Source organism: Inquilinus sp. 2KB_23 (assembly GCF_052115705.1).
Classification (GTDB): Bacteria; Pseudomonadota; Alphaproteobacteria; order DSM-16000; family Inquilinaceae; genus Inquilinus; species Inquilinus ginsengisoli_A.
Genome location: NZ_JBFRHF010000033.1, coordinates 1 through 110,408 on the forward strand (window position 1 = coordinate 1; position 110,408 = coordinate 110,408).

Here is a 110,408-nt window from a genome sequence, read left to right on the forward strand (position 1 = left end):
GGGGCGAGCGCTTCGGCATGACCCATTTCGTGAACCCGAGCGAGGTCGAGGGCGACCTGGTGCCGTATCTGGTGAACCTGACCAAGCGTGGGGCGGACCAGATCGGCGGCGCGGACTACACCTTCGACTGCACCGGCAACACCAAGGTGATGCGGGCGGCACTGGAAGCGTCCCACCGCGGCTGGGGCCAGAGCATCGTGATCGGCGTGGCCGGGGCGGGGCAGGAGATTTCGACGCGGCCGTTCCAGCTGGTGACCGGACGGGTGTGGAAGGGCTCGGCCTTCGGCGGCGCCCGGGGCCGGACCGATGTGCCGAAGATCGTCGACTGGTACATGTCGGGCAAGATCGAGATCGACGCGATGATCACCCACAAGCTGCCGCTGGAGCGGATCAACGAAGGCTTCGACCTGATGCATGAGGGCAAGTCGATCCGTACCGTGGTCGAATTCTGATGACCGCGCCCGTCCTTCGCAGCAAGCACCGCGCCTTCGAGGGTGAGGTCGGCTTCTACAGCCACGCCTCGTCCGAGATCGGCGGCGAGATGCGGTTCTCGGTGTTCGTGCCGCCGCAGGCGGCCGAACGCCCGGTGCCGGTGCTGGTCTACCTCGCGGGGCTGACCTGCACCGAAGAAACCTTCATGACCAAGGCCGGCGCCCTGGGCCATGCCGCCGAATTCGGGCTGATGCTGGTGGCGCCGGACACCAGCCCGCGCGACCGGAGGTATCCCGGCGACGACGCGTCCTGGGATTTCGGGCTGGGCGCCGGCTTCTACCTCGACGCGACGGCGGCGCCGTGGCGGGACGGCTACCGGATGCACGCCTATGTGACGCGCGAGCTGCCGGAGCTGATCGGCCGGCACTTCCCGGCGCGGCGTTCGGCGATGGGCATCTTCGGCCATTCCATGGGCGGGCACGGGGCGCTTGTGGCGGCGCTGCGCAACCCCGGCCTGTACCGGTCGGTGTCGGCCTTCGCGCCGATCGCGGCGCCGTCGCAATGTCCCTGGGGGCAGAAGGCGTTCGGCAACTATCTCGGCCCCGACCAGGCCGCCTGGGCGGAATGGGACGCGACCGCGCTGGTGGAGCAGGGGGCCCGCTGCCCGGAGCTGCTGATCGACCAGGGCGAGGCCGACCAGTTCCTGGCGCGCGAGCTGCACCCGCATCTGCTGGAGGCGGCCTGCAAGGCCGGGGGCCAGCCCCTGACCCTGCGCCGCCATGCCGGCTACGACCACGGCTACTACTTCATCTCCAGCTTCATCGCCGACCACATCCGCCACCACGCCGGCACGCTGAATCGCGGCTGAGGCGGCCCTACAGTGGGAACCGCACCGGCTGGCCCCGTTCCAGGGCGGTCAGCCGGGACGCCACGCCGAGCGTGGCGAAGGACGCGGCAAGGTCTGCTGCGCTTTCCTTGAAATGGAACCAGCCTTCGTTGTGGATGGCGACGATGGCCGCCTGCGGGAAGGCGGCCGCCGCCTCCAGGGCGTCATTGCTGCCCATGGTCATGCGGAACCGGCCCCGCGGTTCCGCGGCACCGGTGAACAGCATCACCACCTTGGGCGCGAAGCGGCGCGCCACCTCGGCCATCCCCTCGTACCAGACGGTGTCGCCGGTGATGTAGATCGCATCGCCGGGCTCCTGGACGCCCAGCAGGAAGCCGACGACGTCGCCGGAGATCGGCTCGATGCCAACCGGGCCGTGGCGCGCCGGGGCGGCGGTGACGAACAGCCGCTCCGCATCCTTGCCCTCCAACACCTGGGTTTCGAACGGGGCGAGGCCCAGCGCATTGCCCCCCAGTCGTTCCGCCCCGGCGCGGGTGGTGTAGGTCGTGCCGACGCTCGGCAGCATGGCGCGCCCGCTGCTGTCGAGATTGTCCAGATGGTGGTCGTGGCTCAGCAGCACCGCGTCCAGCGCTCCGATCTCCTGGACCGACAGGGCGGGGCCGGAGGTCTTCTCGAACCGGACCGGTGTCTCCCGGTACAGGCCCGGCGGGTCGAAGGTCGGGTCGGTCAGCAGGCGCAGGCCGCCGATCTCGACAAGGGCGGTCGGGCCGCCGATCAGGGTGATCGTCAGGGTCGATGGGGGCATGGCGCGGGATCCTTTGCGAAGTCCGACCCGTTGCAGATGGGCGGTCCTGCCCCGCGATGGAATACCCATAATGTCAGACCTAATGGGCGCCAATCCTCTTGCCATCGGCGGGGCGGCTGACCGACATTCGGATCGCGCCGGCCGCCCCTTCCGCGCGGCCCGGCCCCTCGGCCCACGACCAGGAGTTTCCCCATGACCGATCCGGTGCGCGTCCTCGTCGTCGGGGTCGGCCATATGGGCTTGTCCCATGCCCTGGCCTATCACCGGCTGGACGGGTTCGAGATCGTCGGCCTGGTCGCCCGCTCGATCGCCAAGGCCGACCTGCCGGCAGAGCTGGTGGACTATCCGCGCTTCGCCGACTACGCCGCGGCCCTGGCCGAGACCCGGCCGGACGCGGTGTCGATCAACACCTATTCCGACACCCATGCGGAGTTCGCGCTGAAGGCGCTGGACGCCGGCGCCCATGTCTTCATGGAAAAGCCGATCGCGACCACGGTCGAGGATGCCGAGCGCATCGTCGCCCGGGCGAAGGAAACCAACCGCAAGCTGGTGATCGGCTACATCCTGCGGGTCCACCCGTCCTGGGTGAAGTTCATCGAGGTGGCGAAGACCCTGGGCAAGCCGCTGGTGATGCGGATGAATTTGAACCAGCAGAGCTCCGGCCCATCCTGGACCTGGCACCAGAACCTGCTGCAGTCGCTGTCGCCGATCGTCGATTGCGGCGTCCACTATGTCGACGTGATGTGCCAGATGACCGGGGCCCGGCCGGTGCGGGTGCACGGCATCGGCGCCCGCCTGTCCGACGCCGTCGAGATCCACAATTACGGCCATCTCCATGTCGTCTTCGACGACGGCTCGGTCGGCTGGTACGAGGCCGGCTGGGGCCCGATGATGAGCGAGGTGGCCTATTTCGTGAAGGACGTGGTCGGGCCGAAGGGCAGCGTCTCGATCGTGGTGCCGCAGGACGGGCAGGGCGAGGCCAAGACCGACGCGATCTCCGATTCCGCCGACATCGACCGCCACACCAAGACCAACGCGCTGAAGGTCCATTCCGCCGCGATCGACGGGAACAACCATTTCGTCGAGAAGGACCGCTGGATCACCATGGCGGACGAACCCGGCCACCAGGAGCTGTGCGACCGCGAGCAGGAGCTGTTCCTGCGCGCGATCCGCGAGGATCTCGACCTGACCGATTCGATGCAGGCGGCGATCGACAGCCTGCGCATCGTGCTGGCGGCGGATGAGAGCTTCCGCACCGGCGAGGTCGTCAAGCTCGCCTGACCGGACCGCAGCACCCGGACCGAAACGAGAGGAGACGCGGCATGGCCGCCGACAGGCCCGATCCCGAATCGCGGGGCTCCGGCCACGCCATCCCGCCCGGCGTGGCCATCGTCATGGGCGTCTCGGGCTCGGGCAAGACCACGATCGGCAAGCAGCTGGCGCGCCGCATGGGCGGCATCTTCGCCGATGCCGACAGCTTCCACCCGCCGGCCAACATCGAGAAGATGAAGGCCGGCCACCCGCTGACCGACGCGGATCGCTGGCCCTGGCTCGACGCCATGGCGGAACAGATCACGCGCTGGCTGGCCGAAGGGCAGCCGGCGGTGCTGGCCTGCTCCGCGCTCAAGCGGGTCTATCGCGACCGGCTGGTCGCCGGCCGGCCGCAGGTCGCCTTCCTCTACCTCTCGGGGTCCGAGGCGGTGATCGCCACACGCCTCGCCAACCGCCGGGGCCATTTCATGCCGCCGGCACTGCTGCGCAGCCAGTTCGAGACGCTGGAGCCGCCGGGGCCGGACGAGCGGGTGGTGACGGTCGACATCCGCCACCCGCCGCGCCGGATCATCGACATTGCGACCCGCCGTTTCGGCCTGCCGCCGCAGCAGCCCAAGCCGCCGGCCGGGTGACCTAGCCCGCCTGGGTCAGGGGCACCACCGCCGGCGCCAGCCTCTGCCGCAGCGTCTCCTCGAGATGGTCGACCGCGCGGTCCAGCCGGCCGAGATGCGGCGCCCGCACTACGCTGACGGTAAAGTCGGAGCGGAAGCCCGGCACGTCGATGCGGCGCAGCTCGTCGCGCGCGGTGTAGCGGCGCGACGGCAGCACGCCCAGGCCGAAGCCGCTGCGGATCAGCGCCTGCTGCATCGCCACGTCATGGACCTCGGCCGAGATCCGCAGCGTCAGCCCTTCGCGGGCGAAGATCGCTTCCAGCAGGGTGCGGACGTCGCAGGAATCGCCGGGGCTGACCACCCAGTCGCAGGCGGCGAGGTCGGCCAGCGACGGCCGGCGCGGCAGGGTCAGGCTGCGGGCGCCGACCACCACCAGCTGCTCCTGCCCCACCACGCGGCCGGGATAGGGGGCCGCGTGCTTCTGCATCATCACCACCGCCGCGTCCAGCCGGCCGCGGTCCAAATCGGCCAGCAGCGTCGCCGCCTGGCCGCCGATCAGCCGCAGCGACAGCCGGGGATAGCGCTGGCGCAGCTCGCGCATCAGCGCCGCGAAATCGGCTTCGGCGAAGGCGTGCAGCACGCCGACGCCCAGGCGCAGGGCCCCTTCCGGTTCGGCGCCGTTGCCGGCGCTGGTCTTCAGCTCCTCCATCGCCGCCAGGATGGCGCGGCAGCGGTCAAGCGCGGCGAGTCCCGCCGGGGTCAGCCGCGGCGGCTTCACCCGCCGGTCCAGCAGGGTGACGCCGAGATGCTGCTCCAGCCGCTGGATCTGCCGGGTGACGGCCGGCTGGGTCAGCGGCAGCCGCTCCGCCACCCGCTGGATCGACCCGGTCTCGGCCAGCAGCACGAAGGCGCGCATCTCGTCCAACATCATGCCGATCCGTCATGAAGTTTCTGAAAACAATGAATTTGAAGACTAGCCGATGGCGGGCGATCTCTCCAGCGGGATCACTTCCGGGAGAGATGAGATGAAGGCGTTCGTGATCGAAGAGGGTTCGGGCCTCGACCGGCTGGCGCTGGTGGAGCGGCCGGTGCCGGAGCCGCGGCGCGGCGAGGTGGTGCTGCGGATGCGCGCCGCGTCCCTGAACTACCGCGACCTGGAGATCGTGCGCGGCACCTACCACGCCGGATTTGCGCTGCCGATGGTGCCGCTGTCCGACGGCGTCGGCGAGGTCGTGGCGGTCGGCGAGGGCGTCACCCGCGTCGCGGTCGGCGACCGGGTGGCCTCGACCTTCTGGCAGGGCTGGATCGCCGGCGATTTCGAGGGCATCGAACGGGCGGTGCCGCTGGGCGGGCCGGGCCCCGGCGTACTGGCGGAATATGTCCGGCTCGACGCCGAGGGCGTGACCCGGGTTCCGGACCACCTGACCGACGCCGAGGCGGCGACGCTGCCCTGCGCCGCCCTGACCGCCTGGACCTCGCTGGTCGCGGAGGGCGGGCTGAAGCCCGGCGACACGGTGCTGGTACAGGGCACCGGCGGGGTCGCGATCTTCGCCCTGCAATTCGCGGTCGCGGCCGGCGCCTGCGCCATCGTCACCTCGTCCAGCGACGCGAAGCTGGAGCAGGCAAGGGCGCTCGGCGCCACCGGCACGGTGAACTACCGCACCACGCCGGACTGGCACCTCGCGGTGCGCGAGCTGACCGGCGGCCGCGGTGTCGACCATGTCATCGAGGTCGGCGGCCCCGGCACCTTCGCGCGCTCGCTGGCGGCGATCCGCACCGGCGGCCAGATCAACGTCATCGGCTATCTCGGCGGCAAGTCAACCGAGATCAATCCGATGGAGATCCTGTTCCGCCGGGCCCGGATCCGCGGCATCCCGGTCGGGTCGCGCGACAGCTTCGAGGCGATGAACCGGGCGGTCGCGGCGACCGGGTTGCGGCCGGTGATCGACCGCGGCTTCGCCTGGACCGAGGCGCCGACGGCGCTGCGGCACCTCGAATCGGCGCAGCACTTTGGCAAGGTGGTGCTGACATTCTAGCAGGCCCAGCGCAGCCAAGCGAAAATTGTCACAATTCAAGGGGTTGGCAGGCGCGGCTGAATGACTACTCTCAAGGGGCACCAGCCATTCCCCGGAGAGAGTGAGCCCGCCGATGCCGCGGTCCCGCCGCCCCTTTCTGCTGCCTCTTGCCGTCCTCGCCGCCCTGGCGGCGACACCGGGCGCCCACGCCTGGTCCGACCGCGACTTCGGCGTGGTCACCGGCCAGCGCGACATCCGCGGCGCCGGCTCGGTCGGGGCGGCGCTGCAGTCGCAGGTTCCGGGCTTCATCGCCCGGACCGGCGTCACCTTCGACATCCCGGCCGATCCCAATCCCGGATTCGCATCGCATTGGGACCGGCTGGAGACGTCCCGGCGCACCGCCGCCGGCAAGGCGGAGGCGAGCGTCACCCTGTCGCGGCTGCCCTGGTTCGTGCCGTTCTGGCAGTCGGCCAGGGTCGAGGCCAGCTTCGACCCGCAGGCCGCGGAGGGCGCCGGGCAGGTGGCGGCAGTGCTGTCCCGCGCCTGGTCGCTGGTCGGCCTCTCCGGCTCGGTGGAAGACCGCTATGCCGTGATGCAGGACGGGCTGCTCGGGCCGCAGGCGCCGGTGACGCACTGGGAGATCGGTCGCAGCACCCGGCTGCAACTGCCCTGGGGGTCCACCGCGCTGCTGTTCGGCAGCCAGTTCTCCAGCACCGACCGGCTGCTGACCGGCAGCGTCGGCGTGGAGCAGACCCTGTTCGGGCCGCTGCAGCTCAACGCCTCGTTCATCGACCTCGGCACCGCGCAGCCCGGCGCCCGGATCTCGGCAGGCTTCAAGCTCAGCTGGTAGGCCCGCGCAGCCCCGTTCTGGCGTCGGCATGACGACCGGTCTTGCGCCCGGCAGGCAAAGCTGGAAGACTGTGGTCTAGACCACTCACGTCCAACCGCTCAGCCACCGAACGGACCGCATGGGAACCGAAACCGCGTCACGCCGCTACAGGGGCATCGACACCTGGGAGGATGCGGAGATCCTCGACGCGCTGCTCGAATCCCAGCTCGCCGCGGTGGCGGCGGTGCGGCCGGCCCTGCCGGCCCTGGCGGCGGCGGCGGCCGATGCGGCGCCCCGGCTGGGGCGCGGCGGCCGGCTGGTCTATGCCGGCGCCGGCGCTTCCGGCCGAATCGCGGCGCAGGACGGGTCCGAACTGTTCCCGACCTTCGGCCACCCGCATGACCGCCTGGAATACCTCATCGCCGGCGGCACCGGGGCGCTGACCCGGTCGGTCGAGAACGCCGAGGACGACGCCGATGCCGGCCGGGCCGAGGCCGAGGCGCTGCGCCTGGGCGCCGATGACGTCGTGGTCGGCGTCGCCGCCAGCGGCGGCACCCCCTACACCCGCGCCGTGCTGCAGGCCGCGTCTCGCGCCGGCGCCCTGACCATCGCCGTCGCCTCCAATCCCGGCGCGCCGATCTTCGGCGACGCCGCCCATGTGATCCTGGCCGCGACGGGGGAGGAGCCGATCGCCGGTTCCACCCGGCTGAAGGCCGGCACCGCCCAGAAGGTGGTGCTGAACCTGTTCTCGACGCTGGTGATGACCCGGCTGGGCCATGTCTATGACGGGCTGATGGTCGACATGCAGCCGACCAACGCCAAGCTGAACGACCGGTCGGTGCGCATGCTGCGCGCCATCGTGCCGGTCGACGAGACGGCGGCCCGGGCGGCGCTGGCGGCGGCGGGGAACAACGTCAAGCTGGCGGCGCTGGTGGCGTCGGGCGACAGCGCCGAGGACGGGCGCCGGCGCCTGGCCGGGGCCGGCGGCGATCTGCGCCGCGCCCTGGCGGCGATCCAACGACAATAGGGATACCGGGCGCCGCGGGGCCGTCCCGCCGCCCGTGTGCACGGCGAAACGCCGAACAGAGGAGGCAGGTTCATATGTCTTATTCATTTATCCGCGGCGCGTTCCTGGCCGGGGCGGCGCTCGTCGCCCTCGCGGGCCAGGCGGTGGCCGCCGACGTCACGCTGACGATCGAAAGCTGGCGCAACGACGACCTGAAGATCTGGCAGGACACCATCATCCCGGCCTTCGAGAAGACCCATCCCGGGATCAAGGTGGTGTTCGCGCCCTCGACGCCGACCGAATACAACGCCGCGCTCAACGCCAAGCTCGACGGCGGCACCGCCGGCGACCTGATCACCTGCCGGCCGTTCGACGCCTCGCTGGCGCTGTTCCAGAAGGGCTACCTGGCCCCGGTCACCGACCTGAAGGGCATGGACACCTTCTCCGACGTGGCCAAGAGCGCCTGGATCACCGATGACGCCAAGACGCTGTTCTGCGTGCCGATGGCCTCGGTCATCCACGGCTACCTCTACAACAAGGACATCTTCGCGGCCGAAGGCCTGACCGTTCCGAAGACCGAGGCCGAGTTCTTCGCCCTGCTCGACAAGATCAAGGCCAAGGGCGAGGTCGCGCCGCTCGACATCGGCACCAAGGACCAGTGGGAGGCCGCGACCATGGGCTTCCAGAACATCGGTCCGAACCTGTGGAAGGGCGAGGAAGGCCGCAAGGCGCTGATCGCCGGCACCCAGAAGTTCACCGACAAGCCCTATGTCGAGGCGTTCGAGGAACTGGCGAAGTGGCGTCCGTACCTGCCGGACGGCTACCAGGCCCAGGCCTATCCGGACAGCCAGAACCTGTTCACCCTCGGCCGCGCCGCGATCTACCCGGCCGGGTCCTGGGACATCGCCGCCTTCAACGCCCAGGCCGACTTCAAGATGGGCGCGTTCCCGCCGCCGGTCGAGAAGGCCGGCGACAAGTGCTACATCAGCGATCACACCGACATCGCGCTCGGCATGAACGCCAAGACCAAGAATCCGGAAGCGACCAAGGCGTTCCTGGAATGGGTGGCGACGGCCGAATTCGCCGACATCTACTCCAACGCCCTGCCGGGCTTCTTCTCGCTGTCGAACCACCCGGTCACCATCAAGGACCCGGTGGCGGCGGAGTTCGTCAGCTGGCGCAAGCTGTGCGAGCCGTCGATCCGCAACTCGTACCAGATCCTGTCGCGCGGCACGCCGAACCTGGAGAACGAGCTGTGGAACGTCTCCGCCCAGGTGCTGAACGGCACGCTGACGCCGCAGCAGGCGGCCGAGCAGGTCCAGAAGGGCCTCGACTCCTGGTACAAGCCGGCCAAGTAGGCTGACCACCGGCGCAGGGCGCGGTCCGGGTTTTCCGGGCTGCGCCCTGGCGCTTATCCGGGCCGCCGATCATGCTGTCGGATCGCCCGCTTTCCCATAGACTGTTCCCATGGCCAGCACCCAGACCGTCGTCATTCCCCGCGCCCAGATCGCGGGCCGCCGGGGCCGCTTCCCCTGGCACATCGTCGTCTTCCTGGCGCCCGCGTCGCTGATCTACACTATATTCATGGTGTACCCGCTGCTCGACAGCATCCGGCTCAGCCTGTTCGTGCAAGATGAGAGCGGGGTGCGGCACTACGCCGGGCTGGCCAACTACGCGGCGCTGTTCTTCGACCCGCAATGGGCCGACCGGTTCTGGAACGCGCTGCTCAACAATTTCCTGTTCTTCGCCGTGCACATGCTGGTGCAGAACCCGATCGCGATCGGGCTGGCGGCCCTGCTGTCGCTGCCGCGGCTGCGCTTCACCAACACGTACCGGACGCTGATGTTCACCCCGACGCTGCTGTCGGTGGTGATCATCGGCTTCATCTGGAAGCTGATCCTGTCGCCGACCTGGGGCGTCGCCAAGTCGATGCTCGGCACGGTGGGCCTGGGCTCGCTCTTCGCCCCCTGGCTGGGGCAGGAGCAGAGCGCGCTGCTCACCCTGGCGCTGGTGTCGGTGTGGCAATGGGTCGGCATGCCGCTGCTGCTGACCTACGCCGCGCTGCTGAACATCCCGGAGAGCCTGACCGAAGCGGCGCGGGTCGACGGCGCCAGCCAGATGACGATCTTCTGGCGCATCAAGCTGCCGCTGATCTGGCCGACCATCGGCATGGTCTCGATCCTGACCTTTGTCGGCAACTTCAACGCCTTCGACCTGATCTACGTCGCCCAGGGCGCGCTGGCCGGGCCGAACTTCGCGACCGACATCCTCGGCACCTTCTTCTACCGCACCTTCTTCGGCTTCCAGCTGCAGCTGGGCGACCCGACCATGGGCGCCGCGGTGGCGACGGTGATGTTCGGGATCATCCTGGCCGGCGTGATGACCTACTTCTACATCGTGCAGCGCCGGCTGCAGCGCTACGAGCTCTGACCCATGGCCAACCGCACTTCCCCCGTCTCGGCCGCCGCGATCCATGCGGTGCTGCTCGGCTACACCATCATCGCGCTGTTCCCGATCGTGCTGGTGCTGTTCAACGCCTTCAAGTCGCGCAAGGCGATCTTCAGCCAGCCGCTGATGCCGCCGACCGCGGACAGCTTCAGCCTGATCGGCTTCGACACGGTGCTGACCCGGTCGAATTTCGGGCTCTATTTCGGCAACAGCCTGACCGTGACGCTGGTGACGCTGTTCCTGGTGGTGTTCCTCGGCGCCATGGCCGCCTGGGCGCTGTCGGAATACAGCTTCCGCGGCAGCGCCACGCTGGCGGTCTACCTCGCCATCGGCATCATGATCCCGATCCGGCTGGGTACCGTCTCGATCCTGCAGCTGGTGGTGTGGCTCGGCCTCAACGACACGGTGTGGTCGCTGATCCTGGTCTACACCGCCATGGGCCTGCCGCTGTCGATCTTCATCCTGTCGGAGTTCATGCGCCAGATCCCGTCCGAGCTGAAGGATTCGGCGCGCTGCGACGGGGTTGGCGAATACCGCATCTTCTTCCGGATCATCCTGCCGCTGGTGCGGCCGGCGCTGGCGACCGTCGCCGTCTTCACCATGGTGCCGATCTGGAACGATTTGTGGTTCCCGCTGATCCTGGCGCCGAGCGAAGGCGCCCGGACCATCACCCTCGGGGTGCAGCAATTCGTCGGCCAGTACGTCACCGACTGGAACGCGGTGCTGGCCTCGCTGACCCTGGCGATCATCCCGGTGCTGGTGCTCTACGCCTTCTTCTCGCGCCAGCTGATCTCCGGCCTGACCTCGGGCGCGGTGAAGGGGTAGGGCGGAGCCCCTCCGCGCCCGGCGCGGGCGCGGTGACGAATTTTCGCAGGGCTGGCGGCTTGTCGGCGGGGGCAGGGCGGGGCTACCGTCGCCGGCTTTCCTCATTTCCCGGGATCCGGAACCATGGCCTTCCTCGCCGCCTCGCTCGCCCGCGTCAAGCCGTCGCCGACCATCGCCGTCACCACCAAGGCGGCCGAGCTGAAGGCGGCCGGCCGCGACGTCATCGGCCTCGGCGCCGGTGAGCCGGATTTCGACACGCCCGACAACATCAAGCAGGCCGCGATCGCCGCGATCCAGTCCGGCAAGACCAAATACACCGCGGTCGACGGTACGCCGGAGCTGAAGAAGGCGATCGCCGCCAAGTTCCTGCGCGAGAACGGCCTGACATACGAGACCAGTCAGATCACCGTCGGCACCGGCGGCAAGCAGGTGCTGTACAACGCGCTGCTGGCGACGCTGAACCCGGGCGACGAGGTGGTGATCCCGGCGCCCTACTGGGTCAGCTATCCCGACATGGTGCTGCTGTGCGGCGGCACCCCGGTGCCGGTGACCTGCCCGCCGGAGAAGAGCTTCAAGCTGCAGCCGGCCGACCTCGAGGCCGCGATCACGCCGAAGACCAAGTGGCTGATCCTGAACTCGCCGTCGAACCCGACCGGCTCGGCCTACAGCTTCGCCGAGATGAAGGCGCTGACCGACGTGCTGCTGCGCCACCCGCATGTGCATGTGCTGACCGACGACATGTACGAGCACCTGGTCTATGACGGCTTCACCTTCGTCACCCCGGCCCAGGTCGAGCCCAAGCTGTACGACCGCACCCTGACCCTGAACGGCGTGTCCAAGGCCTATTGCATGACCGGCTGGCGCATCGGCTACGCCGCCGGCCGGCCGGACCTGATCAAGGCCATCGCCAAGGTGCAGAGCCAGTCGACCTCGAACCCGTCCTCGATCAGCCAGGCGGCGGCGGTCGAGGCGCTGAACGGCCCGCAGGATTTCATCCCGCGCCACAACGAGGTGTTCAAGCAGCGCCGCGACCTGGTGGTGTCGATGCTGAACCAGGCCTCCGGCATCACCTGCCACCGGCCGGAGGGCGCGTTCTACGTCTTCCCGTCCTGCGCCGGCACCATCGGCAAGCAGACCCCGGACGGCAAGGTGATCGAGACCGACGAAGATTTCGTCACATACCTCCTGGAATCCGAGGGCGTGGCGGTGGTGCAGGGCTCGGCCTTCGGGCTGGCGCCGTTCTTCCGCATCTCCTACGCCACCGCCACCGAGTCGCTGCACGAGGCCTGCATCCGCATCCAACGCGCCAGCGCCGCGCTGCGGTAGCATCAAGTCCTGTCGGTCGGGTGCGCCGAGGCGAACCCGGCCGACGGCAGGAGAGATCGACCATGCGCATCGCGATCATCGGGGCCGGGGGCGTCGGGGCCGTGTTCGGTGCGGCGCTGCAGCAGGCGGGGGCGGAGGTCGCCTTCGTCGCCCGCGGGGCGCATCTCCAGGCGCTGCAGACCCGGGGCCTGACCATCCGCGACCAGGCCGGCGCGACCCTGTCGACGGGCGCGGTGACCGCGGTCGACGACCCAGCCGCGATCGGCCCGGTCGATCTCGTCATCCTCACCGTCAAGCTGTGGGACCTCGCCGCGGCGGCCGCCGCGATCCGGCCGCTGATCGGGCCGGCCACGCTGGTGCTGCCGCTGCAGAACGGGGTCGAGGCCGCCGACATCATCGCCGCCGCCCTGCCGGGGCCGGAGGTGCTGGGCGGCGTCGCCTATGTCTCCGCGCGGATCGAGGCGCCCGGCGTGATCCGCCAGACCGGGACGATGCGCAGCCTGGCCTTCGGCCATCGCAATGGCAGCGCCGGCGAGACGGTCCGGGCGCTCGACGCGTTGTGCCGTGCCGCCGGCATCAAGGGCGGCGCCAGCGACCGGATCGAGGCGGTGCTGTGGGAGAAGCTGACCTTCCTGGCGTCGGTGGCCGGCGTCGGGTCGGCGACACGCCAGCCGATCGGGGTGATGCGGGCGGTGCCCGAGACCCGGGCGCTGCTGGCCGCCGCCTTCGCCGAGATCGTGGCCGTCGGCCGGGCGCGCGGCGTGGCGCTGGCCGCGGACCTCGCCGAGCGCACCATGGCGACCGTCGACGGGCTGCCGGAGGTGACGCGGAGTTCGATGCAGCAGGATCTCGAGGCCGGCGGGCGGCTGGAACTGCCCTGGCTGTCCGGCGCGGTGGTGCGGCTGGGCGCCGCGGCCGGCGTCCCGACCCCGGCGCATGCGGCTTTGCTGGGCGTCCTGGCGCCCTATGTCGAGGGGCGGCGGTAACAACGGCCCCTCCTGCTGCGAACTAGATGGTGAGACCATGCGGTCTCGTCGCTCAGGACCGGTGGAAGGAAGCATGCCGATGTTGATCAAGCGCAATCCAGGCTGGCGGTTGCCGGAGAGCCAGACGACGCCGGAAGCGGTCTATCTCGACCGGCGGCGCCTGCTGCAGGCGATGGGCTTCGGCGCCGGGCTGCTGGCCACCACCGGGCTGGCAACGACCGCGGTAATGAGGCCGCATCCGGCCCTTGCCGCCGACGCGCCGGACCCGACCGCGGACCTCTATCCGGCCAAGCAGAACCCGCGCTACACGCTCGACCGCGCGCTGACGCCGGAGAAGGACGTCACCACCTACAACAACTTCTACGAGTTCGGCTCGGACAAGGACATCTGGGAGGCGGCGCAGGCGCTGCAGATCCGGCCCTGGACGGTGAAGTTCGAGGGCATGGTCGAGCAGGAGCGGGAGGTCGACATCGACACCTTGATCCGCGCCATGCCGCTGGAGGAGCGGCTGTACCGCCACCGCTGCGTCGAGGCCTGGTCGATGGCGGTGCCGTGGACCGGTTTCCCGCTGAAGGCGCTGATCGACTACGCCAAGCCGACCGGCTCGGCAAAGTATGTGCGCATGGAAACCTTCCAGAACGACACGGCGCCCGGTTTCGCCCAGACGTTCTACCCCTGGCCCTATGTCGAGGGCCTGACCATGGCCGAGGCCACCAACGAGCTGGCCTTCATGGTCACCGGCCTCTACGGCAAGCCGGTGGCGAAGCAGGACGGCGCGCCGCTGCGGCTGGTGACTCCCTGGAAATACGGCTTCAAATCGATCAAGAGCATCATCCGCATCAGCTTCACCGACGAGCGGCCGGTGAGCTTCTGGGAGCAGCTGCAGAGCAGCGAGTACGGCTTCTGGGCGAATGTGAACCCCCAGGTGCCACACCCGCGCTGGAGCCAGGCGATGGAGCGGGTGCTGGGCACCGGCGACCGGGTGCCGACCCTGCTCTACAACGGCTACGGCGAATATGTCGCCGACCTCTACAAGGGGCTGGAAAGCGAGCGCCTGTACACCTGAGGTCCAGCCCCCGCGGCCGGGGCGGTTTCGGCGGGCGGCATGCGGCACCGGCATGCCGTCTGCAGGTGTTTCCGGATTCTGCACAAAAAAAGGGCCGGAAACATGTTCCGGCCCGAGTCAAACAGGGAGGCTTCACGTCTGGGAGACGCAAGGAGCCGGCAGAGCCGGACCCTTGTTCTTGCTGCGCTGCAGCACGAACGCTCCTAAGATAGGCATTCTGTGAGCGATTGGTAACCAGTTTCTACCAATGCTTTTATGCGCGCTTTGCATAGCTCGTTCTGGGCGGCGCAGACCCCAGCAAATCCGCCATTTATCCGTGGGGTTTTGCACAGATTTCAGGCGTTTGCCGTCTTTTTCTCATCCCAAGGGCCTAGGAAAACGCGCGCGGCTGCCTATGCGCGGCTTGCAGGCCTCGCGACGCAGCCGGGCGGCAGGGGTCAGAACTTGCTTTCGGCGACCTTGCGGACGAGGAAGTCGCGGAACACCGAGATGCGCTTGGAGTGACGCAGCTCCTCGGCATAGACGAAATAGGCCTCGGTGGTCGGCCCGGTAACCTCCGGCAGCACCCGCACCACGTTCAGGGTCGGGTCGACCATGAAGTCGGGCAGGGCGGCAAGGCCCAGGCCGCTGCGCACGGCGCGGTAGATCGCGTACTGGTTGTTCACCCTGAGCGCGATCCGGCGGCCGCCCTGCGGCGGGCTGCCGACATGGGCCAGCCAGTTGATGTCGGCGATCGGGCCGCGCGCATCCTCGCCATAGATGATGATCGAGTGCTTGTTCAGGTCATCCAGCGTCTGCGGGATGCCGTTGCGCTTGAGATAGTCGACCGACCCGAAGATGTGGATCTTCACGGTCATCAGGTGGCGTTGGATCAGGTCCGGCTGGCGCGGCGGGGTCATGCGGATGGCCACGTCGGCCTCGCGCATGCCCAAATCCAGCTCCTCGTCGTCGATCAGCACCGACAGGTCGATGTCCGGGAAGGCGGTCAGGAACTCGCGCACCCGCGGCGTCAGCCAGGTCGAGCCGAAGGCGACGGTGGTGGTGATCTTCAGCGGCCCGCGCGCATGGTCCTTGCTCTCGCTCAGCTGCGCTTCGGTCATCGACAGCTTGGCGAAGACCTCCCGCGCGGTGCGGAACAGCAGTTCCCCCTGCTCGGTCAGGATCAGGCCGCGCGCATGCCGGTGGAACAGCGGAACCTTGAGGCTCTCCTCGAGGGCGCTGATCTGGCGGCTGACCGCCGATTGGCTGAGGTTCAGCTTCTCGCCGGCATGGGTGAAGCTGCCCGCGTCAGCGACGGCGTGGAAAACGCGCAGCTTGTCCCAGTCCATGCTTAGACACCCGTTCGTTTCTTGCGCGGGCGACAAGGGCGGGATGGTCGATATACCAGCGCTCGGCGTCGCGCCTGCGAATCACACTATATGCACTATGAGGGCCACCCCCGACCCAACGCAAGCGAAGCTTGGTCGCGGCGGGAACAATTGTTTCGCCAACGCCCGGGGGGACGCCACCCCCTTCGCCGTCGCGCCTATGAAAAAGGGGCGGTGAAAATCGGGACCGTCGAAGGGGGCGGGGCCGCAAGAACGCCTTCGACCAATCTCCCGTCATCCCCGCGCAAGCGGGGATCTCATGACGACTTGAGCGGACGTCATTCCCGCTGTCCCATGCCGGCGGCGGTCACCGCCTGGCGGTAGACCCGGTCCTTGACGTCGCCGGCGGCGAACACGCCCGGGATGTCGGTCGCGGTCGAATCCGGTGCGGTCCGGATGTAGCCGTCGGCATCCATCGCGACATGGCCCCTGAACACCGCGGTCGCCGGGTCATGGCCGATGGCGACGAACACGCCGTCGGCCGGCAGCAGGGTCTCGGCCCCGTCGCGGCTGTCGCGCAGGCGCAGGCCGGTCACCGTCTCCGGCGTGCCGGCGCCGACGATCTCCTCGACCACATGGTTCCACACCACCTCGACCTTGGGGTGGGCGAACAGCCGGTCCTGCAGGATGCGCTCGGCGCGCAGCTGGTCACGACGGTGCACCAGCGTCACCTTGGTGGCGTGGTTGGTCAGGTACAGCGCCTCCTCGACCGCGGAGTTGCCGCCGCCGATCACCGCGACCTCCTTGCCGCGGAAGAAGAAGCCGTCGCAGGTGGCGCAGGCCGAGACGCCGCGGCCCTGGAAGTGCTGCTCGCTCGGCAGGCCCATCCAGCGCGCCTGGGCGCCGGTGGCGATGATCACGGAATCGGCCTCATAGACCGCGCCGGAATCGGCGGTGCAGACGAAGGGCCGGCGCGAGAAGTCGACCTGGGTGATCAGGTCGAACTCCAGCCGCGTGCCGCAATGCTTGGCCTGGGCCTCCATCTGCTCCATCAGCCAGGGGCCTTGGACGACGTCGGCGAAGCCCGGGTAGTTCTCGACATCGGTGGTGATCGTCAACTGCCCGCCGGGCTGCAGCCCCTGCACCAGGATCGGCTCCAGATTGGCGCGGGCGGCGTAGATCGCGGCGGTGTAGCCGGCCGGGCCGGAACCGATGATCAGGACCTTGGTGCGATGGGTGGCCGGCATGGCAGATCATCCGCTGCGGAAAGGGGTCACCGATAGATAAACACCGGGGGAAGCCACGGCAAGGCGGCGCTGGCCAGGGGTGCGCCCTGGGCACGGGGGACGGCGTGGTCAGGCCGGTCCGAACAGCGCCCGCACCCGGGCCGCCGCCTGCGCGGTGTCGTTCAGCGGCGGATAGGTCCACTGCTCCAGCCGGCCGGCGAAGGGGCGGGTAACGCCCTCGGCCGCCAGCGCGTCCTGGAAACGGCGGTGCTTGGGTGCCAGCTCGGCCCAGGGCACGACCAGGACGGGCTTGCCGGTGGTCGCCGCCTCCGAGGTCATGTTGACGCTGTCGATGGTGACGATCACGGCATCGGCCAGGGCCAGGAAGCCGAAATAGGGGTTGGGGCCTTCGCCGTCCCAGATCCAGGCGGGCAACCCGTCCAGCGCCGCCCGCAGCGCCGCGACCTCGCCCGGCGGGGTGCGGCGGCTGGTGGTGACCATCAGCCCGGTGCCGGCCCGCGCCAGCTCGGCCAGCTGTCCGGCGAGTCGGGCCAGGGCGCCGGCCGGCACCGCCACCGACTTGCTGCTGCCGCCGATCAGCACCGCGGCGCGCGGTCGCGGCAGATGGTCCAGGCGCGGACCCCATTCCGCCGCCGCCGCCGCGAGACGGGCCGGGGTGACCAGGTTCAGCGCGCCATGGGTGGCGAAGACGTTGGGACCGGTCAGGCCGTCATGGCGCGGCGTCACGATCAGATCGAATCGCCGCGGGTTGACGCCGGGACGAAATATTTGCACAAGGCGCGTCCGATGACCGCTGGCGCGCTTCACCGCGAGGGCCGGGAACACGCTCTGCCGGCCGGCTGCGATCAGCAGGTCGGGCCAGGGCGGGCCTTTCAGTCCGAAGCCGGCGACGGATCGAACGGGATCGAGGAACCGATGCCAGCCATGGCGCGCGTCGAGTCGGAAGACCTCCGGGACGGCGCCGACCGCTTCGGCCAGTCCGAGGCACTGGTTCTCGTTCGCCGGACGGCCGTCGGACACCACCCAGACCCCCAGGGACTCGATGTCGCCTTCCCCTTTGCGGGGCGTCGCGCTCATCGTGCCGCAGCCCCGCCGGAACGCAGGAATGCACTTGCGCCAAGCGAAAGTCCGGCAATATCCTTGCGCGTAATCACGGAAGACCTTTCATGAGAGAACCTATGCGCCGTGTGAAGCTCGACCGCATCGACCGACGTATCCTTCGCGACCTCCAGGACGACGGCCGGATGACCAACGTCGAGCTGGCGCGTCGTGCCGGCATCTCCGCCCCGCCCTGCCTGCGCCGGGTCCGGGCGCTGGAGGAGGCGCACTACATCCGCGGTTACCATGCCGACATCAACCCGGAGGCGCTGGGATTCGGGGTCACGGTGTTCGCCCAGGTCGGGCTGACCAGCCAGGCCGAGGCCGATCTGCGCAAGTTCGAGGAGCTGGTGGGCAGCTGGCCGCTGGTGCGCGAATGCCACATGCTGGCGGGCGAGACCGACTTCCTGCTGAAGATCGTGGCCGAGGATTGGGACAGCTACCAGCGCTTCCTCACCACCCAGCTGACCTCGGCGCCGAACGTCAACCACGTCAAATCGGCGCTGGCGATCCGCACCGGCAAGCTGCTGCCGGGCGTGCCGATCGAGGTCGAGGTCAAGGACCATCATCGCGAGGACTGAGCCCCGAGGCTTCGGGAGCTGAGTATCGGAACGGGGGCCGGCGTCATGCCGCGCCCCCGTTTTTCATGGGCGTTTCGCGCGCCATCGCCGTGGTCCCGGGCGGCGGGTGGCCCAGCAGGCACTGGCGCAGCGACTCGAACTGCTCGGCCCGCGGGTCGCTCTGTCGCCAGGCCAGCCCGACGGCGCGGCCGGGCGGCGGCCCGTCGAAGCCGGCATAGGAGACCAGGCCGCCGACGCTGGCCTCGCCCAGCGTGGCCAGGCGCGGGAACAGGCTGTAGCCGGCGCCGGCCGCGATCATCTGGCGCAGCGTCTCCAGGCTGGTGCTGTGCCGCCGCCCGCCGCCGGCGCCCAGCGTGCCGCACATCTCCAGCGCCTGGTCGCGCAGGCAGTGCCCGTCCTCCAGCAGCAGCAGGCCGTCGCGCGGCAGGTCGCCGATGCGGGCGGCGCCGTCGGCCGCGATCGGCCGCTCCGCCGGCTGGGCCAGGACGAAGGGCTCGAAGAACAGCGGCGCGGTGGCGATCTGCGGGTCGGCCACCGGCAACGAGAGGAACACCAGATCCAGCGCGCCATGCCGCAGCGCCTCGACCAGCTGGTAGGTGCGGCCCTCATTCAGGATCAGCTCCAGCCGCGGGAAGGCCTCGCGCAGCGGCCGCAGCATGTGCGGGAACAGGTAGGGGCCCAGCGTCTCGATCGCCCCGACCGACAGCGGGCCGGACAGCGGGGCGTCCAGCTCCTGCGCCAGCGCCATCAGCCGTCGCGCCTCCAGCAGCACGCGCCGGGCCTGGGCCAGGATGGCGTCGCCCTTGGCGGTGACCAGCACGGTCTTGCCGCGCTCGAACACGGCCAGGCCCAGCGTCTCCTCCAGCTTGCGGATCTGCATGCTCAGCGCCGGCTGGCTGACGCCGCAGCGCTCCGCCGCCTGGCCGAAATGGCGGAGGTCGGCGACGGCGACGAGGTATTCGAGATCGCGGAGGGACAGGCCGGAGAGGGTCATGACTCCAATGTAGGATAAGCAACGCCTATCTTCTACATAGAGTCGATCGATTGGATCTTATCGGCTTGGTCGGCGAGGCTGGGGTCAACGCCAGGAGCCAGCCATGCCCTCCATCGCCAGACCCGCCCTCGTCGCCCGCCGTCGCCGCATCGCCCTGGTGCTGCTGCAGATCGGCGGGCCGGACCGGCTCGACGCCGTCGGCCCGTTCCTGCGCAACTTCTTCTCCGACCCCGAGATCATCCGCCTGCCGGGCCTGCTGCGGGCGGCCGTGGCGCGCTGGATCGCCCATCGCCGCACCCCGGTGGCGCGCGAGATCTACCGCCAGCTCGGGGGCGCCTCGCCGATCCTGCTGCAGACCCGGGCTCAGGGCCGGGCGGTGGCGGCGCAGCTGCGCGACCTCGGCGAGGTCCGGCCCTTCGTGGCGATGCGCTACTGGCACCCCTTCGCGGCGGAGACGGCCGAGTCGATCCGCGCCTGGCAGCCGGACGAGATCGTGCTGCTGCCGCTGTATCCGCAGTATTCGACCACCACCACCCGCTCGGCGCTGGCCGACTGGGACGCGGCGGCGCGACGTGCGGGGCTGGTGGCGCCGACCCGCCGCATCGGCGCCGCGCCGGCCGATTCCGGCTTCATCGCCGCCCAGGCCGAGCTGATCCGCCGCGCCTGGCCTGGGGATGGCGGCCGGCACCGGCTGCTGTTCACCGCCCACGGCCTGCCGCTGTCGATCGTCCAGGCCGGGGATCCCTATCCCGATCATGTCCGGGTCTCGGCCGAGGCGGTGGTCGCGGCGCTCGGCATCCCCGACCTCGACTGGCGCATCGCCTTCCAGAGCCGGGTGACGCCGCAGGCATGGCTGACCCCGGACACCGAGCACGAGGTGAAGCAGGCCGGGCAGGATCGCATCGGCCTGGTGCTGGTGCCGATCGCCTTCGTCTCCGAACATTCCGAGACGCTGGTCGAACTCGACCGCGAGTACCGGGCGGTGGCCGACGCCGCCGGGGTGCCCTCCTTCATCCGCGTGCCCACCGTCGGTATCCATCCGGCCTATGTCGCCGGGCTGGCGGCCCAGGTGCGGCGCGCGCTCGCCACCGACCTGCTGCAGGAGGCCGCGTAATGCGCCCGACCTTGAACGCGCTGATGGCCGATCTCGCCCGCCACGATGCCCGCCTGACCCTCGAGGACGGCCGGGTCGGGGTTCAGGGCGACCTGCCGGCCGATCTGCTGCTGCGGCTTCACCGCCATCGCCGCCAGCTGCTGACGCTGGTGGAGCGGGGCAATCACTTATCGCACCGATAAGAACGATCGAATTCCTTTATCAGCCGATCCCCTCGACTATCCCTTCATGGCGGACATGCCGCCCGAACAGGAGCTCTTGATGACGACCCTCACCACCGCCTTCGGCGCCCCGGTCTCCGACAACCAGAATTCGCTGACGGCGGGGCCGCGCGGCCCGGTGCTGATCCAGGACTTCCACCTGATCGAGAAGCTCGCCCATTTCAACCGCGAGCGGATTCCGGAGCGGGTGGTGCATGCGAAGGGCGCCGGCGCCTACGGCACCTTCCGGGTCACTGCCGACGTCTCGCGCTGGACGTCGGCGAAGTTCCTGGCGCAAATCGGCAAGGAGACCGAGGTCTTCCTGCGCTTCTCGACCGTCGGCGGCGAGAAGGGGTCGGCCGACGCCGAGCGCGACCCGCGCGGCTTCGCGCTCAAACTCTACACCGAGGACGGCAACTACGACATCGTCGGCAACAACACTCCGATCTTCTTCATCCGCGACCCGCTGAAGTTCCCGGACTTCATCCACACCCAGAAGCGCAACCCCGCGACCAACCTCAAGGACGCGACGATGGTGTGGGACTTCGCCTCGCTGTCGCCGGAGGTGCTGCACCAGTTCACCATCCTGTTCAGCGACCGCGGCACGCCGCGCAGCTATCGCCACATGGACGGCTTCTCCAGCCACACCTTCAGCTGGATCAATGCGGGCGGTGAGCGAGTGTGGGTCAAGTACCACTTCAAGACCCGCCAGGGGATCGAGAACTTCACCGCCGACCAGGCGGCGAAGATGACCGGTATCGACCCCGACCACGCCACCCGCGACCTGTTCGCCTCGATCGAGGATGGCGATTTCCCGGCCTGGACGGTCTCGGTCCAGATCATGACCGAGGCGGAGGCCGAAGCCTTCCCGATCGATCCGTTCGACCTGACCAAGGTGTGGCCGCATGCCGGCCACCCGCTGATCGAGATCGGCGAGCTGGTGCTGAACCGCAACCCGCAGAATTACTTCGCCGAGGTCGAGCAGTCGGCCTTCAGCCCGGCCAATGTGGTGCCCGGCATCTCCTTCAGCCCGGACAAGATGCTGCAGGGGCGGCTGTTCGCCTATGGCGACGCGCATCGCTACCGCCTGGGCGGCAACCACGCCCTGCTGCCGGTGAACCGGCCGCACGCCACCACCGCCCAGAACTACCAGCGTGACGGCCAGATGCGGACCGACGACAACGGCAAGGGCGCGGTGCATTACGAGCCGAACAGCTTCGGCGGGCCGAAGCAGGACCCGGCGGCGGCCGAGCCGGCGCTGCCGCTGCGCGGCGCCGCCGACCGCTACGACCACCGCGTCGGCAATGACGATTACAGCCAGGCCGGGGACCTGTTCCGGCTGATGGATGACGGCGCCCGCACCCGGCTACTCGACAACATCGCCGGGTCGATGCGGACAGTGCCCGAGGCGATCCAGCGCCGCCAGATCGCGCATTTCGCCAAGGCCGATCCGGCCTATGGCGCTGGCGTGGCCGAGCGGCTGGGCCTGACGGTCGCGGCCGCGGCCTGATCCGACAGGACGGCGGCCGTTGCTCTGTGGGGCCGCCTGGACTGGCCCGTCATCCCGGGGAGTGGCAGCGATGCCGGCCCCGGGGTGACGGGTTTTTTCTTTGGGGGAATCAGGCGGGCGGCAGCAGCGTCTTCTCCATGAACACGCTGAGCGGGTCGGGGCCGTAGGCGCCGAACGGGCCGGTCTCGCGATAGCCGAAGCGGCGATACAGGCCGATCGCCTCGACCGACCGGATCCCGGTCTCCAGCCGCATCAGGCGGATGCCGTGGCCGATCGCATCCGCCTCGATCGCCTGCAGCAGCGCCCGTCCCAGGCCGGTGCCGCGCGCGCCGGCGATGACGAAGATCCGCTTCAGCTCGGCCGTGCCGTCACCGCCCGGCGCGTAGCCGCCGCAGCCCACCGCGCGGCCGGCGTCGCGGGCGACAAGGAAGCGGACCTCCAGCGCCAGCAGGGCGGCGATGCCGGGCCCCGGGCGGCTGTCTTCCGGGTAGCGGCCGGCCGAGCGTAGGTCGGCCTGCGCCAGCAGGTCCCGGATCTCGGCCTGGTCCGGGCTCTCCCGGCCGATGGTCGGTGTCATTCCTGATCTCCTTGGTTGGTTCGTCCGTGTGGCAAGCCGTCGCGGCGGCCCGGTCAACGCAGTCATGCAGGCCCAGGCGATCCGAGGCCGGCGCTGCCGTGGTATGTCCGACGAAATTCAAAGTCCCGTAGCCGAAGGTGGCAGATGCCCTTCGACGCTTCCCCGAAGCCCGTCGCGCCGGTCCGGCGCGGCGCCCTTCTCACTGCGCTCAGCCTGGGCCTGGTGGTGGTGCTGCTCGACGTCAGCATCGTCAATGTCGCGCTCGACCAGATCCGCGGCCTGATGGACGACGGCGTCGCCGGGCTGCAATGGGTGGTCAACGGCTACACCCTGGCCTTTGCCGGGCTGCTGCTGACCGGCGGCGCGCTGGGCGACCGCTTCGGCGCCCGGCGGCTCTATCTCGTCGGATTCGCCCTGTTCACTTTGGCGTCGCTGGGCTGCGGCCTGGCCCCGTCCGGCCCGGTGCTGATCGCGGCGCGGGTGGCGCAGGGGCTGGGGGCGGCGCTGCTGGTGCCCTGTTCGCTGACCCTGCTGACCCATGCCTATCACGATCCGCATGAGCGCGCGCGGGCGATCGGCATCTGGGGCGCGGTCGGCAGCATGGCGATGGTGGCCGGGCCGGTGGTCGGCGGGCTGCTGATCGCGCTGTTCGGCTGGCGCAGCATCTTCCTGGTCAACCTGCCGATCGGCCTGGTCGGGCTGTGGCTGACGCAGCGCTTCACCGTCGAGACCGAAGGCCGGCACAGCCGCGCCCTCGATCTTCCGGGCCAGATCCTGGCCATCGTCGGGCTGGTGGCGCTGACCGGCGCGATCATCGAAGGCGAACCGATGGGCTGGGCCAGCCCGGTCGTGCTGGGCGGGTTCGCCCTGTTCCTCACGGCCGGCGCCGCCTTCCTGTGGGTCGAGGCGCGCAGCCCGGCGCCGATGCTGCCGCTCGGCCTGTTCCGCCAGTCGACCTTCTCGGCCGCGTCCTTCATCGGCTTCCAGGTCAACATCGCCTTCTACGGCTCGCTGTTCCTGCTCAGCCTGTATTTCCAGGGGCCGCTCGGGATGTCGCCCCTGGTCACCGGCCTCGCCTTCGTGCCGATGACCGGGCTGACCGGGCTGATCAACATCGTCGCCGGGCGGATCGCGGCGCGCTGGGGCTCCCGGCTGCCGATCGTGACCGGCCTGGGCATCGGCACGGCCGGCTTCGCCGCCCTGGCGGTCGTGCTGACGCCGGCCTCGACCTATGGCGGCATCTGGTGGCCGCTGCTGGTCATCGGCTTCGGCATGGCGCTGGTGATACCGCCCCTGATCGCGGCAATGCTGGCGACGGTCGAACGCACCCGCGCCGGCGTCGCCTCCGGCGTGCTCAACGCGGTGCGCCAGACCGGCGGCGCGGTCGGCGTCGCCATGCTCGGGGCGATCAGCGGCGGCGGCGATTCCACCGCCGGCATGCGCGCGGCCATGCTGCTTTGCGCCGGCCTGCTGGCCCTTGCCATGATCGTCGGGCTGCTCGGCATCCGGCCGCCGCCCGGACCGCTGGCCGGGGGAGGACCGGAAGCCCTCCACTGACTGGTGCGGGCGGCGTCAGCCCTCGTCGCTCCACCATCGCTGGACCTGGCCGGCGGGGTCGATCCGGTACACATCCGGGTTGGTCAGCCCGGCCCAGGTGTCGAAGCCGCTGCGGCCGTCGAAGCTGTGCAGGATCAGCGCCAGCAGATTGCCATGGGTGACGACCGCCACCGGCCCGCCGGCATCGGCGGCCGCGGCATCGACGGCGGCGCGCCCTCGCGCCATCGCCTCGGCGCCGGATTCGCCGCCGGGCCAGCGCAGGCCGGGATCGGCGAAGGACTGGCGCAGGCGATCCCGCCAGTCCTCGGCGGGGTCGGCGGCCAGCACCCGCTCCGCCAATCGCTCGTCGATCCCGAGCGGCAGCCCGAGCCGCGCCGCCAGAGGAGCGGCGCTGTCGCGTGCACGGAGGAAGGGGCTGGAGACCACTCGTGCGATCGGCGTTGCGGCCAGACGGTCGCGCAGCCGCAGGGCCTGGGCGTGCCCTTCCTCGGTCAGCGGCGCCGCCGGCTCCTGCCCGGCCGCCCGGCAATGCCGGATCAGATAGATCCCGGATGTCATGGTCGCCGCTCCTCCCGCCTCCCATCCAGTGTAGCCCGCACCGCGCCCGCCACGGCGCCGCCATCTCTTCGCCGCAGGGCCGTGTTTCTCTCCATCCCTGCGCCCGGGCCGGGATCGTAATGGCCGCCGGATCGTTTCCGTCAGGGGCCGCTTCGGAGAGCCCTATGGTCAAGAGCAAGCCGCCGCTTCTCCGCGTGATCCAGGGCGGCCGGCAGGACGGTGACGCGGCGGCGGTCGACGCGCTGCTCGAGGCGCGGATCGAGACCCTGAAGCGGCGCCGGCCCGACCTGGCGGAGATCGACCTGACCAATGCCGACACGCTGGCCCCCGACGCCGTCCGCATGCTGTTCGCTCAGGTCCCCGGGGTGCCGGAGGCGGTGCAATGGCCGGTGGCGCTGGTCGAGGGAGAACGCAGCGCCGCCCTTGCCCTGCTGCGGGAGCGGATCGCGCGGCTGCAGCGGCAGCAGCCGGAGCAGGAGATCGACCCGGCCCGGCTCGACATCCTGCCGCGGGAGTTGCGCGACACCCTGCTGGCGCCACCGCTGGTGCAGACCGAGGATGGCTCGTTCCTGCTGTGGGATGACCCGTCTGCGTGACAGCGATGCGCCGATGGCCGGTCCCTGGCCGTCGTGACTCGTGCTAGGAACAAAGACCGAACGAATTCGAACGAGTCAACCGCATGCCCTTCGATGCATGTCCGGACCCTGGCACGCCGGCCCGGCGCGCCGCCCGGCTGACGGCCCTCAGCCTCGGCATCGTGGTGGTCCAGCTCGACGTCACCATCGTCAATGTCGCGCTCGACCAGATCCACGCGCTGATGCCGGGCGGCGTGGCCGGGCTGCAATGGGTGGTGAACGGTTACACCCTGGCCTTCGCCAGCCTGCTGCTGACCGGCGGCGCGCTGGGCGATCGCTTCGGCGCTCGGCGGCTGTACCTCGCCGGCTTCGCCCTGTTCACCCTGGCCTCCGCCGCCTGCGGCCTGGCGCCGTCCGGCACGGTGCTGATCGCGGCCCGGGTGGGGCAGGGGCTGGGCGCGGCGCTGCTGATGCCCTGTTCGTTGGCACTGCTGGCCCATGCCTATCACGACGCCGGCGAACGGATGCGGGCGATCGGCATCTGGGCCGGCGCCGGCGGCATGGCGATGGTGGCCGGGCCGGTTGTCGGCGGCGCCCTGGTGGCGCTGTTCGGCTGGCGCAGCATCTTCCTGGTCAACCTGCCGATCGGCGCGATCGGGATCTGGCTGACCCTGCGCTTCACCGTCGAGACCGAGGGCCGGCACAGCCGCGCCCTCGACATCCCCGGCCAGGTCCTGGCGGTGGTCGCGCTGGTGGCGCTGACCGGGTCGATCATCGAGGGCGCGCCGCTGGGCTGGACCCATCCGGCGGTGCTGGGCGGCCTGGCCCTGTTCCTGGTGGCCGGCGCCGGCTTCCTGGCGGTCGAGGCCCGAAGCCGGGTGCCGATGATGCCGCTCGGCCTTTTCCGCCACCCGGTGTTCTCGACCGTGTCGCTGATCGGCTTCCTGATGAATGCCGGCTTCTACGGCTCGACCTTCTTGCTCAGCCTCTACTTCCAGGGGCCGCTCGGCCTGTCGCCCTTCGTCACCGGCCTGGCCTTCGTGCCGATGACCGGGCTGATTGCGCTGATCAACGTCGTGGCCGGGCGGATCGCGGCGCAACGGGGCGCGCGGCTGCCGATGGTGTCGGGGCTGTGCCTGACCGTGGCCGGCTTCGGCGCGCTGGCCCTGGTGATGGGCCCGGCGACGGATTACGGCGCGATCTGGTGGACGCTGCTGATGATCGGCTGCGGCACGGCGCTGACGGTGCCGCCGATGACCGCGGCGCTGCTGGCCACGGTCGACCGCGCCCGCGCCGGCATCGCGTCGGGCGTGCTCAACGCGGTGCGCCAGACCGGTGGGGCCATCGGCGTCGCCGTGCTGGGCGCCATCGGCGGCGGCGGCGCCTCGATCGAAGGCATGCGGCTGGCGATGCTGCTCAGCGGCGGCGCGCTGCTGCTGGGCCTGGTCGCCGCGATCGTCTGGATCAGGCAGCCCGGCCAGTGATCGGCCGCGCCGGAGACCGCCGTCTCGGGCACCGGGTGCGACGCATCGCATCGGAACGATCGCCGGGGCCACCCGTTGGCCCCCCATGTCTCAGGAATCCAAGCCCGGCTCGGGCCACGCGCCGTTCGGCGCCTTCGCTCCGTCCCTTCCCCTTCGCCTGGTCGGTGCGGCCACGCGCGCTCTGCCGGAAAGCGAGTTCTGCCGCCGGGTCGCGGTGACGCTCCGGCCGCTCGGCATGATGGGCGGCGGCGCCATCGTCGACACCGAGATCCTCGGGTCCCGCATGCGGATCGACCTGTCGGACAATGTCTGCGAGAAGCGCGCGCTGTTCACGCCGCAATTCTTCGACACGGCCGAATTGCGGGCGCTGGCGGATGCCGCGACCGAGGATTTCGCCTTCGTCGACCTCGGGGCGAATGTCGGCCTCTACTCGCTGGCCGTCGCCAGGGCCGTGGGGCCGTCGGCCCGCATCCTGGCGGTCGAGCCGCAGCCCGACATCTTTCGCAGATTGTCGTTCAATCTCCACGTCAACGGCCTGACCGAAGTCCAGGCGGTGCGATGCGCGGTGTCCGACCACGGCGAGGAGACCGTGATGTTCGTGGATCGGGACAACAAGGGCGCCAGCAGCATCGTCGACTCCGGCGTCGATCGTCGCCCCAGGGTGGTCGTGCCCTGCAGGACGTTGGACACGCTGCTGGACGACGCCGGGATCCACCGGCCGGACGCCATCAAACTCGACATCGAAGGCGCCGAAGGCCGCGTTCTGACCCAGTTCTTCGGCGCCGCGGACGAGGACAGGTGGCCGCGGATGCTGATCGTCGAGACGCACCGCAACAAGACCTGCATCAAGCTGTGCCTGGCGCATGGCTATCGCCTGGCGCAGAAGACGCGGAGGAACGTGATTCTCCGGCGGCCGCGATAGCCGACCTCGGTCCGGCTAGGCCACGGCGCGGCGGCGGGCCGGGGATTTCTGCAGCCGGCGCAGCCCCGCCAGCAGGGTGACGGCCAGGCCCGCGCCCAGCACGATCCAGGCCGGGCGCGGGCCGAAGCCGAACATCAGGTTGGCGCGCAGCACCCGCATCGGGTCGATGCCGGTGAACAGCCCATACATCGCCGCCTCGCCGCCGGCCACCACCAGGGCGGCGACCACCGACAGCAGCACCAGCGACCACAGCGGCAGCGAGTCGCCGCGGCCGAAGCGGCGGTCCAGCACCCGCCATGCCAGTAGCCAGATGGTGAAGCCGGCCAGCATGGTCGGGATGGCGACATCGATCTTGGACTGCATCACCCCGTGGACCAGCCCCAGCACCACGATCGGGTAGATCAGCCGGTGCAGCCGCTGCCAGTTGCGGCCGCCCAGGCGCTTGATCATGGCGTCGGTCGAGGTGGCCAGCAGCGGCATCAGGCACAACAGCGCCACGAAGCCGATGGTGAGGTAGAGGCGCTTGACGATTTCCGACGCCACGAAACCCAGGTCGAAATGCTGGGTGACGATGTAGCCGGTGAGGTGGATCAGCACATAGGTGGCGGCGGCGACGCCGATCATGCGCCGCACCTGGATCAGCTGCGGCCAGCGCAGCACCCGCTTCAGCGGCGTCACCGCCAGGCCGATGACCAGCAGGTACAGCGTCCACAGCCCGATATTGCGCAGGAAGGTCTGCACCGGATCGGCGCCCAGGTCCCCGGCCAGCAGCCGCCCGCCATACCACAGGCCAGGCAGGAACAGCAGGGCGAAGACCACGGTCTTCAGCCAGGAAAAGCGGCCGCCGCGATCATGGAAAGGCCAACGCATCGGGTCCTCGGTGGGCTCGGTCGGGTCACGGCCACGCGGACAGAGATGCGCGGTCACTCCCTTATTCGCAAGCGCTGGCCGGGATGTTTCATGACATCGGGGTCATGTGAGCAGGGCTTCCCCCTTTCTGTCATTGCCGGGCTTGACCCGGCAATCCAGGGGCCACCAAGAGCCGCTCTGGCCGCCCCTGGATCCTCGGGTCAAGCCCGAGGATGACAGTTTGAAGGCGAGGATGCGGAACGGGATCAGGCGTCGGTGCTCGCTGCCTGCAGCCGTCCGATCACCGTTCCACCCACCGCCACCGTCGCCGCCACCACCTCGTGGTCGGAGATGGCTTGCCCCTCCGCGTCCACCGCCGCGATGGTCTCCGGCGCCTCGGCCTCGGCATTCCGGGTGAACAGCCAGTCCAGCTTGGCGAAGGGCGGCACGGGGGTGCCGTCCGGGCGGGTGCGCTGGGTCGGGCCGGGCGCGTTGCAGCGGCGCCAGTCGAAGCCGGCGTCGCGCAGCACCGCGAACAGCGGTTCGGCCCCAGTGGCGTCGAGCGGGCCCGGCGCTTCCGTCGTGTTGAAGTCACCGCCCAGCACCACCCCGGCGCCGGCCGGGACCAGCCGGTCGATCGCCGCCACCAGCCGCTCGGCCTGGCGGCCGCGGTCGACGGCGTCGCTGTGGCTTTCGAGATGGGCGGCCACCAGCCACAGCGGCCGCGGCGCATCCAGCCGGGCGGCCACCGCCATGCGCCCGCCCAGCCGGCGCTGGCTGCCGGTGCGGCCGGCGAACCAGGTGCCGCCGGCGTCCAGCGGGATGATCACCGGGTCGACCAGCCGGTGGCGGCTGAGGATGGCGTTGCCGTGCAGCCCGATGCGGTTGTCCTCGTCGGCATGCCATTCGCATTCGCGGGAATCGCCGAGGCCGAGCTCGACGAACTCCACGCCATAGGCCCAGCCCATGCCCAGCGCCTCGGCCAGGTCGCGCACCGTGTGCCGGTTGCCCGACCGGGCCATGCCGATGTCGGCCTCGGTCAGCAGCACCACATCGGCGCCGCGCAGCAGGGCGGCGGAGGGGGCGGCGTATTTCAGCCGCTCGGCGTTCCAGGCCGCCACGCGCAGCCGGCCGGGCAGGGGGGCGCTCTCATCCGGTCCCGGGCGGTGCTCCACGGCCGTCAGCGCCGGCACCTGGGCGGCGAAACGGTCATGCCAATCGTCCGGCGCCAGGGCGGCGTCGGCCAGCAGGATCGGGTCCGGGGCCGGCAGCACGCCGGCCCGCCTGGTGATGAGGTCCCGCATGATCCGGATCAGGCCGCCAGCGCCCGCTGGTTGCACAGCGCGGCGAGGCGCCGGGCGCGGGCCAGGCTCTCGGCCAGCTCGCCCTCGTAGCGGTCGGCGTTGAGCTCCAGGATCATGGTGGTGCCGGGCTGGAAGCGCAGCTCGGCGAAGATCTCCTCCCAGGGGATGTCGCCCCAGCCCAGCGGCAGGTGCAGGTCGCCGATGCCCAGCGCCACTGCCTCGGACGGCTCGTAGAACTTCGTCATGCTGTACGGCCGGCCGAAGCTGTCATGGACATGCAGGTGGCCGGTGGCCGAAGCCATGCTGCGGATCTGGCCGCGCCAGTCCAGGCCGCGGCGGGTGCATTCGATATAGGCGTGGCTGAAGTCGATCAGGGTGCACAAATTGGGGTGGTCGACGGCGCGTACCGTCTCCGCCACCTCGGCCGGGGTCTGGCGGTATTCGTGGTCGCCCATGGCGAAGATGTTCTCGAAGGCCAGGCGCACCCCGTAGCCGCGGGCGGTGTCGGCCAGCTCGGCCAGGGCCTGGCGCTCCAAATCGTCCAGCCGATCACGGCCGGCCTGGTCGGCCATCGGCGCCTGGCCGGCATGGTGCACCAGCACGGTGGCGCCGACCTGGTCGCACAGCTCCAGCATCGACCGCACCACCGCCTTCTGCAGGTCGAGATGCCGCTCGTCCATGAAGTTGGAGACGATCTGGCCATGCACGGTGTAGCGCAGGTCGTGGCGGCGGCAGATCTGCTCCAGCCGGTGCACCCGGTCGGGCAGCAGCCGGCCGCCGGCGATCAGGTCCTCGCCGTAGAGCGACAGCTCGGCCGCGTCGGCGCCGATCTCGTTCAGCTTGCCCAGGGCGGCGTCCAGCCGCGACAGGTCGCCCTTGCCGCTGACGCCGGTGGAGAAGCCGATGGCGGTGATGATGTCGGTCATGGTGGTCTCTCGCTCGGACGTTCTGGCGGTTCAGGCGGCGGTGGCGATGGCGGCGCGGCGGTCGGCCGACGGCTCGGCGTCGAGGCGCAGGCCGCTGGTCAGGTCGAAGAAGTGCAGCTGCGATGCCGGCAGGCGCAGGCCCACCGGCTGGCCCGGCGTATACTCCGCCTCGGCCCCGGTGGCGACGGCGAAGGACAGTCCGTCGATATCGGTGTGGACGACGCGGCCGGCCCCCAGCTCCTCGATGAAATCGACGGTGGCGACCAGCGCCTCGGGCACGTCGACCGGCACCAGCTCCACCGCCTCGGGCCGGATGCCCAGCGCGGCCGAGCGCTCAACGAAATCGCGGCCGGCAGCCGGGTCGATCGCGATATCCTTGTTGCTGTCGAAGCGGAACAGGCCGGGTTCGACGATGCGGCCCTCGATGAAGTTCATCGCCGGCGATCCGATGAAGCTGCCGACGAAGCGGGTGCGCGGGCGGTTGTAGATCTCGGCCGGGCGGCCGATCTGCTCGACCACGCCCTTGTTCATCACGATCAGCATGTCGGCCAGCGTCATCGCCTCGACCTGGTCGTGGGTGACGAACACCGAGGTGGCGCCCAGGCGGCGGTGCAGGCGGCGGATCTCGACCCGCATCTGTACCCGCAGCTTGGCATCCAGGTTGGACAGCGGCTCGTCGAACAGGAACACCTCCGGCTCGCGCACGATGGCGCGGCCCATGGCGACGCGTTGGCGCTGGCCGCCGGACAGGTGGGCCGGCTTGCGGTCGAGGAAGTCCTCCAGCCCCACCAGCTTCGCCACCTCGCGCACCTTGGCCAGGCGTTCGGCCTTCGGCACCCCGGCCACCTTCAGCGCATAGCCCATGTTCTGGGCCACGGTCATGTGCGGGTACAGGGCGTAGTTCTGGAACACCATGGCGCAGCCGCGCTCGCGCGGCTCCAGCTGGTTCACCACCCGGCCGCCGATGGCGATCTCGCCGGACGAGATCTCCTCCAGCCCGGCGATCATGCGCAAGAGGGTGGACTTGCCGCAGCCGGAGGGCCCGAGGATCACGGCGAAGGTGCCGGAGGGCAGGTCGAGGTCGACGCCATGCACCACCGGGGTCTTGCCGTAGCTCTTGCGGACGTCGCGGATGGCGATGTGGGCCATGGCAGGTCTCCTCACTTCTCGGTGGCGATCAGGCCGCGCACGAACCAGCGCTGCATCAGCGCGACCACCAGCAGCGGCGGCGCCATGACGATCAGGGTGCCGGCCATCACCACATGCCATTCCGGCAGCCCGCCGGTGACCGGGGGGATCAGGCGCTTCAGCTCGACCGCCGCGGTGCCGAAGGCCGGGTCGGTGGTGACCAGCAGCGGCCACAGGTACTGGTTCCAGCTGTAGACGAACAGGATCGCGGCCAGCGCCAGCATGTTGGTGCGCGACAGCGGCATCAGGATCTCGGCGAAGAACCGCATCGCCCCGGCGCCGTCCATCTTCGAGGCTTCCAGCAGCTCGTCCGGCACGGTCAGGAAGAACTGGCGGTACAGGAAGGTGCCGGTGGCCGTCGCCACCAGCGGCAGGATCAGGCCGGGGTAGGAGTTCAGCAGGTTCCACTCCAGGCTGACCTGGATGCCGGTGACCCAGGCGATCAGGGTCGACAGGCCGGTGGCGTCGAGGATGCTCTGGAACGGCGCCAGCACGTTGGCGGCCACCGCATAGGTCGGCACGATGCGGACCTCCAGCGGCAGCATCAGGGTGGTGAAGATCAGCCAGAAGGCCAGCATCCGGGCGCGGTAGCGGAAGAACACGATGGAGAAGGCGGTCAGCGCCGCCAGGGCGATCTTGCCGGCGGTGACGCCGACCGAGACGATCAGGCTGTTGATCAACGACCGGCCGAAATCGCCGCGGCCCCAGGCCTCGGCCAGGTTGTCGAGCAGATGGGTGCCGGGGATCAGGCTCATCGGCACCTGATTCACGTCCCGCAAATCCTTGGTCGCGGCCACCACCACGATGACGAAGGGCAGCAGCACCAGCAGCAGGCCGGCGATCAGGATCAGGTGGGTGACCGCGTTCAGGATGGGGGTGCGTTCGATCATCGCCGCCTCCGTCAGCCGTAATGCACGCGCCGTTCGACCCAGCGGAACTGGACGAAGGTCAGGCCCATGACCAACAGCATCAGCACGATGCTCTGGGCGGCGGCGCCGGAGTAGTCGAGGCCTTTGAAGCCGTCGAAATAGATCTTGTAGACCATGACCTCGGTGCCCTTGGCCGGGCCGCCCTGGGTCATGATGTCGACGATGCCGAAGCTGTCGGTGAAGCTGCCGGTGAGGTTGATCACCATCAGGAAGAACAGGGTCGGGGCGATCAGCGGCAGCTGGATGTCGACCATGCGGCGCAGGGCGCCCGACCCGTCCATGGCGCTGGCCTCGATCAGGCTCTTTGGGATCGACTGCAGGCCGGCCAGGAAGAAGATGAAGTTGTAGCCGATCCAGATCCAGGCATGGCACAGCACCACCATGATCAACGCCTGGGGACCGTTCAGCAGCGGGTCCCACAGCCCGGGCCACAGCGCGTTCAGCGCGCCGATCATCCCGCTGTCGGGCGAGAAGATGAAGCGGAAGGCGACGGCGGCGGCCGGGGCCGCGATGGCATAGGGCCACACGAAGATCGAGCGGTAGGCGCGGAAGCCGCGCAGCTGGCGGTCGACGAACAGCGCCAGCAGCAGGGCGCCGCCCATGGCGATGCCGGTGGCCAGCACGGCGTAGGCGAAGCTGACGCCGATCGAGTTCCAATAGGCGCCGTCGCTGAAGATGGCCTCGAAATTCCCCAGCCCGACCCACTGGTTGCCGCCGCCCCAGGGCTGCTCCAGCGTGAAGGCCCAGTACAGCGCCTGGGCGGTGGGCCAGTAGAAGAACAGGAACACCAGCAGCAGCTGCGGCGCGATCAGCAGCCAGGCCAGGCCCCGATTCCTGAAGAAGGCACGTTTTTCCATCGGATCCGATCTGGAGGCTTGGCAGCGGGGCATTCGCCCTGGCTGTCATCCCCGCGGAAGCGGGGATCTCTTCGGCGACTATCGGGAAGAGAACCCGGGTCTGCGGTGCAGCACTGCCGTGCCGCACGGCGCCCGGGATGACGACCCGGAGAATGGGCCTTAGAGCAGCTGCTTGCCGTTGTAGGTCTTCTCGAAGCGGCGCAGCACCGCGTTGCCGCGCTCCACCGCCTGGTCGAGGCCTTCCTGGACCGAGACCTTGCCGGCGATGATCGCCTGCAGCGCGTCCTGCACCTCCTTGCGGACCTGCACGTAGCCGCCGAGGCGGATGCCACGCGAGACCGGGGTGGTCGGGGTGAAGGTCAAGCTTTCGATCGCCACTTCGCGGCCCTTGTAGGGCGCCTTGTCGTAGAAGCCGGCCGCCTTCATCGCCTGGAAGCCGGAATTGGTCACCGGGATGTAGCCGGTGACGGTCGACCACCACTCCACCGAGGAGGGCTGGGCGAGGAAGTTCAGGAACGCCGCGGCGCCCTTGTATTCACCCTCGGACTTGCCGGCGAGGACCCACAGCGAGGCGCCGCCGACCAGGGAGTTCTTGCGCTCGGTGCCGGCCCAGACCGGCAGCTTGGCCACGTCCCAATGCATGTCGGGCTTGGCCAGCTTGCCGATGGTGCCGTGGTCGCCGACCGAGGTCTGGATCATCTGGCAGGCGCCCGAGGAGAAGCTGTCGACGACGTCCTGGGTGTCCTGCACGCCGCCCTTGGCCTTCAGGACGAAGATGCCTTCGTCGTACATCTTCTTGATAAAGGTGACCTGGTCGACGAACTTGGTCTTGTTGAACACCAGCTCGGCGTCCAGCCCGTCATAGCCGTTGTTCTTGCTGGCGATCGGCTGGTTGTGGATGGCCGAGAACTGCTCGAGGTTGGTCCAGGGGTCGAAGTTGAAGGCGAAGGGGCAGTCGTAGCCGGCGGCCTTCAGCTGGCGCGACGCCTGCTCGACGTCCTCCCAGGTCTCCGGCGCCTTGTCGCGGCCGATCTTGGCGAAGGCGTCCTTGTTCCAGTAGAACAGCGCCGTCGAGGAGTTGAAGGGGAACGACATCAGCTCGCCCTTCGACGTCGCATAATAGTTCGCGATGCCGCCGAAATAGTCGTCCCACTTGATGGCGTAGCCGTTGTCGGCCATCAGCTTGCGGGCCGGGACGAAGGCGCCCGACAGCATCAGGTCCAGCGTGCCGGCGTCGAACACCTGCACCACGGTCGGCTGCTTCTGGGCGCGGTAGGCGGCGATGGCGTTCTGCACCGTGTTCGGGTAGCCGCCCTGGCCGACGCAGACCGCCTGGTAGTCGGGCTGGCTGTCGTTGAAGCGCTTGCAGGTCTCCTGCACCCGCTGCTCCAGGTCGCCGGTCAGCCCGTACCAGAATTCGAATTTGGTGCGCTCGGCCTGGGCCGGCTGCGCAAACACCGCGGCGGCAGCCAGCGCGAACGCGGCCGCCGACAGCTTGGTCACGACGGTCATCCTGATCTCCCCTGTGGTCGCCGTGCATGTCCGCGACGATGGCGACGGGGGCGATCCCTACGCGGGGATGATGACGGTTCGATTTAACATCGGTATCGCCTGGATGACATCTGGCAGCCGGGTGGGCGCAGACAAATTCTGCTGTCCGAGCAAGGGATTAGACAATGGGCCGATAGGTCGGTGCCGGTCGTGGTCCTAGCGTTGCGCCGGGCGGCCGCGGCCGATCAGGATGTTTCCCACCAGCGACAGCACGGCGCCCATCACCAGGAAGACGCCGAAGATGACGGCGAACAGGCCGGGCAGGAACCAGCGGCCGGCGAAGCCGTCGACCGCCGCGTCGCTCGGGTCGGCAGGGTCGTAGGCCACCGCCAGATGGTCGCCGCGGGCGAAGCTGGTGCTCCTCACCGGGCTGCGGAACTGCATCGTGGTGCCCTGGCTGGTGGTGAATTCCACCTCCGGCCCGTTGTCGAAGCCGATGATGACGCCGTCGGCCTGCGCCTGCCGGTTGCTGCGCAGTTCCAGCAGGCCCAGCACGCCGGCCCCGATCAGCCCGAGCAGCCCCAGCCCCAGGAACACCAGGCCGACGATCGGCAAAGCCCGCACCCCGGTCACCCGCGCCATGGCCATGGCCCTCCCCCCGACCGGGCCAGCGGCTGCCAGCAACGCCGAGGCCCCACCTGCCAGGATCGGGATCGCGGGGCCGGATGACAATCCCCTAAGATCCGGGAGGTCGGCAGGCGTCCGGAACGCAAACGGCCCTGCCAGGGACAGGGCCGTTTGTGGCGTCCGGTCGGACCGATGTGGTCAGACGAACTGGACGGTGACGATCTCGTAGCTCTTGGAGCCGCCGGGCGTGGTCACCTCGACCTGGTCACCCTCGGACTTGCCGATCAGCGACCGCGCCAGGGGCGCCGTGATCGAAAGCCGGCCTTCCTTGATGTCGGACTCGTCCTGTCCGACGATCTGGTAGGTGATCTCTTCCTCGGTGTCCTCGTCGGCCAGGGTCACGGTGGCGCCGAACTTGACGGTGTCGCCGGACAGCTTGGACGTGTCGATGATCTCGGCCCGGCTGATCCGGTCCTCGAGTTCCATCACCCGGCCTTCGATGAAGCTCTGGCGCTCCCGCGCCGCGTGGTATTCCGCGTTCTCGGACAGGTCACCATGCTCGCGCGCCTCGGCGATCGCCTTGATCACCTCGGGTCGTGCCACGCTCTTCAGATGCTTCAATTCTTCCTGCAGGCGGTTGAACCCCCCCGCGGTCATCGGCACCTTTTCCATCGTGCTCCAGTCCCAAAAAGCCAATAAACATTACAGCCGGCGTCACGGACGCCGGTCCATCAGACCTGCTCGTATCCCTGCCCCCGGTGCTACCGCGCCGAACCTAGGTAGGATTGCAGCGGGGCGACTTCAAGCGCCCCGGCCTTCAGCGCGGCGATCGCCTCCACAGTCGCGCGCGCCCCGGCCACGGTCGTCGAGTAGGGAATGTTATTGACCAGCGCGGCGCGGCGCAAGCCGAAGCTGTCCCGCACGGTCTGGGCGCCGTCGGTGGTGTTGAACACCAGCTGCACCTCGCCGTTCAGGATGGCGTCGACGATGTGCGGCTGGCCCTCCATCACCTTGTTGATGCGCCGGACCTTGAGGCCGCCCTGCTCCAGCGCCGTGGCGGTGCCGCTCGACGCCAGGATCTCGAAGCCCAGCTCGGCGATGCGCCGGGCGATGGCGACGATCGCCGCCTTGTCGCGGTCTTTGACCGAGATGAAGACGGTGCCGGCCAGCGGCACCTTCTGGTTGGCGCCCAGCTGGCTCTTGGCGAAGGCGCGGCCGAAGTCGCGGTCCAGGCCCATGACCTCACCGGTCGACTTCATCTCCGGCCCCAGGATCACGTCGACGCCGGGGAAGCGGTTGAACGGGAACACCGCTTCCTTCACCGCGGTGTAGGGCGGGTTCGGGCCGCGCAGGGTGAAGTCGGCCAGCTTCTCGCCGGCCATCACCCGGGCCGCGATCTTGGCGATCGGCGTGCCGGTCGCCTTGGCCACGAAGGGCACGGTGCGGCTGGCGCGCGGGTTGACCTCGATGACGTAGACCTCGTTGTCCTTGACCGCGAACTGGGTGTTCATCAGGCCGATGACGCCGAGCGCGTCGGCCAGCACCTTGGTCTGGCGCTCGATCTCGCGCACCACGAAGGCGGGCAGGGAATAGGGCGGCAGGGCGCAGGCGCTGTCGCCGGAATGGATCCCGGCCTCCTCGATATGCTCCATGATGCCGGCGACATAGACCTCGGTGCCGTCGCGCACCGCGTCGACATCGACCTCGATCGCGTCCTGCAGGTAGCGGTCGACCAGCACCGGGTTGCGGCCGGAGACCTTGACCGCGGTGGTGATGTAGCGGCGGAAGCCCTGCAGGTCGTGGACGATCTCCATGCCCCGGCCGCCCAGCACGTAGGACGGGCGCATCAGGCAGGGGAAGCCGATCTCCTGGGCGATCGCCTCGGCCTCCTCGACCGACCGGGCGATGCCGCTCTGCGGCTGGCGCAGGCCCAGCTGGTCCAGCAGGTCGCGGAAGCGCTCGCGGTCTTCGGCCAGGTCGATCGCATCCTTCGGCGTGCCCAGGATCGGGATGCCGGCGGCGGTCAGGTCATGCGCCAGCTTCAGCGGCGTCTGGCCGCCGAACTGGACGATCACGCCCTTGACCGTGCCGCGGCGCTGCTCGACCCGGATCAGCTCGATCACGTCCTCGGCGGTCAGCGGCTCGAAATACAGCCGGTCCGAGGTGTCGTAGTCGGTCGACACCGTCTCCGGGTTGCAGTTGACCATGATGGTCTCGTAGCCGGCCTCCTTCAGCGCATAGGCGGCGTGGACGCAGCAATAGTCGAACTCGATGCCCTGGCCGATCCGGTTCGGACCGCCGCCGAGGATGACGATCTTCTCGCGGCCGGTCGGGTCGGATTCGCACTCGCCGGCGTCGAAGCCGGCCTCATGCGTCGAATACATGTAGGGGGTGGCCGAGGCGAACTCGCCGGCGCAGGTGTCGATCCGCTTGTAGACCGGCACCACGCCCAGGCCGCGGCGGGCGGCGCTGGCCTCGGCCTCGCTGACATCCGCCAGCTTGGCCAGCCGGGCGTCGGAGAAGCCCTGCCGCTTCAACCGGGCGAAGCCCTGGGCGTCCTCGGGCAGGCCATAGCGCCGGACCTCCTCTTCCGCCGCGACGATCTTCTCGATCTCGCGCAGGAACCAGGGGTCGAACTTGCAGGCGGCGCGGATCTCCTCGACTCCGAGGCCGAGGCGCATGGCCTGGGCGATCACCAGCAGCCGGTCATGGGTCGGGCGCGACAGGGCGGCGCGCACCACCTGCAGGTCCGGCGCGTCCATGGTGACGCCGGGGATCTCGATCTCGTCCAGCCCGGTCAGCCCGGTCTCCATCGACCGCAGCGCCTTCTGCAGCGCCTCGGCGAAGTTGCGGCCGATCGACATCGCCTCGCCCACCGACTTCATGCTGGTGGTCAGGGTCGGCTCGGCGCCCGGGAACTTCTCGAAGGTGAAGCGCGGCATCTTGACGACGACATAGTCGATCGTCGGTTCGAAGCTGGCCGGCGTCACCTGGGTGATGTCGTTGACCAGCTCGTCCAGGGTGTAGCCGACCGCCAGCTTGGCCGCGACCTTGGCGATCGGGAAGCCGGTCGCCTTCGACGCCAGGGCCGAGGACCGGCTGACCCGCGGGTTCATCTCGATCACGACCATGCGGCCGGTCTCGGGGTCGACCGCGAACTGCACGTTCGACCCGCCGGTGTCGACGCCGATCGCGCGCAGCACCGCGATCGAGGCGTCGCGCATCAGCTGGTATTCCTTGTCCGACAGGGTCAGCGCCGGCGCGACGGTGACGCTGTCGCCGGTGTGGATGCCCATCGGATCGATGTTCTCGATCGAGCAGATGATGATGCAGTTGTCCGCGCGGTCGCGGACCACCTCCATCTCATACTCCTTCCAACCCAGGACCGATTCCTCGATCAGCACCTCGCGGGTCGGGCTGGCGGCGAGGCCGGAGCGCACGATCTCCTCGAACTCGACCCGGTTGTAGGCGATGCCGCCGCCGGTGCCGCCCAGGGTGAAGGACGGGCGGATGATCGCCGGCAGCCCGACCTCGGGCAGCGCGTCGATCGCCTCGGACAGCGAATGGACCACCACGCTCTTCGGCGATTCCAGGCCGATCGCCTCCATGGTCTCGCGGAACTTGGCGCGGTCCTCGGCCTTCTCGATGCTGTCGCGCTTGGCTCCGATCAGCTCGATCCCCAGCCGCTCCAGCGTGCCGTCATCGGCCAGCGCCATGGCGGTGTTCAGCGCGGTCTGCCCGCCCATGGTCGGCAGCAGCGCGTCCGGCCGCTCGGCCTCGAGGATGCGGGTGACGAATTCCGGGGTGATCGGCTCGATATAGGTCGCGTCCGCCAGCTCCGGATCGGTCATGATCGTCGCCGGGTTGGAATTGACCAGGATGACGCGGTAGCCTTCCTGCTTCAGCGCCTTGCAGGCCTGGGCCCCGGAATAGTCGAATTCGCAGGCCTGGCCGATGACGATCGGTCCGGCGCCGATGATGCAGATCGAGCGGATGTCGGTGCGCTTGGGCATGGGGGCGGCCTGCAAGGTACGGAGGGGCACGCTCCAGAAGGAGCGCGCTCTTATAAGGAAGGATCGCGCCCGGGGAAAGCCCTGGGGGTGGTGGGGTGGCGCAGGGCAGGGGCGACCGCACGTCATCTACCACGATCCGCCCCCCTGGCGAAGCCGGGTCGCCGGGACCATTTCCACCGGGACTCAGTGGGAGGGCAGGCATGGCAGTACCGGCGCAGGCGGCGCTCGGCGGCATCAAGGGGGCCATCGAGCGGGAAGAGCGGGCAGGCCTGTCCTACGTCTTCTACGGCCGCGTGCTGGTCCTGGCGCTGCTGGCGATCTACACCGTGCTGTCGGTGCCCGCCACCCGGTCCGTGGTCTATCTCGGGGTCATGGCCGTCTTCCTGGTGCTGGGCCTGATCCCCTATCTGCTGCAGCGCCGCCGCCGCATCGGCGTGATGGGCGTCGGCGCCTTCCTGGTGGCCGACGCGCTGCTGCTGACCGTGCTGATGGTGGCGCCGAACCCGCTGTTCGGTGCCGACCTGCCGGTGCAGTTCACCCAGCGGCTGCCCAATTTCCTGTTCCTGCTGCTGTTCCTGTGCGGCGTGGCGCTGAGCTATTCGCCGAAGCTGGTGCTGCTGGTGGGCGCCGGGCTGGCGGGGGCCTGGTCGCTCGGCTTCCTGTGGCTGGCGACGCGGTCCGACACCATCCTGTTTCGCGCCTCCGACGTGGTCGACATGAGCGTGCGAACCGATGTGGAGCGCGCCACCCGGTCGCTCGACCCGCATGCGGTCAATGTGACGCTGTGGATGATCCAGACCGTCATCCTGGTGCTGGTCACGCTGGTGCTGGCGCTGTCGGTGTGGCGGTCGCGGCGGCTGGTCGGGCGGGTGGCGCGGACCGAGGCGGCGAAGATGGCGCTGTCGCGCTACTTCTCGCCCAATCTGGTCAGCCGGCTCGCCAGCTCCGCCACCCCGATCGGCGAGATCCAGCGCCAGCCGGCGGTGATCCTGTTCGTCGACATCGTCGGCTTCTCCGGCCAGGCCGAGGGCCTGGCGCCGGAGCGGGTGGTGGCGCTGCTGCGCAGCTTCCACCGCCGCATGGCCGAGCAGGTCTTCGCCCATGACGGCACCATCGACAAATATATCGGCGACTGCGTCATGGCGACCTTCGGCACGCCGCAATCGGGGCCGCGCGACGCCTCCAACGCGCTGCGCTGCGCCCGGGCGATGTGCGCCGACCTGGTGCGGTGGAACGCCAAGCGGGCCGCGCGGGGCGCCCAGCCGATGGCGGTCGGCATCGGCCTGCATTACGGCCCGGTGGTGATGGGCAATATCGGCGACGAGCGCCGGCTGGAATTCGGCGTGGTCGGCGACACCGTCAACGTCGCCAGCCGGCTGGAGCGGCTGAGCCGCCGCCTCGAGACCCAGGTCGTGGCCAGCGACGCCGCCGTGATCCAGGCCGGCCGCGAGGGCTGCCCGCGCGAGGTGCTGGGGGCTTTCGATCCCGCCGGGCGGACCGAGATCCGCGGCCGGCAGGAATCGCTGGCGATCTGGACCCTGGCGCCGGCCGGCGCGGCGCGCCAGGATCAGGTCGCGGTGGCGGAGTGAGGCGGCCGGCGGGGGAGCAGCAGAGATGAGCAGCATCGACGGGTCCGGCCTGCGCCGCCGGCCGGCGGGAGAGACCACCGTGGCCCTGCCGTCGGGCGCCGCCATGCCGATCCTGGGGCAGGGCAGCTGGGGCATGGGCGAGGACCGGCGCGAGGCCGACGAGGAGGCGGCGGCGCTGGCTGCCGGACTCGATCTCGGCCTCAGCCTGATCGACACCGCCGAGATGTATGGCGAGGGCGGCGCCGAGCAGGTGGTGGGCGCGGCGATCCGCGGCCGGCGCGACGGGGTGTTCCTGGTCAGCAAGGTCTATCCCCACAATGCCGGCCGTGCCGCCGCGGTCGCCGCCTGCGAGCGCAGTCTGCGCCGGCTCGGCACCGACCGGATCGACCTCTACCTCCTCCACTGGCAGGGTTCGGCGCCCTATGCCGAGACCATCGAGGCGTTCGAGCAGCTGCGGGCCGCCGGCAAGGTGGTGGATTGGGGCGTCAGCAATTTCGACCTCGACGACCTCGAGGATTGGGGCCGCGAGGATGAGGGCCGCACCGCGACCGACCAGGTCTGCTACAGCCTGGGCGCGCGCGGCATCGAATGGGATCTCCTGCCCTGGTGCCAGGACCGCGGCCTGCCGGTGATGGCCTATTCGCCACTCGGCCAGGGCCGGCTGCTCGACGACCCCGGTCTCGGTGGCGTCGCCCGAAGGCACGGGGTGGCGCCGGCGACGGTGGCGCTGGCCTGGCTGCTGACCCGGCAGGGCGTGGTGGCGATCCCGAAATCGAGCCGGATCGACCGGCTGCGCGAGCATCGCCAGGCGCTCGACCTCGTGCTCGACGAGGCCGACCTCGCGGCCCTCGACCGCGCCTTCCCGCCGCCGCGGCGCAAGCTCCCCCTCGCCATTCTCTGAAGCCTGGGCCGACCGATCCTCGCGCCGACCGGCCTCGCAACGGCTGACGGCCGGCTGCATGGGTTTGTGTCGGATGTCATGGCAGCGGTCGTGAATCGACGGATTTTGCGGCTGTGCTGAAGGGATTTTTCCAGGAAAATGGGCTCTGGGCCAATGAGTTCCGGCGTTATACCTAGCTTTTGTAGTGAATATAGATTTTGTCAGCTTTGTGGTAATTTCAAGTCAAGAACCGGATCGAACGAAGGTTCCCTTGAATACTGACTGAACTCTTGGATGATTTTTCAGATTCTCTTTGTCCTCGCGACGGAATGGCGTCGGTGCTTCGTGTGGGTTGCAGGTCCGCATGACACCAACAGGTCTGGCCGGACGCTTATGAAAGAGGATCGATCGCCATGTTGTCCCGTATGAAGCGCGTTCTTGTCGCCGCTTCGGCGGCTTTGCTTCTCGCCGGTGCTTCCGGCGCTGCTTTCGCCCAGGATCGGGCGCCCGCGCCGGTGACGCCGCTGGTCTGGCACGGCCAGGGCACCACGACTCTCGATACCAAGGTGGATTGGCGCCGGGATCGCGATCGCCGCGACTGGGGTCACGACCGCCGGGGCTGGCGCGGCGACCACCACGACAATTGGCGGCGCAACCAGTGGCGCGATCATCGCGACTGGCGCCGCGACCGCCATGACTGGCGCCGTGACCGCTACTGGCGCAACCACCATCGCGGATGGGGCTGGTACTGACCGTCTGATGCCAGTCTGACCTGAAGGGGCCGGCGCATGGCGCCGGCCCTCCTCTCCCGGTTCACATCCGCATCGGCTCCGGCAGGGGCGGCGGTTCGGCCGGGCCGCTCGGCGGCACTTCCGGTGGCGGTTGCCCCGGACCGTCGGGCGGGGTGTCCGGCCTCGGGTTTGGCATCGGCGGCTTGGTCGGATCATCCGGCGGTGGCTTGGGGACACTCATCACCGCGTCGTCCTCGGGCATGATGTTCATGTCGCGTGATGCTCCTGACGCTTGCGGGTCGCTGCGGCCTTCTTGGCCGAGGCGCTGCGTGCCGCCGCCGGGCGCGCGGCAGCCGCCTTGCCGCCGGCCTTGCCACCTTTCTTCGCCGCGGCGTTGGTGTCGGGCTTGCCGCGGCCGGAGCCGCTCTTGTTGCCGCCACCGCTGTCCTTGTTGACCGTCGCCCAGGCCCGGCGCTCGGCCTCCGTCTCGGAAACGCCGCGGGCCTCGTAGCCCTCCTCGATGTGTTCGGCCTTGCGCTTCTGCTTGTCGGTGTAGGCCGATTTGTCACCCTTCGGCATGGCTTGCCTCCTGTGCGGGGTTGCCGTCCGTCCGGCGGATCCGGAATGGCGGCCTCATCCCATCAATCGGACCGGCCTCGGGCTGGTTCCGGGAACGGGGCGGCGAAGCAGGCCGTTTCCCATGCAGCGCCTCCGACCCCGGGGTGCGCTTGCCCGACCGGTCACCTCGCCCCTCTGTGATCGGATCGGTGTCCAGAGGGCGCCTCACGCGACCTCGAAAGGAATGAATCTTGAACAGCCTTCTGAAAGCGGCGCGCATCGCCGCCACCCTCTCCGCCGTCCTGATGTCATCCGGCATCGCCGCGCTGGCGGCAGCACCGGCACAGGCCGCCCCGTCGGCACCCCAGATCGACCGTCCCGCCTCCATCCTGCTGGTCGACAGCAGGGATCACAGGCGTCCGTTCGTGGCTGGCCGCTACAACAACCATCGCCAGGACCAGCATCGTTGGCGGAACCACGACAACCACAACCGCAACTGGGGGCGCCACGACCGGCACCACAACAACACCAACAATTGGCGCCGCACCCAGCATTGGCATTGAGGTCGCGGCCTGACTCGCCTCCCGATCCTATCTCTGTTGCGACCGGTTCCGCGGAACCGGTCGCCGGGCGGGGCCGTTGCTTTCATGAGACCCCACCATCATGGAGAGCAACCATGCAGACCCAGACGGCGCGTGATCTCAGCAGCCGCGAAACCGAACGGCTGATCGCCAGCGACAAGGTCGAAAGCACCCCGGTGCGGCGACCGAACGGCGACAAGATCGGCACCATCCAGCGGGTGATGATCGACAAGCGGACCGGCCGGGTCGGCTATGCCGTGATGACCTTCGGCGGCTTCCTCGGCATCGGCAGCGACCACTACGCGTTGCCCTGGTCGATGCTGACCTACAATGAAGGCCTCGACGCCTACGAGCTCGACATCAGCGAGGACCAGTTGCGCGGCGCCCCGGCCCATGCCGCCCGCGACCGCTTCGACTGGGACGACCGGCAATGGGCGCAGCAGGTGCACGACTACTACCGCGTGCCGCCTTACTGGATGTGAGTGCGCTGCAGGTCAGAGAATCGGGGCGGCCTTCGGGCCGCCCTTTTTCGTGGCCGGGATCGGGATGGCCGATCAGACCACCCACCAGATCAGGACGATGGCGAACACGACGGCGGCGGCCGTCAGCGACAGGCCGAGCACGCGGCGCATATGGCCGCTGGTCTCGCCCTGGCGGGCCTCGGTGGTGTTGATCGTCGGCGGGTGGTCGTCCGGCACTGTCGCCTCCTCGCTGCGATGGTCGATCGGCGTATTGCGATCGGCTCTCGTGAAGGCAACGGCAGGCGGAAGCGCACGGTTCCGCGACGGGCGCTATCCGGCGGGCGGCGGGTCGACCGGATGTGGCGTGGTCAGGGCGGTCAGCACATGGTCGCGCCAGGCGCCGCCGATGAACAGGTAGTCCTTGGCGTAGCCCTCGCGGACGAAGCCCAGCCGCGCCAGCAGGGCGGCGCTGCGGGTGTTCTCCGGCAGGTGGTTGGCCATCAGCCGGTGCAGGCCCAGGGGCCCGAAGGCATAGGGGATTGCCAGGCCCAGCGCCTCGCGCATCAGCCCCTGGCCCTGCTGCGCGGCGGCGAGGTGATAGCCCAGCGTCGCCGCCTGGAACGGGCCGCGCATCAGCATGTTCAGGTTCAGCTGCCCGACGACCCCGGCCTGGGGCTGGCCGGGCAGGCGCAGTACCATACGCACCGCCCGGTCGTCCAGGAACAGGTCCGCCGTCTCCTCGCCCCAGCGGCGCCAATGGGCCTCGCTGCGCCAGGCGGCGCTGCGCGGCGGCATCCAGGGGCCGAGATGGTCCCACTCCCGGTCGTGGAAGGCGGCCAGCGCCGCGGCCTCGCCCGGCCCCGACAGGGTCAGCGTGACCCGGGGGCCGGTCAGGCGCGGCGGCTCCCGGTGTCGCTGCACGGGTTCAGCGCTTCTGCGCGTCGATCAGGTCGACGAAGCGCTGGAACAGGTAGTGGCTGTCCTGCGGCCCGGGGCTGGCTTCGGGGTGGTACTGCACCGAGAACACCGGCCGGTCCTTCAGCCGCAGCCCTTCGTTCGAGCCGTCGAATAGGCTGACATGGGTGACCTCGACCGTGTCCGGCAGGCTTTCCGGCACCACCTGGAAGCCGTGGTTCTGGCTGGTGATCTCGACCTTGCCGGTGGTCAGGTCCTTGACCGGGTGGTTGGCGCCGCGATGGCCGCGCGCCATCTTCTCGGTGCGCCCGCCCAGCGCCAGGGCCAGCATCTGGTGGCCGAGGCAGATGCCGAAGATCGGCAGCCCGTTGTCCAGCAGCGCCTTGATCGTCGGCACGGCGTAGGTGCCGGTCGCCGCCGGGTCGCCGGGGCCGTTGGCCAGGAACACGCCGTCCGGCGCGTGGCCCAGCACGTCCTCGGCGGTCGCCGTCGCCGGCAGCACCGTGACCTCGCAGCCGGCCGAAGCCAGGCAGCGCAGGATGTTGCGCTTGGCGCCGAAATCGATCGCCACCACCTTGCGCTTCGGGTTCTCCAGCTTGCCGTAGCCGGTGGCCAGCGCCCAGCGCGTCTCGTCCCAGCGATAGGTCTGGGTGCAGGACACGTCCTTGGCCAGGTCCATACCCTCCAGCCCGGGCCACGCCTTGGCCTCGGCCAGCGCCGCCGGGATGTCGAACTTGCCGTCGGGGGCGTGGATCACCACGCCGGTCGGGGCGCCGGCGTCGCGGATCCGCCGGGTCAGCGCCCGGGTGTCGACCCCAGCGATGCCGATCAGGCCGAAGGATTGCAGCCAGTCGTCGAAGTCGCGGGTGGCGCGCCAGTTCGACGGCTCGGTGATGTCGTCGCGCAGCACCAGGCCGCGCGCCGCCGAGGTCCCGGTCTCGATGTCCTCGGGATTGGCGCCGACATTGCCGATGTGCGGGAAGGTGAAGGTGACGATCTGCCCGGCATAGGACGGATCGGTCATGATCTCCTGGTAACCGGTCATCGAGGTGTTGAAGCAGACCTCGCCGATGGCGCGGCCGGTCGCCCCGATGCCTCGGCCCCAAAGCACCGTGCCATCGGCGAGCACGAGCGCCGCAGTGGCGCCGGGAGGCGGAGCGGTGTGGGTCATGGCAACCTCGGGGGCATGAATTTCCAGGCATAAAGCACGGACGTTGACAAGATTCCAGCCCCTCTTGCCCGCGCTGGAGGAATGGCGGCCCCCTCCTCTTGCCTATCTCGGCGGGATGGCCGACATTCGCGCCGCTTCTGCCAGGAGGATCCGATCATGCTGCGCACCCAGTTCACCGACACGCTCAAGACGGCGATGAAGGCCCGGGACGAGCGCACGCTCTCGACCGTGCGGATGATCATCGCCGCCTTGAAGACCAAGGACATCGACGCCCGCGGCAAGGGCAACATGGACGGCATCCCGGACGAGGAGATCCTGTCGCTGCTGCAGACCATGGTGAAGCAGCGGCGCGAGAGCATCGCCCTCTACCAGCAGGGCAACCGCCAGGACTTGGTCGACAAGGAGCAGGCCGAGATCACCATGATCGAGCAGTTCCTGCCGCAGGCGATGGGCGAGGCGGAGACGGCGGCGGCGATCGGCGCCGTGATCACCGAGCTCGGCGCCGCCGGCATGAAGGACATGGGCCGGGTGATGGCCGAGCTGAAGACGCGCTATGCCGGCCAGATGGATTTTTCCAAGGTGTCGGCGGCGGTGAAGGCGCAATTGTCTTAACGGGCGGGCGACCTGCCTCATCCCATCCCCTGTCATGCCCGGGCTTGACCCGGCATCCAGAAAATGCCGACAGCCCCTGGATTGCCGGGTCAAGCCCGGGCATGACAATCGGGAGGCGCGGACTTTGAGAAGAGCGGACCTGCGCGTCGGGAATCGCGTTAGGCTGTAGCGTCCTCGGACATTAGAACCACCGCATGGCCCTCTCCCCCGGATTCCTCGACGAACTGCGCTCCCGCCTCCAGGTCTCGGATGTGGTCGGCAAGCGCGTGCCGCTGCAGCGCGGTACCAAGGGCGAGTTCAAGGCCTGCTGCCCGTTCCACAAGGAGAAGTCGCCCAGCTTCACGGTCAACGACCAGAAGGGCTTCTTCCACTGCTTCGGCTGCGGCGCGCATGGCGACGTCATCGGCTTCGTCATGCAGCACGACCGCCTGTCCTTCATGGAGGCGATCGAATCGCTCTCGGCCCAGGCCGGGCTGGAGGTACCGAAGGCCGAGCCGGAAGACCGCGCCCGGTTCGAGCGGCAGAAGTCGCTGTACGATGTGGTCGAGGCCGCCTGCGCCTTCTTCGAATCCGAACTGCACGGCCCGGCCGGCCGGGCGACGCGCGACTATCTGAAGGGCCGCGGCCTGGATGGTGAGACGGTGTCGCGCTTCCGCCTCGGCTTCGCCCCACCCGACGCCGGCAAGCTGCTCCGCCACCTGCGCGGCCAGGGCTACCAGGATGCGATGATGGAGGAGGTCGGGCTAGTGCGCCGGCCCGAGGATGGCCGCGACCTCTACTCCTTCTTCCGCAACCGGGTGATCTTCCCGGTCGCGGACCGGCGCGGCCGCACCGTCGCCTTCGGCGGCCGGATCATGGAGGGCGACGGCCCGAAATATGTGAACAGCCCGGACAATCCGCTGTTCCACAAGGGTCAGCTGCTCTACGGCATGTCGCGCGCCCGGCAGGCGGCGGCCCAGGGCCAGACGGTGATCGTCGCCGAAGGCTACATGGATGTGATCGCCCTGGTGAAGGCGGGCTTCGAGGCGGCGGTGGCGCCGCTCGGCACCGCCATGACCGAGGAGCAGATCGTCGAGCTGTGGAAGATGACGCCGGTGCCGGTGCTGTGCTTCGACGGCGACGAGGCCGGGCGGCGCGCCGCCTGGCGGGCGATGGACCGGATCCTGCCGCAGCTGAAGCCGGACCATTCGGCGCGGATCGCCTTCCTGCCGCAGGGCGAGGACCCGGACAGCCTGATCCGCGGCTCCGGCGGCGGCGCGGCGATGGCGGCGGTGCTGGACAGCGCCCTGCCGCTGGTCCGCGTGCTGTTCGATCGCCAGACCACGATGCATCGGCTGGAGACTCCGGAAGGCCGGGCCGGGCTGCGCGCCGGGATCGAGGCCCAGGCCCGGCGGATCGCCGATCCGTCGGTGCAAGGCCAGTACCTGGCCGATCTGCGGGCCCGATTCGAGGAAACTTATCCGTTCCGCCCCCGCCGGAAGGAGGGGGACTGGCGGCCGGGCAAGCCGCCGGCGCCGATCGGCCCCAAGCCGCAATCGATCCAGGACGAACAGGACGACCGGGTGGCGATTTGCGTCCTGCTGCAAGTGCTCGCCATGCATCCGGCCCTGGGCGAGGAGGTCGGCGAAAGCTTCGCCATGGTCGAGATCTCCGATCCCGGACTCGATTCGCTGCGCCAGACTCTGCTGGCGCGAATCGGTGATTCGCACGGTCGCGACTCGGATGGGCTTGATTCGAACGTGACTCGGCCCTACCTCACTGTTCCCGAAGCCGGTGGATTGCCGCCGGCCCTGGTCGACCGCATTCGCAGGAAGTGGCCCTTCACCCGGCCGGAGACGTCGCTGGACGAAGCGCGTGCCGGCTGGGCCATGATCATGGGGCATATCGAGCTGCGCGCGCTGAAGCGCGAATTGGCGGATGCGGCCCGGGCGCTGGGGCGGCAGGGCACGGAGGCGGCGCTGGAACGCTGGCGTGGCCTGCAGCAGGAGATCGAACGTCGGCAGACGGTGCCGGGTGGGTTCTAAGCCCCCGGGCAGGGTAGGAAAATAGGCGCCGCGGCGCGATGGGGCATGGCCGATCCGAGTCGTGGCCCTTCCTTGCGCGCGGAAGCTCGGTTATGAGAGCCAGCTTGGGTCCCCTTGGCAACAGGGCCCCGACGGTGGCGGCGAAGGGCACGGGGTGCATATGGCGACCAAGACAGCGACGGCGGCAGATTCGGCCGAGACGCGCGAGGAGAGCGCGGACGGCGCGATGATGGACGTGACGGTCCAGGCGGTGAAGAAGCTGATCGCCAAGGGCAAGGAGCGCGGCTACGTCACCATCGACGAGCTGAACGCCGCCCTGCCCCCGGACCTGACCTCGTCCGAGCAGATCGAGGACGTGACGGCCAATCTCTCCGAGATGGGCATCAACGTCGTCGAGAACGAGGAGTCCGAGGACGCGGCCGCGACCACCAGCGAGGCCGATGGCGAAGGCCGCGCCGCGGGCAATCTCGACGATGACGATGTCGGCCGCACCGACGACCCGGTGCGCATGTATCTGCGCGAGATGGGGTCGGTCGAACTGCTGTCGCGCGAAGGCGAGATCGCGATCGCCAAGCGCATCGAGGCCGGCCGCGAGATGATGATCGGCGGCATCTGCGAGAGCCCGCTGACCATTCGCGCGGTGATCGAATGGCACTCTTCCCTCAAGGACGGGAAGATGCTGCTGCGCGACATCATCGATCTCGACGCCACCTACGGGGCCAGCCCCGAGGGCGAGGCCCTGGCGATGAGCGCGGCGGCTGCGGCGGCGGCGGAACTGGCCGAGCCGGAAGCCGAGGGCGAAGGCGAAGCGGCGGGTGGATCCGCCGATGACGATGATGGCGGCATCTCGCTCTCCGCCATGGAAGAGCAGCTGAAGCCGCAGGTGCTCGAGACCTTCGAGTCGATCGAGCAGACCTACCAGAAGATGCACAAGCTGCAGGAGCAGCGCCTGAGCCAGATCCAGAAGGGCGAGGCGCTGTCGAAGCAGTCGGATTCGAAATACGACAAGCTGAAGGAGGACATGGTTCGGTTGATGGACGGTGTCCATCTGAACAACGTCCGGATCGAACAGCTGGTCGAGCAGCTTTACGGCCAGAACCGCAAGCTGATGGGCCTCGAAGGCCAGCTGATGCGGCTGGTGGTCGAGGGCGGGGTCAGCCGCGAATCCTTCCTGCAGCATTATTTCGGGCACGAGCTCGACCCCAACTGGCTCGAGCGGGTGCGCGGCCTCGACAAGAAGTGGGCCAAGTTCGCCGAGAAGAACGGCACCGCGTCGCAGCGTGTCCGCGGCCAGATCAGCCAGATCTCGGCCGAGGTCGGGCTGCCGATCTCGGAGTACCGCCGCATCGTCTCGACCGTGCAGAAGGGCGAGAAGGAGGCCGGGCGCGCCAAGAAGGAGATGGTCGAGGCCAATCTCCGTCTCGTGATCTCGATCGCCAAGAAATACACCAACCGCGGACTGCAGTTCCTGGACCTGATCCAGGAGGGCAACATCGGGCTGATGAAGGCGGTCGACAAGTTCGAGTACCGCCGCGGCTACAAGTTCTCGACCTACGCCACCTGGTGGATCCGGCAGGCCATCACCCGCTCGATCGCCGACCAGGCGCGGACCATCCGCATCCCGGTCCACATGATCGAGACCATCAACAAGCTGGTCCGCACCAGCCGCCAGATGCTGCACGAGATCGGCCGCGAGCCGACCCCGGAAGAGCTGGCCGAGCGGCTGCTGATGCCGCTGGAGAAGGTGCGCAAGGTCCTCAAGATCGCCAAGGAGCCGATCAGCCTCGAGACGCCGATCGGCGACGAGGAGGACAGCCATCTCGGCGACTTCATCGAGGACAAGAACGCGGTCCAGCCGCTCGACGCCGCGATCCAGGCCAATCTGCGCGAGACCACCACGCGCGTCCTGGCCTCGCTGACGCCGCGTGAGGAGCGGGTGCTGCGCATGCGCTTCGGCATCGGCATGAACACCGACCACACGCTGGAAGAGGTCGGGCAGCAGTTCTCGGTGACGCGCGAGCGTATCCGCCAGATCGAGGCGAAGGCGCTGCGCAAGCTCAAGCATCCGAGCCGCAGCCGCAAGCTGCGCAGCTTCCTCGACACCTGATCGGATCGCGGGTTTCGGTCACGCACGGGCGGCCTTCGGGCCGCCCGTTTCGTTTGGGCCTATGCCTCTGACGGCGGCAGCGGGTCGAACAGGTCGGGGTGTAGCGCGCACCACCTCGCGGACGATGGAGCATTCCACCGCCGCGCGGACGAAATGGGCGTCCTCGACCGCGGCGGGCGAGATCTTCACGATCAAGGTCTCGCGCTGCGGCAGGATCCGCACCAGCCCGGCCGGATGTTGCCGAGGTTGGGCCACCATACTAGTATCGTAGAGAAACCGCAGGCGTCGATCGGCGCTGCCGCAGGACCGATAGGGGAAGCGCCGTCGATGCCGTTCCAGGATCATGCCGGGCCGCGGAAGGCCTGCCGCTCGTGACCATTGTCCATCCGGCGTCCGCGCGGCGCCTCGGGGCGGCGGCGCTGGCCAGCCTGCCCGCCTCGGTGGCGCGGCCGAATTACGACCGCGCCGCGGTCGCCACCGGCATCGTCCATCTCGGCATCGGCGCCTTCCACCGCGCCCACCAGGCGGTCTACACCGACGACGTGCTGGCGGCGGGCGACCTGCGCTGGGGCATCCTGGGCGCCAGCCTGCGCAGCCCTGACACCCGCGACGCGCTGGTGCCGCAGGACGGGCTGTACAGCCTGGCGGTCCGCGACAGCGACGGCGAGCGGCTGCGCGTGGTCGGCGCCATCCGCGACGTGCTGGTGGCGCCGCAGGCCCCGGCCGCCCTGATCGAGGCGCTGTGCCGGCCCTCGGTCGCCATTGTCAGCCTGACCGTGACCGAGAAGGGCTATTGCCACGACCCGGCCACGGGGCGGCTGGACGAGGCCCATCCCGACGTCGTCCACGACCTCGCCCACCCCGAGGCGCCGCGATCGGCCATCGGCATCCTGGCCCAGGCCATCGCCCGCCGCCGGGCCGCCGGCCTGAAGCCGTTCACGCCGCTGTGCTGCGACAACCTGCCGGCCAACGGGCGCACCCTGCACCGCATCCTGTCGCGCTACGCCGCGCTGGTGTCGCCCGACCTCGGCACCTATGTCGAGGGCGAGATCGCCTGCCCCGACACCATGGTCGACCGCATCGTGCCCGCCACCACCGACGAGGACCGGGCGCGGATCGCCGCGGCGCTCGGCGTCGAAGACGCCTGGCCGGTGGTCACCGAAGCCTTCACGCAATGGGTGATCGAAGACCGCTTCCTGTCCGGCCGGCCGGGCTGGGAGGCGGCGGGCGCCACGCTGGTGGCCGATGTCGCACCCTATGAGACGATGAAGCTGCGCCTGCTCAACGGCAGCCATTCGGCGCTGGCCTATCTCGGCTACCTCTCCGGCTGCGAGACGGTGGCCACGGCGATGGCGGAGCCGGGCATCGCCGCCTTCGTCGCGGCGCTGATGGCGGACAGCACCCCGACGCTGGTGCTGCCGCCCGGCGCCGATGTCGCCGGCTACAAGCGCTCCCTGGTCGACCGCTTCCGCAACACGGCGCTGAAGCACCGCACCTGGCAGATCGCCATGGACGGGTCGCAGAAGCTGCCGCAGCGGCTGCTCGGCACCATCCGCGACCGGCTGGCCCAGGGCCTGCCGATCGAGCGCCACGCCCTGGGGGTCGCCGCCTGGATGCGCTATGTCGCCGGGACGGACGAGGCCGGACGGCCGATCGATGTCCGCGACCCGCTGGCCGCCGATTTCGCCGCCATCGCACGTGACGCCGGGCCGGTGGCCGACCGGCTCGCGCCGGCCTTGATGGGGCTGCAGGCGGTGTTCGGCGACGACCTGCCGTCGGATCCGCGCTTCCGCACCGCCGTGACCCGCGCGCTCGACGCCTTGTTCCGCGACGGCGCGAAGGCGACCGCGGCCGCCTATGCCCGGTTGCCGTCCCCGGATTGACGCCGCAAAGCGCCCGATGGCCCGAGACTGGAGCCCGCGATGAGGACCGACGCCACCGCATCCCGCTGAGCCGCAGCAGCCCATCCGGTTGTTGCGGCGGTCCAGTCACGGTCCCGGTCTTTCCCTGCCGACGCTGATGCAGATCGCCGCCGAATTTCTTTCTGCGGAGGTCTTCCCATGCCTGCACCCAGGCCGTGGCCCCAATCCCTGACGGCAGCCCTGCTGCTGATGTCCCCCTTCGACCTGCTCGCCTCGCTCGGCATGGATGTCTACCTGCCGGTGGTGCCGCGCATGCCGGCCGCGCTGGCCGCCACGCCGGCGCAGGTCCAGCTCACCCTCAGCCTCTACCTGCTGCTGCTCGGCTGCGGCCAGCTGCTGTTCGGCCCGCTGTCCGACCGCATCGGCCGACGGCCGGTGCTGCTGGGCGGCGCCCTGGCCTTCACCCTGGCCTCGGCCGGGCTGGCGCTGACCGACTCGGCTGCCTTGTTCCTGGCGCTGCGCCTGGTGCAGGCGGCGGGCGGGGCGGCGGCGCTGGTCGCCACCTTCGCCACCGTGCGCGACGTCTACGCCACCCGGCGCGAGGGCGCGGTGATCTACAGCCTGCTGGGGTCGATGCTGGCCTTCGTGCCGGCCTTCGGCCCGCTGCTGGGCGCCGTGGTCGACTACGCCGCCGGCTGGCGCGCCATCTTCTGGCTGCTCACCCTGCTCGGCACCCTTGCCGGGCTGCAGGCGGTGCGGTGCTGGCCGGAGACGCGGCCGGCGGGCGGCGACCGGGTGCGGCTGGTGCATCTCCGCGCCATCCTCGGCAGCGGGCCGTTCTGGATCCACACGCTGGGCTTCAGCGCGGCGCTGGGCGCGTTCTTCGTCTATTTCTCGACCGCGCCCGCGGTGCTGATCGGCCGGCTCGGCCTCAACCCGGTCGGGTTCAGCCTGGCCTTCGGCACCGCGGCCCTGGCGATGATCGCGACCAGCCGCTTCGCCGGCCGCTTCGTGGCCCGCTGGGGCCGGCGCGGCTGCCTGGTGCGCGGCATGGCGCTGCTGCTGGCCGGGGCGGCGCTGCTGGCGCTGGGGCAGCTGGCCGCCGGGCCCTCGCTGTGGGCGTTCATGGCCCCGGTCTGGGTGATCTCGGCCGGCATCTCGGTCACCTCAGCCGTCACCGCCAACGGCGCGCTGGAGGGCTTCGGCCATGTCGCCGGCACCGCCACCGCGCTCTATTCCTGCCTGGAAGGGCTGATCGTCGGGGCCGCCGGCACCCTGGCGGTGCTGGCGCTGCCGGCGGGCACGGCCTGGCCGCTGGCCGGCTTCTGCGCGGCGGCGGCGACGGTGGTGATCGTCCTCGCGCGGCGTCTGCCGGCCGATTGAACGGAGAGGGGCGGACCATTGCAGTCCGCCCCTTCCTCCTCAAGCCGCCAAAGCCGGCGCTTGATCGATGAAGCCGGTGATGCCGGACAGCAGGCCGCCGGCGATCTCGCCGAAATCGGTGCCGGCGACCAGGACCGGCCCGCCCTCCGGCCCCAGCTCCCAGCGGAAGCGCACCCGGCCATTGTGGGCGTCGATGTCGCTGGTGCGGCGGAAGCGATGGCCGGGGAAGCGCTCCTGCACCGCTGCGATCATGGCGTCGATGGCGGCGCGGCCGTCGCCCCGCATCATCGGGTCGACATAGGTGGCGGCCTCGGTCCAGGTCCGGTCGATCAGCGCCCGCCGCCGCCCGGCATCGGTCTCGTTCCAGATCGCGATGTAGCGGTCGACCAGATCGGTGGTGCCAATCATCTCGGGGTTCATGTCGGATCTCCTCGGTGGGCGCGGCGCCGGGGGCTCCGGCGATCCGCGATGCACCGATCCTGTCCTGGCGCGGGTGTCGAAAGCGATTACCTCGCAGGTCATGGATGCGCCGCCGGCCGGGGGCTATCGTCAGCCCATGAAAAGCACCGCCCGCCCGATCGGCGACCATCTGCGCGAATGGCGCCAGCGCCGCCGCCTCAGCCAGCTCGACCTCGCCTGCGAGGCCGACATCTCCACCCGCCACCTGTCCTTCCTCGAGACCGGGCGGTCGCGGCCCAGCCGGGACATGGTGCTGCACCTGGCCGAACGGCTGGACGTGCCGCTGCGCGAACGCAACACCCTGCTGGTCGCCGCCGGCTTCGCCCCGGCCTATCCCTTGCGCGGGCTGGACGACCCGGCACTGGCCCTGGCGCGGCGGGCGGTGGAGCGGGTGATCGAGGCGCAGGCGCCGAACCCGGCTTTGGCCTTCGACCGGCACTGGTACCTGGTGGCCGCCAACGCCGCGGTGGCGCCGTTGATGGTGGGGGCGGCGGCGGCGCTGCTGCAGCCGCCGGTCAATGTGATGCGGCTGGCCCTGCATCCCGAGGGCCTGGCGCCGCGCATCGCCAACCTGCCGGAGTGGCGTGCGCACCTGTTGGAACGGCTGCGGCGGCAGATCGAGTTCACCGCCGACGCCGTGCTGGTCGACCTGATGGCCGAGCTGCAGGCCTATCCGGCGCCGGCGGGCGGGGTGACGGCGCTGGCCCCGCCGGAGGAGGCGCATCTCGACATCGTCGTGCCGTTCCGGCTGGCGACGGAGTCGGGGATCCTGTCCTTCCTGTCGACCACCACCGTGTTCGGCACGCCGGTGGACGTCACCCTGTCCGAGCTGGCGGTCGAATCTTTTTTCCCGGCCGACGCCTTCACCGCGGAAGCCTTGCGTCGCCTCGCCGAAGCGCACGATAGCAAAACTTCGTAACAAAATTGTCTTCCGGTTGTATTTGACATAATTCCCCGTCCGTCGTCACATCAGTCCGTGACTTCCCTCAAGGGAGCCGGCCGATGCGGATGGTGCTGAACTGGGTGCGGCTGCTGGCAGCCGCCATGGGCGACGACGAAGGGCATGAGCGCGAGCTGCGCGATGCGCTGAGACGGGCCGTGCGCACCGGCCGGTCGACCCATCGGTCCCGGCACGGCCGGACCGACCCGGAGGTCTGATCACTCTGCCTTTGTGAGTTTTGCCGCGACTGTCGCGCGTCGCCGCTTGCGGGCGAGGATCTGGTCCAGCGTGGCCGGCCTGAGCTCCTGAACATCCACCCCGACATCGTATTGCCGCGTCGCCGGCGTCAGCTTGCCGTGCGAATGGCCGTGCAGGTCCAGCGACCCGCGGCCGATCTGGTTCCAGGTGCGGAACGGGTAGTGGCACAGGATCAGGTGCCGTCCGTCCAATCTCAGTTCGGCATAGGCCTGCACCGAGGCCCAGCCCGGCGCTGCCAGGGTGCCCGGCCCGTCATTGTTGCCGCTGATCAGGTGCTTGCGGCCGTGCAGCCGCTCCAGCAGCGCCGCCACCGCCTCGGCCGACGGCCCCAGCGCGAAATCGCCGAGATGCCAGACCTCGTCCTCCGGCCCCACCGTCTCGTTCCACAGCGCCACCAGGGCGTCATCATGCGCGGCGACGCTGGGGAAGGGGCGGCGGTCGATCCGCAGCACGCGCGAGTCGCCGAAATGCGTGTCGCTGGTGAAGAACACGGTCACGGACGTCCTCGCCCTCCACTGCGAAAACCCGAGTATAGGAGGGCTAAACCCAAAGGATAGCCCGATCCTATGCTCGTATGATTGCCCGGCGTGGGCCTGGGGCACACATCTGGAACGCTGAAGTTCGATGTGGATCGGTGAGTGTCGCGGAGCGGTCGGAGGCGTTGACTTGCCGGACCGGCCACGCGCCGCCCCATCCCCGCCAGGAGCGGCAAAATGTTCAGAGCGACTGATTTTCGCGTCCAGACGATCAGGTTCGGGGTATTCGATCATCTGGACGATTCAGGGCGCAGTCTCGGCGAGCAATACAACAATCGCCTCGAAATCGCGGAGGCCAGCGATCGATCCGGCTTCCGGGCCTACCATGTCGCCGAGCACCACGGCACGCCGCATGGCCTTGCCTCTTCGCCCAACCTGTTCCTGTCCGCGGTCGCCCAGCGCACGAGCAGGTTGCGGCTGGGGCCGATGGTCATGCTTCTCAATCTCTACCATCCACTGCGGGCGTTCGAGGAAATCTGCATGCTCGACCAGTTGAGCGGCGGGCGGGTCGATCTCGGCATCGGGCGGGGTGCGTCACCGATCGAGCTCGAGTTCTTCGGCATCGACCCGACGCAGACCCAGGAGCGGTACCGCGAGGCTGCCGAGATCGTCCTCAAGGCCATGCAGACCGACAAGCTGGACTATCACGGCTCATATTTCGATCTGAGCGACGTGCCGATCACCTTAGTCCCCTCTGCAACGGCCGCATCCGCCGCTCTGGTACGGCACCGGGAAGCCCGAGACAGCCCCCTGGGCCGCCGAACAGAACATCAATATGGCCTGCATCGGGGCGGCGGGGGCGGTCCGGCGGATCACCGATGCCTATCGGTCGCGTTGGGCGGAGATATCAGCTCCCGGGGCCGTCATGCCCCTGCTCGGGATGGTGAGGCATGTCGTGATCGCCGACAGCGACCGCGATGCGTACGAGATGGCGGCCCCGGCCTATGCGCGGTGGTCCGACGCCCTGACCTACCTGTATCGGGCGCGGGGCATTCCCGTCCCGCCAGGATTGTCGGTCCCGTTTTCCGAGGCTGTGGAGAGCGGGCGGTGCGTCGTCGGCACCACCTCGAGCGTGCGCGATGCGTTGCTGAAGCAGGCGCTCGAGGCGGGAGTGACCTACCTGATGTGCCTCCTGGCGTTCGGCGACCTCCCGCTCGAGGCGTCGCTCCGGACGATCGCTTCGATCGGTTCGGAGATCATGCCCGCCTTCGGCTCTGCGGACATCGATCTATCATCGCAGGTCTGATGGCCGTCGCCGCTAAGAGCCCTCAGCGCAGGCCGGACAGCAGGGCGCCGATCCGGTTGCCGGCCGCCGCCAGCTGGTCCCGGCTCACGGCCTGGACCTGTTCGATGTACCCGTCCGGCAGGACCGCGGCGGTCGCTTGCGAGGCTCCCGCGTCCAGCCCCCAGCGCCGGTAGACGACCTCATAGGCCAGCACCCGGCTATGCGTCACCCACCGGGTGAACGCCGTGTCCGGGTCCGGCGACAGCGGCTCCACATCCGGCCCGTATTCCCGCTCCAGCTCGGCCGCGAACGCATCGGGGCTGCTCCGGTTGAGTCCGTCCGGCCGGCCGGCGGAATCCCAGATCCGATGCAGCCGTTCGGGCGCCGCATCCGGGGTCCTGCGGACCCAGGCCCAGTTGCCGCCGGCGTCGGTGAGCGGGAATCGTCCCGACATCCACAGGGCCGCATGCAGGGGCTGGTGCATGTCGCCGACGATGTGGATCATCCAGCACAGCGCCATCGCCCGATCCGACGCGGCGGCCTGCGGGTCGCGCGCGATCACCAAATTGTGGTGGAAGGCGGACTGGGCGTTCCCGAAGGAAAACGGCAGCAGGACCTGCACGATCGACACGATCTTCTGGCTGTAGTGCCAGTTGTCGCGGTCATACGGGCCGCCCCGCGCGGCGTCGGCCCAGACCGCCATCAGCTCGAACAGCCGGCGGTCGCGGGCGCGGCCGGTCAGGGCGCCGAGCTGGCTGTCGAAGACGGCCCATTCCGGATGGGCCTGCATCAGCCGCGTGATGGTGGCGATCGCCTGCGGGTCCTGGCGCTCCAGCAGGTCATAGGCGAGGTCGCCGGTGACCATGTGCCCTTCCGGAAACCAGGCCGCGGCGCGCTGCTGGGCGAACAGCCCCAGCAGCAGCATGGCGCCCAATGCGGCGGCTCGGCAGGCGTGTGTCAGATGGATCGCACGGTCTCGCATCCGGGGCCTCTCCCTGTGTCCCCCGATGACGTTGTGCCGGCCGGGCCCTGTGTCGAGTCTCCTGCGGGAAATCGCCTGGGGTCGCAGAGGTTGGGCTGGCGGCGTCGGCCCGCTTTGGCGCAGTCTCTTGCCAACCGGGAACGGCCCGCCAGGTCGTTCCCCAGCATCAATCTGTGCGCATCAAGGGCGATGACCAGCATGACCCATGATCTCCAGTTCTACATCGACGGCGCCTGGACGGATCCGGTCGTGCCGGCCAGGATCGACGTGATCAATCCTGCGACGGAGGAGGCGTTCACCGCGATTTCGGCCGGGTCGGCGGCGGATGTCGACAAGGCCGTCGCTGCGGCCCGGGCGGCCTTCCCGGCCTTCTCCCAGACCAGCAAGGCCGATCGGCTGGCGCTGCTGCGCCGGATTCTGGACGCCTACAACGCGCGCGGCGAGGACATCGCCCAGGCGGTGTCGCAGGAGATGGGGGCGCCGCTGAGCTTCGCCCGGGCGGCCCAGGTCTGGGCGGGGCGGGTGCATCTGGAAGCGACCATCAAGGCGCTCGAGGAGTACGAGTTCGAGGAGCAGCGCGGTTCCACCCGGGTGGTGAAGGAGGCGATCGGCGTAGTTGGCCTGATCACGCCGTGGAACTGGCCGCTGAACCAGATCGTCTGCAAGGTGGCGCCGGCGCTGGCCGCGGGCTGCACCATGGTGCTGAAGCCCAGCGAGATCGCCCCGGTCAGCGGCATCATCTTCGCCGAGATCATGGTGGCGGCCGGGGTGCCGAAGGGCGTGTTCAACCTGGTCAACGGCAACGGGCCGGATGTCGGCCAGGTGATCGCCTCGCACCCCGAGGTCGACATGGTGTCGTTCACCGGCTCGACCCGGGCCGGCATCATCGTCGCCAAGGCCGCGGCCGACACAGTCAAGCGCGTCGCCCAGGAGCTCGGCGGCAAATCCCCCAACATCATCCTGGGCGATGCCGATTTCGAAAGCGCGGTGACCCAGGGTGTCGGCGCCTGCTTCGCCAACAGCGGCCAGTCCTGCGACGCGCCGACCCGGATGTTCGTCCCGGCCGCGCGGCATGACGAGGCGCTGGCCATCGCCAAGGCGGCGGCGGAGACGCACAAGGTCGGCGACCCCCGGTCCGACGACACCGTGCTGGGCCCGGTGGTCAGCCAGGTGCAGTACGACAAGATCCAGCGCCTGATCGAGGCCGGCATCAGCGAGGGCGCCACCCTGGTCACCGGCGGCCCCGGCCGGCCCGAGGGGCTGAACCGCGGCTACTATGTCCGGCCGACCGTGTTCGGCCATGTCCGGCACGGCATGGCGATCTCGACCGAGGAGATCTTCGGGCCGGTGCTGTCGATCCTGCCCTATGAGGACGAGGACGAGGCCATCCGCAACGCCAACGACACGGTCTACGGCCTGGCCGCCTACATCCAGTCGCAGGACATCGCCCATGCCCGGCGGGTCGCGGCGCGGCTGCGGGCCGGCACGGTCAACCTGAACTATCCGGACTGGGACACCCACGCCCCGTTCGGCGGCTACAAGCAGTCGGGCAACGGCCGGGAATATGCCGACTGGGGCATCCACGACTTCCTGGAGATCAAGGGCATCGTCGGCTACGGCGCGGCGGGCTGACCGGGGCGGCGGCGGTCAGGCCGGCACCCTCCGGTCGGGCAGCTCGCCGACCTCGCGCACCAGGTCGATGAAGGCGCGCAGGCCGGCGGGCACATGCCGCCGGCCGGGGTAATACAGGGCCAGGCCGGCAAAGCTGGGGGTCCAGTCCTCCAGCACCCGCACCAGGCGCCCGGCGGCGATGTCGGCCAGCACCGACCATTCCGAGAGGTAGGCGACGCCCAGCCCGGCCAGCGCCGCCTCGATCATCAGCGTCGGTTCGTCGAGGATGATCGGCCCGGGCACGTCGAGGGCCAGCGCCTCACCCCGGCGCTCGAACTCCCAGCGATAGATCACGCCGCTCGGCATCCGGGCGCGGATGCAGCGATGCGCCATCAGGTCGCCCGGGGTCTGCGGCCGCGGCCGGTCGGCGAAATAGGCCGGGGCGGCGACCACGGCGAAGCGCAGCGCCCCGCCCACCGGCACCGCGATCATGTCGCCCGGCACGGTCTCGGCCATGCGGATGCCGGCGTCGAAGCCGTCGACGACGATGTCGATCAGCCGGCCCTCGGTGACCAGGTCGACCTTCATCTCGGGATAGCGCCTCAGGTATTCCAGGATGATCGGCGTCAGGATCCGGCGCGCGGCGCCGGCCGAGGTGTTGAGGCGCAAGGTGCCGGCCGGCGTGTCGCGGTGGCGGTTCACCGCCTCCATCGCGCCGCGGATGTCGGACAGCGCCGGGGCGACGCCGGCGACGAACTGCTCCCCGGCGGCGGAGAGCGAGACGCTGCGCGTGGTGCGGTTGAACAGGCGGACGCCCAGCCGCGCCTCCAGCCCACGCACGGCATGGCTCAGCGCCGAGGACGACATGCCGAGATCCGCCGCTGCCGCCCGGAAGTTGCCGCGTCGGGCGACGGCGACCACCGCCTCCAGCTCGACCAGCCCGGATCTGTGCATTGTCCTGATTCCTGCGCTGCCTCATGCAGCTTAATCCGGCTTATCCGCGCAATCCAGCCGGCCCACATCTGGCCCAGGCCGGATTGTCCGGGACATGGAGGAGCAGAATGCGGATCATCGACAGGATCTATATCGACGGCGCCTTCGTCGCGCCCCATGGCACCGAGGTGCAGGACCTGTTCAACCCGGCGACGGGACAGGTCATCGGCCGGGTCACCCTGGGTGACGTCGAGGACACGCGCCGCGCCGTCGCCGCGGCCAAGCGGGCCTTCCCGGCCTTCGCGCGCAGCAGCAAGGCCGAGCGCCTGGTCCTGCTGCACCGGCTGCACGACGCGGCGAAGGCGCGGGCCGAGGCGCTGGCCGCGGCGACCGTCGAGGAATACGGCGGCGCGGTGAAGCAGGTGGCCTGGCGCATTGCCCTGTCCGCCGACTCCTTCCTCCACGCCGCCCAGGTGCTGCAGGACTATCAGTTCACCAGGCAGGTCGCGACGGCCGAGGTGGTGATGGAGCCGGTCGGGGTGGTCGGCATCATCACGCCGTGGAACAGCAACATCGGCTTCATCTGCGGCAAGCTGGCGACGGCGATCGCCGCCGGCTGCACCGCGGTGATCAAGCCCAGCGAGATGAGCGCGATCCAGACCCAGCTCCTGATCGAATGCCTGCACGAGGCCGGGGTGCCGCCGGGCGTGTTCAATATCGTCAACGGCCGTGGCGACGTGGTCGGAGCCGAGCTGAGCGCGCATCCCGACATCGCCAAGATCTCCTTCACCGGGTCGACCGCGGTCGGCAAGGCGATCCTGCGCGCCGGCGCCGACACGCTGAAGCGGGTGACGCTCGAGCTCGGCGGCAAGTCGCCGACCGTGATCCTGGACGATGCCGATCTCGCCCAGGCGGTGCCGCTGGCGATCGCCGCCGGCTTCGCCAACAGCGGCCAGGCCTGCATCGCCGGCACCCGCATCCTGGTGCCGGAGGCGCGGATGGCGGAGTTCCTGCCCCTGGCCAAGGCGGCGGTCGCGGCGGTCAAGGTCGGCGATCCCCGCGACCCGGAGACCGCGGTCGGCCCGATGGTCAGCCTGAAGCAGTATGAGCGGGTGCAGCGCTACATCCGCCTGGGGCTGGCGGAGGGGGCGGAGCTGTTGGTCGGCGGCGAAGGCCGGCCGGCGGGACTCGAGGCCGGCTGGTTCGTCCGGCCGACCCTGTTCGCCGGCGTCACCAACGACATGACCATCGCGCGGGAGGAGATCTTCGGCCCGGTGCTGTCGGTCCTGTCCTACCGCACCGAGGCGGAGGCAATCGCCATCGCCAACGACACGGTCTATGGCCTGCAGGCCTATGTCCTGTCCTCGAATCCGGGGCGGGCGCGGGCGGTGGCGGCGCAGCTGCAGGCCGGGCGGGTGCTGATCAACGGCGCCCAGCATGAGCCGATGGCGCCGTTCGGCGGCTTTAAGCAATCCGGCATCGGCCGGGAATACGGCGTCTACGGGCTGGAGGCCCATCTCGAGCCCAAGGCTGTGCTGGGCGCCGCCGCCTGATCCGGGGCGACAGCCTCGGCGCCGGTTACTCCCCCGGCGCGGTCGGCGCCGGCTCCGCGTCCGACTGGACGCCTTCCACCCGGGTGATCCGCCAAGCCAGCACCAGGGACAACGCCAGAAGTGCCGCGGCCAGCCCGTAGGGCAGGCCGGGCGAGTCCAGGCCTGCCGCTGGTGCGATGCCGAGTGCGAAGCTCTGGGTGAACAGCACCGGGCCGATCATGCCGGTGATGCCGCGCAGCCCTGCCAGCGCCCCCTGCAGCCGCCCCTGCTCGTCCGCCCCGACCCGGCGCGACATCAGCGCCTGCAGCGCCGGCCCGGTCAGGGCCGAAAGCGAGAGCAGCGGGATCGCCGCCAGGAACAGCCAGTCGGTCCGGGCCAGGGCGACCAGGACGAAGCCGGCAACGCCGAAGACCAGCCCCACGGCCATCGCCCGGTGCTCGCCCAGCCGGGCCACGGCTGGCCCGGTCAGGGCCACCGACACCACCATCGACCCGGCGCCGGCCACCGCCAGCGACAGCCCGACCGCCGCCTCGTCCCAGCCATAACGCTGGATGGTGTAGAGCACGTAAAGACTGGGTATTGATTCCTGCGACAGGAACATCAGGAAAGCCGCGCCGGCCAGGCCGAGCAGTGCCGGGCATGAGCGCAGCAGCGCCATGGCACCGAGGGGGCTGGCACCATTCCAGGTGAAGCGGGCGCGCTGCTCCGGCGGCAGTGATTCCGGCAGGATCAGCAGGCCGTAGGCGGCGTTGCCGAGGCTGAGTGCCGCCGCGGCCCAGAACGGCAGCCTGGGATCGATGCCGGCCAGGAGCCCGCCCAGCGCCGGTCCGGCGATGAAGCCGAAGCCGAAGGCGGCGCCGAGCAGCCCGAATTTGGCGGCGCGCTGCTCCGGCGGCGTCACGTCGGCGACGTAGGCGACGACGGTCGAAGTGCTGGCGGAGGTGATGCCGGAGACCAGTCGCCCGATGAACAGCCAGGCCAGGTTCGGCGCCAGAGCCATCAGCACGTAGTCGAGGCCGAGGCCGAGATTGGACAGGAGGATCACCGGCCGCCGCCCGAACCGGTCGGACAGCGCGCCCAGCACCGGCGAGGCCAGGAACTGCATCGCCGCCCAGGCGAAGCCGAACAGCCCGGTGATCGCCGCTGCCCCCTCGACGTCGCCGCCCTCGAAGTCGACGATCAGCCTGGGCAGGACCGGCGCCATCATGCCGAGCGCGAGGACGTCGAGCAGGATGGTCACGAACACGAAGGCGACCGCGGCGCGGCCCGGTGGGCGCGGAGGCGGGCTGGACATCTGCATCTCTCCGAAAATGAACCGCCCTGGATTTTCCGCACCGCGACAACCTGACGGCGGCGCACACGTCCTGCTCTCCTGCGGCCCCTACAGGCTAACCACGCCTTCCGCGACGACCGGCCCCATGCGCAAAGCGCGCGACCAATCGCGGACGCGCATGCTCGATTGGCCCAAGGCGCCCGCACAGCCCGTCCACAATGCCGAGCAATATGCCGGTGAGCTTGGCGAGCTTGGCATCCTCGAGCAACGCAATGTAAAAGATCTCCCTTAAGGTTAACAAATTCGCCATGAATACGATTGGATATCGCCTCCCATATCGCAAGAAAAGCTGAACAGCGTTGCGAGCGCTGTAATAGCGCCGGTACCAGGGATGATTGAACGTCATCATCTCGAATGGGCCCAGCTTGTGGCGACGCAGATCTCCGATCCGATGCGACAGCGTCAGTGCCGGAGTTGCGTAGAGCGGGACGTTGCTGGCGCGCGCTCTGAAACAATATTCGATATCGACATGATCAATAAAGAGTTTCTCATCGAACGGGCCGAGCTTCGCAAAAGCCGCGCGTGAGATCACGCTGCCAGAAGAGATCAGGAATATACAATGCTGCATGCCAGCGTCTTCCCGCATGTCAAGCCGGCGTACGGCAATGCCTTTGCTTTCCAGCACCGGGAGATACTCTTGAACGACTTCGTCGAAAATCCTGGATCCCAGCATGAAGGGCTGTGAGGCCAGCGTCGTACAAATTTCGCGCATAACCGGAAAGTAGTTCTCCGGCATAACCGAGTCTTGATCGATCAGGGCAACTGCGTCCAAGCCCCGCTCGAACTGACTCGTCAATCCACGGTTATGAGCCCCGGCAATGCCGTTCTTATTTCCCTCATATATCAAAGTTATATCATATTCTTCAAACAATATTTTCAGTTTATTGTCGGGTTTCGGTGTATTGTCTACGACAACAAGGTCGTCGCAGTGTCTGCGTAAATCGACAACCCGCGCGATTTGGTCCGCCGTCGGGTGGAATAGCACGACCACTGCCCCGAGAGTTGTCATCTGGTCTCACCGTATTCGGATGTGAGCCGCGCCGACATTGCCGACACTTCGATTCTTGAGACAATCTGGCCTATTCCGCCGCCGGCGCGGTCGGCGCCGGCTCGTCGCGGGCGCCGACATAGCGGCCGAAGACGCCGCCGAGGATGCGGTTGAGGTCGTCCATCACGGTGAACACCGCCGGCACGAACACCAGGCTGAGCACGGTCGAGGTGATCAGCCCGCCGATCACCACCGCCGCCATCGGCGAGCGGAAGGACCCGCCTTCGCCGAAGCCGATCACGGACGGGACCATGCCGGCGATCATCGCCACCGTGGTCATCACCACCGGGCGGGCGCGCTTGCGGCCGGCCTCGATCAGCGCCTCGGTGCGGCCCGCCCCGGCGGCGATGGCCTCGATCGCGAAATCGACCAGCAGGATGGCGTTCTTGGAGACGATGCCCAGCAGCATCAGGATGCCGATCACCACCGGCAGGCTGATGGGATAGCCGGTCACCAGCAGCGCCAGGAAGGCGCCGCCGATCGACAGCGGCAGCGACACCAGGATGGTGACCGGCTGGGCGATGTCGGCGAACAGCAGCACCAGCACGGCGAACACCATCAGCACGCCGGCGCCCATCGCCAGGGTGAAGCCGGAGAACACCTCCTGCATGATCTCGGCGTCGCCATAGGGCCGGATATTCACCCCCGGCGGCAGGGCGCGGACCGAGGGCAGGGCCAGCACCGCGTCCATCGCCTCGCCCAGCGGTGTCTTGCCGATCAGGTCGCCCTCGATGGCGATGCGGCGCTCGCGGTCGTAGCGGTCGATGGTGGTGGCGCCTTCGCCGAAGCCGATGGTGGCGACCGAGGTCAGCGGCACCTTGGTGCCGGTGGCGGTCGGCACCCGCAGCGTCTCGAAGGTGCCCATCCGGCCGCGCGCGGCCTCGGCGATCTGCACCCGGATCGGCACCTGCCGGTCGCCGGCGGAGAATTTGGCGAGGTTGGCCGAGACGTCGCCCAGGGTCGCAATCCGCACCGTCTCGGCGATCTGCGCCACCGACACGCCCAGCGCCGCGGCCTCGGCCAGGCGCGGCATGATGCGGATCTCCGGCCGGTCGATCGCGGCGGTGGACACCACATTGGCCAGCACCGGCACCTGGTCGCGGATCTCGCGCTCGATCGCCAGCGCCGCGTGCTCGATCGCCTCGGAATCATTGCCCGACAGCAGCAGGGTGAAATCCCGCGCGCCGCCGCCGGCGCCGAAGCTGAAGCGCAGGTCCGGCACCGCGGCGACCTTGGCCCGCATCGCCGTCTCCCACGCCTTCTGGTCCATGTCGCGGTCGGCCCGCGGCACCAGGGTGGCGACCAGGGTGGCCTCGCGCACCTCGCTGCTGGCGATGTCCAGCGGGTTCAGCCCGCCACCGCCGACCACGGCGTACACGCTGCTGACCTCCGGCTGCGCCCGCAGCATCGCCGCCAGGCGGTCGGCCACGCCCTGGGTGTCCTCCAGGGTGGATCCCGGCGGCAGCTCGATCGACAGGGACGAGCGGGAGATGTCGTTGTTCGGCAAGAGGCCGGTGGGGAACAGGCTGGCCAGCGCGGCCGAGGCGACGAACACTGCCAGGCCGCAGGCGATGGTCTTGCCGCGGTGGCGGATCGACCAGTCCAGCAGGCGCAGGTAGCCGCGCATCACCGCGCCGTCATCCGGCGTCCGGTGCTGCTTGTCATGCAGCAGGTAGGCGGCCATCAGCGGCGTCAGCAGCCGGGCCACCAGCAGCGAGAAGGTGACGGCGACGGCCACGGTGATGCCGAACTGCTTGAAGTACTGGCCGGCGATGCCGCCCATGAAGCTGACCGGCAGGAACACCGCGACGATGGTCAGGGTGGTGGCCACCACGGCCAGCCCGATCTCGTCGGCCGCCTGGATCGCGGCGCGGTAGGGCGATTTGCCCATCCGCATGTGGCGGACGATGTTCTCGATCTCGACGATGGCGTCGTCGACCAGGATGCCGGTCGCCAGCGTGATCGACAGCAGGCTGATCGAGTTCAGCGAGAAGCCGAGCAGGTCCATCACCGCGAAGGTCGGCAGCACCGACAGCGGGATGGCGAAGGCCGAGATGATCGTGGCCCTGACGTCGCGCAGGAACAGGAACACCACGACGATGGCCAGAATGGCGCCTTCGATCAGCGTCTCCATGGTCATGTCGTAGTTGGCGCGGGTGTAGTGGACCAGGCTGTCGATCTCGGTGATGGTCAGCTCGGGATGCGCGTCGGTCAGCGCCTTCAGCTGCACCGCCGCGGCGTCGGCGACGGTGACGTCGGAATAGCCCTTGGCGCGGAACAGGCTGAAGGCCACCACCGGCTTGCCGTCGACGCGGGCGAAGCTGCGCGGCTCGGCGCCGCCGTCGGTGACGGTGGCTAGGTCCTGCAGCAGCGCCTGGCGCCCGCCGGGCAGGCTGATGCGCCGCTGCGCCAGGTCGGCCACGGTGGCAGCGCCGGCCAGGGTGCGGATCGACTGCTCCTGAACCCCCACCGTGCCGCGTCCGCCGGCCAGGTCGATGTTGCTGGCGCGCAGCTGGTCGTTGACCTCCGACGCGGTGATGCCCAGCGCCGCCAGCCGGTCGGGCCGCAGCGCCACCCGGATCTCGCGGTCGACGCCGCCGATGCGCTTGACCTGGGCGATGCCCGGCACCGCCTGCATCGCCCGCACCACGGTGTCATCGACGAACCACGACAGCTGCTCGGTGCTCATCGACGGGATCGAGGCGGCGTAGGTCAGGATCGGCAGCCCGGCGACGTCGACGCGCTGGATCACCGGCTCCTCGATGCTCTGCGGCAGCGACGAGCGGATCTTGGCGATGGCGTCGCGCACGTCGTTCATGGCCCGGTCGGTCGGCGTCTCCAGCCGGAACTCGACCATGGTGACCGCCACGCCGTCGGACAAAGCGGAGGTAACGTGCTTGACCCCGGTCAGCCCGGCGACGGCGTCCTCGACCAGCCGCGCCACCTGGGTCTCCAGCTCGCTCGGCGCCGCGCCGGCCTGGGCGATGGTCACGGTCACCACCGGCACGTCGATGTTCGGCATCTGCGTCACCGGCAGCGACCGGAAGCTGACGAAGCCGAGCACGATCAGCACGGCGAACATGACCAGGGGCGGGATCGGCTTGCGGATCGACCAGGCCGAGATGTTGAGCGCCATGTCAGCCCGCCTTGGCCGCGGCCGCGACGGCGCCCTGCACCGGGGCGATGCGGTCGCCGGGGCGCAGGAAGCTGCCGGCGCGCAGCACCACGGTGTCGCCCTCGGCCAGGCCGCGGCGGATCTCGACCCGGCCGTCGCCGACGAAGCCGATCTCGACCGGGCGGCGGTTCACCACCGCCTGGTCCACGGCCTGGACATAGGCGCCATCGGCGCTGAAGAACACGGCCGACAGCGGCACCGTCAGGGTGCGCCGCCGGCCGATCTCGATCATGCCTTGGGCGAACACGCCGGGCCGCAGCCCGGGTTCGGCCGGCAGGGTGATGGCGACCCGGCCGAGGCGGCTGGTGGCGTCGACCGTCGGGTCGACCAGCCGCACCGTGCCGCGGATCGGCGCGTCCAGGCCGGTCAGCTGCAGCTCCGCCGCCTGGCCGGGCATGACTCGCGGCATGCCGGTCTCGGTCACCTCCGCCAGGAACTCGACCTCGCCGTCGCGGATCATCCGGAACAGCGGCGGGCTGGTCACGCCGACCACGGCGCCGATCCGTGCCTGCCGCTCGGACACCACCCCGGCCACCGGGGCCTTGATCTCGGCCCGGGCGATGCGCAGCGCGATCTCGTCCCGCTGGGCCTCGGCCAGGTTCTTGTCGGCCGCGGCGGACCGGGCGGTCTCCTCGGCCGAGGTGATCCGGGCAGTGGCGACCTTGACCTCGGTCTGGCGCGCCAGCAGCTGCTCGGCCGAGGTGTTGCCCGAGGCGCGCAGCGTCTGTGCCCGCTCCAGCGACGCCTGGGACTGGGCGGCCGAGGCCTCGGCCTCGTCGATCGAGGCGCGGGCCTGCTGGATCGCGGCCTCGGCCTTGGCGATGGTGGCCTCGGCCTGCGCCAGCTGGGCGTCGAGCTGGGCGTGGTCGAGCCGGGCCAGCACCTGGCCGGCGGCGACCCGGTCGCCGACATCGGCCTCGATGGTGACGATGCGCAGCCCGTCGACCTCGGCCCCCACCAGCACCTCCTCGCGGGCGGCCAGCGTGCCGGTCACGGCCAGGGTCTCGACCACCTCATGCATCTCGGCCCGGGCGATGGTGGTGGCGGGCGGCGGCGTGGCCGGGCCGGCGTCACCGACGGCGCGGTCGGAGGCCAGGATGCGCCAGCCCCCGGCCACCACCGACAGGCAGGCCACGCCCGCCAATAGCAGCAGGCCGAACCAACGGGAGCGGGACCGGCTCATGATAGCATCTCTGTTTCTCGCTCAGGCGGAGGCGCGCTGGTCCCGCGGCGTGGCCGGGTGGCCCGGTGCATCGCCCCGCTTCGTCGCAACCACGTCGTCCAGGATCGCCGCGATCTCCCGCCGGGCGTCGTGGCGGGCGAAATCGGCCCGCAACGCCTGGGCCCGCAGGCGATAGCGCGGGTCGGCCAGCACCTGGCGCACCGCGTCGCGGATCTGCTCCGGCTTCGGCTGGCCGGTGCCGAGGCTGATGCCCGCCCCGCTCCAGGCGACGCGGGCCGCGATCTCGGGCTTCTCCTCGCTGTCGGCGGCGACCACCATCGGCACGCCGAGGCTGAGGGCGAAATTGACCGTTCCATAGCCGCCATTGGTGACCAGGACATCGACCTTCGGCAACAGCCGATCATACGGCAGAAACACCGCCGCGCGCGCATTTCCCGGCAGGGGCACCGGGATGGCTTCGACCGGCGGGCCGCCGGTGGTGGCGACCGTGATCGCGTTCTCTCCGGCCAGCCCGGTCAGCGTCGGGCCGATCAGCTGGCTCAGATCCTCATTGGCCAGGGTGCCCTGGGTGGCCAGCACCACCGGCCGGCCGTCCTCCAGGTCGGCCCACCAATGGGGCGGGGTGAAGCTCTCGGTCGGGGGCGCCAGCAGCGGGCCGACGAAGCGGACGGTCTTGGGCAGGTCGCTGCGCGGATATTCGAAGGCTTCGCCGGTGAGCTGCAGGTAGAGGTCGGGCAGCGTGCCCAGGGCGTCGAGCAGGAACACCGGCAGGGGCGCACAGCCCAGCCGGGCGAGCGTGTCGTTGAAGTACTTCTGCACGCCGCCGAGCATCGACTGCTGCATGAACTTGGTGGCCATGGCGTTGCGCATGCGGGCGGCGGCGTTGGCCGGCGGCGGCATCGCCGACCCGAAGAAGGCGGTGTCGGCGCTGGTCAGCGCCAGCGCCGAGATGCCGACGGACAGGACAGCCGGCCGGGCATGGCGCGGGCCCAGCAGCAGGGGAAGGGTGCCGCAGAACATCGCGTCGGTGAGAATGACGTCGGCCGGGAACTCCCGCAGGATGTCGCGAAGCCCCCCGGCCTGGTCGGCGATGACGTCGGCGAAGAAGTGCTTCAGGCCGAACACCAGGCGGGGCAGGCCGGGCGCGATCTTGGCGCGTTCGGGGAAGTGCTTGTCGGGATCGCGGTGATCGAGGTCGATGGCGCTGCGGAACGGGACGAAGCGCGCGCCGGTCGCCTCGGCCTTCTCGCGGAACGCGCTGCCGGTGTTGACCACGACCTCATGGCCCTGCAGGGCGAAGTGCTGGCTCAGCGCCAGCAGCGGGGCGACGTGGCCGGGAAGTGCTGTGGCGGCGATGAGGATGCATGCCATGGGCGGTGCGTTCATGTCCTGGTGCCGGGCGGCGGAAGCCCGCCGCCCGGTCGGTGTTGGTCCTGTCGCGTCGCTACTCCGCGGCCTGGTCCGCCATCTCGGGCAGGGCGAAGGCCATCGGCGTCCGGCTCAGCCCCAGCTTGACCAGGTACCGTTCGAACAGCTCGGGGGTGATCGGCCGCAGCTCGGCGCCGACCTGGCGCAGCCTGGCATGGGTGCGGTCGGCCGTGACCTCGGGCAGTTCCATCCCGGTGTCGTGCTGCGACAGGATCGACACCACGGTGAAGATCTCGTCGTCCGGGTTCGCCAGCAGGTAGTCCCGCACCCGGTCGACCCATTGCTCGAAGGGCAGGGTGTCGAGATGCAGGCCGATGCGCTCGAAGGCCGGCATCAGGTCGCGGAGATAGGGTTCCTTGTGGCTCTTCAGATGGTGGACCTCGCCATGGGTTTCGCGGCTGCGGGCCAGGTTGACGATGGCGCGGGCGACATCGTCGGCCGGCGTCATGGTGATCCGCTCCTCGACATCCGGAATCGCGCCGACCTGGGCGTAGAGCCGGATCATCCGCCAGATCATGTCGGTCTGGTTGAAGATCGCGTTTGCGCGATCCCCGGTGATGGCGCCGAGCCGGTAGATCGACACCGGCAGGCCGCGGGCCTGCGCCTGGCGGGCGAAGGTGTCGCCCACCCATTTGCTCTGGGCGTAGCCGCCCACCAGCCCCTGCCAGGAGACCAGCTCGGTCTCCTCCGAGATCTCGCCCGGCCCGCTCTTCAGGTCGACGACGCCGAAGGTCGAGATGTAGTGCAGGGCCTTGGGGCGGCCGTTGGCGGTCCAGTCCAGCAGCGTCAGCACGCTGTCGGCATTCGACGCCTTCAGGGTGGTGTAGGTCTGCAGGAAGTCGACCTGGGCGCCGGAATGGTAGATCGCATCGCATTCGTCGCGGACGATGCGGATGCCCTCCGCGTCGAGGCCGAGATCGGGGTCGCCGAGATCGCCGGTCAGCACCTCGATGCGGTCGTCGTCCCACACGGCGGCGAGGTGCCGGTCCTCCAGCGCCTGGCGCAGCCTGGCCTTCCCGGCCGCAGTGCTGCGGGCGCGGACATGGCAGACCACGCTGGCCGCGGTCTCCTGCAGCAGGATGGCCAGCAGGTGGCTGCCGACGAAGCCGGTCGCGCCGGTCAGGAAGATGCGGTCCGGCTCGGCCGGGGCGGCCCCGCGGCCGGCGCCGATATGGGCCGGCAGGACCGCCTCCTCGGCCAGGTTCGGCTTCTCCAGCTCGGCCTGGTCGATCCGCTCGGCCAGCCCGGCGATGGTGGAGACCTCGAAGATCGTCCCCAGCGGCAGGTCGACGGCGAACACCCGGCGCAGCTTGGCGACCAGCTGGGTTACCTGCAGCGAGTTGCCGCCCAGTTCGAAGAAGCTGTCGTGGATGCCGATGCGCTCCAGCCCGAAGGTCTCCTGCCACAGCCCGGCCAGGGTGACCTCGGTCGGGGTGCGCGGCGGCGCGTAGTCGGCATTCGTGCTGTCCTGCCGCTCTGGCGCCGGCAGGGCACGGCGGTCGAGCTTGCCGGCCGGCGTCAGCGGCATGGCGTCCAGCTTCACGAAGATCGCCGGGACCATGTAGTCGGGCAGGGCCTGTCCGAGATGCCGGCGCAGCGCCGCCGGGTCGACGTCGGCGCCCGGCGCGGGCACGACATAGGCAATCAGCCGGTTGTCCCCGGACGGGTCCGCCTGGGCGATGACCGCGACCTGGGCGATGTCCGGATGGCCGGCCAGCGCCGCCTCGATCTCGCCGAGCTCGATCCGGAAGCCGCGGATCTTGACCTGGTGGTCGGCCCGGCCGAGGTAGTCGAGCGTGCCGTCGGGGCGCCAGCGGGCGATGTCGCCGGTGCGGTACATGCGGCTGCCCGGTTCGCCATAGGGGTTGGCGACGAAGCGCTCCGCCGTCAGCCCGGGCCGGTTCAGGTAGCCGCGGGCCAGGTTGATGCCGGCGAGGTACAGCTCGCCGGTCACCCCGGCCGGAACCGGCTGCAGGCCGGCGTCGAGCACGTAGAGCTGGGTGTTCCAGATCGGCCGCCCCAGCGGCACCGGGCCGGGCTCGGCGTCGCGGCGGCATTCCCAGTAGGTGACGTCGACCGCGGCTTCGGTCGGGCCGTAGAGGTTGTGCAGCGGCACCGTCAGCGTGGCGTGGAACAGGGTCTGGAGGTCTTCGGTCAGGGCCTCGCCGCTGCAGAACAGCCGCCGCAGCCCGTTGCAGCCCGCCACCTCGGGGTCCTGCAGGAAGGCGCGCAGCATCGAGGGCACGAAGTGGATCGTCGTGATCCCCGCCTCGCGGACCAGCCGGGTGAGATAGGCCGGGTCCCGGTGCCCGCCGGGCCGGGCGACCACCAGGGTGGCGCCCTCGATCAGCGGCCAGAAGAACTCCCACACCGAGACGTCGAAGCTGGAGGGCGTCTTCTGCAGCACCCGGTCGTCGGCCGTCAGGCCGTATTCCGCCTGCATCCATTGCAGCCGGTTGACGATGGCGCCGTGCGGGACCGAGACCCCCTTGGGCCGGCCGGTCGAGCCGGAGGTGTAGATGACATAGGCGGGGTGGAGCGGGGTGAGGGGCGCACGGTCGCCCGCGGCCAGGTCGGCGTCGTCGGTCCCGGCCAGGGCGACCGCCGCCTCCACCGTGTCGAGCACCAGCAGGTCGGTCCCGGCGGGCACGATCGCCGCCAGCTCCGTGCTGGTCAGCACCGTGACCGGCCGGGCGTCGTCGAGCATGAAGGCGTTGCGGTCGGCCGGATAGTCCGGGTCGATCGGCAGATAGGCGGCGCCGGCCTTGAGGATGGCAAGCAGGCTGACCACCAGCTCGACCGAACGCGGCAGGGCGACCGCCACGATCTGCTCCGGCCCGGCGCCCCGCGCCGTCAGCAGGCGGGCGAGCCGGTTGGCGCGGGCGTTGAGCTCGGCGTAGCTCAGCGCGGCGTCCTCGAACATCAGGGCGAGCGAGTCCGGCGAGATCCGGGCCCGGTTCTCCAGCAGCGCCGTCAGGGTGGTGTGCGGCACCGGGTGGTCGGTCTGGTTCCAGCCGGCCACCAGCTGCTGCCGCTCCGGCGCAGTCAGGATGTCGATGCCGCCGACCGGCTGGTCGGCCTCGCGGGTGATCGATTCGATCAGCCGCAGCAGCCGCCCGCGATGGCCGGCCAGGTCGTCCGGCGTGTACAGGGCCGCATTGGCATCGAAATCGATGTGCAGGCCCTTATCGTCGCCGCGGTCGTAGATGAAGACGCCGAGATTGTTGGTCGAGCCGTTGGTGAGGTTGTGCGGCGTCATCGCATGGCCGCCGAAGCGCAGGTCGTAGTCGAAGGGCTCGATGTTCACCAGCATGGTGAACAGCTGCTGGTTGTTGGGCAGCAGGTTGAGGTCGCGGCGCATGTCCTCGTAGCGGTACTGCTGGTGCCGCAGGCATTGCCGGACCTCGGTGCCGACCTGGCGGATCAGCTCCAGCATGCTCATGCCCGGTGCGATCTTCAGGCGCAGCGGCACCGCATTCGCGAGCATCGAAGGGGTGCGCCGCATGCGCCCGTTGGCCCGGGCCGTCACCGTGAGGCCGACCACCAGGTCCTCCACGCCGGTCATGCGGTGCAGGAAGGCGGTGGTCAGGGCGATCAGGGTCTGCGGCAGGCTGGCGCCGACCGACTGGGCCAGGCGGCGCAGCGCCGCCACCGTCTCCGGGGGCATGGCGGACTGGTCGCGCAGCGGCCCGGGGGCGCCGACCTTGCGGTCGGACAGCGTGATCGGCGGCGGCGTGTCGGCGAAGCGCTCCATCCAGTATTGCCGGTCGCGGGCGAAGCGGTCCGAGCCGCGATAGCCGGCTTCCTCGGCCAGCAGCTCGGGCAGGGCGCCGAACGCCGTGTCATTGGTGGGCGGGCGATCCTCGACCAGCGCGGTGTACAGCTCGGCGACGCGCCGGGCGCACAGGCCGCCGGACAGGCCGTCCAGCACGATGTGGTGGGCCCGGTGGTACCAGAAGAACACGTCGGGCATGATCTTCAGCACCGCCGAGAACCACAGCTCGTCGGTCAGCAGGTCCAGCGGCCGGTTGTAGTCTGCCTTCATCCATTGCCCGGCCGCCTGCCGCGGATCGGGCTCGGCGCTGAAATCGACGAAGGGGATGTCGCCGTCGTAGCGGGGCCGGACGATCTGGCGCGGCCCGTCGATGCCCTCGACGAACCGGATCCGCAGCGTCTCGGCCTCCTGCGTCAGCTGCCGCAGGGCGGCCTGCAGCAGCGCCGGGTCGATCGGGCCGTGGATCTCGAGCGCCTCGGCCAGGTTGAATTCGGTGTCCGGCATGAACTTCTGCGCCAGCCACATGCCGGTCTGGGCGGTGGTCAGGGGGAGCGAAGCGCTTCCGAAATCGATGCTGTCCATGGCTCAACCCATCTCGCTCGGCAGGGAAGGGCGGCCACTGTTCCGCGGCCGCCGCTGGGTGGTCATCGCTGGGCGGACAGCGTCTTCGGACGCAGATCCGTCCAATGGGCGTCGATGTAGTCCTGGCAGGACCGGCGGTCGGCATCGCGATGCGCCGCGGCCCAGCCGGCCGGAACCGGGATGAAGGCCGGCCACAGCGAATGCTGCCCCTCGTCGTTGACCAGGACGTGGAAGCGGCCGTCCGGATTGTCGAAGGCGCTGGTCATCGCGGGGCTCCCGGTCGCCGGCATGCCGCCGGCGCCGACCGGGATCGGTCGACGGGCGTCCGCAGGATTCGAATTGAAATCTTGAGCCGCCTGGCCGTGCCGTTGCCGGCGCCCGGGGCGACGATGGTGGTCCGCACGCTCGCCTCTCCACTGGGCCAAGCCAAACGTTTGGCGCGCGGGCGCCCGTCCGACATCGGCTCAATTGTTCTGGTTGCGCGAAGCTTCCGGCAAGAGGAGGGGATTCACGAGCTGTATAGGTTTACAGGTTTCGCCTACGCAAAAATGATGATGTCATGCATCAATCCTCGGGCGATGGCCTGCGACAGCGTCGCCACCCCGAATTTCTGCTTGGCATTCTCGGTGTGGAACACCACCGTCCGCCGGCTGATTCGCATGATGTCGGCGATGTCCGACGCGCTCTTGCCCTTCGCGGCCCATTGCAGGCAGTCGATCTCGCGCGGCGTCAGCGACGGGCGCGTCCGCGGTTCGGGATGGTCGTCCTGGCGCAGCTTGGCGTGCAGGTGCAGCGCGATCAGGTGCAGCGCATGCTGATGCCGGTCGATGCAGCGCTGGAAGTCGGGCTCGATGCCGAATTCGGTCAGGGTCAGGCTCGAAGCCTTGCCTTGGCGGTCATGGATCGGGATGGTCAGGCCGCGCCGGATGCCGGCTTCGGCCGCCTCCTCGAGGAAGGCTTTCTGCTTGCGCGTCAGCGGATCCTTGAAGGATTCGATCGTCCAGGCGAAGGGCAGCATGGTCCCCACCGCGCGCGCGATCACCGGGTCGATGCGGTCGTACCGATTTTCGCCGTAGCGTTCGACCCAGGAATCCGGATAGGTGGTCAGCACCAACGGCGCGTCGGCCTCGGCTCCCGATGGGAAGCTGACATAGGCGAAATGATTCAGCCCGTAATCCTGGATCGTCTGCTCCAACAGATCCCGGATGTCTTGCCGGCTGCGGCTGGATGGAAGGTGTAGGATGAAATTCTGGAAAATTTGATCCATCTGGTCCTCGCCCGCATCATGCTTCTGTCGGCACTTCTCCCTATTTGCAGAAAATTTTACTTTTATTTTGATCCCTGTTACCGCGCATTACGACCTCCGTTACAACCGACATACTATTTGTATTTCTAGGACGCGGCAAAGGCTGATTCGCATAAAACGGTATGAATTTATGGCTGCGACAAGCCGCCACGCTTGCCGCGGATGCTTCCGCGACCCGTCCCCTCAACCAATCCTTGCCATTCGATGCCGGGTGACGGCGGCCGCACGTCGACTCGACCGATCCGTCTCGAATCCAGTTATCCTGCATAACATAGCAGGTATTATTGCCTCGATTTGGCCAATAGGAAGATTGTCGCAGACTAGATCTGCAGACAGACAAGGATCGCACCGAGCTGGATCAGAATCCGTCGAGACCGACCCCTATGGACCTCGATAGAGATTCTTTCATCGTTTCACTGTCCCCATGAAACCTGACGGGTGGTCTTGCCTCGATCCCCCGATCGTGAACCCTTGCTTGATATGGAGAAGACCTCAATGAGCGACATCTTTGATTTCTCCGGCATCATTGGCGGCGTGCTCAGCGGCGTCGGCCAGGCGGTCGGCGGTGCGGTGGCCGGCGTCGGCAGCACGGTCGGCACCGCCGTCGGCGAGGCCGGCGAGGCGGTCGGCGGTGTCCTGACCGAGGTCGGCGGCGTCGTCGGCGGTGTGGTCGGGGACGTGGTCGGCGGCGCCACCGCCGGCGTCGGCGCGGTGCTGGACGGCGCCAGCCACGCCGTGGGCGACATCGTCACCGGCGCGGGCCAGGCGGTCGGCGGCATCGCCGACGGTGTCGGCCATCTCGTCGGCGACCTGTTCGGCGGCCTGTTCGGGCACACCGACTTCCATCTCTGATCTGTGTCGCGGGGCGGGGAATTGACCCCGCCCCGCAACTCAGGCGAAGCGGCGGCTGAGGAAGGGCGATCCCGCCAGGCCGAAGCGCCAGGGCGTGCCGGCGCCGCGGCTGATGCCGATGCGCGGACCGACGGCGATCTCGGCCACCTCCGCCCGCGGCAGGATCACGAAGGGCGGCGCGTCCAGCGCCCGCCCGTCCAGCGCCTGGGTGATCCCCAACGCCTGGGCCAGCCGGCCGGGCCCGGCGCACAGCAGTCGTACATCCTCCAGCCCGCGCCGCGCCTGCATGGCCTCGATGCCGGCGGTCGGGGCGATCGCCCGCACCAGCACGGCGCTGCCGGGCCGCGCGGCGTCGCACACCAGGTTCAGGCACCAGTGCAGGCCGTAGGAGCGGTAGACATAGGCGTGGCCGACCGGCCCGAACATCGCCGCGTTGCGCGGCCTCGGCCCGGCGAAGCTGTGCGAGGCCGGATCGTCCCGGTCATAGGCCTCGGTCTCGACCACCAGGCCGCCGACGCCGTCGACCAGCAGGGTGGTGCCGATCAGCGCCCGCGCCGTGGTCGCGGCGTCGGCGGCGAAGGCGGTCCGGTCCAGCGGCGGGGGCGGCGTCGGGGGCATCGCGCCTCTCTCCGCGACCGGGCGGCGCGGCGCAAGCGAAAACCGCCAAGACGCCGCACGCATGCTCAGCCGGCTTGGCGGCGGCGGCGCCGGTGCCGTATGGTCCGGCATTCCCCGCCCCCGGCATTCCCCGCCCAAGGTGACCGTCATGGACCAGCACGCCGACCAGCAGCCGAAAGCCGGCCTTCCGCCCGAACTCGCGGCGTTGCGCAGCAGCATCGACAACATCGACGCCGCCCTGGTCCATCTTCTGGCCGAGCGCTTCAAATGCACCCAGCGGGTGGGCGCGCTGAAGGCCACCACCGGCCTGCCGCCGGCCGACCCGGCGCGTGAGGCGACCCAGATCGCGCGGCTGCGCCGGCTGGCGGAAGACGCCCATCTCGACCCGGATTTCGCCGAGAAGTTCCTGGCCTTCATCGTCGCCGAGGTGATCCGCCACCACGTCGCGATCCGCGACGCCGCCCCGCAGCGCTGACGCTATTTCGGCGGCCTGCCTTGCCGCGATGGCGCGGCGATCCTAGATCAAGGGCGACGGCCTGCCGCGGCCGCCGCCCTTGCCGTCGCCCCTCGGCGGCTCCCGCATCGCAGGACCTCCGACCATGCCTCAGCAGGACAAGCCTGTCTGGTTCATCACCGGCTGTTCCACCGGCTTCGGCCGCGAGATCGCCCGCCATGTGCTGGGCCTCGGCTACCGCGCCGTGGTCACCGCCCGCGACCCGTCCCAGGTCGAGGATCTCGCCGCGGGCCATGACGGCCGCGCCCTGGTGCTGAAGCTGGACGTCACCAGGCCTGAGGAGGTCGCGGCGTCGGTCAAGGCAGCCGAGGCGGAATTCGGCAGCATCGACGTGCTGGTGAACAATGCCGGCATCGGCTACTTCGCCGCGGTGGAGGAGAGCGACGAGGCCGAAATTCGCCGCATGGTCGAGGTCAATTTCTGGGGCCTCGCCGCCATGACCCAGGCGGTGCTGCCGGGCATGCGGGCGCGCCGCCGCGGCCACATCGTCAACATCTCCTCGCTCGGCGGCATCCGCGCCAGCCCTGGGGTCGGCTTCTACAACGCCACCAAATTCGCGGTCGAAGGCCTGTCCGAGGCGCTGGCGCAGGAGGTCGCGCCGCTCGGCATCAAGGTGACGCTGATCGAACCCAGCGGCTTCCGCACCGATTGGGCCGGCCGCTCGGCCAACGAGGTCAGCCGGGTGATCGAGGACTATTCCGAAACCGCCGGCGCCCGCTGGCGGCAGATCCGCGCCCGCAGCGGCCGCCAGCCCGGCGACCCGGTGCGGGCCGCCGCCGCCATCGTCCAGGTGGTGGAATCGCCGGAACCGCCGCTGCGCCTGCTGCTGGGCAAGGCCGCCGTGGCCGGCGCCCATGGCAAGCTCGAGGCGCTGCGCCGCGACTTCGAGGCCTGGGCCAAGGTCAGTGAAGCGGCCGATTTCCCGGATGCCTGAGCCGCTGCCGTACATCGAGACAGGGAGAGCCCCATGACCACCCATCCCGCGATCCAGGCCGGCCGCGTCGCCGTCATCACCGGCGCCGCCGGCGGCATCGGCCTCGCCGCCGCCAAGCGCTTCGCCAAGATCGGCCTCAAGGTCGTGCTGGCCGACCTGCCGGGCGAGGCGCTGGAGCGCGCTGCGAGCGAGGTGGCGGAGATCGCCGCCGGCGGCGCGCCCGATGTCCGCGCCGTGCCGACCGACGTCTCGCTGCTCGAGGAGGTCGAGGGCCTGCGCGACGTCGCCCTGGATGTGTTCGGCGAGGTCGGGGTGCTGATGAACAATGCCGGCATCGGCAATGGCGGCGGCCCCTGGCAGAACTACGACCGCTGGCGCCGGGTGCTGGACGTCAACCTCTATGGCGTGATCCACGGGGTCCAGGCCTTCACCCCGGCGATGATCGGGGCGGGCGGCGACGGGCTGATCATCAACACCGGCTCGAAGCAGGGCATCACCACCCCGCCGGGCGACACCGCCTACAACGTCTCCAAGGCCGGGGTGAAGGCGCTAACCGAAGGCCTGGCGCATGCCCTGCGCGAGACCGAGGGCTGCCGCGTCACCGCGCATCTGCTGATCCCCGGCTACACCTTCACCGGCATCACCGCCCGTGGCGAGACCGAGAAGCCGGCGGCGGCCTGGAGCGCGGATCAGGTCATCGACTTCATGCTCGACAGCCTCGGCCGCGGCGAGTTCTATATCCTGTGCCCCGACAACGACGTGACCCGGGCGGTGGACGAGAAGCGCATCCGCTGGGCGGCGGAGGACATCATCCACAACCGTCCAGCCCTGTCGCGCTGGCACCGCGACCACAAGGACGCCTTCGCCGCCTACATGGCCCGCAAGGACTGACGGGCGTCAGCCTCCCGTGGCGGCGGGGCGGGCGACGGCGCCCAGGCCCAGCGTGGCGGCGCCGATCATGCCGGCGTCGTTGCCATGCACCGCCAGCAGCACCTTGGGCGACCGGCCGGGCAGGGCCAGGATGAAGTCGGGCAGGTGGGCCGCCACCCGGTCGGCCAGCACCGGCCCGGCCAGCGACACGCCGCCGCCCAGGATGGCGGCCTCGAGGTTCAGCATGTTGGCCATGATGCCGATCGCCTGGGCCAGCCAACGCGCCACCTCGTCGATCGCCTGCATCGCCTCGGGCTCGCCGGCCTTGGCCCGGTCGCAGACCAGCTGCGCCCCCTGGTCCTCGAAGCCGGGCCGCAGCTCGGCATAGCGCTTCACCAGCGCGGTGGCGCTGGCCAGGTTCTCCAGCATCCCCGGCACCGGGTCGGCGATGTCGGTGCGGGCGGGGTCCAGCGACATGCAGCCGAATTGCGGCGGCAGGCCGACCGGGCCGTCGATCACCCGGCGGTCGATCACCACCGCGCCGCCGATGCCGGTGCCCAGGGTGAACAGGGCGAAGCGCTGCAGGTCGCGGCCGGCGCCGGACTGCATCTCGCCATGGGTGGCGCAGACCGCGTCGTTGCCGATCGCCGCCGGCACGCCGAAATGGCTGCCCAGCACCTGCGACAGCGACCCGCCCATCAGCGCCGGCACCGCCGGGCAGCGCCCGAACAGCAGGCCGGTCTCGGGATGGGGATAGCCCGGCACGCCGATGCCGATGGCGTCGATCGGCGGGATCTCGCGCTGCAGCGCCGCGACGGCCGCGATGGCGACGGCGGCGAAATCGTCGAATCCCGCCTCCTTCGGCACCGAGAAGCGGGCCCGGGCCAGCACCCGGCCCTGCGCGTCGATGGCGCCGAGCTTGGTGGAGGAGCCGCCGATGTCCAGTCCGACCGCGACCGGCATCATGCCACCGTCGACCGCAGGCGGACGTTCAGCTTCTTGCCGATGTCCGGATAGATCATGGTGTCCGGGTTCAGCCCGCGCGCCGTCGCCAGGGCGCAGCCCAGCCACTGGAACGGGACCGGAGCCCAGGCGGGTCCCAGCCATTCCAGCTCCTCGGGCCCCGCCCCCTCCGGCCAGGCCACGTCCCAGTCGAAGCGGGTGGCATGGCCGGACAGGTTGCACACCGCCAGCCGCGGCCCCAGCGGCGTCAGCGCCTCGCCCAGATTGGCGGCCACCCTGGCCTCGTCGGCGGTCTGCGCGATCACGATCACCAGGCTGTTCGGCGTGGTGCCGTAGCAATGGCCGTGCAGCGCCTCCTCGGTGTCGAAGGCCGCGGTCGGCACGCCGCTGATCTCGGCGATCTTCAGCGAGGCCTCCAGCGCGGTGCCGACATGGCCGGCCTGGCCGGCGACCAGGATGTAGTCGGGCACCCCGACACGCTGCAGCAGCTCGTCGGCCGCCAGCCGGCCGGTCTCGACCGTCCGCTCCAGCGCGGCGGCAAGGCCGGACAGGTCGAGCGGGCGTCCGCCGAGGCGGGCGGCGACGGACAGGACGGCCAGCACCGTGGCGGTGTAGCCCTTGGTCTTCGGGCCCACCGTCTCCGGCCCGATCGGGATCAGCACGGTGTCGGCGCCGGCCTTGGCGATCGGGCTGTCGCCGTCGGCGGTGATCACCACGGTCGGGAACCCCAGCGCGACCGCCAGCCGCACCGCCTCGATCGAGGTGATGCTCATGCCCGACTGCGACGCCGCCAGCACCAGCGTCGCCGACGCGTTCGGCCGCGGCGGCCGGCGCAGGAACGCCTCCGGCTCCTTGGCCACGATCGCGGCGCCGGTCGCCGCCTCCAGGGCGTCGGCCCCGGCCAGCAGCGCGTTCATCGACGAACCGGTGCCCAGCAGCACGATCCGCTCCGGCGTCCGCGCCAGTGCCGGCAGCGCGGCCAGGGGCTGGGCCAGCACGCCGGGCAGGGCGGCCAGGATGGCGGGTTGTTGGCAAATATAGGTGCCGATCTGCATCGGAGGGCTCCCTGGGGTCGCTCGTGATGGCGGCTATTAATTAAACGCTGTTTGATTATATTGGATCGGTTTCATCGTCGAGGGGAAACTTCATGGCGCGTCCGGCGGACCAGTCCGGCACCTTCCAGGGGGCGAATCTGGAGCATGCGCGGGCGTTGAACCGCCGCGCGGTGTTCGAAGCGGTGCGCCGCCACGGGCCGGTGACGCGGGCGGAGCTGGCGCGGCTGATCGGCCTGACGGTGCAGGGCATCTCCAACATCGCGACGGAGCTCGAGGCCGCCGGGCTGATCCGCCAGGACGGCAAGCGCATGGGGCTGCGCGGCCAGCCGGCGGTCGAGCTGTCGGTCAACCCCGCCGGCGGCTACACCATCGGTCTCAGCCTCGCCTACCGCCGGGTCACCGGCGTGCTGGTCGACCTGACCGGCCAGATCGTCGCCCATGACACGCGGGCCCTGTCGGAGCGCGAGCCGCAGGCGGCGGCACAGGTGCTGGCGGACCAGACGCGCGACCTGCTGTCCGCGTCCGGCATCGACCCCAGCCAGGTTTGGGGCGTCGGCTGCAGCGTGCCCGGCACGGTCCAGAACGGCGCCTTCTGGTACGATAAGGTGAAGGAGGCCGAGGCCTGGATCCGTTTCCCGCTGGGGGCGGAGCTGGAGCGGCTGACCGGCCTGTGGGTGCTGGTCGAGAACGATGCCACCGTGGCCGCGATCGGCGAGCGGCTGTACGGCGTCGGCCGCGTCGCCAGCAGCTTCTTCTACCTGCACTTCAACCTCGGCGTCGGCGGCGGCATCGTGGTCGACGGCCAGCACTACCGCGGCGCCTTCGGCGGCGCCGGCGAGATCGGGCACATGATCGTCAAGCCCGGCGGCCGGTTGTGCCCCTGCGGCAGCCGCGGCTGCCTCGAACAGTATGTCTCGCTTTACGCCGCCGCCGAGGCGGTGTGCGGCCCGACCCGCGCGCCCGACGAGGTGCCGGCGGAGGAGCTGGTGGCGCTGCTGCGCGACGGCGACTCCCGCCTCCTGGCCTGGCAGCAGGAGGCCGGCGAGTACCTGCGCATCGCCATCCGCAACATCGAGGCGATGTTCGACCCCGACACCATCGTGATCGGCGGCGGCCTGCCGCCGGAGCTGATGGAAGGCCTGATTGCCGCCGCCAGCCCGCTGCTGCCGGGCATGACCCACCGTCATGCCAGCAGCCTGCCGCGGCTGGTGCCGGCGGAGCACGCCGCCGACCTGCCGGCGATGGGCGCCGCGGCGCTGCCGGTCGCGGTGCTGCTGCAATCCAGCCTGTCCCGCCTGTCGGCCTCGCCCAGCATCGGCACCGCCGCGGCCGACAATCCGGCCCTGGCCCTGCTCGGCGTCCGCCTCGCCGGCTGAGCCGCGATGCAGAGGCAAGGCCGTTGACAACCCCATGCGGCTTCGTGATTAATAAAACACTGTTTGATTAATTGGCCGGCAGCGAATTGCGGGACAACCGCCGCCTGCCGCCCGACTGGGAGGTGGCATAATGGGACATATCGGCCGCAAGGCCTGTGCGACGCTCGGCATCACCCTGCTTCTGAGCCTTCCGGGCGCCGCCCAGGCCCAGACCGTGCTCAACGGCCTGTTCATGGCCCAGGCCGGCTACTCCGAATCGGATGTGCGGGCGATGACCGAGGCCTTCGAGAAGGCGCATCCCGACATCCAGGTGAAGCTGGAATTCGTCCCCTACGAGACGCTGCACGACAAGATCACCCTCGCGGCCGGGTCCGGCGGCGGCTACGACGTCGTGCTGTTCGACGTGATCTGGCCGGCGGAATTCGCCGCCAACAACATCCTGGCCGACGTCACCGGCCGGATCGACGCCAAGACCCGCGACGCGGTGCAGGCCGGCGCCTGGACCACGGTCGACTACAAGGGCAAGTCCTACGGCATGCCCTGGCTGATGGACAGCAAGTTCCTGTTCTACAACAAGGCCATGCTGGAGAAGGCCGGGATCGCCAAGCCGCCGGCCAGCTGGCCCGAGGTGATCAAGGACGCCGAGATCCTGAAGCAGAAGGGCATCGTCCAGTACCCGATCGTGTGGAGCTGGAGCCAGGCCGAAGCGATCATCTGCGACTACGCCATCCTGGTGCAGGCCTTCGGCGGCGACTTCCTCGACGCCAGCGGCAAGCCGGGCTTCCAGACCGGCGGCGGCCTGGATGCGCTGAACTTCATGGTCGACACCCTGAAGAACGGCACCACCAACCCGCATTCGACCGAGTATCTGGAAGAGGACGTGCGCCGCGTCTTCTCCAGCGGCCAGGCGGCCTTCGCGCTGAACTGGACCTACATGTACAACCAGGCCAACACCGACCCGAAGGAATCGCAGATCGTCGGCCAGGTCGGCGTCATCGCCCCGCCCGGCGTCGACGGGAAAAGCACTGTCTCGACCGTCAATGGCGGCATGGGCCTCGGCATCCCCACGGGCAGCAAGAACCAGGACGCGGCCTGGACCTACATCACCTACCTCGCCTCGCCCGAGGTCGAAGCCAAGTATGCCAACAGCGGGCCGCCGATCTGGAAGTCTTACTACGAGGACCCATCGCTGAAGACCTCGCCCAACGCCCCGCTGCTTGAGGCGCAGGACAAGTCCTTCGCCAAGCTGTTCAGCCGGCCGCAGGCGGTCGACTACACCCAGTTCTCGACCCGGCTGCAGCAGGCCCTGCAGCAGGCGCTGTTGGGCCAGGCCTCGGCCGCGGATGCGCTGAAGTCGGCGGCCTCGGACCTCGGCGCCACCAACTGACGCCAGCCCGATAGCACCAACCCCCTCTCCCCGTTCCGGCCGCCGGCCGGGCGGGGGAGGGGCCTTAACTCCCGTGCCAAGCAAGAGGACTGTCTTGACGTTTCGTGGGCGGTTGCTGCTGGTCCTGCCGCTCCTGGTGGTCCTGGCTGCTGTCATCGGCTGGCCGTTGCTCGACACGGTCTGGCTCAGCTTCACCGACGCCCAGCTCGGCGGCGCCAGCGGCAATTTCGTCGGCATCGACAACTATATCCGCGCCTTCCGGTCCCCGGGCTTCCTCAAGGCGCTCGGCGTCACCACGCTGTTCACGGTGCTGACCGTCAGCATCGAGATGGGGCTCGGCCTGTGCGTCGGGCTGCTGCTCGACATGCCGCTGAAGGGCCGCGCCTTCTTCCGCTTCCTGCTGATCGTGCCCTGGGCGTTGCCGACCGTGGTCAACGCCATGGCTTGGCGGGTGATCTACAACCCGGATTTCGGCGCCCTGAACGCGCTGCTGACCCAGCTCGGCATCATCGACCAGTACCAGAGCTGGCTGGGCAGCCCGGCGACCGCGCTGTTCGCGATCGGCGCCGCCGACATCTGGAAGACCTTCTCGCTGGTGGCGCTGATCACCCTGGCCGGGCTGCAGAGCGTGCCGAAGGAGTTGCGCGAGGCCGCGACGATCGACGGCGCCGGCTTCCTCGCCCGGTTCCGCGCCGTCACCCTGCCGGTGATCCTGCTGCCGCTCAGCATCGCCGCGGTGCTGCGCATGATCGAGGCGGTGAAGGTGTTCGACATCATCTGGGTGATGACCCGCGGCGGCCCGGTCGACAGCACCAAGTCGCTCAGCATCCTGATCTACCAGGAGGCGTTCTCGTTCCGCCACGCCGGCTACGGCGCCTCGCTGGCGATGCTGTCGGTCGCGCTCAGCCTGGTGCTGATCGCCGGCTACACCCGCGTCCTGCGCAACCAGCCGAGGGCCTGACCGATGCGCATGTCCCTGCCCGGCCGGATCGCCGCCTACGCCGCCATGTATCTCGTCGGCATCGTCATCCTGGTGCCGGTGCTGTGGCTGCTGGTGATGAGCGTCAGCTCGACCCGCGACCTCACCACCCTGCCCTTGGCCTGGATCCCGAGTGAGCTCGACTTCTCGCGCTACACCAGGCTGCTCACCATCTCCTCGAATGGCGACGGCGCCGCCTTCCTGGCGGCGCTGCGCAACACCTGCCTGGTGGCGCTGGGCACCACGATCCTGGCCTTCCTGCTGGCGATCCCGGCGGCCTGGGTGTTCTCGCGCTATCCCAAGCGCTACAGCTGGATGCTGTACCTGATCGTCGCCACCTACATGCTGCCGCCGCTGATGTTCGTGGTGCCGCTGTACCGCATCCTGTCGTCGTTCGACCTGCTCAACTCGCCCTGGGCGCTGATGATCGCCGACTGCACCATCGTGCTGCCCTTCACCACCTGGCTGCTGAAGAGCGGCATCGACAACATCCCGGTGGACCTTGAGGAGGCGGCGCGGATCGATGGCGCCAAGCTGTGGCAGATCCTGCTGCGGGTCACCCTGCCTCTCGCCCGGCCGGTGATCGGCACCACGCTGCTGTTCTCGGCCCTGATCGTGTGGGACGAGTTCCTCTACGCCATGCTGTTCACCAGCGACAGCCGGGCCCAGACCCTGACCGTGGTGATCGCCAACCTGGCCAGCGGCCGCGTCTCCGACTACGGCCTGCTGGCGACGGCGGGGGTGATCGCCGCCGCCCCGCCGGTGCTGGTCGGGCTGCTGCTGCAGCGCTCGATCGTATCCGGCCTGACCAGTGGCAGTGTGAAGGGCTGAGAGACCGCTTGTAAACGCGCCGGCGCGAGCGGCCTAAGCCGTGACTGTATATCGGTCGGATTTGATGAGTTTTTTCCGGGCCTTATAAGTACCGTAACGTCCGACGAAAGAAATCATCTTGCGCAGTAAAATAACAACAGGTAAGACTTAAGTCCCAGCCTGGGTCCAATTCAGGCATTTTCATCGGTCCCCGCATATTCATCGGGGCCCAGGCTGGGGCTTTGCCGGTCAGCTCGACAGGGCCGGGCGCTCGGACTGCACCGGCTTGTGCATGTGGACGACGGTGCCGTCCTTGAACGGCTCCTCGCGCTCGACCGTGAAGCCGGACCGGGCGTAGAGGTCGACATTCCCGGCGAATTGCGGGTTGGTGTACAGGCGCAGCGCCGGCCGGCCGAGTTCGGCCGCCAGGGCCTCGGCATGGGCGAGCAGGTGCTGGCCGTGGCCGCGGCGCTGGGCGTCGGGGGCGACCGCCACATTCTCGATCAGCAGGTCGTCGCCGCGGTCGATCATCTCGATCAGCGCGACCAGGGCATCGCCGGCATACAGCAGGTCGATCCGGTGCTCGCGCACCGCCTCGTCGTAATCCACGGCCATCGGCAGCGGCTCGCGGCCGATCACCGGCACCCATTTGGCATAGGCCGCGCGGGTCAGCGCACGGACGGCGTCGGCGTCGGTTGCGACCGCGCGGCGGATCTGCAGGTGGGGCTGGCTCATGGTCTGGTCCTTCGGGGGCGACGGTGACCGGCAAGAAAAAACCCGCCGGTCCGGGGGACGGCGGGTTGCGGTGCTCGGGATCCGGAGGGGTCAGCCGGGGCTGACCCCGGCGGATCCCCCACCTCTCCCGGCGCACCACAGCACCGCCGTCGCCGCAGGGCGACGTCGTTTGCTGGTGGTGGTAGCTCGGGCAATGCGATCCATGGTGGAATGATCCCGTCTCAGGCGGTCGCCGTCAACGCCTGTGCTGTTACAGTTCGCCGCGCCGCGACCGCCTTGGCCAGCCGCTCCAGCACCGCGACCGAGGCGTCCCAGCCGATGCAGCCATCGGTGATGCTCTGGCCGTAGACCAGGGGCTGGCCCGCGACCAGCTCCTGCCGGCCGGCGACCAGGTGGCTCTCGACCATCACGCCGATGATGCGCTGGTCGCCGCCGGCGACCTGGCGCGACACGTCCTCGACCACCCGCGGCTGGTTCTCCGGCTTCTTGCTGCTGTTGGCGTGGCTGGCGTCGATCATCACCACCGGGCGCAGCCCGGCGCGGGTCAGTTCGGCGCAGGCAGCCTCGACGCTGGCGGCATCGTAGTTCGGCGCCTTGCCGCCGCGCAGCATGATGTGCGCGTCCTCATTGCCGGTGGTGGCGGCGATCGCCGACTGGCCGGTCTTGGTCACCGCCAGGAAATGATGCGGCTGCGACGCCGAGCCCACGGCGTCGACCGCGATCTTCACATTGCCGTCGGTGCCGTTCTTGAACCCGACCGGGCAGGACAGGCCGGACGCCATCTCACGGTGGATCTGGCTTTCGGTGGTGCGGGCGCCGATGGCGCCCCAGCCGACCAGGTCGGCGATGTATTGCGGCGTGGTCATGTCCAGGAACTCGCAGGCCGCCGGCAGGCCCAGCGTGTTGACCTCCAGCAGCAGCCGGCGGGCCAGCCGCAGGCCCTTGTCGATCTGGAAGCTGCCGTCCAGGTCCGGGTCGTTGATCAGCCCCTTCCAGCCCACCGTGGTGCGCGGCTTCTCGAAATAGACCCGCATCACGATCTCCAGCGTGTCGGCGAAGCGGGCTCGCAGCGGCGCCAGCCGGGTCGCGTATTCGATGGCGGCGTCGGGATCATGGATCGAGCAAGGGCCGATCACCACCGCCAGGCGGTCGTCGGTGCCGTGCAGGATGCCGTGCAGGGCGCGGCGGGCCTCGGTCACGGTGCGGGTCGCCACGGCGGTGCGCGGGAATTCGCGCATCACCGCGTCGGGGGTGCTTAGTTCCTTGATCTCGCGGATGCGGAGGTCGTCGGTGGTGGTCAGCACGGCATGGGCTCCTGGGGGTTCACCACACCGGCGGCATTAAAAAAGCCGCCAGGTGGTCTGGCGGCTCTCGGGACGTCTGTTGATCGGTCTTCAGATCACGCGCACCCTCGCTCCGCCGCTGAAAGCGGGTAGCTAAAGTACCAAAAGTAGGTGCGGGCGCGGACACGGGTCATGTCGTGCATATAGGTCACGCCGCGGCCTTTGTCACGGGGGTTCTTGCGAAAAGCGGGACGGGGCTTTCGGAAAATGTCCGAAACCGCCCACTCCCGGCCCCAGCCTTCCGCAGCCAGCGATGTCTTGAAGACTTACGCTCCACGGGCCTCAAGCCACTTCGCTTCCTCTTCGGGCGTGGCTCCCGGCACGATCATGCCGAATTCCATTCCGTGGCCCGGCAAGATCTCTTCGAAGACGATTGCAAGCGCGTCGTTCGGGATGCCGCCGATTTCCATCGCCGCGTCATTGAGCTGTTTCAGCATCGAATGCTTCGTTTCCGTGGTTCTCCCCGCCCGAATATGGCCAAGCAGAAACACCACGGGAGACGGACTCTCAGCAAAAAATCCGCTTCCCTCCGGATAGGTCTGGAAAATAATCCGCACCATACTTCTGGGGGCACCTGTCGCTCCCACGTGAATGTCCGTGACGGCCTTGGCCAGAGCCATCCTTTGTCTGCCAGAGAAGGTGCCTTCCTGCGAAGTCCAGGTGTAAATGGGCATGATCATTATTCCTTTGTCCACTCGGACGATCGCCGTATTTTGTCCTGGCCCGTCTTGTCGAGGATCAATAGTTGGAAGCCATGCGCTACAGGAAGATTTCAACAACGATGGAAACCGGTTACATCTAGAATGTTAGGTTGCCCTTAAGGCCATCGAAGCATCGTCAAGGTGCCGCGGGCGGGGCGGGACATCGTGCATCTGTGGGTCACCGGCCTAGTGGTCGCGGCGACGGTCGGGCTATGGGCGACCGGGAAGCTGCCGGAATACCTCACCGCCCTGCTGTTCTTCGCCGCCGCCACCATCCTGGCGCTGGCGCCGCCCGCCACCATCTTCTCCGGCTTCGCCTCGGCCGCCTTCTGGCTGGTGCTCGGCGGCTATGTCCTGGGCTTCGCCATCCGCAACACCGGGCTGGCGGAACGCGCGGCCCGGCTGCTGGCGGCGCGGCTCTCCGGCTCCTACCCCCGGCTGGTGGCCGGCGTGGTCGGGCTGACCTACGCCCTGGCCTTCGTCATGCCGTCGAACATGGGCCGCATTGCGCTGCTGATGCCGATCGTCATGGCCCTGGCCGACCGGGTGGGCCTGGGCGAAGGCCGGCGCGGGCGGATCGGGCTGGCGCTGGCGGTCGGCTTCGGCACCTTCCAGCTCTCCGCCTCGATCCTGCCGGCCAATGTGCCGAACCTGGTGATGGCCGGGGCGATCGAATCCAACTACGGGCTGCACCTGGCCTACCTGCCCTATCTGCTGCTGCACGCGCCGGTGCTCGGCCTGCTCAAGGGCATCGCGCTGAACGGCTGCATCTGCTGGCTGTTCCGCGACACGGTGTCGGGCGCGGCGCCGGCCGAACCGGCCAGACCGGTCTCCGCGGCCGAGCTGCGGCTGGCCGTGCTGCTGGGCGCGACCCTGCTGCTGTGGCTGACGGATTCGGTGCATGGCGTGTCGCCGGCCTGGGTCGGCCTCGCCGCCGCCTGCCTGTGCCTGATGCCGCGCATCGGCTTCGTCACCGGCGAGGAGTTCGGGCGCGACGTCAACCACCGCACCTCGATCTATGTCGCCGGCATCCTCGGCCTCGCCGCCCTGGTGGGGCAGAGCGGCCTGGGCCAGGTGATCGGCGACGCCCTGCTGCATGTCGCGCCGCCCGACCCTGCCGCGCCGGCGCGCAGCTTCGCCACCCTGATCGGCGTGACCTCGGCCCTCAGCTTCGTGGTCACCGCCAATGGCGTGCCGGCGCTGTTCACGCCGCTGGCGCAATCCTTCGCCGATGCCGCAGGCCTGCCGCTGCTGACCGTGTTGATGATCCAGGTGATCGGCTTCTCCACCCCGTTCCTGCCCTATCAGGCGGCGCCGCTGGTGGTGGCGATGGGGATGGGCCGGGTGCCCTTCGCCGCCGGGCTGCGCCTCAGCCTGGCGCTGGCCGCGATCACTTTCGTGGTGCTGGCGCCGCTGGACTATGGCTGGTTCGCGCTGCTGGGTTGGCTGGGCTGACCCCCTTCCTGGGACAGTTCGGCCGGGATCGAAGCCTACCGGCGTGCCGGCCCGCCCCGGCCGGGCTAGGATGCCTGGAAACAGCCAGGGAAGAGACGATGATCGCGATCATTTTCGAGGTCGAGCCGGCGGAGGGCCGGATGGACGACTATCTCGACCACGCCGCCCGGCTGAAGCCGATCCTGGAGCAGATGCCCGGCTTCATCTCGGTCGAGCGTTTCCGCAGCCTGACCGACCCGGGAAAGCTGCTGTCGCTGTCGTTCTGGCAGGACGAGGCGGCGGTGGCGGGCTGGCGCAACCGGGTCGAGCACCGCGCCTCCCAGGCCGCCGGGCGCGACGGCATCTTCCGCGACTACCGCCTGCGGGTCGCCGCGGTGCTGCGCGACTACGGCCTGTCCGAACGCCGCGACCAGGCGCCGGCCGATTCGCCGTTCTGACGGGTCAGAGGCCGGGCACCTGCGGATAGTCCGGCGCATCGGGATCCGGGTCCTGCGGCCATTGCCGGCCGCCGTCCGTGATCGCGTAGTAGTCGCCCTTGTCGGCGGTGAAGAGATGGGCGTCGATCTGCAGCCCGGTGGCGCCGTCCAGCGTGCCGGCGGCGATGCTGACCCTGGGGCCGCCGGTCACCGCCCAGAACAGGCTGGCGCTGCACTCGCCGCAGAAGCCGCGGCGGGCCTCGGGCGAGGACCGGTACCAGCGCAGGCCCTTGTTGCGTTCCAGCACCAGGTCGCCGCTGGCGCAGGCGGTGAAGGCGGCGAAATGGCCGGAGGTGCGGCGGCACTGGCCGCAATGGCAGGCCACCACCTGGCGCAGCGGCCCGGTCACCCGATAGCGCACCGCCCCGCACAGGCATCCACCCGTCCGGTCCGTCATCGCTCCGCCCTCCTGTTGCCCGAATCCGGCTGCTAGGGTGCTGCGACCGGCGGCACGGCACTATGCCCGCTCCGCCATGCGGTGTCGCGGGGGCGCCACCGCCTTCTGGGCAAGGGGAAAGACCGGTGCGACTTGTGGTGTCCTGGATCGCCGGCGGCCTGGCCGCCCTGCTGCCGCTGACGGCCCTGGCGGCCGACCCGCCGCCGCGCCGCACCGAGGCGATGAGCTTCAGCCTGGCCGGCAATGGCGGCAACTGCCTGGGCTGCGAATGGGTGGCGGCGGAAGGGCTGATCACCGCCGACGCGCCGGCCGCCTTCGCCGCGTTCCTGAAGCAGGAGGGCTGGTCCGGCTGCTATTCGGCCGAGCCGGTGATGCTGGATTCGCCCGGCGGCGATGCCGAGGCGGCGATGGCCCTGGGCCGCGCCCTGCGCGCGGCCGGCTGCACCACCTCGGTCGGCCGGACCGTGCCCGACCCCGAGTCGGCGGATGCCGGCCGGCCGATCGAGATGGAGATCGCCGGCCAATGCGAGGGCGCCTGCGTTCTGGCCTTCCTGGGTGGACAGGAGCGCTCGCCGCGGCCGGACCAGCTGGTGCTGTCGCCGCTGCTTGCCGACCGGCCCGGCCTGTCCGCCGCCAAGGGCCTTGCCGAGGGCCTGATGCTGGCCTCCCGGATCGGGGCGTATCTGGCGGAGATGGGGGCCGACCCGGCCTTCGGCCCGCGCCTGGCCCTGGCGCCGGACGCGCCGCCGCAGACGCTCGGCGCCGCCGACCTCGCCGGCCTTGCCATCGACAACAGCGAGATCGAGACCCGCACGCCCTGGCAGGTCACGCCCTACCGCGGCGGCGCCGTGGCGGTGACCACCCACCGCATCGGCCCGCAGGGCGGCGACGAGAACACGCTGACCCTGTTCTGCCGCCGCGGCAAACCCGCCCCCGCCGCCCTGATGCTCAGCCGCCGCTGGGGCGCCGACAAGAACAACGTGCCGTCGCCCGAGCCGGTGACGCTGGGCTTGGCCGCCGCGGAGGCCGGCGGTCAAGCGGTGGAGCGCACGGTGGCGGATGCCGAAAGCCGCGAGACCGACGATGGCTGGGGCTTCCTGACGGTCGACCTGACGGCGGCGGAGCTGGCGGCGCTGCGGGCCGGCCGCAGCCTGACCCTGTCCGGCGGCGTGCCGCCGAACTGGGGCACCGACTGGGCCGAGACCGCGACCCTCACCGCGGCCGATCGCGACGTCGTCGCCCTGGCCCTGCGCAACTGCATCTGAGACGCCCGCACAGCGGGGCTTGCCAAGCGGTGGCTGCCTCCCGATATTCGAAACAGTCGTCCGGATCCCCCGGGCGGCGAACGTTCTCAGGGCGGGGTGCAAGTCCCCACCGGCGGTGATGGCGCGAAAGCGCACAAGCCCGCGAGCGCCTGCCGGGTCAACCGGCAGGGTCAGCAGATTCGGTTGGAATCCGAAGCCGACGGTCACAGTCCGGATGAAAGAGAACGGGGAAGTCCGGCCGGGCGAGTCCCGGCGGTCGGTCCCGTATGCCCTGATTCTGGTCCTATGTGAGGATGGCCATGAATCAGTCTCAGTCCCCGTCGAATACCGATACCGGTCGCGTCGCGTTCATCCAGGCTTGCTGGCACCGCGACATCGTCGACCAATGCAAGACCGCCTTCCTGGCCGAGATTGCCCGGGCGGGCAAGCCGGCGCCGCAGGTCGACCTGTTCGAGGTGCCGGGCGTGTTCGAGATCCCGCTGCACGCCCAGCTCCTGGCCAAGACCGGCCGCTACGATGCCATCGTGGCCACCGGCTTCATCGTCGATGGCGGCATCTACCGCCATGAGTTCGTCTCCACCGCGGTGATCGACGGGCTGATGCGGGTGCAGCTCGACACCGAGGTGCCGGTGCTGTCGGCCGTGCTGACGCCGCAGCGTTTCCACGAGCACGAGACCCACACCGCCTTCTTCCGCGAGCATTTCCTGGTCAAGGGCAAGGAGGTCGCGGAAGCCTGTCTGGCGACCGTCGCGGCGGTGACCCGGCTGCGCAGCCAGGCCCTCCGCGCGGCGGCCTGACCCGGACTGGCCTCACCGCCCGTAGAGGGCGGTGAGGCTGGCGCGGCCGATCTCGGTGCCGTGCAGGGCGAAGCCGACCATGGCCGCCGAGGCCTGCGGGTCGACCGGCAGGCGGTCGACCGACAGCGCATGCACCGTGAAGATGTAGTGGTGCGGCCGGTCGCCCTGCGGCGGGCAGGGGCCGCCATAGGCCGAACTGCCGTAATCGGTGCGGCCCTGCACCGCCCCGGCCGGCAGGCCGGGCGCCGATGGCGCGCCCGCGCCTTCCGGCAAAGCGGTGACCCCCGCCGGGATGTCGGCCACCACCCAGTGCCACCAGCCGCTGCCGGACGGTGCGTCGGGATCATAGGCGGTGACAGTGAAGCTCTTGGTGCCGGCCGGCGCCCCTGACCAGGCCAGGGCCGGGGAGACATTGTCTCCACTGCAGCCGAAGCTGTTGAAGACGAAGCGGTTGGCGATCTTGCCGCCCTCGGCCAGGTCGGGGCTGGTCAGGCGGAATTCCGCGGCGTGGCCAGGGCCGGCGGACAGGATCGCGGCCAGCGCCAGGCCGGCGGCGACAGTAGCGGTGCGCATGAAAAATCTCCTCGGGATCGGGTGAGGAGACGCTAGGGCGGCGCCGCCTCCGGCATCGTCCGGTTCCGATCGGAGACCGTCCCGATCCGATCAATTGCTGAACCAGGGCGGGTGGCGGAGGGGATCAGCCCGAACCGTGCCCGGAACAGCCCGGCGAAGCGCGAGGGCGAGCGGTAGCCGCAGGCCTGCGCGACCTGGGCGATCGAGCCGGCGCCGCCATAGAGCAGCGTCAGCGCATGGTCCAGCCGGGTGTCGCTCAACACCCGGGTGAAGCCGGCGCCCTCGGCCCGCAGGCGGCGGCGCAGCGTCGGCTCGCTCAGGCCCAGGCGCCGGGCGGCATCGGCAGCCGACCATGGGGCGGCCGGCTGCGCCGCGATCAGCAGCCGCAGCCGCTCGGCGACACGCTCCTCCGCCTCCGGCCGCCAGGCGACGCCCTGCTCGGCCAGCAGGATCAAGAGCTCGGTCATCCGGTGCCGGGTGGCCTCGACCGATAGCTTCGGCCCGGCGGCGAAGGCGGACAGCGCATGGTCCGCGGCCTCGGCGAGCCGGTCGGAGCGCAGCAGGGCGAAGGGTCGCGGCGGCCGGCCGCCTTCGGCGAGATGGGGGAACCCCAGCCGGAACGCGCGCAGCAGCGACGGCGCGAAGCTGATCAGGACGGACCGGTACAGCCCGCCCTCCGGCGGGATGTTGACGACATCCACCGTCTCGACCGGCGACAGGGCGATCGCATCCCCGGCCCGGGCGGCGAGTTGGCGCCCATCGAGATGGAACTCCTTGCCGCCGCTGGCCACCAGGATCAGGCCGGGTTCGGGGAACCGGACGTTGTGGATGCGGTCGCGGGCGTGGCAGCCGAACACGCAGGCCGTCCCCACCGCCTCGTCACGCAGGGTGCTGCTGCCCTGCTCGAAATGGCGGATCAGCGCGGCGGCCGTGTGCCCCATGGCCTACCCCGCCACCCGGCCGAAGCCGATGCGGGCGATGCCGTAGCGGCGCTCGTCCAGCAGGTCGAGGCCCGGCACCGCCGGCTCGTCGGCCGCGGTCTCGGCCACCACCAGGCAGCCCGGTGCCAGCCAGCCGGCGGCGGACAGCGCCGTGATCGCAGGGCCGATCAGGCCCTTGGCATAGGGCGGGTCAAGGAACAGCAGCGTCGCCCGGGCCTTGGCCGGCGGCGGCTTCAGCGCGTCGGCGCGCAGCACATGGGCACGGCCGGTCTCGCCCAGCGTCTCGGCGTTCCTGCGGGCGAAGCCCAGCGCCGCGGGGGAGTTGTCGAACAGCCAAGCCTCCGCCGCGCCGCGCGACAGCGCCTCGAAGGCCAGCGCCCCGGTGCCGGCGAAGGCGTCCAGCACCACCGCATCGGCCACCGCGTCGCCGCCCTCCGGCCCGTATCCGGCATGGGCCAGGATGTTGAACACCGCCTCGCGCACCCGCTCGCCGGTCGGGCGGGTGGCGCGGTCGGGCGGGGCGGCGAGGGGCCGGCCCCTATGCCGGCCGGCGACGAGGCGCAGGGGCATGGCGGGGGGCCGGGCCGGTGGAAGATTTGGGGCCGGCAGGGGGCTTGGGGGCGGTGGCAGGCCTTGCCGCCGATCTCGGCTTCGGCGGCTCCTCCTCGCGGTTGTCCATCCAACGGCCGAGCTGGTCGCGCAGCACCGAGGCCTTGACCTCCTCGGCCTTGCCCTTCTCCAGGATGCCCAGCTGGAACGGGCCGTAGGAGATGCGGATCAGCCGGTTCACGTTCAGGCCGATCGCCTCCATCACCTTGCGCACCTCGCGGTTCTTGCCCTCGCGCAGGGTGATGGTCAGCCAGGCATTGGCGCCCTGCACCTTGTCCAGCTCCGCCTCGATCGGGCCGTAGTTGACGCCGGAGACGGTGATGCCTCCGGCCAGCCCGGCCAGCTTCGCCGGATCGGGCGCGCCATGGACGCGCACGCGGTAGCGCCGCGGCCAGCCGGTCGAGGGCAGCTCCAGCCGCCGCGACAGCTCGCCGTCATTGGTCAGCAGCAGCAGGCCCTCGCTGTTGAGGTCGAGCCGGCCGATCGACACCACGCGCGGCAGCTCCTCCGGCAGGTTGTCGAACACGGTCTGGCGGCCCTGCGGGTCGACCCGGGTGGTGACCAGCCCGGCCGGCTTGTGATAGCGCCACAGGCGCGTGCGCTCGGGGTCCGGCACCGCCACGCCGTCGACGCTCAGCACCGCGCCCGGCGGCACCACCACGGCGGGGGTCTCCAGCACCTTGCCGTTGATCGCGACGCGGCCCTCGGCGATCCAGCGCTCGGCCTCGCGGCGCGAGCACATGCCGGCGCGGGCCAGGACCTTGGCGACGCGCTCGCCATCCTTCTCGCCGCCGTCCTTGAAGGTGCCTTTCGGCTTCGGGGCCGGTTTCGCGGCCGGCTTGGCGCCCATGGTCGGCTTCGGGTTCGGAACCGGCGTCGCGGCGCCCTTCGCGGCCGTGTCGCCCGCCGTCTTCCCGACGGTGGTCTTGTGATCGGTCTTGCTCATGACCCTTGTTTACCGCGAAGCCTCCCGCCAGGGTTAGCGCGAAACGCAAGGATCTGACCCGTGCCCGACCCGACCCCCGATCCCACCCCCGATCCCGATGACGGCTATATGCGCCTCGCCCTCGACGAGGCCGCGGCGGCGGCGGCGCGTGGCGAGGTGCCGGTCGGCGCGGTGCTGGTCGAGGCCGCGACCGGCGCGGTGCTGGCCCGGGCCGGCAACCGGGTGGAGGAGTTGGCGGACCCGACCGCCCATGCCGAGGTGCTGGCGATCCGCGAGGCCGGGCGACTGCGCGGCCGGCCGCGGCTGCCGGATTGCGACCTCTACGTCACGCTCGAGCCCTGCGCGCTGTGCGCCGGCGCCATCTCCTTCGCCCGGCTGCGCCGCCTGGTGTTCGCCGCCACCGACCCCAAGGGCGGCGCGGTGCTGCACGGCCCCCGCTTCTTCGAACAGAAGACCTGCCACCACCGGCCCTTAGTGGAACAGACGCCTCCGCATGGCGCCGAGGCGGGCGAGTTGTTGCGGGCGTTCTTCCGGGCGCGGCGGTAGCGGGCTGGCCGGGCGCGACGTTTACAAAACGATAACTTCACATCCGGGCTGCGCCTCGTATCGTCTGGCCGGTCCCGGCGCGGCAAGCCGACCGGGCCCGAGAGTGCACGCAGGATCGCCTGCAGCCGGCTTGCCGAGGCCGTCCGATGAAGCTGTGGAAGATCTCTCAGGACGTGAACGACGAGACCGACACCTACGACTCCGCCATCGTCGCGGCCGAGACCGAGGATGCCGCCCGCCGGATCCACCCGAACCGGATGCCGCTGTCCTGGCGCTTCAGCCGGGGCACATGGTGCCTGCCGGAAGAGGTGAAGGTGGAGCTGATCGGCGAGGCCCGGGCCGGCATCCGCGGCGGCGTGATCCTGGCGAGCTTCAATCCGGAATAGCGATCGATGCAGCCGCCGCCGACGGATGCCATCGGTGCCGCGGCAGGGCCCTCCGCGAACGTCATTCTCTCTCGCCAGTCGGGCGGTGACGAGATCCCCGCTTCGGGGGGATGACGAAGGGAGGCGAGAGGCGCCGTCAGGCGCGCCGGCTGGTCACGGCCGGGATCATCTGACAAGACTATCGGGCCCTCGGGGGAGGGGCGATTTCAGAGAAGCCATATCATGCATCGGCTATTGACCGGGATTGTGGTCCGCTCGCTTGTCGCAGCCATGTTCACCCTGATCGTCGCCGGATGTGTGGCTGAGCCGCCAAAGCCGCCATCGGCTCAGCTTCCCGATCCCGCGTCCAAGCCGAACGCGGCGGTTGCATCGTCTGGGATAGTGGCCGCGATTCCACAATCTGCCGATCTAGGGCCAGTGATCAGCCTTTGGTGGGTCGATCACCGTCGGACGGGACAGGACTTCGTTCGTGTCGCGGGGGGTGATCCCGATGGAAGCTCGGTTCGGCTTGCCATTGTCATCGACCCTACAGGGGCCGTGCGGTCCGCGAAGGCGACCGAGGGCTTCGCGCCGGCTTTCGCCGCGGCGGAGGCCCAGGCGATGCATTGGCGCTACACCCCCTATCTCCGTGGCGGTCGAGCCGTGTCCGCCTCATTCGAGGACAGCATCAAGGTCCTCCCTCCCGAAGTCCAGCCGACCCGGCGCGTTCGTTTTCCCGAGGTGACGGATCAGAGCCGCGTCCGAATCCGGCTCGAGAGAAGTGGATGCTACGGCTCCTGTCCGGCCTACAGTGTGGAGATCGGGGAAGATGGGATGGTTACCTACGAGGGCATGGATTCGGTTCTTTTGCAGGGGCGGTACGAAACCCGGATTCCTCGCCAAGCCGTCACTGCGTTGATCGAAAAATTCAGACACGCAGATTTTTTCTCTCTGGATGACAAGTACTTCACACCTGTCACGGATGTGCCGTCCTACAACACATCTTTTGAGATCGATGGGCAGTCGAAGTCCGTTGACGACTATTGGGGTGTCGAGACCGGCATGCCGGGCAGCGTCGTCGATCTGGAGAACGAGATTGACCGCGTCGCCGGTACCGACAGATGGGTGCATGGCAGTGAAGAAACCATCGCGCTGTTGAAGGCCGAGGGCTTCGATTTTCATTCCGTGAAAGCAACCAATTTGCTTGCCGCAGCAGTAGGGGGCGAGAAAGTCGGTTTCGTCCGAGGCCTACTGGCTGAGGGAACTTCGCTGAACGCGCTTGCGCATCTTGTACCGGATGGAAGCACGTCCGTGTTGAGGTCAGCCGGAAAAAACGATGAGATCTCGATGGTCCTTATCGAGGCTGCTTTGCAGCGCGGGACGCGAATGGACCGGACCCAGGCTCTCGGCCTGGCGTCCAGCCTGGGAGATATCAGCCTCATCCGGCGCCTGCTGGCCCATGGTGCCGATGTCAACGGCGACCTCGGGGAAGGCCGGACGCCGCTCATGCGCGTCTACTCCGCCGAAGCGGTGCGGGTGCTGATCCGAGCGGGGGCGCGCGTCAATGCCCGGACCCGTTCCGGTGACACTCCTTTGCTGAGCGCCAATTCGGAAGATGCGGCATTGGCGCTGCTTGCCGCTGGCGCAGACTCCAAGGCGGAAGACAGTCAGGGTCTGCCGCTCCGCGAGCGGGCGAAGCGGGATGGCTGGACCCGCCTTCTCGCGAAGCTTGACGCCCTGCAGCCCTCCTAGACCTCCGCCTCGCCCTTCAGCACCGGGACGCAGCCGCCGCCGACGGTGGCGCGCACCCCGTCGGCGCCGCGGCGGGCGGCGACGTGCAGCAGGCTGGGGCGACCCATCTCGACGCCCTGGGCGATCTCGGCCCGGCCGCTCTCGGCGCCGGACAGCGACAGCAGCAGCGCGCCCAGCGTGGCGTTGGCGCTGCCGGTCGCCGGGTCCTCATAGGTGCCGGACAGGGGCGCGAACATCCGGGCGCGGATGCGGGCGCCTGCGGCTGCGGCGATATCAGGCGCGGCGGCGTCGCGGGCATAGAGGTGCAGCGACAGCCGGCGTTCGATGCCCGGGAATTCGGCCTGGGTGCGGCGGAAGGCGGCGATGTCGGGGGTGGCACGGGTCAGCGCCTCGCCGGTCACCTCGACCAGCACGAAAGGGATACCGACGCTGGCCAGCACCGGGCGGTGCACCGTGGTCAGGATATCGCCGGGGGCCAAGCCGACGCAGGCGGCGATCGCCTCGGGCGGCAGCTCCATCAGCGTGGTCAGCGGCTGCGGTGCGGCGATCACGGCGCCGGTGACGGCCCCGGCCGCATCGCGCTCGACCCGCACCTCGACCAGGCCCGACAGCTCCTCGAACCGCAGCACGCCGTCGCGGTCCAGCCCGTGGCGGGCCAGCACGCAGCCGGTGCCGACATTGGGGTGGCCGGCGAAGGGCATCTCGTAGCTGCGGTTGAAGATCCGCACCCGCGCGGTGTGGGCCGGGTCCTCCGGCGGCAGCACGAAGGTGGTCTCGCTCAGGTTGAACTCGGCGGCCAGGGACTGCATGTCGGCATCCGACAGGCCGCGCGCATCCGGGAACACCGCCAGCTGGTTGCCGCCGAAGCGGCGGTCGGTGAACACGTCGACGGTTTCGAAGGCGTAGCTGGGCATGGCGGATCCTCGCATCCGGGCGGTCGGGCAGCCCCCGAGTCTTGACATGGCATCGTTGATTGGCAAAGTACCGAAATGTACCCAGTCAATCTCTACCGTGCTTTGGCCAATGAGCGCCGCCTGCAGATCCTGGACTGGCTGAAGGACCCCCGCGCCCATTTCCCGCCGCAGGCCGATGGCGACCTGGTCGAGGACGGCGTCTGCGGCGTGTTCATCGCGGAGAAGCTGGGCATCAGCCAGCCGACGCTGAGCGAGCATATGCGGGTGCTGGTCCAGTCCGGCCTGGTGGCGCCGAAGCGGATCAAGCAATGGACCTTCTACCGGCGCGATGAAGACCAGATCCGCGCCGCCCGCGCGCTGGTCGATGGTCTCTGAGGCTTTCCGCCGGGCGTTCGCGTGCTTATGTTTCAATCGACCCGACACCAAGGCCTGACCGATGTTCCAGACCGCCCGCCTCGATCCCGCCCTGCCGAAGGCCGAGGCCTATCGCGACCTGCTCTCCCAGGCCGAGGGGCTGTTCCATGGTGAGACCGACGCCATCGCCAATGCCGCGAACCTGTCGGCCCTGATCTTCAATGGCCTGCCGGATCTGAACTGGGCCGGTTTCTACCTGCTGCGGGACGGGGGCGAACTGGTGCTCGGCCCGTTCCAGGGCAAGCCGGCCTGCATCCGCATCCCGCTCGGGCGTGGGGTCTGCGGCACGGCGGCGGAGCGGCGGCAATCGGTGCTGGTGGAGGATGTCCACGCCTTCCCCGGCCACATCGCCTGTGACGCCGCCTCGCGCTCGGAGCTGGTTGTACCGCTGCTGCAGGATGGGAAGGTTCTGGGCGTGCTCGACCTCGACAGCCCGCTGCCCGGGCGCTTCGACGCCGAGGACCAGGCCGGGATCGAGGCTCTGGCCGCGTTGTGGGTCAAGTCGAGCGCCTGACGCTCAGCTGTTCCCGTAGCGGATCTCCAGCACCTCGGCGGTCTCGATCCCGCCGGGTGTGCGGATCTCGATCACGTCGCCCTCCTGCGTCCGCGCCAGGGCGCGGGCGAGGGGCGAGATCCAGCTGATGTCGCCGGCATCCGCATCGGTCTCGTCGATGCCGACGATGCGCACGGTGCGCTCGCGCTCCTGGCTGTCCACATAGGTCACGGTGGCGCCGAAATAGACCCGGTCGCGGTTGGTCTGGCGCGCCGGGTCGACCACCTCGGCGATCTCCAGCCGCTTGGTCAGGAACCGCACCCGGCGGTCGATCTCGCGCAGCCGCTTCTTGCCGTAGATGTAGTCGCCATTCTCCGACCGGTCGCCATTGCCGGCGGCCCAGGACACCACCTCGACCACCTTCGGCCGCTCGACCCGCCACAGCTGCTTCAGCTCGTCCTGCAGCCGCTGGAAGCCCTCCGGCGTGATGTAGTTCTTCGATCCCGCAGGCAGTGGGGCTGGCGCGTCGTCCAGCTCCTCCTCGGTCTCGCTCTCTTTGGTGAAGGCCTTGCTCATCTCGCCACTTTAGCAACATTCCGGTCGCATACATGTTGGGTTCGCATGCCGCGAACCCAACCTACGCGTGCCTGATGGTCAAACGGCGATGTCCCGGCGGCAGAAGCCTTCGGGCCAGTCGATGCGGTCGACCGCCTGGTAGGCGCGGGACCGGGCTTCGGCGATGTCGGCGCCCAGCGCCGTCACCGCCAGCACCCGGCCGCCCTGGGCGGTGACGGTGCCGTCGGCATCCGCGGCCGTGCCGGCGTGGAACACGATGGTGCCGGGCACCTCGGCGGCGCGGTCGAGCGCCCGGATCGGGCTGCCCTTGCCATAGCTGCCGGGATAGCCCTTCGCCGCCATCACCACCGTCACCGCCGCCTCCGGCCGCCAGCGCAGGGTCAGGTGGCGCAGGGTGCCGTCGGCCGCGGCCAAGAGCGCGGTCAGCAGGTCCGAGTTCAGCCGCGGCAGCAGCGTCTCGCATTCCGGGTCGCCGAAGCGGACATTGTGCTCGATCAGCTGCGGCCCGCGGTCGGTCAGCATCAGCCCGGCGAACAGGATGCCGCGGAACGGCGTGCCCTCGGCCTCCATGGCGCGCAGGGTCGGCTGCACCACCTCGTCCAGGATCCGGGCCTCCAGCTCCGGGGTCGCCAGCGGGTGCGGCGACACCGCGCCCATGCCGCCGGTGTTCGGGCCCTCGTCATGGTCATAGGCGCGCTTGTGGTCGCGGGCGGTGGCCAGCGGCAGCGCGGTCTCGCCGTCGCACAGGGCGAAGAAGCTCAGCTCCGGCCCGACCAGGCATTCCTCGACCACGATCGAGGCGCCGGCGGCGCCGAAGCCGCCTTCGGTCAGCATGGTGTCGACCGCTTCCTGCGCTTCTTCGACCGTCGTCGCCACCACCACGCCCTTGCCGGCGGCCAGGCCGTCGGCCTTGACCACGATCGGCGCGCCCTCGGCAGCGATGTAGGCCTTCGCCTCGGCCGCATCGGTGAAGCGGCGGTAGCGCGCGGTCGGGATGCCGTATTTGGCGCAGAGGTCCTTGGTGAAGCCCTTCGACCCCTCCAGCGCCGCCGCCGCGGCGCTCGGCCCGAAGGCCTTGATCCCGACCTCGGTCAACCGGTCGACCAGCCCGGCCACCAGCGGCGCCTCCGGCCCGACCACGACGAAGTCGATCGCCTCGGTCCTGGCGAAGGTCACCAGCCCGTCGATGTCCTCGATGGCGATCGGCACGCAGGTCGCCTGCTGCGCGATGCCGGCGTTGCCGGGGGCGCAGTAGAGGGTGGTGCACAGGGGGGAGGCGGCGATCGCCCAGGCCAGGGCATGTTCGCGGCCGCCGCCGCCGACCAGAAGGATGCGCATCGCAGAACCCGCTCTCGATCTCTTGCTCAAGTGGCAGCGGTTTAGCATGGTGGCCGCAGCATGACCGAGCAAAACGACACCACTCAGCCCCCCGCGGGCCGCCCCGGCTCCAACCTGCCGGAATTCACCATCGCCGAGCTGACCGGCGCGCTGAAGCGCACCATCGAGGGCGAATTCGGCCTGGTCCGCGTGCGCGCCGAGATCGGCAAGGTCACGGTGCCGCGCTCCGGCCACGTCTACCTGACGCTCAAGGACGACAGCGTCACCCTCGAATCGGTGATCTGGAAGGGCCAGGTGCCGCGGCTGATGGTGCGGCCGGAGCAGGGGATGGAGGTGATCTGCACCGGCCGCCTGACCATCTACGGCTCGCGCTCGCAGTACCAGATGGTGATCGAGCAGATGGAGCTGGCGGGCGAGGGCGCCATCCTCAAGATGCTGGAGGAGCGCCGCCGCCGCCTGGCCGCCGAAGGGTTGTTCGAGGCCGCGCGCAAGCGGGCGCTGCCGTTCCTGCCGGCGGTGATCGGCGTCGTCACCTCGCCGACCGGCGCCGTCATCCGCGACATCCTGCACCGCCTGGCCGACCGCTTCCCGCGCCATGTCCTGGTCTGGCCGGTGGCGGTGCAGGGCGAGACCGCGGCGGGCCAGGTCGCCGCGGCGATCGAAGGCTTCAACGCGATCGCGCCGGGCGGGCCGGTGCCGCGGCCCGACCTGCTGATCGTCGCCCGCGGCGGCGGCAGCCTGGAAGATTTGATGCCGTTCAACGAGGAGATCGTGGTGCGCGCCGCCGCGGCCAGCGCCATCCCGCTGATCTCCGCCGTCGGGCACGAGACCGACACCACCCTGATCGATTTCGCCTCGGACCGCCGCGCCCCGACCCCGACCGCGGCGGCGGAAATGGCGGTGCCGGTGCGGGCCGAGCTGCTGGGCCGGGTGCTGGACTGCTCCCGGCGCCTCGAGGCCGGCACCGCCCGGCTGTTCACGGAGCACCGCACCCGGCTGGACGCGCTGCGCCGCGGCCTGGGCGATCCGGCCCGGCTGATCGAGACCGCGATGCAGCGGCTGGACGACCGCGGCGAAAGGCTGGACCGCGCCGCCGCCGGCAGCGTCGAGCGGCAACGAGCCAGGCTGGCCGAACTCGGCGCCCGGCTGCCGCATCCGCGCCGCCAGGTGGCGGAGACGGCGCGCCACCTGGCCCAGCTCGGCGACCGGCTGGCCGCCCTCGGCCCGCGGCTGGCGCACCGCCCGGCGGAACGCTTCCAGGCCCTGTCCGGCCGCTTCGGGCCCGAGCCGGTGCTGCGCGCCCTGGCCGACCGCACCACCCGCCTGGCCGCCGCCGGCCGGCTGCTGGAGAGCTATTCCTATGTCGACGTGCTGCGCCGTGGCTATGCCCTGGTGCTGGACCCCGCCACCGGCCATGCCATCGGCTCGGCCCAGGAGGCGACGCCCGGCCGCGCCGTGTCGATCCGCTTCCAGGACGGCGAGGCGCCGGCGGTGATCGGCGGCAGCAAGCCCCACAAGCCGACCCGCCCGGCCGAGCCGAAGCCGGAGCAGGGGTCGCTGCTCTGACGTCGATGCGGGCCGCCTGAGGTCAGGGCGCGGTCAGCACCGCCCGGCAGGCGGCGGGCATCGGCGGCGGCACATAGGGCTTGCCGCCCTTGCGCGGCACCGGCGGCTTCATCGGGAACCACGACATCAGGTCGGCGCCGCAGCCGTCGCCGGCCGCCGTCGGCGCCTGCTCCTGGCACAGCGGGCTGCCCGAGGGGCAGCCGATGCGGATGTGCAGATGCTCGTTGTGCCCGGTCCAGGGCCGCACCTTGCCCAGCCACGACCGGTCGTCCCAGGACATGGCGCACAGCTCGCGCTTGATCGCCGGGTGGATGAAGATCCGCTCCGTCCGCGGCTCGGTGGCGGCCAGGCGGATCAGCTGCGCCTGCTGCGCCGACAGGGCGCCGCGCGGGATCACGTCGGTCCAGGGGCCGGTGATGTAGTCCGGCTTCAGCGTCTCGCGCTGGTCGCGCGGCAGCTGCGGCAGGTCGAGCCGCAGCCAGATGTCGGCATCCAGCCCGATCTCATGCGCTGCGTGGTCGGTGATCGGGCCGCCGCGCGGCTGGCCCATATCGGCGATCAGCAGCGGCGGCAGCCCGGCGGCGGCGGCGCGGCGGCCCAAGTCCTCCAACGTCGCGACCAGGTCGGGGTGGCCCCAGTTGCGGTTGCGGCTGAGCCGGATGATCTGGTAGCCGGGCCCTTCCGGCGGCAGCTGCACGGCGCCGGCGATGCAGCCGTTGGAATAGCTGCCGATCGGCTGCGGCGCGCCCTGCGACCCCATCCGCACCTGGCTCCAGGCAGGGTCCTCGCCCGCGGCACCGGCTGGGCCGGCCGCCAGCAGCCAGGCGGTGGCGGCCAGCCCGGCGGCGGCCCGCAGCACGCCCGTTGCGATCCGTTCCCCGATCACGCTTCCCTCCGATCCCATCGACTCGTGCTGCGAGGATGCGCGTCTCCGCGGCGGAGATGAAGCCTCCCTGGAGGGACGCTGAACTGCGACCCGGTGGCCTTGGACCTTGCCGCGGCGGGGGGCGCGTCGCTACATGACAGGGATGTCCCTGGAACCGACGGACCGCACGATGCCCGATACGCGCGACGAGACCCTCGACCTGCTGTCCGGCCTGATCGCCAAGGCCAAGCGGGCCGGCGCCGACGCCGCCGACGCCGTGCTGTTCGACAGCACCTCGATCTCGATCAGCCACCGCCTTGGCAAGGTCGAGCATGTCGAACGCTCCGAGGGCGGCGACCTCGGCCTGCGCGTCTTCATCGGCAAGCGCATGGCGATGGTCTCCTCCTCCGACCGCAAGGCGGCGACGCTGGACGAGATCGTCGAGCGCGCCGTGGCCATGGCCCGGGTGGTGCCGGAGGATCCGTTCTGCGGCATCGCCGACCCCGTCGAGCTGGCCACCGTGCTGCCCGAGCTCGACCTGGTCGATCCGGCCGAGCCTTCGACCGAGACCCTGTCCGAGCGCGCCCGGGCGGCGGAGGAGGCGGCGCTGGCGGTCAAGGGCGTGACCAATTCCGAAGGGGCGAGCGCCAGCTTCGGCCGCAGCATGGCGGCGATGGTCGCCAGCAACGGCTTCTCCCGCGTCACCGGCTCGACCGGCAGCAGCATCTCGGTCTCCGCCATCGCCGGCGAGGGCACGGCGATGGAGACCGACTACGACCACACCAGCGCGGTGCATGCCGAGGACCTCGACGCGCCCGACGCGGTCGGCCGCAGCGCCGGCGAACGCGCCGTGGCCCGGCTGGGCGCCCGCAAGGCGTCGACGGCGCGGGTGCCGGTGATCTTCGACCCGCGGGTGTCGCGCAGCCTGCTCGGCCACCTCGTCGGCGCCATCAACGGCGGCGCCATCGCCCGCGGCACCAGCTTCCTGAAGGAGAGCATGGGCCAGGCGGTGTTCGCCCCCGGCATCGAGGTGATCGACGACCCGCACATCCGCCGCGGCCTGCGCTCGCGCCCCTGCGACAGCGAGGGCGTGGCCAACCGCCGCCGCGCCCTGATCGATGACGGCCGGCTGACCACCTGGCTGCTCGACCTCCGTTCCGCCCGCCAGCTCGCCCTCACCCCGACCGGCCATGCGGTGCGCGGCACCAGCGGCCCGCCCGGCGCGTCCCCGTCGAATGTCTACCTGGCACCCGGCAGCGCCACGCCGGCGGAGCTGATGGCCGACATCGCCGACGGCTTCTACGTCACCGGGCTGATGGGGTCCTCGGTCAACGGCGTCACCGGCGACTACAGCCGCGGCGCCAACGGCTTCTGGATCGAGCGCGGGCGCATCACATACGCGGTCAACGAGGTCACCATCGCCGGCAACCTGAAGGACATGTACAAGGCCCTGGTGCCGGCCGACGACCTGGTCCACCGCTACGGCATGGACGCGCCGACGGTGCGGATCGACGGCATGACGGTGGCCGGGCGGTAAGAGACCGACCGGAAGCGCGCCCGATCCTCGACAGGCCCCTTCCCGACGGGGCGGCTAGCCGGCCCCGCGCAAGGGCCGGCTAGTCCTTTCACTTGCCTTCGGCATCGGCCCGTTCACCGGCCCCGCCGGGGAATTGCGGGTGGTGACCATCGGCGGGGTGCAGCTGGTCTGCGGCGACATCAATGGCGACCGGCAGATCGACTTCGCCATCAACGTCATCTCCGACCATGCCCTGACCGCGGCAGACTTCGTGTTGTAGCTCCCGGGCGTCGGACGGCGTCCGGGGGCGGCTTTCCCTTTGTACGGCCCGGCGAGAAGGAATTCATTCCCCTCGTCTGGCCGCGGCTGCATATCATACTATTGCATGAGAATTTATCTGTATTGAGCGAGTCGGGGCCCGGCGCCGATCTCATCTGCGCATCCGACACCGTCCTTCGTGCGGCGAGAGGCTTCGCCCGAACAAGAGACGGCCGCCCAGGCCGCGCCAGGATCGGGCCAACAGGGAGAGCATTTCCGTGGCGGTTTTCAGCGTTCTCAGCGGCACCGGCATCGACAGCAACAACGACACCATCGGCGGGGTCCAGCTGGTCGCTGCCGACACCAATGGCGACCGGCAGCCCGACTTCGCCATCAACGTCACCTCCGACCATGCCCTGACCGCGGCAGACTTCGTGTTGTAGCCCGGCTTGGTTCCCGGGCGTCGGCAGGCGCCCGGGAACCGGCCTTCTCTTTCCGCCGGGCGGGATCGGCGCCCTCGAATGGCGCCGCATCCGGCCCAATCGCTTCTCATCCGGATCCGGGTGTCCGACCTCGAACCAGACGGCGCCAACGCCGCAATATCGGGCCACCGGAGACATCAGCAAGGGGGAACTTCCATGGCTGTCTTTTCCGTTCTCAACGGCACCGGCCTCAACGGCGCGGGCATCCAGTTCGGGACGCTGTCGCAGATCGCGTCCTCGGGCATCGCAGGCATTCCGATCATCACGCCGTTGATCGGCACCGTCTCCTTCAACGACACCGGGGTACTGTCCATCACCGGGGCCGCGATGTCGTTCATCTTTCCGAACACCTTCGGCGGCACCGTCAACAGCCTGACCTACAGCAAGCCGGGGATCACCCCGATCTTCTCGATCACCGGCATGAGCACGCCGCTGGCGGATGTGGCCTCGGGCTTCCTCACCCCCGGCGGCGAGTTGGCGGCACTGGCCATCATCTTCTCCGGGGCCGACACCATCACCGGTTCCAGCCAGGCCGATTTCCTGATCGGCTTCGACGGTGCCGACACCATCAACGGCGGCGACGGCAACGACACACTGCGCGGTGGCGCCGGCGGCGATGCCCTGAACGGCGGGAACGGCTCGGACTTCGCCAATTACCAGGGTTCGAGCCAGGAGGTCTTCGTCGACCTGCAGGCCGGCCTGGTCTTCAGCGGCGATGCCACCGGCGACACGCTGACCAGCATCGAGAACCTCTACGGCTCCAGCTTCGGCGACACCATGTCCGGCGACGCCGGCAACAACATCATCGGCGGCGAGAACGGGGACGATCTGCTCGATGGCCGTGCGGGTGACGACGGCCTGGGCGGCGAGGCCGGCAATGACATCCTCAACGGCCGGGACGGCAATGACCGGCTGGTGGGTGGCGACGGGACCGACACCCTCTCCGGCGACGCCGGCAATGACTCGGCCGATGGCGGCGCCGGCAACGATGGCGCCTTCGGCGGTGCCGGCAACGACACGCTCTTTGGCGGCGCCGGCGACGACAATCTCGACGGCGGCGACGACAACGACGTCCTGCAGGGCGCGGCCGGGATCGACACCCTCGCCGGGGGCGCCGGCGCCGACACCCTTTATGGCGGCGATGGCGACG

Annotated in this window: 108 protein-coding genes, 1 pseudogene and 1 riboswitch (1 of these 110 running past the window's edge); of the genes and pseudogenes, 58 read left to right on the top strand and 51 right to left on the bottom strand. The window is 69.8% G+C overall.

What is annotated here, in order from left to right; all coding sequences use genetic code 11:
• Both AB4112_RS31180 and fghA read left to right on the top strand, forming a co-directional pair.
• Positions 1–452: zinc-binding dehydrogenase (locus AB4112_RS31180; RefSeq protein ID WP_441725462.1), on the top strand; the 452-nt coding region annotated here is incomplete at its 5' end.
• Positions 452–1,300, top strand: coding sequence for an S-formylglutathione hydrolase (fghA, locus tag AB4112_RS31185; protein WP_309794858.1), 849 nt, complete (start codon positions 452–454; stop codon positions 1,298–1,300). The genes AB4112_RS31180 and fghA, both read left to right, overlap by 1 nt.
• 7 nt (positions 1,301–1,307) lie before the next feature.
• Here the strand turns inward: fghA and AB4112_RS31190 are convergent, their stop codons facing one another.
• Positions 1,308–2,084, bottom strand: coding sequence for an MBL fold metallo-hydrolase (locus AB4112_RS31190; protein ID WP_309794859.1), 777 nt, complete (start codon positions 2,082–2,084; stop codon positions 1,308–1,310).
• A gap of 192 nt (positions 2,085–2,276) precedes the next feature.
• Here AB4112_RS31190 and AB4112_RS31195 point away from each other — a divergent pair, with 192 nt between their 5' ends.
• Entirely contained in the window at positions 2,277–3,365 is a 1,089-nt protein-coding gene (locus AB4112_RS31195; RefSeq protein WP_309794860.1) for a Gfo/Idh/MocA family protein, read from the top strand.
• 41 nt (positions 3,366–3,406) lie between these two features.
• A complete protein-coding gene (locus AB4112_RS31200; RefSeq protein ID WP_309794861.1) occupies positions 3,407–3,988 on the top strand; it encodes a gluconokinase in 582 nt (193 codons plus the stop codon).
• Between the two features lies 1 nt (position 3,989).
• Here the strand turns inward: AB4112_RS31200 and AB4112_RS31205 are convergent, their stop codons facing one another.
• Positions 3,990–4,898, bottom strand: a complete 909-nt coding sequence (locus tag AB4112_RS31205; RefSeq protein WP_309794862.1) for a LysR family transcriptional regulator — start codon at positions 4,896–4,898, stop codon at positions 3,990–3,992.
• 94 nt (positions 4,899–4,992) lie between these two features.
• Here AB4112_RS31205 and AB4112_RS31210 point away from each other — a divergent pair, with 94 nt between their 5' ends.
• The 9 genes from AB4112_RS31210 (at position 4,993) to msrP (ending at position 14,468) form a co-directional block, all read left to right on the top strand.
• Positions 4,993–6,003, top strand: coding sequence for a zinc-dependent alcohol dehydrogenase family protein (locus AB4112_RS31210; protein ID WP_309794863.1), 1,011 nt, complete (start codon positions 4,993–4,995; stop codon positions 6,001–6,003).
• A gap of 112 nt (positions 6,004–6,115) precedes the next feature.
• Positions 6,116–6,832 carry a hypothetical protein gene (locus AB4112_RS31215; RefSeq protein ID WP_309794864.1) on the top strand — a complete coding sequence of 239 codons (717 nt, stop codon included), beginning with the start codon at positions 6,116–6,118 and terminating at the stop codon, positions 6,830–6,832.
• Between the two features lie 118 nt (positions 6,833–6,950).
• A complete protein-coding gene (locus AB4112_RS31220; RefSeq protein WP_309794865.1) occupies positions 6,951–7,838 on the top strand; it encodes an N-acetylmuramic acid 6-phosphate etherase in 888 nt (295 codons plus the stop codon).
• A 74-nt stretch (positions 7,839–7,912) separates the two neighbouring features.
• Positions 7,913–9,175, top strand: a complete 1,263-nt coding sequence (locus tag AB4112_RS31225) for an ABC transporter substrate-binding protein (protein WP_309794866.1) — start codon at positions 7,913–7,915, stop codon at positions 9,173–9,175.
• Between the two features lie 109 nt (positions 9,176–9,284).
• Complete coding sequence (locus AB4112_RS31230) at positions 9,285–10,247, top strand: carbohydrate ABC transporter permease (protein WP_309794867.1); 963 nt, start codon at positions 9,285–9,287, stop codon at positions 10,245–10,247.
• 3 nt (positions 10,248–10,250) lie between these two features.
• On the top strand, positions 10,251–11,090 hold the full coding sequence (locus AB4112_RS31235) for a carbohydrate ABC transporter permease (RefSeq protein ID WP_309794868.1): 840 nt from the start codon (positions 10,251–10,253) through the stop codon (positions 11,088–11,090).
• Between the two features lie 123 nt (positions 11,091–11,213).
• Positions 11,214–12,416 carry a pyridoxal phosphate-dependent aminotransferase gene (locus AB4112_RS31240; protein ID WP_309794869.1) on the top strand — a complete coding sequence of 401 codons (1,203 nt, stop codon included), beginning with the start codon at positions 11,214–11,216 and terminating at the stop codon, positions 12,414–12,416.
• A 62-nt stretch (positions 12,417–12,478) separates the two neighbouring features.
• Positions 12,479–13,402, top strand: a complete 924-nt coding sequence (locus tag AB4112_RS31245; RefSeq protein WP_309794870.1) for a ketopantoate reductase family protein — start codon at positions 12,479–12,481, stop codon at positions 13,400–13,402.
• Between the two features lie 73 nt (positions 13,403–13,475).
• Positions 13,476–14,468 carry a protein-methionine-sulfoxide reductase catalytic subunit MsrP gene (gene msrP / locus AB4112_RS31250; protein ID WP_441725474.1) on the top strand — a complete coding sequence of 331 codons (993 nt, stop codon included), beginning with the start codon at positions 13,476–13,478 and terminating at the stop codon, positions 14,466–14,468.
• A 437-nt stretch (positions 14,469–14,905) separates the two neighbouring features.
• Here the strand turns inward: msrP and AB4112_RS31255 are convergent, their stop codons facing one another.
• The 3 genes from AB4112_RS31255 to AB4112_RS31265 form a co-directional block, all read right to left on the bottom strand.
• A complete protein-coding gene (locus AB4112_RS31255; protein ID WP_309794871.1) occupies positions 14,906–15,796 on the bottom strand; it encodes a LysR family transcriptional regulator in 891 nt (296 codons plus the stop codon).
• Positions 15,797–16,113: 317 nt separating this feature from the next.
• A complete protein-coding gene (trxB, locus tag AB4112_RS31260) occupies positions 16,114–17,022 on the bottom strand; it encodes a thioredoxin-disulfide reductase (protein ID WP_441725477.1) in 909 nt (302 codons plus the stop codon).
• Between the two features lie 108 nt (positions 17,023–17,130).
• The gene (locus AB4112_RS31265) at positions 17,131–18,099 is read right to left on the bottom strand and encodes a mitochondrial fission ELM1 family protein (RefSeq protein WP_441725479.1); all 969 of its coding nucleotides are present in this window, start codon (positions 18,097–18,099) and stop codon (positions 17,131–17,133) included.
• A gap of 101 nt (positions 18,100–18,200) precedes the next feature.
• Here AB4112_RS31265 and AB4112_RS31270 point away from each other — a divergent pair, with 101 nt between their 5' ends.
• Complete coding sequence (locus tag AB4112_RS31270; RefSeq protein WP_309794874.1) at positions 18,201–18,701, top strand: Lrp/AsnC family transcriptional regulator; 501 nt, start codon at positions 18,201–18,203, stop codon at positions 18,699–18,701.
• A gap of 43 nt (positions 18,702–18,744) precedes the next feature.
• Here the strand turns inward: AB4112_RS31270 and AB4112_RS31275 are convergent, their stop codons facing one another.
• The gene (locus AB4112_RS31275; protein WP_309794875.1) at positions 18,745–19,695 is read right to left on the bottom strand and encodes a LysR substrate-binding domain-containing protein; all 951 of its coding nucleotides are present in this window, start codon (positions 19,693–19,695) and stop codon (positions 18,745–18,747) included.
• A gap of 103 nt (positions 19,696–19,798) precedes the next feature.
• On the opposite strand from AB4112_RS31275, the gene hemH reads away from it, so the two are divergent.
• From hemH to AB4112_RS31290, 3 genes are all read left to right on the top strand, one after another.
• Positions 19,799–20,809 carry a ferrochelatase gene (hemH, locus tag AB4112_RS31280; RefSeq protein ID WP_441725484.1) on the top strand — a complete coding sequence of 337 codons (1,011 nt, stop codon included), beginning with the start codon at positions 19,799–19,801 and terminating at the stop codon, positions 20,807–20,809.
• On the top strand, positions 20,809–20,991 hold the full coding sequence (locus AB4112_RS31285; RefSeq protein ID WP_441725487.1) for a hypothetical protein: 183 nt from the start codon (positions 20,809–20,811) through the stop codon (positions 20,989–20,991). The genes hemH and AB4112_RS31285 overlap by 1 nt, the downstream gene beginning before the upstream one ends.
• A 79-nt stretch (positions 20,992–21,070) precedes the next feature.
• Positions 21,071–22,519: a catalase gene (locus AB4112_RS31290; RefSeq protein ID WP_309794878.1), complete on the top strand. Its 1,449-nt coding sequence runs from the start codon at positions 21,071–21,073 to the stop codon at positions 22,517–22,519.
• A gap of 109 nt (positions 22,520–22,628) precedes the next feature.
• On the opposite strand, the gene AB4112_RS31295 is transcribed toward AB4112_RS31290, so the two are convergent.
• Positions 22,629–23,096 carry a GNAT family N-acetyltransferase gene (locus tag AB4112_RS31295; RefSeq protein WP_309794879.1) on the bottom strand — a complete coding sequence of 156 codons (468 nt, stop codon included), beginning with the start codon at positions 23,094–23,096 and terminating at the stop codon, positions 22,629–22,631.
• 144 nt (positions 23,097–23,240) lie between these two features.
• On the opposite strand from AB4112_RS31295, the gene AB4112_RS31300 reads away from it, so the two are divergent.
• Entirely contained in the window at positions 23,241–24,653 is a 1,413-nt protein-coding gene (locus AB4112_RS31300) for an MFS transporter (RefSeq protein ID WP_309794880.1), read from the top strand.
• Between the two features lie 15 nt (positions 24,654–24,668).
• Here AB4112_RS31300 and AB4112_RS31305 read toward each other — a convergent pair whose 3' ends face one another.
• Positions 24,669–25,211, bottom strand: coding sequence for a histidine phosphatase family protein (locus AB4112_RS31305; RefSeq protein ID WP_309794881.1), 543 nt, complete (start codon positions 25,209–25,211; stop codon positions 24,669–24,671).
• A gap of 164 nt (positions 25,212–25,375) precedes the next feature.
• Here AB4112_RS31305 and AB4112_RS31310 point away from each other — a divergent pair, with 164 nt between their 5' ends.
• From AB4112_RS31310 to AB4112_RS31320, 3 genes are all read left to right on the top strand, one after another.
• Complete coding sequence (locus AB4112_RS31310) at positions 25,376–25,807, top strand: hypothetical protein (RefSeq protein ID WP_309794882.1); 432 nt, start codon at positions 25,376–25,378, stop codon at positions 25,805–25,807.
• An 83-nt stretch (positions 25,808–25,890) separates the two neighbouring features.
• Positions 25,891–27,270, top strand: a complete 1,380-nt coding sequence (locus AB4112_RS31315) for an MFS transporter (RefSeq protein ID WP_441725493.1) — start codon at positions 25,891–25,893, stop codon at positions 27,268–27,270.
• Positions 27,271–27,355: 85 nt separating this feature from the next.
• A complete protein-coding gene (locus AB4112_RS31320; RefSeq protein WP_441725495.1) occupies positions 27,356–28,192 on the top strand; it encodes an FkbM family methyltransferase in 837 nt (278 codons plus the stop codon).
• Positions 28,193–28,207: 15 nt separating this feature from the next.
• Here AB4112_RS31320 and AB4112_RS31325 read toward each other — a convergent pair whose 3' ends face one another.
• The 10 genes from AB4112_RS31325 to carB form a co-directional block, all read right to left on the bottom strand.
• Positions 28,208–29,062 (bottom strand): sulfite oxidase heme-binding subunit YedZ, encoded by an 855-nt coding sequence (locus AB4112_RS31325; protein ID WP_441725498.1) that lies wholly within the window; start codon positions 29,060–29,062, stop codon positions 28,208–28,210.
• A gap of 245 nt (positions 29,063–29,307) precedes the next feature.
• On the bottom strand, positions 29,308–30,345 hold the full coding sequence (locus AB4112_RS31330; protein WP_441725500.1) for an endonuclease/exonuclease/phosphatase family protein: 1,038 nt from the start codon (positions 30,343–30,345) through the stop codon (positions 29,308–29,310).
• Between the two features lie 8 nt (positions 30,346–30,353).
• Positions 30,354–31,271 carry a sugar phosphate isomerase/epimerase family protein gene (locus tag AB4112_RS31335; RefSeq protein WP_441725503.1) on the bottom strand — a complete coding sequence of 306 codons (918 nt, stop codon included), beginning with the start codon at positions 31,269–31,271 and terminating at the stop codon, positions 30,354–30,356.
• Between the two features lie 30 nt (positions 31,272–31,301).
• A complete protein-coding gene (gene ugpC, locus AB4112_RS31340) occupies positions 31,302–32,420 on the bottom strand; it encodes a sn-glycerol-3-phosphate ABC transporter ATP-binding protein UgpC (RefSeq protein WP_441725506.1) in 1,119 nt (372 codons plus the stop codon).
• A gap of 11 nt (positions 32,421–32,431) precedes the next feature.
• Positions 32,432–33,349, bottom strand: a complete 918-nt coding sequence (locus AB4112_RS31345; protein ID WP_441725509.1) for an ABC transporter permease subunit — start codon at positions 33,347–33,349, stop codon at positions 32,432–32,434.
• 11 nt (positions 33,350–33,360) lie between these two features.
• Positions 33,361–34,245, bottom strand: coding sequence for a carbohydrate ABC transporter permease (locus AB4112_RS31350; RefSeq protein WP_441725512.1), 885 nt, complete (start codon positions 34,243–34,245; stop codon positions 33,361–33,363).
• A 159-nt stretch (positions 34,246–34,404) separates the two neighbouring features.
• A complete protein-coding gene (locus AB4112_RS31355; RefSeq protein ID WP_441725514.1) occupies positions 34,405–35,757 on the bottom strand; it encodes an extracellular solute-binding protein in 1,353 nt (450 codons plus the stop codon).
• A gap of 195 nt (positions 35,758–35,952) precedes the next feature.
• Positions 35,953–36,378: a DUF3592 domain-containing protein gene (locus AB4112_RS31360; protein WP_441725517.1), complete on the bottom strand. Its 426-nt coding sequence runs from the start codon at positions 36,376–36,378 to the stop codon at positions 35,953–35,955.
• 183 nt (positions 36,379–36,561) lie between these two features.
• Positions 36,562–37,035: a transcription elongation factor GreA gene (greA, locus tag AB4112_RS31365; protein WP_309794893.1), complete on the bottom strand. Its 474-nt coding sequence runs from the start codon at positions 37,033–37,035 to the stop codon at positions 36,562–36,564.
• A gap of 89 nt (positions 37,036–37,124) precedes the next feature.
• Positions 37,125–40,376 (bottom strand): carbamoyl-phosphate synthase large subunit, encoded by a 3,252-nt coding sequence (carB, locus tag AB4112_RS31370; RefSeq protein WP_441725522.1) that lies wholly within the window; start codon positions 40,374–40,376, stop codon positions 37,125–37,127.
• Positions 40,377–40,576: 200 nt separating this feature from the next.
• Here carB and AB4112_RS31375 point away from each other — a divergent pair, with 200 nt between their 5' ends.
• The 3 genes from AB4112_RS31375 (at position 40,577) to AB4112_RS31385 (ending at position 43,597) form a co-directional block, all read left to right on the top strand.
• Entirely contained in the window at positions 40,577–41,965 is a 1,389-nt protein-coding gene (locus AB4112_RS31375) for an adenylate/guanylate cyclase domain-containing protein (RefSeq protein WP_309794895.1), read from the top strand.
• 25 nt (positions 41,966–41,990) lie between these two features.
• A complete protein-coding gene (locus AB4112_RS31380) occupies positions 41,991–42,866 on the top strand; it encodes an aldo/keto reductase (RefSeq protein ID WP_309794896.1) in 876 nt (291 codons plus the stop codon).
• A 404-nt stretch (positions 42,867–43,270) separates the two neighbouring features.
• The gene (locus AB4112_RS31385) at positions 43,271–43,597 is read left to right on the top strand and encodes a hypothetical protein (RefSeq protein WP_309794897.1); all 327 of its coding nucleotides are present in this window, start codon (positions 43,271–43,273) and stop codon (positions 43,595–43,597) included.
• A 61-nt stretch (positions 43,598–43,658) separates the two neighbouring features.
• Here AB4112_RS31385 and AB4112_RS31390 read toward each other — a convergent pair whose 3' ends face one another.
• Positions 43,659–43,847, bottom strand: coding sequence for a hypothetical protein (locus AB4112_RS31390; RefSeq protein ID WP_309794898.1), 189 nt, complete (start codon positions 43,845–43,847; stop codon positions 43,659–43,661).
• Positions 43,844–44,155: a plasmid stabilization protein gene (locus AB4112_RS31395; protein ID WP_309794899.1), complete on the bottom strand. Its 312-nt coding sequence runs from the start codon at positions 44,153–44,155 to the stop codon at positions 43,844–43,846. The genes AB4112_RS31390 and AB4112_RS31395 overlap by 4 nt, the downstream gene beginning before the upstream one ends.
• 230 nt (positions 44,156–44,385) lie before the next feature.
• On the opposite strand from AB4112_RS31395, the gene AB4112_RS31400 reads away from it, so the two are divergent.
• Both AB4112_RS31400 and AB4112_RS31405 read left to right on the top strand, forming a co-directional pair.
• A complete protein-coding gene (locus AB4112_RS31400) occupies positions 44,386–44,697 on the top strand; it encodes a hypothetical protein (RefSeq protein ID WP_441725529.1) in 312 nt (103 codons plus the stop codon).
• A gap of 113 nt (positions 44,698–44,810) precedes the next feature.
• Complete coding sequence (locus tag AB4112_RS31405; RefSeq protein ID WP_441725532.1) at positions 44,811–45,197, top strand: PRC-barrel domain-containing protein; 387 nt, start codon at positions 44,811–44,813, stop codon at positions 45,195–45,197.
• Positions 45,198–45,269: 72 nt separating this feature from the next.
• Here AB4112_RS31405 and AB4112_RS31410 read toward each other — a convergent pair whose 3' ends face one another.
• The 3 genes from AB4112_RS31410 to carA all read right to left on the bottom strand — a co-directional run bounded on the left by AB4112_RS31410 (position 45,270) and on the right by carA (position 47,262).
• A complete protein-coding gene (locus tag AB4112_RS31410; protein WP_309794902.1) occupies positions 45,270–45,413 on the bottom strand; it encodes a hypothetical protein in 144 nt (47 codons plus the stop codon).
• A 93-nt stretch (positions 45,414–45,506) separates the two neighbouring features.
• Positions 45,507–46,097 (bottom strand): GNAT family N-acetyltransferase, encoded by a 591-nt coding sequence (locus AB4112_RS31415; protein ID WP_309794903.1) that lies wholly within the window; start codon positions 46,095–46,097, stop codon positions 45,507–45,509.
• Positions 46,098–46,101: 4 nt separating this feature from the next.
• The gene (carA, locus tag AB4112_RS31420) at positions 46,102–47,262 is read right to left on the bottom strand and encodes a glutamine-hydrolyzing carbamoyl-phosphate synthase small subunit (protein ID WP_441725536.1); all 1,161 of its coding nucleotides are present in this window, start codon (positions 47,260–47,262) and stop codon (positions 46,102–46,104) included.
• 156 nt (positions 47,263–47,418) lie between these two features.
• On the opposite strand from carA, the gene AB4112_RS31425 reads away from it, so the two are divergent.
• The 3 genes from AB4112_RS31425 to rpoD all read left to right on the top strand — a co-directional run bounded on the left by AB4112_RS31425 (position 47,419) and on the right by rpoD (position 52,005).
• A complete protein-coding gene (locus AB4112_RS31425; RefSeq protein ID WP_441725539.1) occupies positions 47,419–47,874 on the top strand; it encodes a GatB/YqeY domain-containing protein in 456 nt (151 codons plus the stop codon).
• 194 nt (positions 47,875–48,068) lie between these two features.
• On the top strand, positions 48,069–49,898 hold the full coding sequence (gene dnaG / locus AB4112_RS31430) for a DNA primase (RefSeq protein ID WP_441725541.1): 1,830 nt from the start codon (positions 48,069–48,071) through the stop codon (positions 49,896–49,898).
• 160 nt (positions 49,899–50,058) lie between these two features.
• Positions 50,059–52,005: an RNA polymerase sigma factor RpoD gene (rpoD, locus tag AB4112_RS31435; protein ID WP_309794907.1), complete on the top strand. Its 1,947-nt coding sequence runs from the start codon at positions 50,059–50,061 to the stop codon at positions 52,003–52,005.
• Between the two features lie 18 nt (positions 52,006–52,023).
• Here the strand turns inward: rpoD and AB4112_RS31440 are convergent, their stop codons facing one another.
• Positions 52,024–52,350: a hypothetical protein gene (locus tag AB4112_RS31440; RefSeq protein WP_441725544.1), complete on the bottom strand. Its 327-nt coding sequence runs from the start codon at positions 52,348–52,350 to the stop codon at positions 52,024–52,026.
• Positions 52,351–52,376: 26 nt separating this feature from the next.
• Here AB4112_RS31440 and AB4112_RS31445 point away from each other — a divergent pair, with 26 nt between their 5' ends.
• Entirely contained in the window at positions 52,377–53,888 is a 1,512-nt protein-coding gene (locus AB4112_RS31445; RefSeq protein WP_441725547.1) for a mannitol dehydrogenase family protein, read from the top strand.
• Positions 53,889–54,065: 177 nt separating this feature from the next.
• Positions 54,066–55,250 carry a CmlA/FloR family chloramphenicol efflux MFS transporter gene (gene cml / locus AB4112_RS31450; protein ID WP_309794910.1) on the top strand — a complete coding sequence of 395 codons (1,185 nt, stop codon included), beginning with the start codon at positions 54,066–54,068 and terminating at the stop codon, positions 55,248–55,250.
• A gap of 39 nt (positions 55,251–55,289) precedes the next feature.
• Here the strand turns inward: cml and AB4112_RS31455 are convergent, their stop codons facing one another.
• Positions 55,290–55,670, bottom strand: a complete 381-nt coding sequence (locus AB4112_RS31455) for a nuclear transport factor 2 family protein (protein WP_309794911.1) — start codon at positions 55,668–55,670, stop codon at positions 55,290–55,292.
• A 136-nt stretch (positions 55,671–55,806) separates the two neighbouring features.
• On the opposite strand from AB4112_RS31455, the gene AB4112_RS31460 reads away from it, so the two are divergent.
• A complete protein-coding gene (locus AB4112_RS31460; RefSeq protein ID WP_309794912.1) occupies positions 55,807–56,628 on the top strand; it encodes a helix-turn-helix domain-containing protein in 822 nt (273 codons plus the stop codon).
• Positions 56,629–56,711: 83 nt separating this feature from the next.
• On the top strand, positions 56,712–56,867 hold the full coding sequence (locus tag AB4112_RS31465; protein ID WP_309794913.1) for a hypothetical protein: 156 nt from the start codon (positions 56,712–56,714) through the stop codon (positions 56,865–56,867).
• Here the strand turns inward: AB4112_RS31465 and AB4112_RS31470 are convergent, their stop codons facing one another.
• The gene (locus AB4112_RS31470; RefSeq protein WP_309794914.1) at positions 56,868–57,404 is read right to left on the bottom strand and encodes a metallophosphoesterase family protein; all 537 of its coding nucleotides are present in this window, start codon (positions 57,402–57,404) and stop codon (positions 56,868–56,870) included. It lies immediately after the preceding gene.
• A gap of 216 nt (positions 57,405–57,620) precedes the next feature.
• On the opposite strand from AB4112_RS31470, the pseudogene AB4112_RS31475 reads away from it, so the two are divergent.
• Both AB4112_RS31475 and AB4112_RS31480 read left to right on the top strand, forming a co-directional pair.
• Positions 57,621–58,076: pseudogene (locus AB4112_RS31475) on the top strand (LLM class flavin-dependent oxidoreductase); the annotation flags it as partial.
• Positions 58,077–58,338: 262 nt separating this feature from the next.
• The gene (locus AB4112_RS31480) at positions 58,339–58,689 is read left to right on the top strand and encodes a hypothetical protein (RefSeq protein WP_441725672.1); all 351 of its coding nucleotides are present in this window, start codon (positions 58,339–58,341) and stop codon (positions 58,687–58,689) included.
• 22 nt (positions 58,690–58,711) lie between these two features.
• Here the strand turns inward: AB4112_RS31480 and AB4112_RS31485 are convergent, their stop codons facing one another.
• The gene (locus AB4112_RS31485; protein WP_309794916.1) at positions 58,712–59,650 is read right to left on the bottom strand and encodes a S1/P1 nuclease; all 939 of its coding nucleotides are present in this window, start codon (positions 59,648–59,650) and stop codon (positions 58,712–58,714) included.
• A 198-nt stretch (positions 59,651–59,848) separates the two neighbouring features.
• Here AB4112_RS31485 and AB4112_RS31490 point away from each other — a divergent pair, with 198 nt between their 5' ends.
• The gene (locus tag AB4112_RS31490; protein WP_441725554.1) at positions 59,849–61,282 is read left to right on the top strand and encodes an aldehyde dehydrogenase family protein; all 1,434 of its coding nucleotides are present in this window, start codon (positions 59,849–59,851) and stop codon (positions 61,280–61,282) included.
• Between the two features lie 15 nt (positions 61,283–61,297).
• Here the strand turns inward: AB4112_RS31490 and AB4112_RS31495 are convergent, their stop codons facing one another.
• Complete coding sequence (locus tag AB4112_RS31495; RefSeq protein ID WP_309794918.1) at positions 61,298–62,215, bottom strand: LysR family transcriptional regulator; 918 nt, start codon at positions 62,213–62,215, stop codon at positions 61,298–61,300.
• A gap of 107 nt (positions 62,216–62,322) precedes the next feature.
• On the opposite strand from AB4112_RS31495, the gene AB4112_RS31500 reads away from it, so the two are divergent.
• Positions 62,323–63,747, top strand: a complete 1,425-nt coding sequence (locus AB4112_RS31500) for an aldehyde dehydrogenase family protein (protein ID WP_309794919.1) — start codon at positions 62,323–62,325, stop codon at positions 63,745–63,747.
• A gap of 25 nt (positions 63,748–63,772) precedes the next feature.
• On the opposite strand, the gene AB4112_RS31505 is transcribed toward AB4112_RS31500, so the two are convergent.
• The 8 genes from AB4112_RS31505 to AB4112_RS31540 form a co-directional block, all read right to left on the bottom strand.
• Positions 63,773–65,041, bottom strand: a complete 1,269-nt coding sequence (locus AB4112_RS31505; protein ID WP_441725558.1) for a TCR/Tet family MFS transporter — start codon at positions 65,039–65,041, stop codon at positions 63,773–63,775.
• Positions 65,042–65,135: 94 nt separating this feature from the next.
• Complete coding sequence (locus AB4112_RS31510; protein ID WP_441725561.1) at positions 65,136–66,089, bottom strand: glycosyltransferase family 2 protein; 954 nt, start codon at positions 66,087–66,089, stop codon at positions 65,136–65,138.
• Positions 66,090–66,159: 70 nt separating this feature from the next.
• Positions 66,160–69,264 carry an efflux RND transporter permease subunit gene (locus AB4112_RS31515; protein ID WP_441725564.1) on the bottom strand — a complete coding sequence of 1,035 codons (3,105 nt, stop codon included), beginning with the start codon at positions 69,262–69,264 and terminating at the stop codon, positions 66,160–66,162.
• A 1-nt stretch (position 69,265) separates the two neighbouring features.
• On the bottom strand, positions 69,266–70,486 hold the full coding sequence (locus AB4112_RS31520) for an efflux RND transporter periplasmic adaptor subunit (RefSeq protein ID WP_309794923.1): 1,221 nt from the start codon (positions 70,484–70,486) through the stop codon (positions 69,266–69,268).
• A gap of 21 nt (positions 70,487–70,507) precedes the next feature.
• Positions 70,508–71,857 (bottom strand): glycosyltransferase, encoded by a 1,350-nt coding sequence (locus AB4112_RS31525; RefSeq protein ID WP_309794924.1) that lies wholly within the window; start codon positions 71,855–71,857, stop codon positions 70,508–70,510.
• A gap of 73 nt (positions 71,858–71,930) precedes the next feature.
• Positions 71,931–76,271, bottom strand: a complete 4,341-nt coding sequence (locus AB4112_RS31530) for an amino acid adenylation domain-containing protein (RefSeq protein WP_441725569.1) — start codon at positions 76,269–76,271, stop codon at positions 71,931–71,933.
• 62 nt (positions 76,272–76,333) lie between these two features.
• The gene (locus AB4112_RS31535) at positions 76,334–76,537 is read right to left on the bottom strand and encodes an MbtH family protein (RefSeq protein ID WP_309794926.1); all 204 of its coding nucleotides are present in this window, start codon (positions 76,535–76,537) and stop codon (positions 76,334–76,336) included.
• 272 nt (positions 76,538–76,809) lie between these two features.
• On the bottom strand, positions 76,810–77,538 hold the full coding sequence (locus tag AB4112_RS31540; RefSeq protein ID WP_309794927.1) for a helix-turn-helix transcriptional regulator: 729 nt from the start codon (positions 77,536–77,538) through the stop codon (positions 76,810–76,812).
• A 534-nt stretch (positions 77,539–78,072) separates the two neighbouring features.
• On the opposite strand from AB4112_RS31540, the gene AB4112_RS31545 reads away from it, so the two are divergent.
• A complete protein-coding gene (locus tag AB4112_RS31545) occupies positions 78,073–78,429 on the top strand; it encodes a hypothetical protein (RefSeq protein ID WP_309794928.1) in 357 nt (118 codons plus the stop codon).
• 39 nt (positions 78,430–78,468) lie between these two features.
• Here AB4112_RS31545 and AB4112_RS31550 read toward each other — a convergent pair whose 3' ends face one another.
• The gene (locus tag AB4112_RS31550) at positions 78,469–79,047 is read right to left on the bottom strand and encodes a DNA-3-methyladenine glycosylase (protein WP_441725575.1); all 579 of its coding nucleotides are present in this window, start codon (positions 79,045–79,047) and stop codon (positions 78,469–78,471) included.
• Between the two features lie 148 nt (positions 79,048–79,195).
• Here AB4112_RS31550 and AB4112_RS31555 point away from each other — a divergent pair, with 148 nt between their 5' ends.
• The 3 genes from AB4112_RS31555 (at position 79,196) to AB4112_RS31565 (ending at position 81,386) form a co-directional block, all read left to right on the top strand.
• Positions 79,196–79,522: a chorismate mutase gene (locus AB4112_RS31555; RefSeq protein WP_309794930.1), complete on the top strand. Its 327-nt coding sequence runs from the start codon at positions 79,196–79,198 to the stop codon at positions 79,520–79,522.
• 124 nt (positions 79,523–79,646) lie between these two features.
• Positions 79,647–80,495, top strand: coding sequence for an oxidoreductase (locus AB4112_RS31560; protein ID WP_309794931.1), 849 nt, complete (start codon positions 79,647–79,649; stop codon positions 80,493–80,495).
• A 33-nt stretch (positions 80,496–80,528) separates the two neighbouring features.
• Positions 80,529–81,386, top strand: coding sequence for an SDR family NAD(P)-dependent oxidoreductase (locus AB4112_RS31565; protein ID WP_309794932.1), 858 nt, complete (start codon positions 80,529–80,531; stop codon positions 81,384–81,386).
• A 6-nt stretch (positions 81,387–81,392) separates the two neighbouring features.
• Here AB4112_RS31565 and AB4112_RS31570 read toward each other — a convergent pair whose 3' ends face one another.
• Both AB4112_RS31570 and AB4112_RS31575 read right to left on the bottom strand, forming a co-directional pair.
• Positions 81,393–82,331, bottom strand: coding sequence for an ROK family protein (locus tag AB4112_RS31570; RefSeq protein ID WP_441725580.1), 939 nt, complete (start codon positions 82,329–82,331; stop codon positions 81,393–81,395).
• Positions 82,328–83,383: an SIS domain-containing protein gene (locus tag AB4112_RS31575; protein ID WP_441725582.1), complete on the bottom strand. Its 1,056-nt coding sequence runs from the start codon at positions 83,381–83,383 to the stop codon at positions 82,328–82,330. Before AB4112_RS31575 ends, AB4112_RS31570 begins: the two co-directional genes overlap by 4 nt.
• A 92-nt stretch (positions 83,384–83,475) precedes the next feature.
• Between AB4112_RS31575 and AB4112_RS31580 the strand changes: the two genes are divergently transcribed.
• The 4 genes from AB4112_RS31580 to AB4112_RS31595 all read left to right on the top strand — a co-directional run bounded on the left by AB4112_RS31580 (position 83,476) and on the right by AB4112_RS31595 (position 87,956).
• On the top strand, positions 83,476–84,759 hold the full coding sequence (locus AB4112_RS31580; protein ID WP_441725591.1) for an ROK family transcriptional regulator: 1,284 nt from the start codon (positions 83,476–83,478) through the stop codon (positions 84,757–84,759).
• 130 nt (positions 84,760–84,889) lie between these two features.
• Positions 84,890–86,146, top strand: coding sequence for an extracellular solute-binding protein (locus tag AB4112_RS31585; RefSeq protein ID WP_441725594.1), 1,257 nt, complete (start codon positions 84,890–84,892; stop codon positions 86,144–86,146).
• 94 nt (positions 86,147–86,240) lie between these two features.
• A complete protein-coding gene (locus tag AB4112_RS31590) occupies positions 86,241–87,107 on the top strand; it encodes a carbohydrate ABC transporter permease (protein ID WP_441725597.1) in 867 nt (288 codons plus the stop codon).
• 3 nt (positions 87,108–87,110) lie between these two features.
• Positions 87,111–87,956, top strand: a complete 846-nt coding sequence (locus tag AB4112_RS31595) for a carbohydrate ABC transporter permease (RefSeq protein WP_441725600.1) — start codon at positions 87,111–87,113, stop codon at positions 87,954–87,956.
• A 228-nt stretch (positions 87,957–88,184) separates the two neighbouring features.
• On the opposite strand, the gene AB4112_RS31600 is transcribed toward AB4112_RS31595, so the two are convergent.
• From AB4112_RS31600 to AB4112_RS31610, 3 genes are all read right to left on the bottom strand, one after another.
• Positions 88,185–88,670, bottom strand: a complete 486-nt coding sequence (locus AB4112_RS31600) for a GNAT family N-acetyltransferase (RefSeq protein WP_441725603.1) — start codon at positions 88,668–88,670, stop codon at positions 88,185–88,187.
• Positions 88,671–88,891: 221 nt separating this feature from the next.
• Positions 88,892–89,974: a 3-deoxy-7-phosphoheptulonate synthase gene (locus tag AB4112_RS31605; protein WP_441725606.1), complete on the bottom strand. Its 1,083-nt coding sequence runs from the start codon at positions 89,972–89,974 to the stop codon at positions 88,892–88,894.
• Between the two features lie 305 nt (positions 89,975–90,279).
• Entirely contained in the window at positions 90,280–90,687 is a 408-nt protein-coding gene (locus AB4112_RS31610; RefSeq protein ID WP_441725609.1) for a tautomerase family protein, read from the bottom strand.
• A 192-nt stretch (positions 90,688–90,879) separates the two neighbouring features.
• Here AB4112_RS31610 and AB4112_RS31615 point away from each other — a divergent pair, with 192 nt between their 5' ends.
• Entirely contained in the window at positions 90,880–92,169 is a 1,290-nt protein-coding gene (locus AB4112_RS31615; protein ID WP_441725611.1) for an SLC13 family permease, read from the top strand.
• A gap of 98 nt (positions 92,170–92,267) precedes the next feature.
• Positions 92,268–92,606 (top strand): antibiotic biosynthesis monooxygenase family protein, encoded by a 339-nt coding sequence (locus AB4112_RS31620; protein WP_441725613.1) that lies wholly within the window; start codon positions 92,268–92,270, stop codon positions 92,604–92,606.
• A gap of 4 nt (positions 92,607–92,610) precedes the next feature.
• On the opposite strand, the gene AB4112_RS31625 is transcribed toward AB4112_RS31620, so the two are convergent.
• Positions 92,611–93,042, bottom strand: coding sequence for a GFA family protein (locus tag AB4112_RS31625; RefSeq protein ID WP_441725615.1), 432 nt, complete (start codon positions 93,040–93,042; stop codon positions 92,611–92,613).
• Positions 93,043–93,167: 125 nt separating this feature from the next.
• Here AB4112_RS31625 and AB4112_RS31630 point away from each other — a divergent pair, with 125 nt between their 5' ends.
• On the top strand, positions 93,168–94,307 hold the full coding sequence (locus tag AB4112_RS31630) for a hypothetical protein (RefSeq protein WP_441725618.1): 1,140 nt from the start codon (positions 93,168–93,170) through the stop codon (positions 94,305–94,307).
• 78 nt (positions 94,308–94,385) lie between these two features.
• Positions 94,386–94,537, top strand: a riboswitch (FMN riboswitch).
• A 69-nt stretch (positions 94,538–94,606) separates the two neighbouring features.
• Positions 94,607–95,104 (top strand): 6,7-dimethyl-8-ribityllumazine synthase, encoded by a 498-nt coding sequence (locus AB4112_RS31635; RefSeq protein ID WP_441725621.1) that lies wholly within the window; start codon positions 94,607–94,609, stop codon positions 95,102–95,104.
• 12 nt (positions 95,105–95,116) lie between these two features.
• Here AB4112_RS31635 and AB4112_RS31640 read toward each other — a convergent pair whose 3' ends face one another.
• The 4 genes from AB4112_RS31640 to AB4112_RS31655 are packed head-to-tail and all read right to left on the bottom strand — an operon-like array spanning position 95,117 to position 98,173.
• Positions 95,117–95,677, bottom strand: a complete 561-nt coding sequence (locus AB4112_RS31640; RefSeq protein ID WP_441725624.1) for a YbhB/YbcL family Raf kinase inhibitor-like protein — start codon at positions 95,675–95,677, stop codon at positions 95,117–95,119.
• A 32-nt stretch (positions 95,678–95,709) separates the two neighbouring features.
• The gene (locus AB4112_RS31645; protein ID WP_441725627.1) at positions 95,710–96,618 is read right to left on the bottom strand and encodes a helix-turn-helix transcriptional regulator; all 909 of its coding nucleotides are present in this window, start codon (positions 96,616–96,618) and stop codon (positions 95,710–95,712) included.
• A gap of 3 nt (positions 96,619–96,621) precedes the next feature.
• Positions 96,622–97,188, bottom strand: a complete 567-nt coding sequence (locus tag AB4112_RS31650) for an RsmD family RNA methyltransferase (protein WP_441725630.1) — start codon at positions 97,186–97,188, stop codon at positions 96,622–96,624.
• Complete coding sequence (locus AB4112_RS31655) at positions 97,157–98,173, bottom strand: pseudouridine synthase (RefSeq protein ID WP_441725633.1); 1,017 nt, start codon at positions 98,171–98,173, stop codon at positions 97,157–97,159. Before AB4112_RS31655 ends, AB4112_RS31650 begins: the two co-directional genes overlap by 32 nt.
• A gap of 108 nt (positions 98,174–98,281) precedes the next feature.
• Between AB4112_RS31655 and AB4112_RS31660 the strand changes: the two genes are divergently transcribed.
• The 3 genes from AB4112_RS31660 to AB4112_RS31670 all read left to right on the top strand — a co-directional run bounded on the left by AB4112_RS31660 (position 98,282) and on the right by AB4112_RS31670 (position 100,836).
• Positions 98,282–98,719, top strand: a complete 438-nt coding sequence (locus AB4112_RS31660; RefSeq protein WP_309795715.1) for a nucleoside deaminase — start codon at positions 98,282–98,284, stop codon at positions 98,717–98,719.
• A gap of 146 nt (positions 98,720–98,865) precedes the next feature.
• A complete protein-coding gene (locus AB4112_RS31665) occupies positions 98,866–99,105 on the top strand; it encodes a hypothetical protein (protein ID WP_309794950.1) in 240 nt (79 codons plus the stop codon).
• A gap of 270 nt (positions 99,106–99,375) precedes the next feature.
• Positions 99,376–100,836 (top strand): DUF6438 domain-containing protein, encoded by a 1,461-nt coding sequence (locus tag AB4112_RS31670; RefSeq protein WP_441725636.1) that lies wholly within the window; start codon positions 99,376–99,378, stop codon positions 100,834–100,836.
• Here the strand turns inward: AB4112_RS31670 and AB4112_RS31675 are convergent.
• Positions 100,833–101,750, bottom strand: a complete 918-nt coding sequence (locus AB4112_RS31675) for a PhzF family phenazine biosynthesis protein (protein ID WP_441725639.1) — start codon at positions 101,748–101,750, stop codon at positions 100,833–100,835. The genes AB4112_RS31670 and AB4112_RS31675 overlap by 4 nt on opposite strands.
• Positions 101,751–101,825: 75 nt before the next feature.
• Between AB4112_RS31675 and AB4112_RS31680 the strand changes: the two genes are divergently transcribed.
• Together AB4112_RS31680 and AB4112_RS31685 are read left to right on the top strand one after the other, a co-directional pair.
• Positions 101,826–102,125 (top strand): ArsR/SmtB family transcription factor, encoded by a 300-nt coding sequence (locus AB4112_RS31680; protein WP_441725642.1) that lies wholly within the window; start codon positions 101,826–101,828, stop codon positions 102,123–102,125.
• Between the two features lie 61 nt (positions 102,126–102,186).
• Positions 102,187–102,678, top strand: coding sequence for a GAF domain-containing protein (locus AB4112_RS31685; protein WP_441725645.1), 492 nt, complete (start codon positions 102,187–102,189; stop codon positions 102,676–102,678).
• 3 nt (positions 102,679–102,681) lie between these two features.
• On the opposite strand, the gene greB is transcribed toward AB4112_RS31685, so the two are convergent.
• Both greB and purD read right to left on the bottom strand, forming a co-directional pair.
• Positions 102,682–103,233: a transcription elongation factor GreB gene (gene greB, locus AB4112_RS31690; RefSeq protein WP_309794955.1), complete on the bottom strand. Its 552-nt coding sequence runs from the start codon at positions 103,231–103,233 to the stop codon at positions 102,682–102,684.
• Between the two features lie 78 nt (positions 103,234–103,311).
• Positions 103,312–104,571, bottom strand: a complete 1,260-nt coding sequence (purD, locus tag AB4112_RS31695; protein WP_441725649.1) for a phosphoribosylamine--glycine ligase — start codon at positions 104,569–104,571, stop codon at positions 103,312–103,314.
• Between the two features lie 60 nt (positions 104,572–104,631).
• Between purD and xseA the strand changes: the two genes are divergently transcribed.
• Positions 104,632–106,137 carry an exodeoxyribonuclease VII large subunit gene (xseA, locus tag AB4112_RS31700; RefSeq protein ID WP_441725652.1) on the top strand — a complete coding sequence of 502 codons (1,506 nt, stop codon included), beginning with the start codon at positions 104,632–104,634 and terminating at the stop codon, positions 106,135–106,137.
• A gap of 22 nt (positions 106,138–106,159) precedes the next feature.
• On the opposite strand, the gene mepA is transcribed toward xseA, so the two are convergent.
• The gene (gene mepA, locus AB4112_RS31705) at positions 106,160–107,023 is read right to left on the bottom strand and encodes a penicillin-insensitive murein endopeptidase (protein ID WP_441725655.1); all 864 of its coding nucleotides are present in this window, start codon (positions 107,021–107,023) and stop codon (positions 106,160–106,162) included.
• A 169-nt stretch (positions 107,024–107,192) separates the two neighbouring features.
• Here mepA and AB4112_RS31710 point away from each other — a divergent pair, with 169 nt between their 5' ends.
• The 3 genes from AB4112_RS31710 to AB4112_RS31720 form a co-directional block, all read left to right on the top strand.
• Positions 107,193–108,539: a TldD/PmbA family protein gene (locus tag AB4112_RS31710; RefSeq protein ID WP_309794959.1), complete on the top strand. Its 1,347-nt coding sequence runs from the start codon at positions 107,193–107,195 to the stop codon at positions 108,537–108,539.
• A 515-nt stretch (positions 108,540–109,054) separates the two neighbouring features.
• On the top strand, positions 109,055–109,219 hold the full coding sequence (locus AB4112_RS31715) for a hypothetical protein (RefSeq protein WP_309794960.1): 165 nt from the start codon (positions 109,055–109,057) through the stop codon (positions 109,217–109,219).
• 195 nt (positions 109,220–109,414) lie between these two features.
• Positions 109,415–110,408, top strand: the 5' portion of a protein-coding gene (locus tag AB4112_RS31720; RefSeq protein WP_441725659.1) for a calcium-binding protein. It continues 623 nt past the right edge of the window; the window shows 994 of its 1,617 coding nt (coding positions 1–994); its start codon is at positions 109,415–109,417; its stop codon lies beyond the right edge, outside the window.

What these genes read in the sequence shown, in the direction of transcription:
- AB4112_RS31455 (WP_309794911.1), bottom strand. Translation starts at nt 55,670, where the DNA reads ATGAACCCCGAGATGATTGGCACCACCGATCTGGTCGACCGCTACATC.
- greB (WP_309794955.1), bottom strand. Translation starts at nt 103,233, where the DNA reads ATGAGCAAGGCCTTCACCAAAGAGAGCGAGACCGAGGAGGAGCTGGAC.
- AB4112_RS31655 (WP_441725633.1), bottom strand. Translation starts at nt 98,173, where the DNA reads ATGAGCAAGACCGATCACAAGACCACCGTCGGGAAGACGGCGGGCGAC.
- AB4112_RS31310 (WP_309794882.1), top strand. Translation starts at nt 25,376, where the DNA reads ATGGTCAAGAGCAAGCCGCCGCTTCTCCGCGTGATCCAGGGCGGCCGG.
- AB4112_RS31505 (WP_441725558.1), bottom strand. Translation starts at nt 65,041, where the DNA reads ATGTCCAGCCCGCCTCCGCGCCCACCGGGCCGCGCCGCGGTCGCCTTC.
- AB4112_RS31360 (WP_441725517.1), bottom strand. Translation starts at nt 36,378, where the DNA reads ATGGCGCGGGTGACCGGGGTGCGGGCTTTGCCGATCGTCGGCCTGGTG.
- AB4112_RS31485 (WP_309794916.1), bottom strand. Translation starts at nt 59,650, where the DNA reads ATGCGAGACCGTGCGATCCATCTGACACACGCCTGCCGAGCCGCCGCA.
- carB (WP_441725522.1), bottom strand. Translation starts at nt 40,376, where the DNA reads ATGCCCAAGCGCACCGACATCCGCTCGATCTGCATCATCGGCGCCGGA.
- AB4112_RS31465 (WP_309794913.1), top strand. Translation starts at nt 56,712, where the DNA reads ATGCGGATGGTGCTGAACTGGGTGCGGCTGCTGGCAGCCGCCATGGGC.
- cml (WP_309794910.1), top strand. Translation starts at nt 54,066, where the DNA reads ATGCCTGCACCCAGGCCGTGGCCCCAATCCCTGACGGCAGCCCTGCTG.
- AB4112_RS31640 (WP_441725624.1), bottom strand. Translation starts at nt 95,677, where the DNA reads ATGCGCACCGCTACTGTCGCCGCCGGCCTGGCGCTGGCCGCGATCCTG.
- AB4112_RS31555 (WP_309794930.1), top strand. Translation starts at nt 79,196, where the DNA reads ATGGACCAGCACGCCGACCAGCAGCCGAAAGCCGGCCTTCCGCCCGAA.
- AB4112_RS31565 (WP_309794932.1), top strand. Translation starts at nt 80,529, where the DNA reads ATGACCACCCATCCCGCGATCCAGGCCGGCCGCGTCGCCGTCATCACC.
- AB4112_RS31620 (WP_441725613.1), top strand. Translation starts at nt 92,268, where the DNA reads ATGATCGCGATCATTTTCGAGGTCGAGCCGGCGGAGGGCCGGATGGAC.
- AB4112_RS31520 (WP_309794923.1), bottom strand. Translation starts at nt 70,486, where the DNA reads ATGAGCCGGTCCCGCTCCCGTTGGTTCGGCCTGCTGCTATTGGCGGGC.
- AB4112_RS31285 (WP_441725487.1), top strand. Translation starts at nt 20,809, where the DNA reads ATGCGCCCGACCTTGAACGCGCTGATGGCCGATCTCGCCCGCCACGAT.
- AB4112_RS31215 (WP_309794864.1), top strand. Translation starts at nt 6,116, where the DNA reads ATGCCGCGGTCCCGCCGCCCCTTTCTGCTGCCTCTTGCCGTCCTCGCC.
- AB4112_RS31580 (WP_441725591.1), top strand. Translation starts at nt 83,476, where the DNA reads ATGGCGCGTCCGGCGGACCAGTCCGGCACCTTCCAGGGGGCGAATCTG.
- AB4112_RS31390 (WP_309794898.1), bottom strand. Translation starts at nt 43,847, where the DNA reads ATGAACATCATGCCCGAGGACGACGCGGTGATGAGTGTCCCCAAGCCA.
- AB4112_RS31625 (WP_441725615.1), bottom strand. Translation starts at nt 93,042, where the DNA reads ATGACGGACCGGACGGGTGGATGCCTGTGCGGGGCGGTGCGCTATCGG.
- msrP (WP_441725474.1), top strand. Translation starts at nt 13,476, where the DNA reads ATGCCGATGTTGATCAAGCGCAATCCAGGCTGGCGGTTGCCGGAGAGC.
- AB4112_RS31335 (WP_441725503.1), bottom strand. Translation starts at nt 31,271, where the DNA reads ATGACCGACATCATCACCGCCATCGGCTTCTCCACCGGCGTCAGCGGC.
- AB4112_RS31235 (WP_309794868.1), top strand. Translation starts at nt 10,251, where the DNA reads ATGGCCAACCGCACTTCCCCCGTCTCGGCCGCCGCGATCCATGCGGTG.
- AB4112_RS31200 (WP_309794861.1), top strand. Translation starts at nt 3,407, where the DNA reads ATGGCCGCCGACAGGCCCGATCCCGAATCGCGGGGCTCCGGCCACGCC.
- AB4112_RS31665 (WP_309794950.1), top strand. Translation starts at nt 98,866, where the DNA reads ATGAAGCTGTGGAAGATCTCTCAGGACGTGAACGACGAGACCGACACC.
- AB4112_RS31230 (WP_309794867.1), top strand. Translation starts at nt 9,285, where the DNA reads ATGGCCAGCACCCAGACCGTCGTCATTCCCCGCGCCCAGATCGCGGGC.
- dnaG (WP_441725541.1), top strand. Translation starts at nt 48,069, where the DNA reads ATGGCCCTCTCCCCCGGATTCCTCGACGAACTGCGCTCCCGCCTCCAG.
- AB4112_RS31315 (WP_441725493.1), top strand. Translation starts at nt 25,891, where the DNA reads ATGCCCTTCGATGCATGTCCGGACCCTGGCACGCCGGCCCGGCGCGCC.
- AB4112_RS31440 (WP_441725544.1), bottom strand. Translation starts at nt 52,350, where the DNA reads ATGATCCTGGAACGGCATCGACGGCGCTTCCCCTATCGGTCCTGCGGC.
- AB4112_RS31500 (WP_309794919.1), top strand. Translation starts at nt 62,323, where the DNA reads ATGCGGATCATCGACAGGATCTATATCGACGGCGCCTTCGTCGCGCCC.
- AB4112_RS31405 (WP_441725532.1), top strand. Translation starts at nt 44,811, where the DNA reads ATGCAGACCCAGACGGCGCGTGATCTCAGCAGCCGCGAAACCGAACGG.
- AB4112_RS31240 (WP_309794869.1), top strand. Translation starts at nt 11,214, where the DNA reads ATGGCCTTCCTCGCCGCCTCGCTCGCCCGCGTCAAGCCGTCGCCGACC.
- AB4112_RS31355 (WP_441725514.1), bottom strand. Translation starts at nt 35,757, where the DNA reads ATGACCGTCGTGACCAAGCTGTCGGCGGCCGCGTTCGCGCTGGCTGCC.
- AB4112_RS31195 (WP_309794860.1), top strand. Translation starts at nt 2,277, where the DNA reads ATGACCGATCCGGTGCGCGTCCTCGTCGTCGGGGTCGGCCATATGGGC.
- carA (WP_441725536.1), bottom strand. Translation starts at nt 47,262, where the DNA reads ATGACCCACACCGCTCCGCCTCCCGGCGCCACTGCGGCGCTCGTGCTC.
- AB4112_RS31460 (WP_309794912.1), top strand. Translation starts at nt 55,807, where the DNA reads ATGAAAAGCACCGCCCGCCCGATCGGCGACCATCTGCGCGAATGGCGC.
- AB4112_RS31610 (WP_441725609.1), bottom strand. Translation starts at nt 90,687, where the DNA reads ATGCCCATTTACACCTGGACTTCGCAGGAAGGCACCTTCTCTGGCAGA.
- ugpC (WP_441725506.1), bottom strand. Translation starts at nt 32,420, where the DNA reads ATGGCCCACATCGCCATCCGCGACGTCCGCAAGAGCTACGGCAAGACC.
- purD (WP_441725649.1), bottom strand. Translation starts at nt 104,571, where the DNA reads ATGCGCATCCTTCTGGTCGGCGGCGGCGGCCGCGAACATGCCCTGGCC.
- AB4112_RS31550 (WP_441725575.1), bottom strand. Translation starts at nt 79,047, where the DNA reads ATGCCCCCGACGCCGCCCCCGCCGCTGGACCGGACCGCCTTCGCCGCC.
- AB4112_RS31650 (WP_441725630.1), bottom strand. Translation starts at nt 97,188, where the DNA reads ATGCCCCTGCGCCTCGTCGCCGGCCGGCATAGGGGCCGGCCCCTCGCC.
- AB4112_RS31190 (WP_309794859.1), bottom strand. Translation starts at nt 2,084, where the DNA reads ATGCCCCCATCGACCCTGACGATCACCCTGATCGGCGGCCCGACCGCC.
- AB4112_RS31535 (WP_309794926.1), bottom strand. Translation starts at nt 76,537, where the DNA reads ATGACCAGCGCCTTCGACAATCCGGACGGCCGCTTCCACGTCCTGGTC.
- rpoD (WP_309794907.1), top strand. Translation starts at nt 50,059, where the DNA reads ATGGCGACCAAGACAGCGACGGCGGCAGATTCGGCCGAGACGCGCGAG.
- AB4112_RS31330 (WP_441725500.1), bottom strand. Translation starts at nt 30,345, where the DNA reads ATGCGGGACCTCATCACCAGGCGGGCCGGCGTGCTGCCGGCCCCGGAC.
- AB4112_RS31380 (WP_309794896.1), top strand. Translation starts at nt 41,991, where the DNA reads ATGAGCAGCATCGACGGGTCCGGCCTGCGCCGCCGGCCGGCGGGAGAG.
- AB4112_RS31635 (WP_441725621.1), top strand. Translation starts at nt 94,607, where the DNA reads ATGAATCAGTCTCAGTCCCCGTCGAATACCGATACCGGTCGCGTCGCG.
- AB4112_RS31660 (WP_309795715.1), top strand. Translation starts at nt 98,282, where the DNA reads ATGCGCCTCGCCCTCGACGAGGCCGCGGCGGCGGCGGCGCGTGGCGAG.
- AB4112_RS31275 (WP_309794875.1), bottom strand. Translation starts at nt 19,695, where the DNA reads ATGACCCTCTCCGGCCTGTCCCTCCGCGATCTCGAATACCTCGTCGCC.
- AB4112_RS31540 (WP_309794927.1), bottom strand. Translation starts at nt 77,538, where the DNA reads ATGGATCAAATTTTCCAGAATTTCATCCTACACCTTCCATCCAGCCGC.
- greA (WP_309794893.1), bottom strand. Translation starts at nt 37,035, where the DNA reads ATGGAAAAGGTGCCGATGACCGCGGGGGGGTTCAACCGCCTGCAGGAA.
- trxB (WP_441725477.1), bottom strand. Translation starts at nt 17,022, where the DNA reads ATGCCGGCCACCCATCGCACCAAGGTCCTGATCATCGGTTCCGGCCCG.
- AB4112_RS31575 (WP_441725582.1), bottom strand. Translation starts at nt 83,383, where the DNA reads ATGCAGATCGGCACCTATATTTGCCAACAACCCGCCATCCTGGCCGCC.
- AB4112_RS31670 (WP_441725636.1), top strand. Translation starts at nt 99,376, where the DNA reads ATGTTCACCCTGATCGTCGCCGGATGTGTGGCTGAGCCGCCAAAGCCG.
- AB4112_RS31680 (WP_441725642.1), top strand. Translation starts at nt 101,826, where the DNA reads ATGTACCCAGTCAATCTCTACCGTGCTTTGGCCAATGAGCGCCGCCTG.
- AB4112_RS31395 (WP_309794899.1), bottom strand. Translation starts at nt 44,155, where the DNA reads ATGCCGAAGGGTGACAAATCGGCCTACACCGACAAGCAGAAGCGCAAG.
- AB4112_RS31530 (WP_441725569.1), bottom strand. Translation starts at nt 76,271, where the DNA reads ATGGACAGCATCGATTTCGGAAGCGCTTCGCTCCCCCTGACCACCGCC.
- AB4112_RS31645 (WP_441725627.1), bottom strand. Translation starts at nt 96,618, where the DNA reads ATGGGGCACACGGCCGCCGCGCTGATCCGCCATTTCGAGCAGGGCAGC.
- AB4112_RS31305 (WP_309794881.1), bottom strand. Translation starts at nt 25,211, where the DNA reads ATGACATCCGGGATCTATCTGATCCGGCATTGCCGGGCGGCCGGGCAG.
- AB4112_RS31570 (WP_441725580.1), bottom strand. Translation starts at nt 82,331, where the DNA reads ATGATGCCGGTCGCGGTCGGACTGGACATCGGCGGCTCCTCCACCAAG.
- hemH (WP_441725484.1), top strand. Translation starts at nt 19,799, where the DNA reads ATGCCCTCCATCGCCAGACCCGCCCTCGTCGCCCGCCGTCGCCGCATC.
- fghA (WP_309794858.1), top strand. Translation starts at nt 452, where the DNA reads ATGACCGCGCCCGTCCTTCGCAGCAAGCACCGCGCCTTCGAGGGTGAG.
- AB4112_RS31270 (WP_309794874.1), top strand. Translation starts at nt 18,201, where the DNA reads ATGCGCCGTGTGAAGCTCGACCGCATCGACCGACGTATCCTTCGCGAC.
- AB4112_RS31265 (WP_441725479.1), bottom strand. Translation starts at nt 18,099, where the DNA reads ATGAGCGCGACGCCCCGCAAAGGGGAAGGCGACATCGAGTCCCTGGGG.
- AB4112_RS31585 (WP_441725594.1), top strand. Translation starts at nt 84,890, where the DNA reads ATGGGACATATCGGCCGCAAGGCCTGTGCGACGCTCGGCATCACCCTG.
- AB4112_RS31205 (WP_309794862.1), bottom strand. Translation starts at nt 4,898, where the DNA reads ATGATGTTGGACGAGATGCGCGCCTTCGTGCTGCTGGCCGAGACCGGG.
- AB4112_RS31490 (WP_441725554.1), top strand. Translation starts at nt 59,849, where the DNA reads ATGACCCATGATCTCCAGTTCTACATCGACGGCGCCTGGACGGATCCG.
- xseA (WP_441725652.1), top strand. Translation starts at nt 104,632, where the DNA reads ATGACCGAGCAAAACGACACCACTCAGCCCCCCGCGGGCCGCCCCGGC.
- AB4112_RS31385 (WP_309794897.1), top strand. Translation starts at nt 43,271, where the DNA reads ATGAAGCGCGTTCTTGTCGCCGCTTCGGCGGCTTTGCTTCTCGCCGGT.
- AB4112_RS31525 (WP_309794924.1), bottom strand. Translation starts at nt 71,857, where the DNA reads ATGGCATGCATCCTCATCGCCGCCACAGCACTTCCCGGCCACGTCGCC.
- AB4112_RS31225 (WP_309794866.1), top strand. Translation starts at nt 7,913, where the DNA reads ATGTCTTATTCATTTATCCGCGGCGCGTTCCTGGCCGGGGCGGCGCTC.
- AB4112_RS31515 (WP_441725564.1), bottom strand. Translation starts at nt 69,264, where the DNA reads ATGGCGCTCAACATCTCGGCCTGGTCGATCCGCAAGCCGATCCCGCCC.
- AB4112_RS31510 (WP_441725561.1), bottom strand. Translation starts at nt 66,089, where the DNA reads ATGACAACTCTCGGGGCAGTGGTCGTGCTATTCCACCCGACGGCGGAC.
- AB4112_RS31320 (WP_441725495.1), top strand. Translation starts at nt 27,356, where the DNA reads ATGTCTCAGGAATCCAAGCCCGGCTCGGGCCACGCGCCGTTCGGCGCC.
- AB4112_RS31210 (WP_309794863.1), top strand. Translation starts at nt 4,993, where the DNA reads ATGAAGGCGTTCGTGATCGAAGAGGGTTCGGGCCTCGACCGGCTGGCG.
- AB4112_RS31255 (WP_309794871.1), bottom strand. Translation starts at nt 15,796, where the DNA reads ATGGACTGGGACAAGCTGCGCGTTTTCCACGCCGTCGCTGACGCGGGC.
- AB4112_RS31300 (WP_309794880.1), top strand. Translation starts at nt 23,241, where the DNA reads ATGCCCTTCGACGCTTCCCCGAAGCCCGTCGCGCCGGTCCGGCGCGGC.
- AB4112_RS31345 (WP_441725509.1), bottom strand. Translation starts at nt 33,349, where the DNA reads ATGATCGAACGCACCCCCATCCTGAACGCGGTCACCCACCTGATCCTG.
- AB4112_RS31495 (WP_309794918.1), bottom strand. Translation starts at nt 62,215, where the DNA reads ATGCACAGATCCGGGCTGGTCGAGCTGGAGGCGGTGGTCGCCGTCGCC.
- AB4112_RS31220 (WP_309794865.1), top strand. Translation starts at nt 6,951, where the DNA reads ATGGGAACCGAAACCGCGTCACGCCGCTACAGGGGCATCGACACCTGG.
- AB4112_RS31545 (WP_309794928.1), top strand. Translation starts at nt 78,073, where the DNA reads ATGAGCGACATCTTTGATTTCTCCGGCATCATTGGCGGCGTGCTCAGC.
- AB4112_RS31295 (WP_309794879.1), bottom strand. Translation starts at nt 23,096, where the DNA reads ATGACACCGACCATCGGCCGGGAGAGCCCGGACCAGGCCGAGATCCGG.
- AB4112_RS31685 (WP_441725645.1), top strand. Translation starts at nt 102,187, where the DNA reads ATGTTCCAGACCGCCCGCCTCGATCCCGCCCTGCCGAAGGCCGAGGCC.
- AB4112_RS31425 (WP_441725539.1), top strand. Translation starts at nt 47,419, where the DNA reads ATGCTGCGCACCCAGTTCACCGACACGCTCAAGACGGCGATGAAGGCC.
- AB4112_RS31675 (WP_441725639.1), bottom strand. Translation starts at nt 101,750, where the DNA reads ATGCCCAGCTACGCCTTCGAAACCGTCGACGTGTTCACCGACCGCCGC.
- AB4112_RS31375 (WP_309794895.1), top strand. Translation starts at nt 40,577, where the DNA reads ATGGCAGTACCGGCGCAGGCGGCGCTCGGCGGCATCAAGGGGGCCATC.
- AB4112_RS31290 (WP_309794878.1), top strand. Translation starts at nt 21,071, where the DNA reads ATGACGACCCTCACCACCGCCTTCGGCGCCCCGGTCTCCGACAACCAG.
- AB4112_RS31710 (WP_309794959.1), top strand. Translation starts at nt 107,193, where the DNA reads ATGCCCGATACGCGCGACGAGACCCTCGACCTGCTGTCCGGCCTGATC.
- AB4112_RS31325 (WP_441725498.1), bottom strand. Translation starts at nt 29,062, where the DNA reads ATGCGTTGGCCTTTCCATGATCGCGGCGGCCGCTTTTCCTGGCTGAAG.
- AB4112_RS31560 (WP_309794931.1), top strand. Translation starts at nt 79,647, where the DNA reads ATGCCTCAGCAGGACAAGCCTGTCTGGTTCATCACCGGCTGTTCCACC.
- AB4112_RS31595 (WP_441725600.1), top strand. Translation starts at nt 87,111, where the DNA reads ATGCGCATGTCCCTGCCCGGCCGGATCGCCGCCTACGCCGCCATGTAT.
- AB4112_RS31600 (WP_441725603.1), bottom strand. Translation starts at nt 88,670, where the DNA reads ATGAGCCAGCCCCACCTGCAGATCCGCCGCGCGGTCGCAACCGACGCC.
- AB4112_RS31245 (WP_309794870.1), top strand. Translation starts at nt 12,479, where the DNA reads ATGCGCATCGCGATCATCGGGGCCGGGGGCGTCGGGGCCGTGTTCGGT.
- AB4112_RS31350 (WP_441725512.1), bottom strand. Translation starts at nt 34,245, where the DNA reads ATGGAAAAACGTGCCTTCTTCAGGAATCGGGGCCTGGCCTGGCTGCTG.